The sequence below is a fragment of the Parahoeflea alexandrii genome (assembly GCF_027214025.1).
Taxonomy (GTDB): domain Bacteria; phylum Pseudomonadota; class Alphaproteobacteria; order Rhizobiales; family Rhizobiaceae; genus Hoeflea; species Hoeflea alexandrii_A.
In genome coordinates, this window is sequence record NZ_JAPWHB010000001.1 from 1 (window position 1) to 112,946 (window position 112,946).

At 58.8% G+C, this 112,946-nt stretch carries 115 protein-coding genes, 1 tRNA gene and 1 pseudogene (1 of these 117 running past the window's edge); 71 read left to right on the forward strand and 46 right to left on the reverse strand.

What is annotated here, in order from left to right; genetic code table 11:
* Positions 1-78: 78 nt before the first annotated feature.
* From O4H62_RS00005 to O4H62_RS00065, 13 genes are all read left to right on the forward strand, one after another.
* The gene (locus tag O4H62_RS00005) at positions 79-642 is read left to right on the forward strand and encodes a hypothetical protein (RefSeq protein ID WP_269384955.1); all 564 of its coding nucleotides are present in this window, start codon (positions 79-81) and stop codon (positions 640-642) included.
* The gene (locus tag O4H62_RS00010) at positions 639-917 is read left to right on the forward strand and encodes a hypothetical protein (RefSeq protein WP_269384956.1); all 279 of its coding nucleotides are present in this window, start codon (positions 639-641) and stop codon (positions 915-917) included. Before O4H62_RS00005 ends, O4H62_RS00010 begins: the two co-directional genes overlap by 4 nt.
* A 294-nt stretch (positions 918-1,211) precedes the next feature.
* On the forward strand, positions 1,212-1,451 hold the full coding sequence (locus O4H62_RS00015) for a hypothetical protein (protein WP_269384957.1): 240 nt from the start codon (positions 1,212-1,214) through the stop codon (positions 1,449-1,451).
* 402 nt (positions 1,452-1,853) lie between these two features.
* Positions 1,854-2,186: an ArsR/SmtB family transcription factor gene (locus O4H62_RS00020; protein WP_269384958.1), complete on the forward strand. Its 333-nt coding sequence runs from the start codon at positions 1,854-1,856 to the stop codon at positions 2,184-2,186.
* Between the two features lie 10 nt (positions 2,187-2,196).
* Complete coding sequence (locus O4H62_RS00025; protein WP_269384960.1) at positions 2,197-2,700, forward strand: arsenate reductase ArsC; 504 nt, start codon at positions 2,197-2,199, stop codon at positions 2,698-2,700.
* A 1-nt stretch (position 2,701) separates the two neighbouring features.
* Complete coding sequence (gene arsB / locus O4H62_RS00030; protein ID WP_269384962.1) at positions 2,702-3,772, forward strand: ACR3 family arsenite efflux transporter; 1,071 nt, start codon at positions 2,702-2,704, stop codon at positions 3,770-3,772.
* Positions 3,773-4,016: 244 nt separating this feature from the next.
* The gene (locus O4H62_RS00035) at positions 4,017-4,901 is read left to right on the forward strand and encodes a PhnD/SsuA/transferrin family substrate-binding protein (RefSeq protein WP_269384964.1); all 885 of its coding nucleotides are present in this window, start codon (positions 4,017-4,019) and stop codon (positions 4,899-4,901) included.
* Positions 4,898-6,355 (forward strand): sensor histidine kinase, encoded by a 1,458-nt coding sequence (locus O4H62_RS00040; protein WP_269384965.1) that lies wholly within the window; start codon positions 4,898-4,900, stop codon positions 6,353-6,355. The genes O4H62_RS00035 and O4H62_RS00040 overlap by 4 nt, the downstream gene beginning before the upstream one ends.
* A complete protein-coding gene (locus O4H62_RS00045; RefSeq protein ID WP_269384966.1) occupies positions 6,342-7,676 on the forward strand; it encodes a sigma-54-dependent transcriptional regulator in 1,335 nt (444 codons plus the stop codon). Before O4H62_RS00040 ends, O4H62_RS00045 begins: the two co-directional genes overlap by 14 nt.
* Positions 7,677-7,834: 158 nt before the next feature.
* Complete coding sequence (locus O4H62_RS00050) at positions 7,835-8,359, forward strand: arsenate reductase (azurin) small subunit (protein ID WP_269384967.1); 525 nt, start codon at positions 7,835-7,837, stop codon at positions 8,357-8,359.
* Between the two features lie 15 nt (positions 8,360-8,374).
* Positions 8,375-10,822 (forward strand): arsenate reductase (azurin) large subunit, encoded by a 2,448-nt coding sequence (locus tag O4H62_RS00055; RefSeq protein ID WP_269384969.1) that lies wholly within the window; start codon positions 8,375-8,377, stop codon positions 10,820-10,822.
* Positions 10,823-10,880: 58 nt separating this feature from the next.
* Positions 10,881-12,158, forward strand: a complete 1,278-nt coding sequence (locus tag O4H62_RS00060; RefSeq protein WP_269384970.1) for a molybdopterin molybdotransferase MoeA — start codon at positions 10,881-10,883, stop codon at positions 12,156-12,158.
* Positions 12,155-12,733, forward strand: a complete 579-nt coding sequence (locus O4H62_RS00065) for a nitroreductase family protein (RefSeq protein WP_269384972.1) — start codon at positions 12,155-12,157, stop codon at positions 12,731-12,733. Before O4H62_RS00060 ends, O4H62_RS00065 begins: the two co-directional genes overlap by 4 nt.
* Before the next feature lie 143 nt (positions 12,734-12,876).
* Here the strand turns inward: O4H62_RS00065 and O4H62_RS00070 are convergent, their stop codons facing one another.
* The 9 genes from O4H62_RS00070 to O4H62_RS00105 form a co-directional block, all read right to left on the reverse strand.
* Positions 12,877-13,698 (reverse strand): class II glutamine amidotransferase, encoded by an 822-nt coding sequence (locus tag O4H62_RS00070; RefSeq protein ID WP_269384975.1) that lies wholly within the window; start codon positions 13,696-13,698, stop codon positions 12,877-12,879.
* Positions 13,683-14,000 carry a hypothetical protein gene (locus O4H62_RS00075; RefSeq protein ID WP_269384977.1) on the reverse strand — a complete coding sequence of 106 codons (318 nt, stop codon included), beginning with the start codon at positions 13,998-14,000 and terminating at the stop codon, positions 13,683-13,685. The genes O4H62_RS00070 and O4H62_RS00075 overlap by 16 nt, the downstream gene beginning before the upstream one ends.
* Before the next feature lie 357 nt (positions 14,001-14,357).
* Positions 14,358-14,612: a hypothetical protein gene (locus tag O4H62_RS26470; protein ID WP_430538351.1), complete on the reverse strand. Its 255-nt coding sequence runs from the start codon at positions 14,610-14,612 to the stop codon at positions 14,358-14,360.
* On the reverse strand, positions 14,542-17,091 hold the full coding sequence (locus O4H62_RS00080; RefSeq protein WP_269384979.1) for a heavy metal translocating P-type ATPase: 2,550 nt from the start codon (positions 17,089-17,091) through the stop codon (positions 14,542-14,544). Before O4H62_RS00080 ends, O4H62_RS26470 begins: the two co-directional genes overlap by 71 nt.
* Positions 17,092-17,149: 58 nt before the next feature.
* Positions 17,150-17,554: an OsmC family protein gene (locus O4H62_RS00085; RefSeq protein WP_269386249.1), complete on the reverse strand. Its 405-nt coding sequence runs from the start codon at positions 17,552-17,554 to the stop codon at positions 17,150-17,152.
* A gap of 2 nt (positions 17,555-17,556) precedes the next feature.
* Positions 17,557-18,492: an MBL fold metallo-hydrolase gene (locus tag O4H62_RS00090; protein WP_269384981.1), complete on the reverse strand. Its 936-nt coding sequence runs from the start codon at positions 18,490-18,492 to the stop codon at positions 17,557-17,559.
* On the reverse strand, positions 18,489-18,722 hold the full coding sequence (locus tag O4H62_RS00095) for a thioredoxin family protein (protein ID WP_269384983.1): 234 nt from the start codon (positions 18,720-18,722) through the stop codon (positions 18,489-18,491). Before O4H62_RS00095 ends, O4H62_RS00090 begins: the two co-directional genes overlap by 4 nt.
* Positions 18,723-18,733: 11 nt before the next feature.
* Complete coding sequence (locus O4H62_RS00100) at positions 18,734-19,801, reverse strand: permease (protein ID WP_269384985.1); 1,068 nt, start codon at positions 19,799-19,801, stop codon at positions 18,734-18,736.
* Positions 19,798-20,100: an ArsR/SmtB family transcription factor gene (locus O4H62_RS00105; protein ID WP_269384987.1), complete on the reverse strand. Its 303-nt coding sequence runs from the start codon at positions 20,098-20,100 to the stop codon at positions 19,798-19,800. The genes O4H62_RS00100 and O4H62_RS00105 overlap by 4 nt, the downstream gene beginning before the upstream one ends.
* Positions 20,101-20,187: 87 nt before the next feature.
* Between O4H62_RS00105 and O4H62_RS00110 the strand changes: the two are divergent.
* A pseudogene (locus O4H62_RS00110) lies at positions 20,188-21,001 on the forward strand (integrase core domain-containing protein); the annotation flags it as partial.
* A gap of 95 nt (positions 21,002-21,096) precedes the next feature.
* Here O4H62_RS00110 and O4H62_RS00115 read toward each other — a convergent pair.
* The 3 genes from O4H62_RS00115 to O4H62_RS00125 all read right to left on the reverse strand — a co-directional run bounded on the left by O4H62_RS00115 (position 21,097) and on the right by O4H62_RS00125 (position 22,535).
* Positions 21,097-21,408 carry a hypothetical protein gene (locus O4H62_RS00115; protein WP_269384989.1) on the reverse strand — a complete coding sequence of 104 codons (312 nt, stop codon included), beginning with the start codon at positions 21,406-21,408 and terminating at the stop codon, positions 21,097-21,099.
* A 234-nt stretch (positions 21,409-21,642) separates the two neighbouring features.
* On the reverse strand, positions 21,643-21,963 hold the full coding sequence (locus tag O4H62_RS00120; protein WP_269384991.1) for a hypothetical protein: 321 nt from the start codon (positions 21,961-21,963) through the stop codon (positions 21,643-21,645).
* A gap of 191 nt (positions 21,964-22,154) precedes the next feature.
* Positions 22,155-22,535: a hypothetical protein gene (locus tag O4H62_RS00125; protein WP_269384994.1), complete on the reverse strand. Its 381-nt coding sequence runs from the start codon at positions 22,533-22,535 to the stop codon at positions 22,155-22,157.
* Positions 22,536-23,553: 1,018 nt separating this feature from the next.
* On the opposite strand from O4H62_RS00125, the gene O4H62_RS00130 reads away from it, so the two are divergent.
* The 10 genes from O4H62_RS00130 (at position 23,554) to O4H62_RS00175 (ending at position 34,469) form a co-directional block, all read left to right on the forward strand.
* Positions 23,554-24,933, forward strand: a complete 1,380-nt coding sequence (locus O4H62_RS00130) for a hypothetical protein (protein ID WP_269384996.1) — start codon at positions 23,554-23,556, stop codon at positions 24,931-24,933.
* Positions 24,934-25,110: 177 nt separating this feature from the next.
* Positions 25,111-27,012, forward strand: coding sequence for an AAA family ATPase (locus O4H62_RS00135; RefSeq protein ID WP_269384998.1), 1,902 nt, complete (start codon positions 25,111-25,113; stop codon positions 27,010-27,012).
* 6 nt (positions 27,013-27,018) lie between these two features.
* Entirely contained in the window at positions 27,019-27,660 is a 642-nt protein-coding gene (locus tag O4H62_RS00140) for a hypothetical protein (protein ID WP_269385001.1), read from the forward strand.
* 870 nt (positions 27,661-28,530) lie between these two features.
* Positions 28,531-29,058 carry a helix-turn-helix domain-containing protein gene (locus O4H62_RS00145; protein WP_269385003.1) on the forward strand — a complete coding sequence of 176 codons (528 nt, stop codon included), beginning with the start codon at positions 28,531-28,533 and terminating at the stop codon, positions 29,056-29,058.
* A 68-nt stretch (positions 29,059-29,126) separates the two neighbouring features.
* Entirely contained in the window at positions 29,127-30,155 is a 1,029-nt protein-coding gene (locus tag O4H62_RS00150) for a hypothetical protein (protein ID WP_269385005.1), read from the forward strand.
* A gap of 285 nt (positions 30,156-30,440) precedes the next feature.
* On the forward strand, positions 30,441-30,746 hold the full coding sequence (locus O4H62_RS00155) for an ETC complex I subunit (protein ID WP_269385007.1): 306 nt from the start codon (positions 30,441-30,443) through the stop codon (positions 30,744-30,746).
* 43 nt (positions 30,747-30,789) lie between these two features.
* Positions 30,790-30,866 (forward strand) — tRNA-Arg (locus O4H62_RS00160).
* 205 nt (positions 30,867-31,071) lie between these two features.
* A complete protein-coding gene (locus O4H62_RS00165) occupies positions 31,072-31,761 on the forward strand; it encodes a helix-turn-helix transcriptional regulator (protein ID WP_269385009.1) in 690 nt (229 codons plus the stop codon).
* 17 nt (positions 31,762-31,778) lie between these two features.
* Positions 31,779-32,210, forward strand: a complete 432-nt coding sequence (locus tag O4H62_RS00170) for a response regulator (protein ID WP_269385011.1) — start codon at positions 31,779-31,781, stop codon at positions 32,208-32,210.
* A 36-nt stretch (positions 32,211-32,246) separates the two neighbouring features.
* The gene (locus O4H62_RS00175) at positions 32,247-34,469 is read left to right on the forward strand and encodes a PAS domain S-box protein (protein WP_269385013.1); all 2,223 of its coding nucleotides are present in this window, start codon (positions 32,247-32,249) and stop codon (positions 34,467-34,469) included.
* Between the two features lie 33 nt (positions 34,470-34,502).
* Here O4H62_RS00175 and O4H62_RS00180 read toward each other — a convergent pair whose 3' ends face one another.
* Positions 34,503-35,690 carry a cystathionine beta-lyase gene (locus O4H62_RS00180; protein ID WP_269385014.1) on the reverse strand — a complete coding sequence of 396 codons (1,188 nt, stop codon included), beginning with the start codon at positions 35,688-35,690 and terminating at the stop codon, positions 34,503-34,505.
* Positions 35,691-36,041: 351 nt separating this feature from the next.
* On the opposite strand from O4H62_RS00180, the gene O4H62_RS00185 reads away from it, so the two are divergent.
* The 4 genes from O4H62_RS00185 (at position 36,042) to O4H62_RS00200 (ending at position 40,363) form a co-directional block, all read left to right on the forward strand.
* Positions 36,042-37,064 (forward strand): amino acid ABC transporter substrate-binding protein, encoded by a 1,023-nt coding sequence (locus O4H62_RS00185; RefSeq protein WP_269386250.1) that lies wholly within the window; start codon positions 36,042-36,044, stop codon positions 37,062-37,064.
* 141 nt (positions 37,065-37,205) lie between these two features.
* Positions 37,206-38,414: an amino acid ABC transporter permease gene (locus tag O4H62_RS00190; protein ID WP_269385015.1), complete on the forward strand. Its 1,209-nt coding sequence runs from the start codon at positions 37,206-37,208 to the stop codon at positions 38,412-38,414.
* 3 nt (positions 38,415-38,417) lie between these two features.
* A complete protein-coding gene (locus O4H62_RS00195) occupies positions 38,418-39,551 on the forward strand; it encodes an amino acid ABC transporter permease (protein WP_269385017.1) in 1,134 nt (377 codons plus the stop codon).
* Between the two features lie 14 nt (positions 39,552-39,565).
* On the forward strand, positions 39,566-40,363 hold the full coding sequence (locus O4H62_RS00200; RefSeq protein WP_269385018.1) for an amino acid ABC transporter ATP-binding protein: 798 nt from the start codon (positions 39,566-39,568) through the stop codon (positions 40,361-40,363).
* Positions 40,364-40,544: 181 nt separating this feature from the next.
* On the opposite strand, the gene O4H62_RS00205 is transcribed toward O4H62_RS00200, so the two are convergent.
* Entirely contained in the window at positions 40,545-41,720 is a 1,176-nt protein-coding gene (locus tag O4H62_RS00205) for an FAD-dependent monooxygenase (RefSeq protein ID WP_269385019.1), read from the reverse strand.
* A gap of 33 nt (positions 41,721-41,753) precedes the next feature.
* Positions 41,754-41,999, reverse strand: a complete 246-nt coding sequence (locus O4H62_RS00210; RefSeq protein ID WP_269385020.1) for a zinc-finger domain-containing protein — start codon at positions 41,997-41,999, stop codon at positions 41,754-41,756.
* A 489-nt stretch (positions 42,000-42,488) separates the two neighbouring features.
* Between O4H62_RS00210 and O4H62_RS00215 the strand changes: the two genes are divergently transcribed.
* Together O4H62_RS00215 and O4H62_RS00220 are read left to right on the forward strand one after the other, a co-directional pair.
* Positions 42,489-43,280: an alpha/beta fold hydrolase gene (locus O4H62_RS00215; protein WP_269385021.1), complete on the forward strand. Its 792-nt coding sequence runs from the start codon at positions 42,489-42,491 to the stop codon at positions 43,278-43,280.
* Positions 43,280-44,170 carry an alpha/beta fold hydrolase gene (locus O4H62_RS00220; protein WP_269385022.1) on the forward strand — a complete coding sequence of 297 codons (891 nt, stop codon included), beginning with the start codon at positions 43,280-43,282 and terminating at the stop codon, positions 44,168-44,170. Before O4H62_RS00215 ends, O4H62_RS00220 begins: the two co-directional genes overlap by 1 nt.
* Before the next feature lie 4 nt (positions 44,171-44,174).
* Here the strand turns inward: O4H62_RS00220 and O4H62_RS00225 are convergent, their stop codons facing one another.
* Positions 44,175-44,981: an enoyl-CoA hydratase-related protein gene (locus tag O4H62_RS00225; RefSeq protein WP_269385023.1), complete on the reverse strand. Its 807-nt coding sequence runs from the start codon at positions 44,979-44,981 to the stop codon at positions 44,175-44,177.
* A gap of 174 nt (positions 44,982-45,155) precedes the next feature.
* On the opposite strand from O4H62_RS00225, the gene cysE reads away from it, so the two are divergent.
* Both cysE and O4H62_RS00235 read left to right on the forward strand, forming a co-directional pair.
* Complete coding sequence (cysE, locus tag O4H62_RS00230) at positions 45,156-45,980, forward strand: serine O-acetyltransferase (RefSeq protein WP_269385025.1); 825 nt, start codon at positions 45,156-45,158, stop codon at positions 45,978-45,980.
* 114 nt (positions 45,981-46,094) lie between these two features.
* Complete coding sequence (locus O4H62_RS00235) at positions 46,095-46,301, forward strand: DUF3126 family protein (protein ID WP_269385027.1); 207 nt, start codon at positions 46,095-46,097, stop codon at positions 46,299-46,301.
* Here the strand turns inward: O4H62_RS00235 and O4H62_RS00240 are convergent.
* Positions 46,294-47,031, reverse strand: coding sequence for a hypothetical protein (locus O4H62_RS00240; protein ID WP_269385029.1), 738 nt, complete (start codon positions 47,029-47,031; stop codon positions 46,294-46,296). The two genes, O4H62_RS00235 and O4H62_RS00240, sit on opposite strands and share 8 nt — an antisense overlap.
* A gap of 106 nt (positions 47,032-47,137) precedes the next feature.
* Here O4H62_RS00240 and O4H62_RS00245 point away from each other — a divergent pair, with 106 nt between their 5' ends.
* Positions 47,138-47,473, forward strand: a complete 336-nt coding sequence (locus O4H62_RS00245; protein WP_269385030.1) for a DUF6949 family protein — start codon at positions 47,138-47,140, stop codon at positions 47,471-47,473.
* A gap of 162 nt (positions 47,474-47,635) precedes the next feature.
* On the forward strand, positions 47,636-48,163 hold the full coding sequence (locus O4H62_RS00250; protein ID WP_269385032.1) for a gamma carbonic anhydrase family protein: 528 nt from the start codon (positions 47,636-47,638) through the stop codon (positions 48,161-48,163).
* Positions 48,164-48,383: 220 nt separating this feature from the next.
* Here the strand turns inward: O4H62_RS00250 and O4H62_RS00255 are convergent, their stop codons facing one another.
* Positions 48,384-48,995 (reverse strand): transglutaminase-like cysteine peptidase, encoded by a 612-nt coding sequence (locus tag O4H62_RS00255; RefSeq protein WP_430538352.1) that lies wholly within the window; start codon positions 48,993-48,995, stop codon positions 48,384-48,386.
* Positions 48,996-49,485: 490 nt separating this feature from the next.
* On the opposite strand from O4H62_RS00255, the gene O4H62_RS00260 reads away from it, so the two are divergent.
* Entirely contained in the window at positions 49,486-50,469 is a 984-nt protein-coding gene (locus O4H62_RS00260) for a DUF2156 domain-containing protein (RefSeq protein ID WP_269385034.1), read from the forward strand.
* Positions 50,470-51,474: 1,005 nt separating this feature from the next.
* Here O4H62_RS00260 and O4H62_RS00265 read toward each other — a convergent pair.
* Together O4H62_RS00265 and O4H62_RS00270 are read right to left on the reverse strand one after the other, a co-directional pair.
* Entirely contained in the window at positions 51,475-52,086 is a 612-nt protein-coding gene (locus O4H62_RS00265; RefSeq protein ID WP_269385035.1) for a PilZ domain-containing protein, read from the reverse strand.
* A gap of 86 nt (positions 52,087-52,172) precedes the next feature.
* Positions 52,173-52,799 carry a PAS domain-containing protein gene (locus O4H62_RS00270; protein ID WP_269385036.1) on the reverse strand — a complete coding sequence of 209 codons (627 nt, stop codon included), beginning with the start codon at positions 52,797-52,799 and terminating at the stop codon, positions 52,173-52,175.
* A 341-nt stretch (positions 52,800-53,140) separates the two neighbouring features.
* Between O4H62_RS00270 and O4H62_RS00275 the strand changes: the two genes are divergently transcribed.
* Entirely contained in the window at positions 53,141-53,863 is a 723-nt protein-coding gene (locus O4H62_RS00275; RefSeq protein ID WP_269385038.1) for a rhomboid family intramembrane serine protease, read from the forward strand.
* Positions 53,864-54,128: 265 nt separating this feature from the next.
* Positions 54,129-54,557 (forward strand): CBS domain-containing protein, encoded by a 429-nt coding sequence (locus O4H62_RS00280; protein ID WP_269385039.1) that lies wholly within the window; start codon positions 54,129-54,131, stop codon positions 54,555-54,557.
* Between the two features lie 97 nt (positions 54,558-54,654).
* Here the strand turns inward: O4H62_RS00280 and O4H62_RS00285 are convergent, their stop codons facing one another.
* The 3 genes from O4H62_RS00285 to folE form a co-directional block, all read right to left on the reverse strand.
* Positions 54,655-55,629 carry a patatin-like phospholipase family protein gene (locus O4H62_RS00285; RefSeq protein ID WP_269385041.1) on the reverse strand — a complete coding sequence of 325 codons (975 nt, stop codon included), beginning with the start codon at positions 55,627-55,629 and terminating at the stop codon, positions 54,655-54,657.
* A 110-nt stretch (positions 55,630-55,739) separates the two neighbouring features.
* The gene (hisI, locus tag O4H62_RS00290; protein WP_269385043.1) at positions 55,740-56,189 is read right to left on the reverse strand and encodes a phosphoribosyl-AMP cyclohydrolase; all 450 of its coding nucleotides are present in this window, start codon (positions 56,187-56,189) and stop codon (positions 55,740-55,742) included.
* Positions 56,190-56,216: 27 nt separating this feature from the next.
* Entirely contained in the window at positions 56,217-56,819 is a 603-nt protein-coding gene (gene folE / locus O4H62_RS00295) for a GTP cyclohydrolase I FolE (RefSeq protein ID WP_269385044.1), read from the reverse strand.
* 285 nt (positions 56,820-57,104) lie between these two features.
* Between folE and O4H62_RS00300 the strand changes: the two genes are divergently transcribed.
* The 4 genes from O4H62_RS00300 (at position 57,105) to O4H62_RS00315 (ending at position 61,004) form a co-directional block, all read left to right on the forward strand.
* Positions 57,105-57,554, forward strand: a complete 450-nt coding sequence (locus O4H62_RS00300; RefSeq protein ID WP_269385045.1) for an iron-sulfur cluster assembly scaffold protein — start codon at positions 57,105-57,107, stop codon at positions 57,552-57,554.
* Positions 57,551-57,895 (forward strand): membrane protein insertion efficiency factor YidD, encoded by a 345-nt coding sequence (gene yidD, locus O4H62_RS00305; RefSeq protein WP_269385046.1) that lies wholly within the window; start codon positions 57,551-57,553, stop codon positions 57,893-57,895. The genes O4H62_RS00300 and yidD overlap by 4 nt, the downstream gene beginning before the upstream one ends.
* Before the next feature lie 158 nt (positions 57,896-58,053).
* Complete coding sequence (thrS, locus tag O4H62_RS00310; RefSeq protein WP_269385047.1) at positions 58,054-60,057, forward strand: threonine--tRNA ligase; 2,004 nt, start codon at positions 58,054-58,056, stop codon at positions 60,055-60,057.
* Positions 60,058-60,158: 101 nt separating this feature from the next.
* Complete coding sequence (locus tag O4H62_RS00315; RefSeq protein ID WP_269385049.1) at positions 60,159-61,004, forward strand: lysophospholipid acyltransferase family protein; 846 nt, start codon at positions 60,159-60,161, stop codon at positions 61,002-61,004.
* On the opposite strand, the gene O4H62_RS00320 is transcribed toward O4H62_RS00315, so the two are convergent.
* The gene (locus O4H62_RS00320; protein WP_269385050.1) at positions 61,001-61,930 is read right to left on the reverse strand and encodes a hypothetical protein; all 930 of its coding nucleotides are present in this window, start codon (positions 61,928-61,930) and stop codon (positions 61,001-61,003) included. The two genes, O4H62_RS00315 and O4H62_RS00320, sit on opposite strands and share 4 nt — an antisense overlap.
* A gap of 105 nt (positions 61,931-62,035) precedes the next feature.
* Here O4H62_RS00320 and O4H62_RS00325 point away from each other — a divergent pair, with 105 nt between their 5' ends.
* Positions 62,036-62,614, forward strand: a complete 579-nt coding sequence (locus tag O4H62_RS00325; protein ID WP_430538380.1) for a nitroreductase family protein — start codon at positions 62,036-62,038, stop codon at positions 62,612-62,614.
* A 5-nt stretch (positions 62,615-62,619) separates the two neighbouring features.
* Complete coding sequence (locus tag O4H62_RS00330; protein ID WP_269385053.1) at positions 62,620-63,234, forward strand: flavin reductase family protein; 615 nt, start codon at positions 62,620-62,622, stop codon at positions 63,232-63,234.
* A 6-nt stretch (positions 63,235-63,240) separates the two neighbouring features.
* Here O4H62_RS00330 and O4H62_RS00335 read toward each other — a convergent pair whose 3' ends face one another.
* Both O4H62_RS00335 and O4H62_RS00340 read right to left on the reverse strand, forming a co-directional pair.
* Positions 63,241-64,140 carry an HpcH/HpaI aldolase/citrate lyase family protein gene (locus O4H62_RS00335; RefSeq protein WP_269386252.1) on the reverse strand — a complete coding sequence of 300 codons (900 nt, stop codon included), beginning with the start codon at positions 64,138-64,140 and terminating at the stop codon, positions 63,241-63,243.
* Positions 64,140-64,595: a MaoC family dehydratase gene (locus O4H62_RS00340; RefSeq protein WP_269385054.1), complete on the reverse strand. Its 456-nt coding sequence runs from the start codon at positions 64,593-64,595 to the stop codon at positions 64,140-64,142. The genes O4H62_RS00335 and O4H62_RS00340 overlap by 1 nt, the downstream gene beginning before the upstream one ends.
* 339 nt (positions 64,596-64,934) lie before the next feature.
* Here O4H62_RS00340 and O4H62_RS00345 point away from each other — a divergent pair, with 339 nt between their 5' ends.
* Entirely contained in the window at positions 64,935-66,074 is a 1,140-nt protein-coding gene (locus tag O4H62_RS00345) for a DUF2336 domain-containing protein (RefSeq protein ID WP_269385056.1), read from the forward strand.
* Positions 66,075-66,086: 12 nt separating this feature from the next.
* On the opposite strand, the gene parE is transcribed toward O4H62_RS00345, so the two are convergent.
* Complete coding sequence (parE, locus tag O4H62_RS00350; RefSeq protein ID WP_269385057.1) at positions 66,087-68,165, reverse strand: DNA topoisomerase IV subunit B; 2,079 nt, start codon at positions 68,163-68,165, stop codon at positions 66,087-66,089.
* 97 nt (positions 68,166-68,262) lie between these two features.
* Between parE and O4H62_RS00355 the strand changes: the two genes are divergently transcribed.
* From O4H62_RS00355 to O4H62_RS00380, 6 genes are all read left to right on the forward strand, one after another.
* On the forward strand, positions 68,263-69,135 hold the full coding sequence (locus O4H62_RS00355) for an alpha/beta hydrolase (protein WP_269385059.1): 873 nt from the start codon (positions 68,263-68,265) through the stop codon (positions 69,133-69,135).
* Between the two features lie 235 nt (positions 69,136-69,370).
* Positions 69,371-69,817, forward strand: coding sequence for a transporter (locus O4H62_RS00360; protein WP_269385060.1), 447 nt, complete (start codon positions 69,371-69,373; stop codon positions 69,815-69,817).
* Positions 69,814-70,827, forward strand: coding sequence for an NAD-dependent epimerase/dehydratase family protein (locus tag O4H62_RS00365; protein WP_269385061.1), 1,014 nt, complete (start codon positions 69,814-69,816; stop codon positions 70,825-70,827). Before O4H62_RS00360 ends, O4H62_RS00365 begins: the two co-directional genes overlap by 4 nt.
* A gap of 23 nt (positions 70,828-70,850) precedes the next feature.
* A complete protein-coding gene (locus O4H62_RS00370; protein ID WP_430538353.1) occupies positions 70,851-72,335 on the forward strand; it encodes an aspartate aminotransferase family protein in 1,485 nt (494 codons plus the stop codon).
* Between the two features lie 316 nt (positions 72,336-72,651).
* Positions 72,652-73,719 carry a hypothetical protein gene (locus O4H62_RS00375; protein WP_269385062.1) on the forward strand — a complete coding sequence of 356 codons (1,068 nt, stop codon included), beginning with the start codon at positions 72,652-72,654 and terminating at the stop codon, positions 73,717-73,719.
* A 16-nt stretch (positions 73,720-73,735) separates the two neighbouring features.
* A complete protein-coding gene (locus tag O4H62_RS00380) occupies positions 73,736-74,779 on the forward strand; it encodes a TAXI family TRAP transporter solute-binding subunit (RefSeq protein ID WP_269385063.1) in 1,044 nt (347 codons plus the stop codon).
* A 101-nt stretch (positions 74,780-74,880) separates the two neighbouring features.
* Here the strand turns inward: O4H62_RS00380 and glnA are convergent, their stop codons facing one another.
* From glnA to O4H62_RS00395, 3 genes are all read right to left on the reverse strand, one after another.
* Positions 74,881-76,290 carry a type I glutamate--ammonia ligase gene (gene glnA, locus O4H62_RS00385; protein WP_269385065.1) on the reverse strand — a complete coding sequence of 470 codons (1,410 nt, stop codon included), beginning with the start codon at positions 76,288-76,290 and terminating at the stop codon, positions 74,881-74,883.
* Positions 76,291-76,350: 60 nt separating this feature from the next.
* Positions 76,351-76,689 carry a P-II family nitrogen regulator gene (locus O4H62_RS00390; protein WP_269385067.1) on the reverse strand — a complete coding sequence of 113 codons (339 nt, stop codon included), beginning with the start codon at positions 76,687-76,689 and terminating at the stop codon, positions 76,351-76,353.
* A gap of 71 nt (positions 76,690-76,760) precedes the next feature.
* Positions 76,761-77,018: a hypothetical protein gene (locus O4H62_RS00395; protein WP_269385069.1), complete on the reverse strand. Its 258-nt coding sequence runs from the start codon at positions 77,016-77,018 to the stop codon at positions 76,761-76,763.
* 53 nt (positions 77,019-77,071) lie between these two features.
* On the opposite strand from O4H62_RS00395, the gene O4H62_RS00400 reads away from it, so the two are divergent.
* Complete coding sequence (locus O4H62_RS00400) at positions 77,072-78,535, forward strand: NAD(P)H-hydrate dehydratase (RefSeq protein ID WP_269385071.1); 1,464 nt, start codon at positions 77,072-77,074, stop codon at positions 78,533-78,535.
* 28 nt (positions 78,536-78,563) lie between these two features.
* On the opposite strand, the gene O4H62_RS00405 is transcribed toward O4H62_RS00400, so the two are convergent.
* Together O4H62_RS00405 and O4H62_RS00410 are read right to left on the reverse strand one after the other, a co-directional pair.
* On the reverse strand, positions 78,564-80,216 hold the full coding sequence (locus O4H62_RS00405; RefSeq protein WP_269385073.1) for a Na/Pi cotransporter family protein: 1,653 nt from the start codon (positions 80,214-80,216) through the stop codon (positions 78,564-78,566).
* A 180-nt stretch (positions 80,217-80,396) separates the two neighbouring features.
* Positions 80,397-81,218: an AraC family transcriptional regulator gene (locus O4H62_RS00410; RefSeq protein ID WP_269385075.1), complete on the reverse strand. Its 822-nt coding sequence runs from the start codon at positions 81,216-81,218 to the stop codon at positions 80,397-80,399.
* A 216-nt stretch (positions 81,219-81,434) separates the two neighbouring features.
* Here O4H62_RS00410 and O4H62_RS00415 point away from each other — a divergent pair, with 216 nt between their 5' ends.
* Positions 81,435-82,643: an MFS transporter gene (locus O4H62_RS00415; RefSeq protein WP_269385077.1), complete on the forward strand. Its 1,209-nt coding sequence runs from the start codon at positions 81,435-81,437 to the stop codon at positions 82,641-82,643.
* Between the two features lie 71 nt (positions 82,644-82,714).
* Here the strand turns inward: O4H62_RS00415 and O4H62_RS00420 are convergent, their stop codons facing one another.
* The 3 genes from O4H62_RS00420 to uvrA form a co-directional block, all read right to left on the reverse strand.
* Entirely contained in the window at positions 82,715-83,485 is a 771-nt protein-coding gene (locus O4H62_RS00420; RefSeq protein ID WP_269385078.1) for a glucose 1-dehydrogenase, read from the reverse strand.
* 106 nt (positions 83,486-83,591) lie between these two features.
* Positions 83,592-84,392 carry a DUF72 domain-containing protein gene (locus O4H62_RS00425; RefSeq protein WP_269385080.1) on the reverse strand — a complete coding sequence of 267 codons (801 nt, stop codon included), beginning with the start codon at positions 84,390-84,392 and terminating at the stop codon, positions 83,592-83,594.
* Between the two features lie 56 nt (positions 84,393-84,448).
* Positions 84,449-87,370, reverse strand: coding sequence for an excinuclease ABC subunit UvrA (uvrA, locus tag O4H62_RS00430; RefSeq protein ID WP_269385081.1), 2,922 nt, complete (start codon positions 87,368-87,370; stop codon positions 84,449-84,451).
* A gap of 406 nt (positions 87,371-87,776) precedes the next feature.
* On the opposite strand from uvrA, the gene O4H62_RS00435 reads away from it, so the two are divergent.
* Positions 87,777-88,307, forward strand: coding sequence for a single-stranded DNA-binding protein (locus tag O4H62_RS00435; RefSeq protein ID WP_269385082.1), 531 nt, complete (start codon positions 87,777-87,779; stop codon positions 88,305-88,307).
* A 93-nt stretch (positions 88,308-88,400) separates the two neighbouring features.
* Complete coding sequence (locus O4H62_RS00440; RefSeq protein ID WP_269385083.1) at positions 88,401-88,814, forward strand: VOC family protein; 414 nt, start codon at positions 88,401-88,403, stop codon at positions 88,812-88,814.
* Positions 88,815-89,903: 1,089 nt separating this feature from the next.
* On the opposite strand, the gene O4H62_RS00445 is transcribed toward O4H62_RS00440, so the two are convergent.
* Complete coding sequence (locus tag O4H62_RS00445) at positions 89,904-90,206, reverse strand: DUF1905 domain-containing protein (protein WP_269385084.1); 303 nt, start codon at positions 90,204-90,206, stop codon at positions 89,904-89,906.
* 14 nt (positions 90,207-90,220) lie between these two features.
* Positions 90,221-90,850, reverse strand: a complete 630-nt coding sequence (locus tag O4H62_RS00450; RefSeq protein ID WP_430538354.1) for a MarC family protein — start codon at positions 90,848-90,850, stop codon at positions 90,221-90,223.
* A gap of 196 nt (positions 90,851-91,046) precedes the next feature.
* On the opposite strand from O4H62_RS00450, the gene gyrA reads away from it, so the two are divergent.
* The 5 genes from gyrA (at position 91,047) to O4H62_RS00475 (ending at position 98,095) form a co-directional block, all read left to right on the forward strand.
* A complete protein-coding gene (gene gyrA / locus O4H62_RS00455) occupies positions 91,047-93,866 on the forward strand; it encodes a DNA gyrase subunit A (RefSeq protein WP_269385086.1) in 2,820 nt (939 codons plus the stop codon).
* A 253-nt stretch (positions 93,867-94,119) separates the two neighbouring features.
* Positions 94,120-94,710: a hypothetical protein gene (locus O4H62_RS00460; RefSeq protein ID WP_269385087.1), complete on the forward strand. Its 591-nt coding sequence runs from the start codon at positions 94,120-94,122 to the stop codon at positions 94,708-94,710.
* 241 nt (positions 94,711-94,951) lie between these two features.
* Positions 94,952-96,793, forward strand: a complete 1,842-nt coding sequence (locus O4H62_RS00465) for a bifunctional diguanylate cyclase/phosphodiesterase (RefSeq protein ID WP_269385088.1) — start codon at positions 94,952-94,954, stop codon at positions 96,791-96,793.
* A 133-nt stretch (positions 96,794-96,926) separates the two neighbouring features.
* On the forward strand, positions 96,927-97,628 hold the full coding sequence (locus O4H62_RS00470) for a helix-turn-helix transcriptional regulator (protein ID WP_269385090.1): 702 nt from the start codon (positions 96,927-96,929) through the stop codon (positions 97,626-97,628).
* 95 nt (positions 97,629-97,723) lie between these two features.
* Positions 97,724-98,095, forward strand: coding sequence for a VOC family protein (locus O4H62_RS00475; RefSeq protein ID WP_269385092.1), 372 nt, complete (start codon positions 97,724-97,726; stop codon positions 98,093-98,095).
* Between the two features lie 92 nt (positions 98,096-98,187).
* Here the strand turns inward: O4H62_RS00475 and O4H62_RS00480 are convergent, their stop codons facing one another.
* A complete protein-coding gene (locus tag O4H62_RS00480) occupies positions 98,188-98,313 on the reverse strand; it encodes a hypothetical protein (protein ID WP_269385094.1) in 126 nt (41 codons plus the stop codon).
* A 121-nt stretch (positions 98,314-98,434) separates the two neighbouring features.
* Entirely contained in the window at positions 98,435-99,346 is a 912-nt protein-coding gene (locus O4H62_RS00485; protein WP_269385095.1) for a transglutaminase-like domain-containing protein, read from the reverse strand.
* Positions 99,347-99,727: 381 nt separating this feature from the next.
* Here O4H62_RS00485 and O4H62_RS00490 point away from each other — a divergent pair, with 381 nt between their 5' ends.
* The 8 genes from O4H62_RS00490 to tgt all read left to right on the forward strand — a co-directional run bounded on the left by O4H62_RS00490 (position 99,728) and on the right by tgt (position 104,615).
* On the forward strand, positions 99,728-99,940 hold the full coding sequence (locus tag O4H62_RS00490) for a hypothetical protein (protein ID WP_269385097.1): 213 nt from the start codon (positions 99,728-99,730) through the stop codon (positions 99,938-99,940).
* A gap of 133 nt (positions 99,941-100,073) precedes the next feature.
* Complete coding sequence (locus O4H62_RS00495) at positions 100,074-100,199, forward strand: hypothetical protein (protein ID WP_269386347.1); 126 nt, start codon at positions 100,074-100,076, stop codon at positions 100,197-100,199.
* 34 nt (positions 100,200-100,233) lie between these two features.
* On the forward strand, positions 100,234-100,494 hold the full coding sequence (locus O4H62_RS00500) for a DUF1488 domain-containing protein (protein ID WP_269385098.1): 261 nt from the start codon (positions 100,234-100,236) through the stop codon (positions 100,492-100,494).
* Positions 100,495-100,606: 112 nt separating this feature from the next.
* A complete protein-coding gene (gene coaD, locus O4H62_RS00505; protein ID WP_269385100.1) occupies positions 100,607-101,104 on the forward strand; it encodes a pantetheine-phosphate adenylyltransferase in 498 nt (165 codons plus the stop codon).
* Between the two features lie 96 nt (positions 101,105-101,200).
* Positions 101,201-101,764, forward strand: coding sequence for a peptidylprolyl isomerase (locus tag O4H62_RS00510; protein ID WP_269385102.1), 564 nt, complete (start codon positions 101,201-101,203; stop codon positions 101,762-101,764).
* A 36-nt stretch (positions 101,765-101,800) separates the two neighbouring features.
* Positions 101,801-102,316 carry a peptidylprolyl isomerase gene (locus tag O4H62_RS00515; RefSeq protein ID WP_269385103.1) on the forward strand — a complete coding sequence of 172 codons (516 nt, stop codon included), beginning with the start codon at positions 101,801-101,803 and terminating at the stop codon, positions 102,314-102,316.
* Positions 102,317-102,387: 71 nt separating this feature from the next.
* Positions 102,388-103,464: a tRNA preQ1(34) S-adenosylmethionine ribosyltransferase-isomerase QueA gene (gene queA, locus O4H62_RS00520; protein ID WP_269385104.1), complete on the forward strand. Its 1,077-nt coding sequence runs from the start codon at positions 102,388-102,390 to the stop codon at positions 103,462-103,464.
* A complete protein-coding gene (tgt, locus tag O4H62_RS00525) occupies positions 103,461-104,615 on the forward strand; it encodes a tRNA guanosine(34) transglycosylase Tgt (RefSeq protein WP_269385106.1) in 1,155 nt (384 codons plus the stop codon). The genes queA and tgt overlap by 4 nt, the downstream gene beginning before the upstream one ends.
* 10 nt (positions 104,616-104,625) lie before the next feature.
* On the opposite strand, the gene O4H62_RS00530 is transcribed toward tgt, so the two are convergent.
* Positions 104,626-104,946, reverse strand: coding sequence for a hypothetical protein (locus tag O4H62_RS00530; protein WP_269385107.1), 321 nt, complete (start codon positions 104,944-104,946; stop codon positions 104,626-104,628).
* A 272-nt stretch (positions 104,947-105,218) separates the two neighbouring features.
* Here O4H62_RS00530 and O4H62_RS00535 point away from each other — a divergent pair, with 272 nt between their 5' ends.
* Both O4H62_RS00535 and O4H62_RS00540 read left to right on the forward strand, forming a co-directional pair.
* Positions 105,219-105,476 (forward strand): hypothetical protein, encoded by a 258-nt coding sequence (locus tag O4H62_RS00535; protein ID WP_269385109.1) that lies wholly within the window; start codon positions 105,219-105,221, stop codon positions 105,474-105,476.
* A 48-nt stretch (positions 105,477-105,524) separates the two neighbouring features.
* Complete coding sequence (locus O4H62_RS00540; protein ID WP_269385111.1) at positions 105,525-105,716, forward strand: hypothetical protein; 192 nt, start codon at positions 105,525-105,527, stop codon at positions 105,714-105,716.
* Positions 105,717-105,771: 55 nt separating this feature from the next.
* On the opposite strand, the gene greA is transcribed toward O4H62_RS00540, so the two are convergent.
* The 6 genes from greA to O4H62_RS00570 all read right to left on the reverse strand — a co-directional run bounded on the left by greA (position 105,772) and on the right by O4H62_RS00570 (position 111,037).
* Positions 105,772-106,254 (reverse strand): transcription elongation factor GreA, encoded by a 483-nt coding sequence (gene greA, locus O4H62_RS00545; protein ID WP_269385113.1) that lies wholly within the window; start codon positions 106,252-106,254, stop codon positions 105,772-105,774.
* 217 nt (positions 106,255-106,471) lie between these two features.
* Complete coding sequence (locus O4H62_RS00550) at positions 106,472-106,906, reverse strand: DUF4864 domain-containing protein (RefSeq protein WP_269385115.1); 435 nt, start codon at positions 106,904-106,906, stop codon at positions 106,472-106,474.
* A 168-nt stretch (positions 106,907-107,074) separates the two neighbouring features.
* On the reverse strand, positions 107,075-108,112 hold the full coding sequence (locus O4H62_RS00555; RefSeq protein ID WP_269385117.1) for an alcohol dehydrogenase catalytic domain-containing protein: 1,038 nt from the start codon (positions 108,110-108,112) through the stop codon (positions 107,075-107,077).
* A 24-nt stretch (positions 108,113-108,136) separates the two neighbouring features.
* Positions 108,137-109,102 carry an NADPH:quinone oxidoreductase family protein gene (locus tag O4H62_RS00560; RefSeq protein WP_269385119.1) on the reverse strand — a complete coding sequence of 322 codons (966 nt, stop codon included), beginning with the start codon at positions 109,100-109,102 and terminating at the stop codon, positions 108,137-108,139.
* A gap of 6 nt (positions 109,103-109,108) precedes the next feature.
* Complete coding sequence (locus tag O4H62_RS00565; RefSeq protein WP_269385121.1) at positions 109,109-110,353, reverse strand: acyl-CoA dehydrogenase family protein; 1,245 nt, start codon at positions 110,351-110,353, stop codon at positions 109,109-109,111.
* Between the two features lie 24 nt (positions 110,354-110,377).
* The gene (locus tag O4H62_RS00570; RefSeq protein ID WP_269385123.1) at positions 110,378-111,037 is read right to left on the reverse strand and encodes a TetR/AcrR family transcriptional regulator; all 660 of its coding nucleotides are present in this window, start codon (positions 111,035-111,037) and stop codon (positions 110,378-110,380) included.
* A 189-nt stretch (positions 111,038-111,226) separates the two neighbouring features.
* On the opposite strand from O4H62_RS00570, the gene O4H62_RS00575 reads away from it, so the two are divergent.
* Together O4H62_RS00575 and O4H62_RS00580 are read left to right on the forward strand one after the other, a co-directional pair.
* Positions 111,227-112,060: an SDR family oxidoreductase gene (locus O4H62_RS00575; protein ID WP_269385126.1), complete on the forward strand. Its 834-nt coding sequence runs from the start codon at positions 111,227-111,229 to the stop codon at positions 112,058-112,060.
* Position 112,061: 1 nt separating this feature from the next.
* On the forward strand, positions 112,062-112,946 hold the 5' portion of the coding sequence (locus O4H62_RS00580; protein WP_269385128.1) for a phosphotransferase. The gene runs 141 nt beyond the window's last position; 885 of the gene's 1,026 nt are visible here — the first part of the coding sequence; the start codon lies at positions 112,062-112,064; the stop codon falls past the right edge of the window.

Sequence of the window (112,946 nt, forward strand, 5' to 3'; positions counted from 1 at the left end):
AAGGCCTACATCAAATGGGAATGCCAGGATGCATGATCACCCCATCCGGGAATTTCCAGACAACAGGTTGCTCAATCTTTGTTCGGCGAACTCAAGAAGACAGAAGAGACCGGATTGATTGCTGCCGCATGCGCTCGTAGTCCACAGCCGATGCGTCAGTACCTCGCAAACCCAGACTCGACAGCGTTCCGCAGGGCACCAGTCAAAGTCACTGACACGCTGGTAAGCTTGCTGATGTCGGCAGATGTGATCAGGCCTGATGCCACCCCTTCCAATTATGCGAAATATGAGGGGTGGCAGGTCGATATCAATATGAACTTGCCATGGCCTGGGAAGTCATACTTGATCGCACTGGAGGTCTATGATCGCCACGGAGTGAGTGAGCCTGTTTCGTTCCCTGATACACGGATTGCCGCACCTGTCCTCAACGACGCTGCACGCCTCCGTCACGAATGGCGCAAGGTCTTCTTCGGTGGTCGCGTTCCACGCCAAGACCTCGCCGACGTCGCTGGCACAGACATCTATAATGTGGCCTGGGTTGGTCGTGAGCATCCAACTCGTGGCATCCAGCCGACACACGAGATGGTCATGTGGGCGATGGCAAACGATGCGGGCATGGAAACCTTGGGAGAAGCAGCATGAGCAAGCCACAACCAACACGCAACCCCTTCGCCAAGCGTGTGCTACCTCCTGCTCTAGCGGCGCAGGTCATCCAAACGCGACCAGCCTCAACGCACGGCCGTGTTATCCTCTTCAAGACTCGAGAGGACGGCACCGTTTACGAAGATTTTGGTAGGCCGCTCTTTCTTTATATCGATAAGAATTCACTGACAGCAAAATACAATCTGCCAGATGGCCGATATCTCCAGGGATCGCCTGAGCATCTGGCAAAGCGGGCTGAACTCGGCATCAATTGAAACCAAAATGAAGACAGAACGGGGCTGGCAGGTGGAAACTTGTCAGCCCCTAGTTTCGTTTTTAAGCAAGCAGACGTCGTGTGTCGGGAGACATCAGGACCAGCTCGCCTGCATTTGATGATCTGAGTAGCCCTCGCTTGATGCAAGCCGCCGGTGAAAATTAAGCATGTTTTCTCATCGGCACGTTTTCGTGCCGTCAGCGATGGACATGGAAAGATTCTGATCACACCATCTATGTATGGATTACGGGGTCGGCGGATTCGATGCCACCCAAAAACACAGAGAAATATGAAAATGGCAAAGCAAGAAAATGTAGACGACATGAAAAAGTTTCTGGAGCTTGTTAAGCAAATTGACATTCTTCGCTACAAGCTCGAAGACCTGCTACCTGATCTCAAGGAAGCGCTCGAAGATACCGACGAAGACGGCTATAACATTGTGAACGACTTCATCGACAATCCGATGAACGAACTTGAGTACATCGGAAACGATGTCGAAGAGAAAATTGAGAATTGGTTGAAGGAACACACATAGAGACCGAGCCAAAAGTTAGTTCTGGTCAACCAGTTTCCTGATTGCCGCGAGCTTCACGCGGCAGTCCTCTCCCGCCTCCGCTAAGCCACTCATGTACCGAGCGACGTCTCTCTGGGTCATGCTCACGTGCATATGCAGCGGCTTCCGCCTGCGAAAAGTACTTGCCGAAGGTGCCGCGCAGACCAGCGATGCCATAGTTCAGGTTCTCGGAGAAGCGCGTGACGTCGCCCGTGGCAACACCGAAAGCGGGTCATCCCGACACGGCCAGCAAGCTCACAGGGACGTTTCGTGCGTTCATATGCAATTCTCACGGACTGAGTTGGGGCGTGGCGATGTCCCGCAAGTACCGATAGTTTTGCAAGTTGGCTTGACGCAACGCTAAACATCAAATAATCATGATAAATGGAATCATTTAAGGCAGTTCCAGCATTCTCCGCCCTTAGCCAGCAAACGCGGCTGGATGTCTTTCGCCTGCTCATCAAAGCAGGTGCAGAAGGCTTTTTGGCTGGCGATCTAGGGGAACAGCTAGACGTCAGGCAGAATACCATGTCTGCCAATTTGACGGTACTTCTGAATGCAGGGCTTGTTCGCAACGAACGACAAGGCAGAACAGTTCGCTACTTTGCAGATTTCGATGCGGTGCGAGGGCTTCTTGCGTTCTTGCTGGAAGATTGTTGTGGCGGCCGCCCCGAGCTTTGCCAGCCCGTCATAGATGAAATTGCGTGTGCTTGTTGAGGAGAATGCCGTGAGTGATCGCGTCTATAACGTTCTGTTTCTTTGTACAGGGAATTCTGCGCGTTCGATCTTGGCAGAAGCTCTCATGAATCATGTCGGCGCAGGGCGGTTCAAAGCCTATTCAGCCGGGTCGCATCCCAAAGGTGAAGTGCATCCCCAATCCATCGCGCTGTTAAAGCGGATGAATTTTGACACTTCATTTGCTCGGTCAAAAAGTTGGGACGAATTTGCCGCTCCCGATGCGCCAAAAATGGACTTTGTCTTTACGGTTTGTGACGATGCGGCAGGTGAGTCTTGTCCCGTTTGGCCGGGTCAACCAATGTCAGCCCATTGGGGTGTTCCGGACCCTGCCGCTGTTCAGGGTACAGATGCCGAGATTTCGTTGGCGTTTTCGGACACTTTTAGAATGCTGAACAGCCGAATTTCCATTTTTGCCGCGTTGCCATTAGCCAGCATTGATCGGCTATCTCTCCAGCGAAAACTCAATGATATTGGCAAAGATACGAGTTCATAGAATGAGCATTCAGCGCGAAATCCACCACGATCAAACCGCGCCATCAGGCATCGGTATTTTTGAAAAATGGCTCTCTCTTTGGGTCGCACTGGCCATTGCGCTTGGCATCTTTCTTGGGCAGGTTTTGCCCTACGTGTTTCAAGCGCTTGCTGCCCTTGAATACGCCCACGTGAATTTGGTGGTTGCCGTTCTGATTTGGGCGATGGTTTACCCCATGATGGTATCGGTTGACTTCGGAAGCATTCGGCATGTGACAGACCAGCCGAAAGGCTTGCTGATCACCCTCGTCGTCAACTGGCTGATAAAGCCGTTCACCATGGCCGCGCTCGGCGTGCTGTTCTTCAAATATCTTTTCGTTGAATTGATAAATCCGGCGGAGGCAGACTCCTATATTGCCGGGCTAATTCTCTTGGGAGCTGCCCCCTGCACGGCAATGGTGTTTGTGTGGTCTCAACTGACGCGGGGCGACGCCAATTACACATTGGTTCAGGTCAGTGTGAATGACCTGATAATGATCTTTGCCTACGCACCGATTGTCGCACTGCTCCTGGGTGTGACCGACATTCCCGTGCCTTGGGACACGCTGGTACTCAGTGTTGTTCTTTATGTGGTGGTCCCTCTCTTTGCTGGCGCACTGACCCGCCAGGCTCTGATGCGAGGGAAGCGGACTGATGAGGCGGTTTCACGTTTTACCGCCACGCTGAAACCGTTCTCAATCCTGGGTTTGCTGGCAACCGTCGTTTTGCTCTTTGGCTTCCAAGGTAGCGTAATCCTGGCTCGACCTCTGCTCATCGCCCTCATAGCGGTGCCACTTCTGCTCCAGTCCTATGGTATTTTCGCAATCGCCTACGCCGCTGCCTGGGCCATGAAAGTTCCGTTTCGGATTGCCGCTCCTTGCGCAATGATCGGAACTTCCAATTTCTTTGAATTGGCTGTTGCTGTCGCGATCGGGCTGTTTGGCCTCAACTCTGGAGCTGCGCTTGTTACAGTCGTAGGTGTGCTGGTTGAAGTGCCGGTGATGCTCTCACTCGTAGCGTTTGCAAATCGGACCAAGTCACATTTTCCGGCATGAGCAAGGAGTGAGTGATCAAAGTAGAGCGACATAATGGAGGAACTGATAAGCTCACTATTCTGACGCGAGGGTGTTCCACCTATCTTGTCGACCGATACCCCGAGCGTGTGGAAAATGCGAAGGAATTGTCAAAGCGAGCCAATCAAGAATCGACTCAATTCGTATTGAATTTTCGCCGCCTGGAATCAACTTGACTCATTTTGTGGCCGGAATACCTTTGTAGAAAAAGGAGGAGGAACAACGAATGCCTTCTTCCAACAGGGAGAAGTTCAAGAGTCGCCGGGCATTTAATTTGTATTTGGCAACGCTTGTCCTCGCTCCAGGAAATGTTCTGTCGCAAACCCAAAATTCGACGACCATTCGATTCGGGCTTACCCCTGTATTCTTAAATGACGATGTTCAGTTGTTGTTAGTTATCAAGAATTATCTTGAAATCGCAACCGGATACACAATTGAACTCACGACCCGAAGGACTTACCAGGAAATCACGTCTCTGCTTGTTTCGGGCCAACTGGATGCTGCCTGGATTTGTGGCTATCCATTTGTGAAATTTGAAAACGAATTGGAAATACTCGCTGTTCCCGAGTGGAACGGAAAGCCTTTATATCAATCCTATCTGATCACGAAATTCGACCGGGAGGCATCAAGACTTTCTGACCTCAGAGGTGATATTCACGCCTTCTCAGACCCTGACTCCAATTCAGGTTACCTGGTTACCACGGCGTTATTGCAAGAGAACGGCCTAAGTGCGGACACCTTTTTCAAGAAGACACTTTTTACCTATTCCCATAGAAATGTAATCCGCGCGGTGGCGTCCGGCTTGGTTCAGTCGGGCAGCGTTGATGGGTACGTTTGGGAGGTGATGCGTGAAATCGATCCAGGTCTCGTTGCCGGTACAAAGATTGTTAAGAAATCCGATTGGTTTGGATTTCCACCTATTGCGGTGATCAAACGATTTGGTCAGACACAACAGGCAAACGCGTTGAAAAGGGCTTTGCTTTCATCAAGCGAAACCGAAGCAGGACGGGCGATGTTGGATTATCTCCGGCTTACCGGCTTTGTTGATGCGAACCCCACCTTGTTTGATTCAGTGAAGCGAAATATCGATCGGCTCGGTGGTTTGTTATGAATCCGCTTCGTCGGTTTGGCCAGCTTTCGTCTGCGTTTCGCGTACCACTGATGGTCATGCTCTTGATGACTGCGGTTTCCATCGTTTTGTCCGAGCGTGTGCTTACTCGTCTATCCCAAAATCAGGAAGCCTATTTGGAGGGATTAGCAGGGTCTTATCTGGATGGCATAGCAGCCTCGGTTTCCCCTTCGGTGCTCCGTCAGGACAGCTGGGAGGTATTTGATGTTCTGCTACGTATGAAGCCTCAAAGGGCAGCCATACAACCAAGAGAAACTGTTATCACCGATGCCAATGATATCATTCTGGCGTCTGATAAGCCCGATGCTCATCCTACCCTGGAGCGCATGGACGCGGAATTCCAAATGGAATTTAGCGAAGGAAGAATGAGGCTTGATACAGTTTCACAGCTAGCCTTCATGGCAAGATCAATCAACCATAATGAAGAGGTTATCGGCAAGGCTTATGTGGTGTTTGACGCGTCTTATTTGCTGAACGAGCGGCGCGAAGTATTGCTGACGTTACTCCTAACAAATGCCCTGCTGACAATGTTGCTTGTTGCAATTGGTTTTTTCGTGGTTCGGCGCATGGTTCTTCCCATGCAAATACTTGAAATTCATCTGCAAAAAGCAGCTTCGGGTGGGCTGGAACCTATTTCTGATAGTGAATTTCCGGGAGCAGGAGGCGAAGCCAAGCGAATATTTGGTGCCTTTAATCATCTTGTAAAATCGGAGAAGGGTAGGGAAGAGCTTGTGGATCGTCTCACAAAAGAAGAGCGTATGGCCAGCCTTGGAAGGATCGCGTCTGGCATGGCTCACGAGATAAACAATCCGCTTGGCGGCCTTCTGAACGCCGCAGATACCCTTGAGAAGCATGGCCATCGGGAAAAAGTACGCTTCGAGACAATAGATTTGATAAAACGTGGACTTTTGGGAATACGTGATGTCGTTCAAGCAGCGCTTGTTACCTATCGCCCCGAGCGAAGCTCGAGAATGTTCACAACAAAAGACCTTGAAGATGTCGCACTATTGTTAAAGCCGGAATTGACGAGCCGAACTCAGGAATTGATAATTTCTTCATCACCGTCCATTTGTTCGTTTGATGGCCTGCCGGCCGGTCCTATGCGCCAGGCAATCATGAATCTTGTGCTCAACGCATCAAACGCTTCGCCGCATGGCGCTGATATTGTCCTGTGCGTCAATCAATCAAAGGACGCCATCTATTTGGAGGTAAGAGATGCCGGTGAGGGATTACCTGGTGCTGTCGGTGAAATCCTTACCGCGCCTATAAAATCCGGCATTCCCGATGGAATGACCGGACTGGGCTTGTGGGTTGTTCGTCAGATAGCTGATGAACTCGGCGCAACTTTGTCGGTCAAACCCAACAATCCAAATGGCACGATCATCGAAATTGTAATTCCGCGTCGTCCTCTGGAGGTGATTCATGCAGCCGCCTAGACCAATGGATATTGGGATCATCGAAGATGACGCGATCATGGGCAGATCGTTGGTTCAGCGATTTGAATTGGAAGGCCACAAAGTTGTTTGGTGGACAACCGGAAGTGACGCGGTAAATGCGACGGATTTTTTGGAAAAGGACATCATTGTCTGTGACATCAGGCTGCCAGATATCACGGGCGAAACCGTTATGCGTCAGGCTGGGCGGAACGGTTTAGCGCCACCCTTCCTGTTTATTACCGGTTACGGAGACATAGATCAGGCGGTCAGACTGATGCGATTGGGCGCGTGCGACTACATGACCAAGCCGTTCGAATTTGAAGAATTCATCAACCGGATAATCCGTAGTGCCCGGGGTGCCCAAAAGACAAAGAACATGACACGGCGGCTTGGCCAATCTGCGGAAATGCAGGCGCTTGAGAAAAGTCTCATCAAATTTAGTCAGACCGATTTTCCAGTCCTAATAATTGGCGAAAGCGGCGTTGGTAAAGAATCTGCGGCCCGTTTTCTGCACGGGCAATCCAGCACGTCCGGTCACCCATTCATGGCGGTGAACTGTGCTGCCATTCCTGCCGATTTGTTGGAGAAAGAAATATTTGGTGAGGAGCTTGGCTCACTGAATGATCACGTCAGCCCACACCGTGGATATGCAGAACGGGTCGGCTGCGGCACGATGTATCTGAGTGAAGTCGATAGGATTCCCGTGCCGGTGCAGGCTAAGCTCATGGAACTTGTCGAGACAAATAGCTTTACCCGAATTGGGGGATCAGCAACGATTGTATTTGCGGGCAGGATTGTCGTATCGAACAATTCTGATCTGAAGAGTGCCGTTTCCAAAGGGCAAATGCGGGATGATCTATCGTTCCGGTTGTCTGTACTTTCTGTCGATATTTCACCCTTGAGGAACAGGCCAGAGGACGTCGAATGGCTTTTGCCTCAGATGGTGGCGACTGCCTGCAGCCGCCAGGGCCAGCTGCCAAAAACACTTTCCGCTCAAGCAGAAGAGTTTGCTTTGGCTCACGACTGGACTGGAAATGCATTCGAAATGCGCAACCGTGTGGAACGAGCGGTTGGTTTGTCCCGTGATCAGGAACTGGCAGTCACAGATCTTTTTCCAGAATTCCACGTTGAGGACAAAAGTCACCAAGAATTTCCCTCACTGGCACAAGCTCGGGAAATGGCTGAGAAACGCCAGATTATTAGGGCTCTTGAACGATCAGGCGGTCAAATCGGAATCGCAGCAAAACTTCTTGGCGTTTCGCGCACGACACTCTGGGATAAGATGACACGCCTCGACTTGGGTCTAAAAGAACGTTCGTAATCCTGAACATGATGGGTGAAACCATGTTCGGAATCCTGAACATCGTGCGCCTTTTATGCATGGATGCCTGAAATTTCCTCTCAAATCGGCATTTTGATCTTCCTCCACTATTTTTGACGATGCAGACTTTACTCTCTGGGAATCTATGGGAGGATTACATGTCTCGATGCACGAAATTGGTTGATGTTGGCCGCCGTCAGTTTTTGCGGGGTGGGTCTGTTGCCGCTGCTGGCTTGGCAACTGCGGCTGTTCTGCCCGCAGCGCAAGCAAAAGCCGCACCAGCAAATGCGCAAGTCGATTATCCATCAAATAGGCTCGCCAATGTAGCTGATCTTACAGTGAACGAGCCAATGGATATCGAATATCCAGATGCTGATAGCCCCGGCGCATTGATAAAGCTCGGACAAGCGGTCGAAGGCGGTGCTGGGCCGGATGGCGACATCGTGGCATTTTCAACGTTATGCCCACACAAGGGTTGGTTACTTGCCTACAATTCAGCGGACAGCACGTACAATTGTCCGGGCCATTTTTCCCGCTTCGACGTAGAGGCAGGTGGTCAACAGGTTTGGGGACATGCCACCCAGAACCTTCCTCAATTCACCCTGCGAGTGGACGACAAAGGTGACATTTTTGCTGAAGGCGCGAGTGACCTGATTTTCGGTCGTCCGTCCAACGTGTTGTAAGGGGAGGAAAACATCATGGCTTACAAAAGACAAATCGACCGGCTTCCCATTCCACCAAAGGATGCTACGATTCACAATGTGACGTGTCACTACTGCATCGTTGGATGCGGGTACAAGGCTTACACTTGGGATCGCAACAAGCAGGGAACTCTAACCGACAATGCCTTTGGCATTGATCTGAGTGAACAGCAGGGTGCCGATGGCACCTGGATGGCACCATCCATGTATAATGTCGTCAAACAGAACGGCAAGGATGTGCATTTGGCTGTGGTGCCTGATCATGATTGTGTCGTGAACTCGGGACTCGGTTCAATCCGCGGCGCGCGAATGGCTGAAAACCGCCCCTCCACAGTCACTGGGACACAGCAGCAACGGCTTACTGATCCGATGATGTGGCGCTATGGCGTCTTGCAGCCGACGAGCTGGGATGACGCGCTGGATCTCGTGGCGCAGGTTACAGCGCGCGTTGTTACCGAGGGCTCCGAGGACGATCTGGTTGTCTCAATGTTCGACCATGGTGGTTCGGCAGGTGGATACGAAAACACCTGGGGAACTGGCAAGCTCTACTTTGAATCCATGAAGATCAAGAATTGCCGCATCCATAACCGTCCGGCCTACAATTCGGAAGTTCACTCCACCCGCGACATGGGTGTGGGCGAGTTGAACTATCAGTACAAGGACTATGAGCTGACCGATACGATCATGATCGTCGGTGCCAACCCACTGGAAACCCAGACCAACCTGTTCCTGAATCATATGGTTCCGGGCATGAGAAATGGTGCAAGGGTTATTTTTGTTGAGCCTCGTCGTACAGTGTCAGTCAATGCTTCAGAAGAGGTGGCAGGCAAGGACAATGTTCTGCATTTGCAGATCAATACCGGGACAGACATGGCCCTGTTCAATGCGATCTTGACCGAGATTGTTGCCAAAGGCTGGGTCGACAAGGACTTCATCGCCAATTCGACCTTCCAGGACGGCATTGCACAAGCTGAAGATGCGGGGCATCCCGCTGCACTTGGCAGCATTGAAGAGGCAATGAAAGCTTGCACCATGTCTCTGGATGAGGCGGCCGGTATCTGCGGTGTTGATGCGGCTGACATTGCGAAAGCCGCCGCATGGATCGCTGAGCCGAAAGATGGTGCGCGTCGCAAATGTGTTACCGCTTATGAAAAGGGTATTATCTGGGGCAATGACAATTACCGCACGATCGGTGCCTTGGTGAATATCGCCTTGGCCACCGGCAATGTCGGTCGCGAAGGTGGCGGCGTTTGTCGTCTTGGCGGTCACCAGGAAGGATACTACCGTCCATCGGACGCTCATGTCGGCCGCCCAGCAACCTATGTCGATCAGCTTTTGATCAATGGTGGTGGCAAGATCCACCACATCTGGGCATGTGACCATTATAAGACCACCCTGAACGCTTCCCAGTTCAAGCGGGTTCACAAAAAGCGCTCCGACATGGTGAAGGAAGCCATGGATGCAGCAGCTGGCGGCACCCGCGAAGACTTGATCAACGCGATCGTCGATGCCGTCAACAAGGGCGGCCTCTTTGTGGTCGATGTTGACATCATTGACAGTCAGATCGGTCAAAATGCTCATGTGGTTCTGGCCGCATGTGAATCAAATGAGATGAACCTGACTTCCATGAACGGTGAGCGTCGTTTGCGTCTATCCGAGAAATACATGGATCCGTTCGGTAACTCCAAACCAGACTGCTTGATTGCTGCCGGCATCGCCCAGCACATGGAACGCGTACTGAACGCAATGGGCAAGGCGGATTATGCAGCCCAGTTCCAGGGCTATGACTGGATGACCGAAGAAGACGCCTTCATGGACGGCTATAACAAGGGCAATCCGGAGGTCACCTATGAGCGTTTGCGCGCAATGGGCAACAATGGCGTGCTCGAGCCGGTTGTGGGCTTCGAAAACGGCATGCTTGTCGGCACTGAACGTCTGTATTCCAACGGCGAATTTGGAACCGGTGACAAAAAGGCCCGTTTCTGTGCTGCCGGCTGGCGTGGATGGCAGGCTGAAGGCAAGGCCGAAGAGCAAGCGAAATACAAGTACTGGATCAACAACGGTCGGGCCAATATCTTCTGGCAGAGCCAGTTCCTTGATCAGGATAATGACTTCATCCAAGACCGCTTTCCGTTCCCGTTCATCGAAATGAATCCAGCCGACATGGCCGATATTGGCGTAGGTCCGGGAGATTTGGTCGAAATCCACAATGCCAACGGCGCTACACAAGCGATGGTTTACCCAACGGCAACAGCACGTCGGGGCGAGACTTTGATGGTCTTTGGCTCGCCGGCTGGTTCACAGGGGAACGTAATCAACCCTGGCGTGAACGAGTTGGTTTTGCCGGACTACAAGCATACCTGGGCTGACATTCGGAAAATTTCCGATGCTCCTGCGACGGCGAAGGCGATCTCCTTCAAGTCGAAAGAGTACAAGTCAGCCTAATACCCAATAGGCACCCGCCGCGATATTGTCGCGGCGGGTTTTCTTCGAGGAGAGGTATGTGATCCAGAAATCCGACATGACAATTTTAAAAATTGCAGAATGTAATGCTGGTAAAGACGGAAAAGTCCTTACTGTCGATATCGCAGCCGGCAAGGCTTTGGCGATCGCGGTTGCGACTGGACGGCGTCAGATTTTACCCCTTGGCGAAGCCCATGGCCGTGTTGTTTGCGAACAAGTCAATGCCGCTTCCAGCGTACCCCCCTTCGACAATTCGGCCATGGATGGATTTGCCGTAAGTTCCCAGTCTTTCAGAGGAACGGGGCCTTGGCAGTTGACGATAACTGACAGGATCGTAGCCGGGGAGAACCCAAATAGAGACATTGCACCTGGTGAAGCCGCTCGCATCATGACTGGTGCTCCAATGCCCGAGGGCACCGATACTGTTATCATGCAGGAGCATTGTATTAGGCAGGAAAATTCAATCATCGTGTCACAAAAGCCGGTATGCGGTCGTCATGTGCGACTTGCCGGGGAGGATGTGGCCAAAGGCAACATGCTTCTAAAAAGGGGAACTCATCTGAACTCTGCAAAGCTTGCATTACTTGCTGCGGCTGGAATAGGGCGGGTCGATGTGTTCGGAAAAGTCTGTGTCGGGTTGATGTCAACCGGGAGCGAATTATTGGAACCGGGAGAGCAAATGGTTCCAGGAAAGATATACAATTCAAATCGCTACTATTTGCTGTCCAGACTCAATCATCCGTGGATAGAGATCATCGACTACGGGATTGTCAGCGATGACGCTGATGCTATACGCAAATTAGTGCGTAAGGCTGCGGCGGAGTGTGACATATTGATATCCACTGGTGGCGTGTCGGTAGGCGAAGAAGACCACATGCTTGATGTTCTCGCAAAAGAGAATGCCGAGCTTGAAGTGCTTAAAGTCGCCATGCGTCCAGGAAAGCCCGTTACAGTCGGTAAGCTCGGCAAAACTCTCTATTTCGGACTTCCCGGCAATCCGTATGCTGCTGCAGTGACGTTCGAAAAAATTGCTTGGCAAGCCATTCTGGCCGCCGGCGGTAGCGCTGCCAAAGCTTTTGAACCGATTCATGCGATTAGTGGATTTGACCTCAACAGAAAACCTGGCCGAACAGAATATGTGCCCGTGACTTGGTCAGAGACTGACCAATATGGCCGACCGATTGTCCGGCGGCTCGGGCGCGGATCATCTGCGAGCCTTTTGCCATTAGCTGAGGCGCGTGGACTTGCCACTCTCTCGCCCGACCACGCGGCGATTTCAAAGGGCGATCTGCTTCAGGTCGAGTGCATTGAACAGTGACCGCTATCGTTGATGCGATTTGTGCAAGGCGATCCGTTTCCCCAAAACTACTAGGTAAGCCCGGACCTAGCGTTGAACACATCGTGGAAATGATCCGTGCAGCATGTGCAGCACCAGATCATGGCAATCTTGCACCAACACGTTTTGTCTATATCCCAGATGATGCACGCCAATCGCTGGCAGAGGAGTTTGCAGCCGCTGCATTGGAGACGAACCCGGACAGTTCGCAGAGTGAACTGGAGGATGCCAAACAGCGGGCGATGAATGGCGCGTGCCTCATTGCGGTTTGGGCGCATATTGATGAGAACAATCCTGTAGTTCCACCCCAGGAGCAATGGATTGCTGTCGGGGCAGCTATGCAAAATCTACTATTGGCCGCAAATTCATTGGGTTACCACTGTAAGATAGTGAGTGGCGCAAGAATTTCCTCCAAATCACTTCGGGCTGCATTCAAACTGGGGGATGGTGATATTTTGGTAGGATTCGTCGTTCTCGGTACCTATACGGGGCAAGCGAAGAACCGACCGCGACCAGAACCCGAAGCAATCTTGTCTTCATGGAATCCAGATATTTAGGGCTATGGATACTGGCAATTCACACAGCTAAATCCAGGACTCATTGATTGATCTAGAAGGCGACGGTTGATGCGACGCAGATTGCGGACATATATCGCCATGAGGGGCCGTACGGCCAGATTAAACGTGATTTGCCTCGTCTGTCATGGAATGCCGGTGCTGCTTCTGCCGCCGATCCGACCGGCACGAAAGGCAATGACCTCATCTTCCGCAAATTCGTGCCAAGGTTCTGCCGTCAACGGAACGCTTGCCACGATGCTAATGATTTGATCCGCGCCGGTGACGGTTATTCCATTTCCGATGATCTCTGCTTTGGCCGGCGAACATTGATGTTGCAGAAGGACCAAACCAGGAGCTGTTACTTTACCTGTCGCAGGATTCTTGCGTCGATGGCCGTGTGCAAACAGGGCGTCGCCGTCCGAATAAAGGAAATTTGCAGGACCGAGGCCGCGCACCTCTGCTGCAAAGTCTGCAATGATATCCAGACGATTTTCAAGTGGCGGAATAACGCCCGGTTTCCTCCAGATCATGGCCAGCCGATCCAGTAACCCGCAAAATGCCTCCTCTGAATCCGTTTCACCGACAGGGGCGAAACGGGTTGACTGAAAAATAGCGGTTTCAAAGATGCCTGGTAGCCAGCCGTTATGGGCAAAGCTGTGCATTCGCCCAGCTAACTCTCTCACGAAGGGCTGCGCGTTACGATAGGCGGGGGTGCCCATCGTCGCCTTGCGTATATGCGCCATCACGATATTGCTCCGCAAATCATGCTGGCCGACAAAGCGCAGCCAGTCGCTATCATCTGCTGAACCTGCATCTTTGATCAGCCGAACATCCGGTCCCTCATAATAGGCGACGCCCCAACCATCCCGGATTGAAGTCGGCGGGCCGCCGTGTTCTGCCAACCGCGAAAGCGACAAGGATGCCGTAGCGGGCAAGTTGCTGGACAGTCCTAAAAGTTCACACATGGCTCTAAATCTCCCCGTCGAATTGAGATCCCACGCGCAGGCCAGCGTGGTGCGTGAATTCTAACCTGCTGCCCGGCCCTCGTTATGCCGATTGGGCACAGCGTCAGCACCAGCGTGTGGATCAGCAATTGTTGAAACACGATGATAAATGACTTGGGCAGAAAATAGAGGGACTCTGTTATCGGAAGTTCAGAATCCCATTCTGGGCACCATTCAAAAAAGGGCGGCAGGCTGGGCACCATATAGGTAGTAAAGGCTATTGCCACCGCAAAAAATCCCATCGAAAGTGTGAGGTCGCGCAAGCGCTTCTCAAGCAGCTTCCACCGGAACTATGTTCACCAAGTGGTGTAGCAGTGCGAAAGGGCGATTGCTGCGGCACTGATCCAGAATACGGAGTAGGTAGCGTTGGCGGTCGGATGTGATTGTAGTTTGGTTCGTGGCGCAATACGGGCAACAGGAAATAATAGCGCAGATCCGACAAGATCCGGAAAACCTAGACCACCAGCGCTAATGTTTGCACCAATGCTGACCGGAAGTTGACCGTGCGCTCCACCCCATCCGACATGTCACCCACCGCGTCACCCAAGCATTTCAACCGCCAAGGCGATACCCTGTCCCCCTCCGATACACAGCGTAACGATGCCACGCGTCAGCCCGTGTCAACGGCGGAGCAAAAGTAGGCCAGTGTGGCGGAGTAAAACCAGGCCAGTTGTGGGGCTGTGGGGCTGTGGGGCCGACATGGTAATGGCCCCGATCGGGGCCATTACCATGTCTTCGGACAGGTCAAGTTCGCGCAGCACTGCCAGCACGATTGCGGGGAAGGCTTCGTTGATCTCGAACCGCTCAATCTGGGCCACGGTCCAGCCCGCTCGGCCCAGCGCTTGCTGAGCGACAGGCAGTCGCAATAGGGGCATTTGAGGCCGCAGCCGCGATATACTGTCCGCTTTGATCCTTATAGGCGAGCAGGCGCAAAGCATTGATTACGACGAGGACCGTCGAGCCTTCATGGAAGAGAACCGCCGCGCCGAGCTGAAGCCCGAGCAATGTGGCGGGAACCAGAATGGCGACCATGCCAAGGCTGATCCAGAGATTCTGCTTGATCGTCCGGCTGGTCCTGCGGCTCAGGCCAATGACGAATGGCAGGCGCTCCAGAGCGTCACCCATCAACGCTACGTCGGCAGTCTCAAGTGCCACGTCGGAACCGGCTGCCCCCATCGCGATCCCGACTGTTGCATTGGCCATGGCAGGTGCATCATTGACACCATCGCCCACCATTGCGACCGGTTGCTCCGACCGCAGCTGCTTGATGGTCGTTACCTTGTCTTCTGGCATCAGGTCGCCCATTGCCTGGTCAAGGCCGACCTCTTTCGCGACGGCATCGGCGACACGGCTGTTGTCGCCGGAAATCATCACCATACGTGTAATGCCGAGTGAGCGGAGTCTTTTGATCACGCCTGCAGCCGAGGCGCGCGGTTTGTCCATGAGGCCGATTACCCCCAGGTAACGATCGGCCTTGCGCACGATCATTGTGGTGCGTCCCTGCCTTTCAAGGCTCTCCGAATCCTCCGCCACATCGGCAGGAATTGGTGATCCTTCTATCTCGGCAAAAAGGGCGGCCTTGCCGACATAAACCTTTTCGCCCTCTATCTCCGCAACAAGGCCACGTCCGGTGATACTTTGAAGCTTGTCGGCAGCAGCCAAGGTCGTGTGGCCACCAAGCCGTTCGGTTCCATCGCGAACCAAAGCCGCTGCCAAGGGATGATCGCTGAGTGCTTCGACAGCGACCGCGACCGCAAGCAATTCCTGCTCCGTGACGCCGGAAGCCGCAATGACATTGGTCACCTGTGGCTTTCCTTCCGTCAGCGTCCCGGTCTTGTCAAAGGCGATGGCACCGAGCGTGCCAAGGTTTTCGAGCGGGCCACCACCCTTGACCAGGACCCCACCACGTGCGGCTCTCGCGACACCCGCAAGCACCGCGCTCGGAGTGGAGATGGCGAGTGCGCAGGGGCTTGCGGCCACTAGAACCGCCATGGCCCGATAGAAGCTGGCGCTGAACGGCTCATCGATAACAAGCCATGCGAACAGCAGAAGACCAACTGACACCAGGACGACCGGAACGAAGATGCGTTCGAAGCGATCGGTAAAGCGTTGTGTGGGTGATTTCTGGGTTTCGGCCTCGCCAACCATCTGTACGAGGCGGGCGAGCGTGCTGTCCTTGGCCAGCTTACTGACCTGAACTTCAAGGGCTCCGCCGCCATTGATCGTGCCTGCATAGACGCGGAACTCGGCTGAGAGTTCGCTTGCCATTGATGCGGCTCCGGTAATATCGCTCACCGCCCATTTGTCCACCGGAACGCTCTCGCCCGTCACGGGGGCCTGATCGACACTGCTCGTCCCAAGGGTCACGAACCCATCGGATGGAATGCGCGAATTCGGTCGGACGACAACGACATCGCCCACAACCAGTTCGGCCACACGCACTTCGTGGATTTTGCCGTCTCGCTTTACCTCGGCAGTTGGTGGCGTGAGATTCGCAAGTGCGGCAATGGCATGGCGCGCACGGCCCATCGCGTAATGCTCCAACCCATGCCCGATGCTAAACAGGAAAAGAAGCAGGGCTCCCTCGGCCCATTGGCCGAGAACCGCCGCACCTGCCGCCGCAACCAGCATCAGGAAATCGATCTCGAAGCGACCGACAAGCAATGACTCGATTGCTTCTCGAAGAAGGTAATACCCACCAAATCCATAGGCGGCGACATAAAGGGCGAGCGGAATCCATATCGGTATCGACACCACGAACGATGACGCAAAACCCGCTACGAGAAAGCCGCCGCAGATCAAGGCAAAGATCAGCTCTGTGTTGCGGCCAAAGATGCCCCCGTGGTCGTGTTCGTCACCTTCCTCAACATGGTCGACAGTCGGTGCTGGCTGGGTCGAAGGGAAGATGACGCCCAAGTCTTCCAATCCCCTGCGGAGGGTCGTTTCAGATGTCACCGACCTGTCGAACTCGATCCGCACTGGGCCGGCAACATTGGCCACGGCTTCCAGCACACCCGGCATCTGATGCAGATAGTCCGTGACCGTACGGGCACGGCTCGCATTTTGGATGCCGTTCACCTCCCAGAGGACATGACCAAATTGTTCGGTTAGTCGGGCACCGGAACTCTCAGCAACCTCCATGATCCTGGCAAGGCTGATGATCCCGGGATCGTAGTGAATGCAAAGCTTGGCTGGTTGACCTTCGGCAGCGGCAAGGACATGGACCTTCGACATGCCTTCGCGCTCGGCCAGGTCTGCGACCAATCGATCGACGCAGGCATCATGTTCATCTGGAATATTCGGAAGGACGACAGGAAGATCGAGTTGCAGATTGCTTGCATCAAACTTCGTCATGGGCGTGAGGTCTTTCTTTCGGGAGGACGTTTCGCCAGGAGAAGGCCGCGAGGCAACCTCACTCCTTTCGACGGATCGTTCCTCGAAGGTTCGTGGCTTCGGCTATGGTGTTGGAGATCGTCCCATATTTGCGGACATTTTTATGCAGCAAGTCGAGCCGCTGGTCGGTCTCGGTGGTGTCAACAATCAACTCGTAGGTGACGGACACCATTTTGGGCGGGCTGTCCTGCCGGATGCCATGGAGCGTGACTTCGACGCCGAGCAGATGAAAGTCGAGGATCGGCGTCACGCGCTCGATGCCCTTGATCATGCAGGCCGCAATGGAAGCCAGAAACAACTCGGCAGGATTGAAGGCATCTGGCCGCCCCTGCATGTCTGTATCGAGTATGATTGAAGCTTCTTTTGTTTCTGCCTGACTTCCGTGCGCATCAATGCGGTGTGCTGTTACATGATATTCAAGCATGATCATTCCCATTCCATTTCCGAATAGACCTGTTGGGCATTTCGCTTTGCCAAAGATTCGAATTGGTCGAGATATGAGAAATCGGATTGATCTATTTCCACCGAGCCAATCATGTCGCCGCCAGCATCGATATGTTTAGCGATTTTTTCTCGCAGGTTGATAAGATACGCATAGGTATCAGCCTTCGCTTTTTCCAAAGTAGTCGCGTGACCGTGACCGGGCACTACGTGCTCTGGAAGAAGTGCAGCCATCGCTTCAAATGCGGCGATCCAGCTTTTGGCATTAGATTGTGAACCAACGCCGAGAATCCGCTCCACATAAACAATGTCTCCGGTAAAAACCGCTTTCTTGGACGGAACCCAGACAAAACTGTCGCCGGGAGTATGTGCCTGACCGGGATGCTTTATCTGAAACTCAATGCCGCCGAGTTCAAATGTGTATCCGTCTTCAAATTTCACATCAGCATAGACTGGCTCTGTCCCCTCCATCTGTTTTCCAAGGAAGTTTTTAAGCGCGGTTAGTTGGAGAGACCCGCGTTCCTTGTGGTCTGCTACCGCATCCTCAGATGCGATGATTGTAGCCCCCTGAGCAGCCCAATATGCATTGCCCAGCCAGCGATGATCCTGACCTCCCGTATCGACGACGAATTTTACAGGTTTATCCGTAATCGATTTGATCGCCTCATGTATTGCTTGCGCTCCTTTCCAACTGCCGCCGGGATCCATTAGAACAACGCCTTCATTTGTGACGACAACGCCGAACGTGGCGTTGTTCGCAAGGTTCCCGACGTCTCTTTGTTCCTTTGGGCCAACCAAAGCATATACGTTCTCTGTCACCTTCTGAATCTCAAGTATTTTGACGAATGACGCCGCGTCGGCTGTGCCAACCGCCGTGAGCAGAGCAAGGTAAAAAGCAATATGAGGGATCGTTCTCATCATTTGAGCCACGCTTCGAGTTTTGTTTCATCAGGTAAACCGCCCGCGTGAACCAGCTTCCCATCAACTGCGATACCCGGGGTGGACATAACCCCCGCCTTGGCGATTTGCGCCATGTCCGTGACTTTGTCCACTTCGACGTCGACACCCAGTCTTGACGCTACATCCTTGATCATTTTTTCGGTAGTTTCGCAGCGTTTGCAGCCGGGGCCATATACTTTTACTTGTTTCATTGTGTCATTCCTCAAAATATCAGATTGAACAGGAAGCCGACGGCAAGAATGCCGATTCCGACCACACCGATAAATACGGCGATGAGTTTGAGCGTCAGAACCTGACGCAAGATGATCATTTCCGGCAGCGACAGCGCAATCACGCTCATCATGAATGCCAGAACCGTTCCGAGGGCAGCTCCTTTGCCAAGCAGAGCTTCAACAATTGGGATAACGCCTGCCGCGTTGGTATACATGGGGATGCCAAGCACAACAGCTGCGGGGACGGACCACCAGGCATCGGCACCCATGATGCTGGCCATCAAATCTTCGGGCACATATCCGTGAATGGCAGCGCCCATGCCAATGCCCAAAATAATCCACACCCAGACTCTGCCGAAGATTTCGCGAACCGCTTCGATGCCGAGCTTATAGCGATCAACCAGAGATAGTTGTTCATCAACAACAGCTGCAGGGACCGAAGCGCCGGAATGGATGTCACGTACCCAATCCTGCAACCAGCCTTCCAGATGGAGGCGGCCAATGACCCAACCGGCGACAATAGCAATGGAAAGGCCGAATACCAGATAAACAGCCGCCACTTGCCAGCCAACAAGACCGAACAGCAAGATCAACGCAACTTCGTTGACCATTGGAGCGGCAATTAGAAAAGAGAACGTCACGCCAAGCGGCACGCCAGCAGAAACAAACCCGATAAACAGCGGCACCGCCGAACAGGAACAAAAGGGCGTGAGAATGCCAAGACTGGCAGACATCACATTGCCTGCGCCCTCGCGTTTGCCCGAAAGAAGGGCCCGGGTCTTTTCAGGTGAAAAGAAACTGCGCACTACGCCCATCGCAAATACGATAAGTGTAAGCAACATCATGACTTTCGGAGTGTCGTAGAAAAAGAAAACAAGCGCTTCGCCAAGATGACTATTCCGCTCAATCGGCACGAGCGAAACAATACTCTCGGAAAATGGAATCAGTTGGCCGTAAACCAACCACCAAATAATCGCGCAAAGTATGACGCCTACTGTCCAGACCAACGCGGAATTTTTCTTCGGCCCCTCGGCCACGAATTCCGTATTTATGGTCATGCTGCAGCCCTTTCATTTTCAGTCAATTCGGCGACAACTAATGCAGCTTCGATAAGCTTTCGAACAGCTCCAGACAGGGCCGGATTGAGCCTATAGCGCACCCATTGTGCATCACGCCTGTCGATAACAAGGCCTGCCGCCTTTAATGTCGCCATATGCCGGGACATTCTGGATTGAGATGCGTCCAGTCTTTCCATTAACTCGCAGACACAGTGCTCTCCGCCATCGAACAAAATCTTGATGGCTTCGAACCGCGTGGATTCTGCAAGAGCGTTCATAATCGTCAAAGAATGGGGCATCAGTCTACCTAAATGTATTTGCTAATGCGCATATGCGCATTAGCATGTTTAATGTCAAGTTTTCCTATCCCTCTTTTTTAATAGGGATGTCGGTATTTTGGGATTGGCCGCGCCAGTTTCTACGGTTGGCGCAATGCCTGCGCAGAGCGTTGAGAAGCTGGCCTGATCAATGCACCGCCCATCCCCAAATGGCACGCCAACAAGATGCCGCCTGAGCGCGAAGAATAGGTGCTTTATCTTTGTCGCAATACCATCTCGATCCAATGAGGATCGTTTGGTATTTGGCACGTTATCACGGCATCAGGATGTCTGACGCGACGGTTTCACGCATTCTGTGCAGGCATGGATTGAGCCGTCTTCCTCGCGGCACCCGCATACGCAAGGTCCAGTCCATACCAAGCGCTATCAGAAGCAAGTTCCAGGTCACCACATCCAGATGGATGTTACGTTTCTGACGTTCATCGGAAAAGAAGGCAAGAAGGCGCGTCGTTTACAATGCACGGCAATCGACGACGCCACGCGCGTCAGGGCGCTAAAGATCTATGAAACGCACACCCAGGCCAACGCCATAGACTGTGTGAATCATGTCATCGGAACATTCCCGTTCCGTATCTGCCAGTTTAGAACCGATAACGGCCATGAGTTCCAAGCGAAGTTCCACTGGCACGTCGAGGATCTCGGCCTCCGTCACAGCTCCATCAAGCGCGGCACGACGCAGTTGAACGGCAAGGAGGAATGATCACACCGCTCAGACGGGCAGAAGTTCTATCAATTGCTCAGCTACAAAGGTGATGTCGATCTCGAAGCCAAGCTGGACGAATGGGAGCGCTTCTACAACTTCCACAGACCGCACGGCGCGCACAGCGGAAAGACGCATTACGAAGCACTCAGAAAAGCTATTGTCAACAAACTGGATGTCCCACGAGTAGCCGCGCCTTACAACCCCTTGGGGGCAGGCCAAATTACATGATCTGGAATACAAAAGTATAAATATATTTAGAAAGGAAATTCGTCAATAAACGGAAACTCTTTGAATTTGCGTGCCGACCAGCCCATTGTGTGTTCCAAGACAAGATCAGTAACTGATCCAATATCAACATCTTCAGAGATATAAAATCCGCGCTCGGTTTCGGCGCGTTGTTTTTTTGCTCTATGCCAGTCGATGATACAGAGATTCAAATGACCTCGGTCCAGGTAATTTTGAATGGAGTGGAGCGGCTTCTGCGCAAAGTGAGACAAGAAAAAATCAGCCGCTTGTGCTTCGAGTGAATGATTTGAAGGTCCAAAAATTGTCTCTTGCTCTGCCATTTTGTTGTCCTTTTTTATCGGTCAGTCGCACATAGAACAATATTTCTCAACCGCAATGGCTTCGCCAAAATAATTATCGCCGTTGCCGGAAATTGTCGGATTTAAATGTCTCCAGTTGAGAAAACAATGCGAGACATCGATGCAAGCCACCACCGTCGGCGCAAATTGGATCACTGCGTGAAACTATGGAATCCCGTTTTCTATTTACGGAGTAACGGGGGGAGAATGCGGAAATTATTTCTTCGTGTTGACCATTGGAACAAGCGTGTCAGCATCAAGCCGATGAACACGACGCTTGACCTTTCTCTCAGCCATCCGCGCAGAATACCCAGAGGATACTAGATAGTTGATCGCCATGCTCTCCAGTGCGGTGACACGGCCGACATCTTTGGCGGATTTAGCTTGCTCCGCAGTGTGTCTGTAGACCGTAACAGCAGCAGCAAGCGCGGTGTCGACAGCATGAACTTCAGGACAACGAGCGCCCTTCAGATCGGCTCTCCAACGGCGTGTAGCAATAAGTCCCTTGTTCTTTTCGTCTCTTGCAGTCCTCGGCATCTCTTTGACTCCCAATCATCACTACGTGACATCACAACGGGAATTCTGCCGTCGTACGACGCAAGGAACAAAGCACACCTTATGCGATCCTCACGGACAACACGGCGGGCTTAGGCGATTTGAGCGGACATATATGAGACGTAAGAGGCTCTTATGCTATTTATATGAGACATAAGCGTCCCTTTTGCGACTTAACGTGATGTAGGAAGCTTCACCTTGAGTTCTCCAGCCTTCGCTCTGGCGGTCACGGTGAACGGTACACCAGTTTTCTCAACGAAGACCGACGACAGATATGCGCGGATCGCGTCAGCACCTGGTCCGTCGCTGGCGAGGATGGCAATGGCTGCGTCTGCAAGAGCCTGCCTTGTCGTCTCAGCGTCAAACGGTAGTGAGCCTTTTGCGGCGTCGGCCTTGACCTTCGCACGGCGGTCAGCTTGGAGTTTGCTTTTGTAAGCACGGAATTCGGCATCGGTCATGTCATTGATGCCGACCGTGGGCGCTGCCGTCCGCTGGCGTGTTGACTTTCCGATGAGCTGATCGAGCATTCTGATTTCAAGTGATGTTGTTTTCATGGTCGTCTCCCGCCGATTTCTGTTTCTACATGTAGAAACTAAAATGAAAACTCTCGTTGACGTGCCAGATATACAAGCTGGCTAAATTTTCTGATTTGCATGAGTCTGATCGGCCGCCCGCTTGAGTCTACATTCTTTAGCCACGGTTCATCGTTTCTGACGGCCTCTTTAAGCCAGGCGACTACGGCACCTAGCTCTGCACGTCGTGCAAGCGGCGCTTTCTCACGGTCGGCTACTCTTACTACAGAGCATCCGACTAGGTCAGCAATATCAACGCATTTGTACAAGTGACAAATTATGCCTAGATAAAAGTGATCCTTTTCCATATAAAATTTTGACATATGATGTTCTCCCGAAAGTGTGTATATAAATGAAAACCTCAATATAAATTTCTAGAAAGCGAAAAATTTATATTTATTTGTATCGCGGTTATGATTGTTTCGCTAAAAAATATAGTTAGCTTAAATTTCTACATGTAGAAACAATTTTGGAAACCTCGGCGCGCACTGGCGGTCTTCGACGCTCCGCCCAAGAGATATCCAAGTCTTCCTTTTCATGAAACCGATATCGGCGGGACTTCGTAATCAGAACCCATTGAAGACAACAGATGAACCCAAGGAAAACATAAAGGCTATCTGTTCGAGACACCTTGATGTTTTCTTTTTTGGGATGCTGATGGCTAGTTGAAAGACCAAATTCTGGTGACGATCAAAGACAAAAATCCAGCGCAGCGCCCCGTTCTCTTTCTTGAATATGCGGAGCTTGGAGAACCCCCAACACGGACATTCCGAGAACCCCAAATTGTTCTCTTGTAGTAATCGGTAGTCTTCTATAAAATAGAGAAATTCCAAATAGATTTATAAGTTTTCAGTTTCATTCAGGGGATAGCTCTAGGTTAGTTCATACCCCCCTAAGACATGTCGCGAAAAACCATACGACAAAAGGCGATATCACAAATAATTAGTTATTGCCTGTTACTGTACTTGTTAATATCTCCGCCGACAGACATAGTTAATTTATGAGAGCAAAGTTCTTCAAACCAATTCTGAAATGCCACGACGGAATTACTCACATTAATTCTGCGCCGGCGGCGCTTGCTGTGCGTGGCTCAGAACGTAAGGGTATTGCGGCTGCGGATTGGATTGCTGAAACCGTCTTCACGAATGAGAAAACCAGTCCTCGCATTGAAATCCCCCGCTCGATCGTGCGGACGATGCGTTTCGTGGACTCGGAATATCTGAGGTCAACTGACCTGGCAGTCTACTGGCTCTTGTTCGGGAACGCCCGCTTTCAGGCGATCGAGAAAGACACGCATTCCATCACATTGGGCGCGATTGCCCGCTACCTCGGCATTAAAAGCATTGCCCGTGTTGTGACATGCCTTGAACACCTTAATCGGGCGACGGTAAGATATGACTTCAATCTCGGCGGCACTCGTCGGCAGCAGACACGACTCATCAATATCTCAGAATTTGACGCTGATACAGCCCGCAAGGGAACTGATGTCGTCCACTATGAACTGCCTACAATCGTTCGTGAAGCGGTACTCGTTTCCAAAGACTACGCATGGGTCGACATCAACGCTCTGCCACGCCTGACCAGCAAGTATGCGGTGATGTTGTACATCCGTCTTTCCTATATCGCGTGTCAGAATTTTGAAGCACGCCCAGCATGGGACGTCAGCTATAAAAGCCTAGCAGGTCAGCTTTCCTATCCGACAACGTGCTTCCGTAAACTTCACGTTGTCACTGTCGTCAGTGAAGCCTTGGCTCAAATCAATGCGCTTGGAAAACTGCACAAACGCTTTGGTTTTGACTGCCTTGTTCCTGACGAATTCAGTGACAATTTCCTTATCACCGTCGGCTCCTCGGCTCGTCGTCTTCGGGAAGTCGCACCTGCTGATCTTCCAGCAGCAGAGTACAAAAAGGTCGTTGACCGTAAGGCTTTGCCGCTCAAGGATAACCAATACCCACGCATTACCTCACTTCGCCAGGCGTCGACATTGCTTGGCAAGCCTACAAAGCTTATTTCCGACCTCTGGCGGACGGACGTCTGGGGTGCAACGAACTACAATAAGGGCTTGATTGGTCTCGACGCCCCGTCATTCCTAGAAAGCATCGAGAAGCATGGAGTTGAATCCGTCTTCGAACGTTGGATAGATAAGCGTGGGTTCGTTGAATTCGGGATCGTGAAAGCACCTGACGTCGCACCACCTCCGCCCAAGACTTTCATGAAAACGGAGCCTGCTGTCATCGTCCGCATCGTCGAGTCTGAGTATGAATCAGATGATGACGTCACCATGGCGGCCGACTACGCCTACATTACGCCAGAGGCATACGAGCCAGAGAGAGCGCCTGAAATTTTCGAAGACGTCGATGATTGTGAAATCGCTTTCTGATCCGATCGGCTTTCGTTAACCGAACACCCGGATGCCGCGTTGACTGAGCCGAACACACGCGGCATAGTTGAGCAGACAACAAAAGAGACCACGAACATGAACGCACTGCGAATAGCCCAGATAGCTGCCTAAACCGCCCCCTCGGGCGACCGCTATCTATTTCGCAGGAGTCTCCCAATGTCTACTCGCCCCACTCTCGAGCGTGCGCTCGCCGATCTCCATCTCAATCGCGCTCTCAAGCCCTTCCTCCGCTCACGCAAATTCATTGTCGTGATCGTGTTGCCACCGAACGCTGACCTCGGCGAGTGGAAACATGAAGTCGATGAAATCTTGAGTCATTCTGATGTCGTCACAGATGATTGGCAGAATGAAATGCGTCGCTCTGACAACCGCGCCGATTTTGTGATGACACCGACTGGTGCGGATCAAGGCCTTGAAGGATGCAGTCTTGGTCGTCTCAAAACCGTCCTTCTTGTGACTGCTGAGCTTGCTGACACGTTTGTAGCACATCCATCTGTCTCTGCTGCCGATGCTGTTGTACGCATCGACACGCTCTCGGTGTCCTACATGCAGAGAGCGTTCCATATTGCTGTCGGCCGCAAGCTCTCTATCGAAGAAGCCACCGATCTGGTGTCAATGCCCGCACGTTGGAGGCGTATTGTCGTCCGTGCCGGCCGCAATCCGCGAGCCATCTTCAAATCATTCAAGCGGTCACAGGAACGGTCTCAGGCTATCATCGATGCTATTGAGAAGCCGAAGGTCAGTGATGGCCCTCGGCTCGAAGATATGCATGGCTATGGTGAAGCGCAGACTTGGGGTCTCGAGCTGGCGCAGGATATCGCCGACTACAAGAACGGCATCATCAGTTGGGCAGATGTCGACAATGGGCTTCTGCTTTCGGGTCCTCCAGGATGCGGCAAAACGACATTCGCGTCCGCTCTGGCGCGCACATGTGGCATGGCATTTATCGTTGGCAGCTATGCCTCTTGGCAGGCACATGGTCATCAAGGCGACTGTCTGAAAGCCATGCGCCTGGCATTTTCAAAAGCCCGCGAGCAGGCTCCCTGCGTACTTCTTATCGACGAAATCGACAACTTCATGGATCGCGACGGCGAGGGCGATAAAGATAATCTCGCTTACAATCGAGGCATCGTAAATGGGCTTCTCGAGGAACTTGATGGTAGCATTGGCCGTGATGGTGTCGTTGTTATCGGTGCTTGCAACAACCCTCAAATTGTTGACCCAGCGGCCTGTCGTCCTGGACGTCTTGATCGGCACATTGAAATCCAGTTGCCCGACGATGAGGCACGGATGGCTATCCTGAAAGGCTACCTCCAGTCTGAATATGACCTCGACATGAGGCCTTTCAGGACTAAAACAAAAGGCATGTCAGGCGCTGATCTTTCGAGGTTGGCTCGTGACGCTCGTCGGCTTGCTCGTCGTGAGCGCATCACCGTGGAGTATAGGCATGTGAATGCATGTCTTCCTAAGCGCATCCGCCGCGACGATGATCAGATGAATCGTATCGGTGTTCACGAGATTGGCCATGCCGTTGTCGGCGTTGCTTTGGATTACGCGCCGCTCGTCGAGGTTTTTATTGAAGACCAATATGTCCCGAATTCAGGCGACCAAATCGCAGGAAGTTGCGTTTTCCAAATCGATCCGGGGCAGCGCCAAGATCAGCAAAAAATCGCCGACAGGATTTGCGCAGGTCTGGGCGCAATGGCTTGTGAGCAGATGATTTTTGGGTCGCATGGTGACGGTGTCATCGCCGATCTTGTAGAAGTCACAACTACTGCGACATTTGCGCTGTCAGCGGTCGGTATGGGTGACACGCTTTCCTCCGCTGGTCTCCGCGATCCCGAGAGTCTGTCTCGTCTTCGGATGTATGACCCGCGTCTCAGCGGACGAGTAGAGGACCTTCTTCAGGAGCAGCTGGTGCGGGCGCGTGAGATTCTCGAAGAACGGCGCGACGTCGTCGAGCTTCTGATCTCCGAGCTTGTGCAGCGGACAAGGCTGCCAGGGTCTTTCGTGTACTCAAGGCTCGAGGTTCCTCAACCAGCCATGAATTTCGGGTGATTGGTCATGAGCTTCGTCAACAAACACTACATCAGCGACACGCATTTCGGGCATCAGCGTATGCTCGATATGCAGCCAAGACCGTTCACGGATATCCATGATCATGACGAATGGATGGTCACCTGCTGGAACGATGTCGTCGGGCGTGACGACATCGTTTTCCATCTCGGTGATTTTGCTGCGCGACTTCATGAGACGGATCGCATCCGCTCACTTTTCAGTCGGCTCAACGGCAGGAAGTACCTTGTCATTGGCAATCATGACGTTGACAAAAAAGGTGCCTTGCATCCGACCTTGGCGGCACTGGCATGGGAGAGCCGCCCTGAACACGGTCTGCGCACAAAAGACGGCGGGCATGACCTCTGGCTTTCGCACTACGCTGCACGCACATGGCCGTCATCGCATCACGGAAGCTTTCACTTCTACGGACACAGCCATGGACGGCTCCCGGGTGTCGGTCGGAGCAGGGATGTCGGTGTCGATGTGCCGGATGTCGACTTCACGCCGAGGACATTCGCATATCTGACAAGAGGAATTTTAGAGACTGAAAATTTGAAAATGCGGGCGACACGCGGCGATGTTGATGCGGCACTGGCAATCCTCGACCGCGCCCCTGATGTCGAACCTGATCCTGGCGACGAGCTGTAAACCAAGGATCGACGTCTCCTTAGTGTAGTTATGAGGACTTAACTACACAATTAAGGTATGGAAATCCCTTGTCTTTTTGAATTAAATATTCAGTCTGGATTAGCGCGGGCAGGGCTATTGAATCATACTAATCTCATTAAAATTGTTGAGATCAGACAGATGAATGAAGCACGCAGGCGCACTTGGAATAGAGACATGGATGCTAGGCTCCTGGCGCTATGGAAAGCCAATCGAACGATCAAGGATATCTCCGCTGAACTTGGTAGGTCGGAGACCTCCGTGCAGACTAGAACGTCACGTCTCGGTTTTGGAAAAAGGTCGATGTGTGATGTGCTTAATGTGTCGGCGAACGGTCAGGTATATTGTTCGGAAGCTGAGACTGCTGAGCTTGATGCAATGCGCATCAAGGGTGTGACTTTACGTCAGCTCTCTGAGCATTTTGGGCGATCAATTGAGTCAATAAAAACGAAGCTGGCGTCTATTAATCGGAAATCTACGCGACCAATCATAGCTATTAAAATGCGTCCATGTCTGCGGTGCGAGACGACTTTTGGTTCAGAAGGCCCAGGTAATCGCATGTGCGAACCGTGTCGGGAATATACGACGTCACTCGATTTTTGACGCCCTAATTCAAGAACTCGTTTTGCACGCGGCATAGTTGAATTCTTGAATTAAATTTCGATAGGTAAAATGCAATCCAACAATTCAAGACTTCATCCATCTATCTGATATTCCTACATCATCGACATTTCTGCAACAGTCCCAAGCGGCCGTCCTAAAAAACGTACCGGTTGCAGATATCGTGTTGACAAGAGAACTCACGACGCGCTTTCTACCGCCACTGAACTAGGGTTATGAGAGGTGGAGCGCATGGATGATGACAACATTCTCGATGAGATGGGGAAGCTCATCGCTTGCATTGAGGAAGACATTCTCAAGTTCGATCAAGGGTTCGACAAGTTCAAATCAGAGATCGATGAAATCGTCAGTGGCTCTATGCCGCGTGGGTACGGAGACGATGATCTCATCGCGCTGCCACTCGTTGTCTATCTTCCTGAACTCGGCGGCAGCCTGACCGTCAATCACGATTTCTCGACAATCGGCACGGTTTCGAGGAAGGCGATCTACGCTGCCATCGCAAGCGGCGATCTGGAGGTCGTCAAAATTAACAAGAATTTTCACGTCACAAAAGCAGCCCTGAAAGATTGGATTGAAGCATGTCGAAGCCAAAGCAAAAACAGGGCCCAGTCCTCCGCTGTCGTGCCGCTCGGTACGAAGACGGGAAGCTCACACACCGAGGAACGTTCTTCATCGACGATGAAGGAAAGCAAACTGCGACAGGATGCGGTTTCGGCGATGATTCTGAGTATGCAGAAGCGTACGAAGCCGCAAAGCTGAAGTTCCATGAATACAGCGTTGCCGCCTTCGCTATCAAGAAAGGGCAGAAGGTCGATAAGGCCGTAAGCGTGGAAGCCGAGCATGTGAAGATCGGTGATCTCATCCTGTTCTACATGAACGCTGAGGTCGATGCGATCACGGCTATGCGCGATGATAGACGTCGGGAACATCTGTCACAGATCGCCTGTCTCAACGAATTCTGGGGTGATCGGTTTGTCTCGGAGATCAACAAAGTAAATTCCATTGAGTATCAGAAAGACAAGAAGGTTTCAGTTGTGCGCAATAAGCTGATCCTTCTTAAATCGATTATCAATTACGGCTCAGGGCAGGGGCAATTGAAAAAATACGACAATCAGTTAGACTATTATCAGCCCGCACGCTTGACCAATCGTGCAGAAATTTATGAGATTGACGAGCTTATTGCTATGTACAAAGCGGCGATGAGACGACGTCATTCGTGGAGGGAAGGGCGCAAAGAACTTCTCGAAGAGAGGGGCGAGACGGCTGATCAGCAGACGGTCACATATCACAATCGCGTAGCTGCTCACATCGCTAAGTTCCTGCTCGTCGCCGTGATGACTGGAACACGAGCCTCTCGAATCCAACAAGCGTCATTTGTGAAAGAGGCTGGTCGGCCGTGGATCGATCTCAAAAATGGTATCTTCTACAGAGCCGCGTTGAATGAACAGGTGGCTCTTAACAAAAGAGCCGATCCTATCCTTATCCCAGAGCGGCTTCTGAGGATGATGCGCCGCTGGCATCATGGTAGCGGGAAAACTCCAGGGTGCCGATATCTCATCGAGTACCAAGGACGTCCTGTCGATTGCCGCAAAGGTTTTTACACTCTCAAGAATGAGGTACTGTCCGAAGAGCGAGCCAAGGAATTGAATCGGCATAGTCTCAAACACACCGCTGTCACAATGCTCCTGCGCGATGGCGTGTCCATCGAAGCAGTCGCTCAGTACATGTCGACGACACCTGAAATTATTCGCCAAGTTTATTCACATCTCATTCCTGGCGAGTTCTCAGAGGTGCATCAGTCGTTCAATAGGAAGCGTTCAAGGAGGCCTAGACCAGGTGAGCAGAAAGCCGCTTGACTCTCAGACTGCATCCGGGCATCAAGCGCGAGTTGTTGTTTTATTACCGCCAAGTCACCGCCAAGGAAACAGTGGGAATTGACGGGAACGAACGGACATCAACTGGGGTTTTCGGACACCAGAAAGCCTTATAAACTGGGTCGTGTCGGTGGTTTGGGACCAGAGGGTCGGGAGTTCGAATCTCTCCGCTCCGACCATTTTTAGGCGTCCGGCTACGGACGCGATGCAGCAGGGCGCCGTGATCCGCCTTTCCGGGCGGTAACCGCCATGAAGAGGGATTGGGACATGACTGCGAAAATCTATCGTCCCGCAAAGACTGCCATGCAATCCGGAAAGGCCAAGAGCCTCGACTGGGTCTTGGAGTTCGAGCAGGAAAAGCCCCGCAGCATTGACCCGATGATGGGCTATACATCTTCGGCGGACATGAAGAGCCAGATCCGGATGACGTTCGAGACGCGTGAGGCGGCGATTGCCTATGCCACGCGCAACGGCATCGCCTTCCGGGTTTCCGAGCCCAAGGAAAGCAAGCGCCGCCGGGTGGCCTATTCCGACAATTTCCGTTTCGACCGCCGCCAGCCCTGGACCCACTAGAAACTATCGTGATTTGCCCGGTCGACGAGGGCAAAACGCAGCCGGCCCCTTAGCTCAGCTGGATAGAGCACCGGCCTTCTAAGCCGACGGTCGCAGGTTCGAATCCTGCAGGGGTCGCCAATCAAACGCGGGTCCAGCCCGGAAACACTATTCACGCTGGTTCGGCTCTCCCCTGTATGAACAGCCCATGTTCGGGTTGTCAAAAATGCCGCGGGCTCTGTCGTGTTTTTCGCTTTGCTGAAATGTTCTATGGGCGTGCTTGTGTGATACGATGCTTTTAGAGGCATTAGTAATATAAAGATGTACCTGATTCGAAAGTGACGACATGCTGGTAACGGAAACCGCTTTACACTTGGGACCTGAGCTGGAGCGCGCTGTCAACCGGGTCGACTTTTTCCGCCTGTTCAAATCCCTGGCCGGAAGCAACGGATTCTCCCATTTCGGCCTGACGGAAATAGCGGGCGAAGAGCATGGGCTGAGTCTCCAGCATGTTCACGCGCTGCATAACTTCCCCGGGTCCTGGTTTGACGATCCGAAAGATCAGGTGATCGACGCTGCCGATCCGGTTGCGCAGTACCTGCAGAAGGCGTCCGCGCCTTACCTGATGGATATCCGGCAGCCGCCTTCCCGGGTGCTTTTGTCGAGCGGTGCTACCGCGGCTGTCATTGTTCCGCTCCACGCGGCAACGGGCAAGCGCTACGGTCTGATCATGGTCGGAGGCGACGCCAAGGAAGATCATCAGGCGCTGGCGTTGATCGCGCTCGATGCCGCCTTGATTTTTCAGCGCTACTTCGAGGTGATCTTGTCACTGGATTCGATCAGCGGTTTGAGCGATCGGGAAATACAGATTGTCCGCTGGACCTCGGAGGGCAAGACATCCGCTGAGATTGCCATCATTCTGGCTTTGTCCGAGCACACGGTCAATTCGTATATCGCGGCCGTTTTGCGCAAGCTGCACGTCGTCAACCGGGCACAGATGGTGGCGTCGGCCATCCGCAGCGGCCTGATAGCGTAGGGGGCGGGAGGCCTTCCATGAGCACAAGACAGGACGGCAAGCAGTTGAGGGTTTTGCTGATTGACGACGATCCGGCCGAGCATGTCCTGTTGCAGCGCAAGCTGCAAAAGGCCAACGAAACATCGATCGAACTGGACTACGTCGCCGATATCGGGGCCGCGGTGGATCTCGTCAAGGCGGGTGGGGTGGACATGGTCTTCCTGGACAATCGTCTTGTGCCCAACAACGACTTCCGGGAGACCGCGCCGCTGCTGCGGCAGGCAGGCTTCGTCGGTCCGATCGGAATTATCTCGTCCGATATCAGCGGCAAGTATTTTGAGGATTTTCGGGATTACGGTGTCGACTTCAAGATCGGCAAGGATGAGATCGACGCTACGGTGATCGCCTTTGTCGTGGCGGAATATACCCGAGACCAACTGTCGGAAACCTGTTCCGAAGACTACCTGTGAGCCAGCCTTTTGGGTTGTGCCTGGATTGTTAACCGCATGCCGCTGTCACCTGAAAACATGCTCAAGGCCCTGTATGACACGCTACCGGACCCGGTGCTGGTCGTCGACGCAAGCCGTCGCATCCTGGCTGCAAATCCCGCCACGGCAGAGAAGTTCGGTTACACGGTAGACGAGCTTGTCGGGATGAATGCCGTGGGCCTTTACGCGTCCAGCAAAGATGCCGATGAAATCGGCAATGTGCTGTATCCGCTGAGCCGGGAGGTGAAGTCTGTTCACCGGCGCCTCGATCTCAGGCGCAAGGATGGCAGAATCTTTCCAAGCGAATTGACCGTCAGCCGGATCGAACTTGCGGACGGCGAAACCTTCGGATCGGTTGCTCTGGTTCGGGATCTCAGCGAGATCTACAGGGTGCAGGAGCAACGCTTGCGGGCGGAAGCGATACTCAATACCGCACTTGATACGATCTCCGAGGGCTTTGTTGTCTATGACGATCAGGACCGTCTGATGTTGTGCAATGACGCCTACCGGGAGATCTATTCCCTGTCTGCACCGGCCATCAAGATCGGCAACACCTTCGAATCCGTTCTACGCTACGGCCTGGAGCATGGGCAATATCCTGATGCAGGAGACACCGCTGAAGCGCAGGAGGAATGGCTTCAGCAAAGGCTCGAGAGGCACAACAACCCGGGTGAGCCATTCATCCAGCACATCAATCCGGACAGGACGATGCTGGTGGAGGAACGCATCACCGACGAAAACTTCCGGGTCGGTGTGAGAACCGATGTCACGGCGCTGAGCAAGATAAGGTCCGAGGCCGAACAGCTCGGCCTGATCATCGAAGGTGTCAAACAGGAGGTGTATCTGATCTCCGTCAAGGACGGACGGATCATCAGCGCCAACAAGTCCGCGCGGGACAACCTTCAGTACAACATGGAAGAACTGCGGGCGCTGAATCCGCTCGACCTCAATGTTGGCCACAGTCCGATGGAGATCGCCGAACGGATTGCTCCTATCGTTTCGGGCGAGAGCAAGGTGATCGTCACCGAGACCTGCCACCGGCGCAAGGATGGCAGCACCTATGATTGCCGGGTGCGGCTGGAAATGATGGACAATATGCCCGATCCGGTGATCCTCGCCTTTGCCGAAGACATCACAGAGCGACGCGGGATCGAGCGCGCGCTTGCCCGCAGGGAACACGAGTTCCAGACGCTGGTTCAGAATATCCCTGATTTCATCACACGGGCGAGGCCAGACACCACGCTAACCTATGTCAACGACAACTATGCTCGCTTTGTCGGTCTCCCTCCAGACAAGATGATCGGGCGGAGGTTTCTTGATTTTGTGCCCGAGGAAGAGCAGGCGGAGTTGCTCTTGCATCTCTCCAGCCTCTCACCCGAAAGGCCTCTGAAGGTCAGCGAACAGCCGATGGTGAACGGGGCGGGAGAGGGCTTCTGGTATCAGTGGTCAAATCTCATGGTGTTCGAGAATGACGAGCCAGACGAACTGGTTTCCGTGGGACGGGACATCTCGGAGATCCGCGATGCGCAGACCAGGATCGCGAGCCAATCCCGCGCGCTCGAACTGCGCAATGACGCGCTCGAGCAGTTCAGCGGAATCGTGTCGCATGACCTCAAGGCACCGCTTCGGCAGATACGGCTGTTTGCCGACATGATCGCCGAGGATGTAGAGGCTGGCAAGACCGACGAACTGGCAACGTTCTCGGGATATATCTCGGAACGCAGCGACTCCATGGAGCGCATGATCTCGAGCCTGCTTGCGTATTCACAGCTGGCCTATCAGCGGATCAATCCGGAAGTGGTACGGCTTTCCGATGTCGTGACCGCAGCGTGGGACAATCTTGCGGTCAATGCCGAAGAAGCCGACGCCGAGCTGGTTTCCGACGCCGACATTGCCGTGCGCGGGGATTTTCACCTGCTGACACAGCTGTTTCAGAACCTGTTTGCCAATTCGATCAAATACCACCAGGAAGGGCAGTCCGTGGCCATCCGCGTGGATGCCAAGACAGTGGAGGGTGGCGTGAAAGTTGCGGTCGAAGACAATGGTATCGGGGTCGACCCAGCCCATTCAGAACGGATTTTCGGTGTGTTTCAACGTCTGCACCTGGATGAGAAACTCTATTCGGGCACCGGCATAGGGCTCGCGCTGTGCCGGCGTATCGCGCAGAGCCATGACGGTGACATACAACTCGACACGTCCTTCGAGAAAGGGGCCCGCTTCATTGTTTCCCTACCTGCATAGCAAGGGCAGGAACAGACTTGGACTACGGAACAATCAGGCCGATTTGGCGGCCTCGAGCCCGCGCTGGATGTCGCCCAACAGGTCTTCCACATCTTCCAACCCGATCTGAAGCCGGATGACCGGACCTTCCTTGGGCGGCAGGGCAATGGTCCTGTCGGAAAGATTGGCGTGGACGGCGAGGCTTTCGTAACCACCCCAGGAATAGCCCAGGCCGAAGATTTCCAGGGCGTCGAGGAAAGCATGCGCCTTGGCCTGATGGCGGCTGGCGTCCGCCACATCCAGAACGATCGAGAAGATGCCGGAGGAGCCGCAGAAATCGCGCTTCCACAAGGCATGCCCGGGAAAGCTCTCGAGCGCCGGATGCAGAACCCTTGCGACGCCCGGCATGTCTTCCAGAGCCCGGGCAATCGTCAGAGCGCTTTCCTGATGGCGCGCCAGCCTTACTCCCATGGTGCGTAATCCGCGCAGCGTCATGTAGCTGTCGTCGGGGGCGGCACACACACCGAGCATGGTGAAGGTTTTCCAGAGCGCGGGCCAGGCCTGCTTGTTGGCCGATACCGTGCCGATCAGGATGTCGGAATGGCCTGCAGGGTACTTGGTCGCAGCATGAATGGATATGTCGACCCCGTAGTCCAATGGCTTGAAAAACAACGGCGTCGCCCAGGTGTTGTCCATCGAAACCAGCGCGCCGTGCGTGTGGGCAACTTCGGCTATGGCCGGAATGTCCTGCATTTCGAACGTGTTGGAGCCCGGCGCTTCGGTGTGGACGAGCTTGGTGTTGGGGCGCATGAGGCTTTCGATATCAGCGCCGATGGACGGATCGTAATAGCTGGTTTCGATGCCAAATCTTGCCAGCATGCCGGCGCAGAAATTGCGGGTAGGCGCATAGACCGAATCCACTACCAGGACATGATCACCGGCGCTGAGCGCAGCCATGAACGGTACCGTCACGGCGGCGAGGCCTGAAGGTAGCGCGATGGTGCCTTCCGAGCCTTCCAGTTCATTCATGGCGGCGTTCAGGGCATCGGTCGTGGGCGTGCCATAGGTGCCGTAGGTGTATTTCTGATCACGCGACACCATGGTGGCCGAATCGGGGAAGAGCACGGTCGATGCATGCACGACAGGTGGATTGACGAAGCCGTGGAAGCTGCGCGGATCATGGCCGGAATGGGCCAGGCGCGTGTTGATTCCTGCTTTCGAAAAGTCGGTTTTCTTGCTCATGCCGGATCCGCGTTGTGAAATTAAATCATGGCGATTGCCGTTCGGATCGAAGGTCTAACGCGACTTGGGTGCGACCACAAGCGTGCCAGCGTCACCGGCGCCTCAGGTGTAAAATTGTCCTGGATCTATATTTGAATAGTACGCCAGAGCGGAATAGAGCCGGGAGGATCAAGTCAGTTTTGTGATGCGAAACGGTTGATTTGACAATTTTAGAGAAAGTGAGACTTGACCCATGACTGATTTCGGCATGGTATAAAGGGGCGCAAGGAGATACGGGCAGAGGGCATAAAAATGGCTCCTGTCGCTTTTGCCGCACCCAAAACAGGGCAACAGAAAAAAAGGTTGTATCAAATGAACAATAAGATTTTGTCGGCTGTCGTTGGCATCACGGCCGTTGCTGGCCTGGGAGCCACGGCTGCTTCCGCTGCAACGCTGGATGATGTCAAGGCAAAGGGATTCGTCCAGTGCGGCGTGTCCACCGGCCTCGCCGGCTTCTCCGCTCCGAACGACGCAGGTGATTGGTCGGGTCTCGATGTAGATCTCTGCCGTGGTGTTGCCGCGGCAGTATTCGGCGATGCAAAGGCTGTAAAATACAGCCCGCTTTCGGCCAAGGAGCGTTTCACCGCGCTTCAGTCGGGTGAAATTGATGTGCTTTCGCGCAACACCACCTGGACCATGAGCCGTGATACCCAGCTGGGTCTCAACTTTGCCGGCGTCAACTACTACGACGGTCAAGGCTTCATGGTGCGCAAGTCGCTCGGCGTGAACTCCGCTTTGCAGCTGTCTGGCGCTTCGGTCTGCGTGCAGACCGGCACCACCACCGAGCTGAACCTCACCGACTACTTCAAGGCCAACGGCATGACCTACAATCCGGTCGTGTTCGAAAAGCTTGAGGAAGTGAATGCGGCCTACGACGCCAACCGTTGCGACGTTTACACCACCGACCAGTCGGGCCTGTATTCGATCCGTCTCGGCCTGTCGGCTCCGGATGAGCACATGGTTCTGCCTGAAGTGATTTCGAAGGAGCCCCTGGGACCTGTGGTCCGCCAGGGCGACGACCAGTGGTTCTCGATCGTAAAGTGGGTTCACTTCGCGATGCTCAACGCCGAAGAAATGGGCGTGACCTCTGCCAATGCTGATGAAATGCTCGGTTCTACCGACCCGAACGTGATGCGTCTGCTCGGCAAGGAAGGCACTTTCGGCGAAGCCATCGGTCTGGGCAATGATTGGGCCTACAATGTGATCAAGCAGGTCGGCAACTACGGCGAAGTGTTTGAACGCAATGTTGGTGCATCGACCCCGCTCGCAATTGGCCGTGGCGTGAACGCGCTGTGGTCGAAGGGTGGCCTGCAGTACGCACCGCCGCTTCGCTAAGCTCTGATACTGATGAAGCGGGCTCCATTCGGGGCCCGCTTTTTCCGGTCGCTTGAGGCGCACCGCAAAAGCCTGACGCAACGACGACAGGTTATCTAATGATCCGGCCAGAAGGTCCGGACAACAGAGTTGGGGACAGACATGGCTCATCAGGAAGGCGTCACAGCTGACGCTGGCGATTCCAGTCGCGTATCGTTGATGAATGACCCGAAGGCGCGCGGCCTGGTTTTCCAGGCATTGCTGATCATCGCCGTCATCTATTTGGTTTACTCGGGCGTCACCAACGCCATCGACAATCTGGCGCGGGCAGGGATCGCTTCCGGCCTCGGCTTTTTTGGTGAACGTGCCGGTTTTGACATCGGCCAGTCCTTCATTCCCTACACCAACGACAGCACCTATCTGCGGGCGTTTTTCGTCGGCCTGCTGAACACGATGGTCGTGGCTTTTATCGGCATCTTCTTCGCCACGCTGATCGGTTTTGTCGTCGGGCTCGCGAGACTTTCGAAGAACTATCTGGTGCAGAAATTCGCGACGGTCTACGTCGAGACGCTAAGGAACATCCCCCTGCTGCTGCAGCTGCTGTTCTGGTACAAGGCGGTGCTTTCGATCCTGCCATCGCCGAGAGCCGGCGGCCTCGAGCCGGGTGCGGAAGTCGTGTTCAATCTGAACAATCGCGGTCTGTACATGCCGCGCATCGTACCGGAAGGCGGCGCCCAGCTGATCCTTTATGCATTCATCGTCGCGGTGGTCGCCTGGATCCTTATCGGCCGCTGGGCAAAGAAGCGCCAGATGGCCACCGGCCAGCAGTTTCCCGTGTTCCTGACCGGACTGGGTCTCTTCATCTTCCTGCCGCTGATCACCTATCTGGTTACAGGCATGCCGCTGTCGCTTGAATATGCAAGCCTGCAGGGATTCAACATGGTCGGCGGCTGGGTGATTCAGCCGGAGTTCATGGCATTGCTGCTGGGGTTGTCGCTTTATACGGCCTCGTTCATCGCCGAGATTGTCCGTGCCGGCATCCTTGCGGTTTCGCATGGGCAGTCCGAAGCGGCTTTCGCGCTGGGGCTCAGGCCAAACCTCACCAGCCGCCTGGTGGTGGTGCCGCAGGCGATGCGGGTCATCATTCCGCCGCTCACCAGCCAGTATCTTAACCTGACCAAGAACTCGTCCCTGGCGGTCGCGATCGGGTATCCGGATCTGGTCTCCATCTTCGGCGGCACCGTGCTGAACCAGACAGGTCAGGCCGTCGAGGTGATCTCTATCACCATGCTGGTCTATCTCACCCTTTCCCTGCTGACATCGGCATTCATGAACTGGTTTAATTCCAGTGTCGCATTGGTGGAGCGCTGAGCCATGGCTACTCATCCGACTTCAATTGCCTATGTCCGCACCGAGGAAAGCCCGGCGACTGCGCCTCCGGTCCTAACCGGCGGTGTCGCCGGGTGGCTCAAGGAAAACCTGTTCGCAACGCCGCGTGACACGGTCCTGACCATTCTGACATTCCTGTTTCTGCTCTGGATCGTTCCACCGATCATCGACTGGGCCTTTATCAGCGCCGTCTGGACCGGTGAAAGCCGGGAGGCCTGTATTGCGCCGGGCACCGGCGCCTGTTGGGCCTTCGTCGAGGCCAAGTTCGGACAGTTCATCTACGGGCGCTATCCGATTGAGGAGCGCTGGCGGGTCAACCTCTCGGGGTTGCTGCTGATTGCCGGCTTGGTGCCGATCGCCATTCCTTCGGTGCCGTACAAGCGCGAGAATGCGCTTTACCTGCTGGTCGTCTTTCCGGTGCTGGCGTTCATTCTGCTGACGGGACAACTCGGGCTGGAACCGGTCGAGACGCCGCTCTGGGGCGGGTTGCTGGTGACGCTGGTTGTTGCCATCGTCGGCATCGTGGTCTCGTTTCCGCTCGGGATCCTGCTGGCGCTGGGGCGCCGGTCCGAGATGCCGATCGTCAAGATGTTCAGCGTCATCTTCATCGAGTTCTGGCGCGGGGTGCCGCTTATCACGGTGTTGTTCATGTCCTCGGTGATGTTGCCGCTGTTCCTTCCCGACGGCGTCTCTTTCGACAAGCTGCTCAGGGCACTGATCGGCGTGGCGCTGTTCTCCTCGGCCTACATGGCCGAAGTGATCCGCGGCGGATTGCAGGCCATTCCCAAGGGCCAGTATGAGGCGGCCAACGCCATGGCGCTGACGTTCTGGCAAGGCACGCGGCTGGTGATCATGCCGCAGGCGCTGAAGCTGGTGATCCCGGGCATCGTCAACACCTTCATCGGCCTGTTCAAGGACACCAGCCTGGTGCTGATCATCGGCTTGTTCGATCTGCTCGGGATCGTTCAGCAGAACATGAACGACCAGAACTGGATTTCACCCGCAACGCCGGCGACCGGCTTCGTCTTCGCCGCGTTTGTCTTCTTCATCTTCTGCTTCAGCATGTCGCGCTATTCCGCCTATATGGAACGGCGTCTCGACACTGGCCACAAACGATAAAAGGGAACACAACCATGGCTGACAGTAACGCAGCAGCAAAAGAAGGCGCCGGTCCTTCGAAAATGACCGTTTCGGAAACCGATGTGGCCATCGAGCTCATCGGCATGAACAAGTGGTATGGCGAGTTCCACGTTCTCCGCGACATCAACCTCAAGGTCATGCGCGGCGAGCGGATCGTCATCGCCGGACCTTCCGGTTCAGGCAAATCGACCATGATCCGCTGCATCAACCGGCTGGAAGAGCACCAGAAGGGCAAGATCATTGTCGACGGCATCGAGCTGACCAACGATCTGAAGAAGATCGACGAGGTTCGCCGCGAAGTCGGCATGGTGTTCCAGCACTTCAACCTGTTCCCGCACCTGACCATCCTCGAGAACTGCACGCTAGCGCCGATCTGGGTGCGCAAGATGCCGAAGAAGAAGGCCGAGGAAATCGCCATGCACTACCTGGAGCGGGTGAAGATCCCGGAACAGGCCAACAAGTATCCCGGCCAGCTATCCGGCGGTCAGCAGCAGCGCGTGGCGATTGCCCGCTCTCTATGCATGAACCCGCGCATCATGCTGTTTGACGAGCCGACTTCGGCGCTCGATCCGGAAATGATCAAGGAAGTGCTCGACACCATGGTGGGTCTCGCCGAGGAAGGCATGACCATGCTGTGCGTCACCCACGAAATGGGTTTCGCGCGCCAGGTCGCCAACCGCGTGATCTTCATGGACCAGGGCCAGATAGTCGAGCAGAACGAGCCGGGCGAGTTCTTCGACAACCCGCAGCACGAGCGCACCAAGCTGTTCCTGAGCCAGATTCTGCACTAGGGCCAGATCCTGCAGTAGGGAATGGCACGGTACGGGCGCAGAGGCGGCCGGCAGTTTCGAAAAAAAGCCAACGGGTTCCGGATCGATGGTCCGGGGCCCGTTTTTCATTTGCGCGGCCTGATTCAAAGATGCGTACGACAGTCTGCATCGCCACGACCTGATGGTCGTGGGGTGCGGTCCGTTACAGCCCGTTTGCGCGGTAGCCGTATAGCCAGTCGAGTTCGGCTGCCAGGCTCTCGGGGCTCTTGAGCGCCAGAACCAGATCGCGGCCGAGGCGAATCGGACCGCGTGCGTGATAGGCGAACTGGTTGAAGGCGCCCCGCGACCGGGCGCGGCCAATTCGGGCGCGGCGGTTGGTCACGTAGGCTTCGAGCGTTGACGCGAGATCTCCGGGCGCCCGGGCACAAGCCTGAGCGAGCTCGAAGCCGTCCTCGATGGCCATAGCCGCGCCCTGGGCAGCAAACGGCGTCATGGCGTGGGCGGCATCGCCGACCAGCACCGGCCCGCCGGCGGCGTGCCAGCGGCCGTCGGGGACTTCGAACAAAGGCCACCAGGTCATTTCCGGCGCCTGCCGGAGAATGGAGACAAGATCCGGGTGCCAGTCGGAAAAGGCGGAGAGCAATTCCATACGCGCTGCCGGGTTTTCCCGTTCGGCCCAGGTCTTGCCGGGATCCGATCCGCGGGTGATCGCAACGATGTTGATCGTCTTGCCCTGTTCGAGCGGATAGGCGACCAGGTGAGTTCTTGGTCCAAGGAACGCGGTCACGTTGGTCGGGTTGAGAGCCCGGCGCGTCTCCTCGGTCTTCACCTTGAAGCGCCAGGCGACCTGGCCGGAGAACCGTGGGGAAGAAGCGCCGGGAACCAGTCTGCGGACTTCAGACCAGACGCCGTCGGCGCCGATGACGAGGTCGGGGCGGGAAAGTCCCAGCCGGTCCGGCAGCCCGGCGATTTCGGACGATGTGGCGCGCTGATCGAGATGCAGACGGCAACGCGGATGAGCGAGTACGGCGTCAAGCAGCATGGTCTGGAGATCGGCGCGATGCATGACGCCGTAGGGTGCGCCCCACCTGTCGGCGGCGAAGGCGCCGCAGGGGACGTGGGTGATCTTGCGGAGCGACCGGCCCGAAGCCAGAACGATTTCATGCGGCGTGATCATGGCCTGACGCAATGCATCGCCGAGACCGAGCGCGATCAGGATGCGGCTGGCGTTCGGGGAAACCTGCAGGCCGGCGCCGACCTCGCTGAGGCTTGGCGCCTGTTCGACAATGTCGACGTCGTCACCGTTGCGGGCGAAGGCGAGAGCGGTTGTCAGTCCGCCAATGCCGGCGCCGATGATGAGAATGGTACGGGCTGTCACTCAGCCCTCCTGGAGCTGCCGCAGGAATGGCCCTCAGGCTGCCTGGTAAGCCCAGGAGCATCCGGCAGGGACGGTTTCATCCCCATGCAAGGCCGGATTGTACTTGTAGAGCGTCGAGCAATAGGGGCAGACCTTTTCACTGTCCGCGCCCATGTCGAGAAACTCATGCGGATGGTCGAAGGGAGGATTGGCGCCCACGCACATGAATTCCTTGACGCCGATCTCGATTGCGGCGTGCCCTGCATCATTCTGGAAATGCGGGATTTTGTGGTCAGCCATGCATCTCTCCGTCGTGGCGTATTCGATTTCGGGCGGACCTTATACGCTGGCCCAGCAAAAGTGTAGCCGGTATTTGAACGTTGCGCTGATACTTGTGGCCGCGACACTCGCACCGCAAGACTGGAACATTTGCATCGCGGCGGGATTGGGCTAGAACCAATCATCTTTAGATGGAATCGTTTGGACGCCGGGATTTCGTGATCTGGCTAGGAGCGGGAGGCGACGCGGCGCGAGCGCCGTTAGCCTCGCGCGACGCAGTCCAGAGCGCGAAAGATCAAGTCCAGACGATTGCGATGGATCTTACTTTTCGGCCAGCCTCCCGGGTTCGCCAGGCTTGGACGTCTTTTCCGCGCCAGCGTCGTCAAAATCCTCGCACGATGCGCTGCATCGCGCTTGCGGTTTTTCCTAGCTGGCACGAAAAATCCTGTCCACCAAACCGCTTCCAGCTAAAGATGATTGGTTCTAGGTAGTGGTGGAAAGGGGTTTCACATGAATCTGGATCGGTTGCAGGCCGGACGTTTCACGTCCGGAGACGTCGAAATCGCGTGGTACGAGGCGGGAAATCCGGACGGTTTCCCGATTCTGCTGATCCACGGGTTTGCATCCACCGCCCATGTGAACTGGGTTTTTCCCGGCTGGTTCAAGACGCTCGATCAGGCCGGTTTCCGGGTGATCGCGCTCGACAATCGCGGACACGGCCAGTCCGACAAGCCGCATGATCCGGAGGCCTATCACCCGGAGATGATGGCGGCGGATGCGGCGGGACTGCTCGATTCGCTCAACATCGGTTCGGCGCATGTCATGGGGTACTCGATGGGCGCGCGAATCTCGGCGTTTCTTGCGTTGGCGCGGCCGGACCTGGTCCGTTCGCTTGTGTTCGGCGGCCTCGGCCTCGGCATGGTTGACGGTGTCGGTGACTGGGATCCGATCGCGGCGGCCTTGCGGGCTGATTCGCTGGAAGACGTCTCCGACGAGCGCGGCCGCATGTTCCGCGCCTTCGCCGAGCAGACAAAGAGCGACCGGCTGGCGCTGGCGGCCTGCATCAGCACATCGCGGACACTGGTCAGCCGAGAGGACCTGGCGCGCCTGACCATGCCGGTCCTGGTCGGGGTCGGAACCCGCGACGACATCGCCGGGTCTGCCGAAGGGCTGTCGCACCTGTTGCTGCGCGCGCGCGCCGTCGATATTCCCAACCGCGATCACATGCTGGCGGTCGGCGACAAGGTTTTCAAGGCCGCAGCGCTAGAGTTTTTTGATGACGTTGAAGCAGGATCGATTTGATGAAAGACATGAAAAAACAGATGGAATTCAAGGGTGCCTCCGGCAACCGGCTTGTTGCCGATGTGCATGAACCCCGTGGCGAGGTTCACGGAAACCCAGTTCTGCTGCTGCATGGCGGCGGACAGACCCGGCATGCATGGGGAGGGGCTGCACGGCGCATCGCGGATGCGGGTCACATGGCGTTCACGCTTGACCAGCGCGGCCATGGCGACAGCGCATGGGTCGAGGACAAGTGCTATGCCTTTGACGACTACGCTGCGGACGCCGTCGCGGTCAGCCGACAGATTGCCGCGCTCACCGGAAAGCCGGTGGTGCTGGTCGGCGCGTCGCTGGGGGGGATTTCCGGGCTGATGGCCGAGCACCTGGGAGGCCCGAACCTGCTTGCGGGGCTGGTGCTCGTCGACATCACGCCGCATATGGACGCCGATGGCGTCAGCCGCATTCAGGGCTTCATGGCCGAGCGGATGCGCGAAGGCTTCGAGACACTTGAGGATGCGGCTGCGGCCATCGCCGCCTATTTGCCGCACCGGGCGCCGCGGCGTTCGCTCGACGGTTTGGCCAAGAACCTGCGTCAGGGCGATGACGGACGGTATCGCTGGCACTGGGACCCGGCCTTTATCGACGGGCCGCGCAATATCAACCATGGCTGGGAAACCGGCCAGCAGCGCCTCATCGAGGCCGCTCAAGGGCTGACGATTCCGGTGCTTCTGGTGCGGGGGCAGCAATCCGAACTGGTCACCGAGGAAGCGGTCACGGCATTTCGCGAGATGGTGCCGCATGCCGATTTCGTCGATGTGTCGGGGGCAGGGCACATGGTGGCGGGCGACCGCAATGATGCGTTCAACGATGCGATTTCCGGCTTCCTCGACAAGCTCGAGGGCCGGAGCTGAAGCGTCAGCGGCCGTTGAAGACCGGTTTGCGCTTTTCCATGAAGGCGCGGCGGCCTTCGGCGTAGTCGGCGCTGTTGAAGGTAGAGGCGGCAAGCATGGCTGCGTGGTCGTAGTCCTGCCGGGCGCTGCTCCGCACCGCCGAGATCGCGGCCTTTGACGCGCGCACCGACAGGGGAGCGGCGGCAGCGATGGAGGCAGCAAGGTCAAGCGCCTCCGCCTCGAGTTGACCGGGGCCGCAAAGTTTCATCAGGCATCCGCAGGCAAGTGCTTCGTCCGCGGAGATTTCCCGGGTGGAATAGAGGGCGTGGCGCGCCTGCTGGTCGCCGAGCGCGCGGATCAGGTCCTGGACCGCGTCGAGCGGATAGGCGAGACCGAGCCGGGCCGCCGGAATGGCGAAGCGGGCGGTCGCGTCGGCCAGCCTGATGTCGCTTGCCGCAGCGAGACCAAAGCCTCCGCCAAAGCAGATGCCTCGCATGGCCGCGATCACCGGGACAGGGCAATTGCGCACCGCCGCGAATGCGGCCGAATTGCCGGCCTCGTAGTCTCGCGCCGTGGCCGCATCCTTGCGCAGGGTTTCGAATTCGCTGATATCGGCACCAGCGGAGAAATCGCGATCGCCGGCGCCGGTCAGGATGATGACGCGGACATGCTGGTCTTCAGCCAGCCAGCCGATGGCGTCGGGCACGGCGCGCCACATCGCATCGGTCAGGGCGTTGCGCTTTTCGGGGCGGTTTATGGTCAGCCGGCCGATGCCGTTGCCGGTGACGGCGGCGGCGATGCCGCCCTCCGCAAAGGATATGTTTACGTCCATTTCATCCGCCCATTTGTTTTTTCAGCGTTGTGTCTTATCTTCAATTGAAGGCTGCGTTCAAATGTCTTCATTTGAACATCGGTCATGGACACCTTATCAATGCGCGTCAGCGTATCCAGTGCGTTTGGAGAAACTGGCGTGGCGCTGAAGATGCAAACCAGCCCGGAGGCGGCAATGTCAGCGAAATCAGGCGTGCGGGCGGGCGAATCCGTCAAGACCATAGATCCGATCTGGGATTCGATTCGTCTCGAGGCCGAACGGTCCATTGCACAGGATCCGCTGCTTGCGGCTTTCCTCTATTCGACCGTTCTCAACCAGCCGTCGCTAGAGGAAGCAGTCATTCACCGTGTCTGCGAGCGGCTTGACCACCAGGACCTGCAGGCCAATCTGCTGCGGCAGACCTTCCTGGAAATGGTCAGCGACTGGCGCGATTGGGGTGCCGTTCTGCGTGTCGACATCCAGGCCGTCTATGACCGCGACCCGGCCTGCACCCGGTTCATCCAGCCGGTGCTCTATTTCAAGGGGTTCCACGCCATCCAGACACACCGTCTTGCCCATTGGCTGTGGGGCAAGGGGCGGGTGGATTTGGCGCTCTACCTGCAAAGCCGGTCATCGGAAATTTTCCAGACCGATATTCATCCCGCGGCAAAGGTCGGCAAGGGGTTGTTTCTCGATCATGCGACCGGCCTGGTGGTCGGCATGACCGCGACGATTGGCGACAATGTCTCCATTCTTCAAGGGGTTACACTTGGCGGAACCGGCAAGGAGACCGGTGACCGTCACCCCAAGATCAGGGACGGCGTGCTCATCGGCGCAGGCGCGAAAGTGCTCGGCAATATCGAGATCGGCCATTGCAGCCGTGTGGCGGCAGGCTCCGTGGTACTCAAGCCGGTGCCGCCTAATTCCACCGTGGCGGGGGTCCCCGCCCGGGTTGTCGGAACGGCGGGGTGCGAGGAGCCGTCGCGGGCGATGGACCAGATGCTCAACAACGGCGCCTGAGAGCGGCGCTTTCACATCGCGCCGGGATAATCTCTTGAAAACCGGAACGCGGGTTTGATTTGGTCTGGCTGACGTGTCACAAGCCCGGCGAACACAATTGCCCAGGAGAGTGCTGTGAAACCGGACGAAATCAAAAAGCTGGACGCTTATTTCAAGCGTATTTTCAATGCGCAGATGGTGGTCAAGGCCCGTCCCCGCAAGGACGATTCGGCTGAGGTCTATATGGGCGACGAGTTCCTCGGCATCGTTTTCCGTGACGACGAGGATGGCGACCTGTCCTACAATTTCTCGATGGCGATCCTCGACGTCGACCTCACCTGACCAGCGCCGCCTCGAGGCGTGTGCGGATGTCGTGCTCGATCTCCTGCCAATGCGGCAGCAGATCGATCGAGAACCGGTAGGTGACTGACAGGTCCTTGCCGATGAAGATGTCGCGCTGGCAGCCTGTCTGGGTGGTGAAGCTGTTGTCGGTTCCCGACAGTTCTTCCACCAGGCACCGAACGGCGTAGGGCCGTTCGCCGCCGGCCCGTTCCACATACATCAATTCGTTGGCATAGCCGGCGCCCGGGCGCAGCCGGAACGAATCGAGTCCCGCCGGCCCGGCAAGTGGCGGTCCATCGGTCAATCTCTTGTAGATCGGTGTGAAACGACCCGACATGTCGCGGGACATGGTGGCCTGTGCGATGCGGGCAAAGATCAATCCGTTGGCCGATCGGGTCTGGTTGAAGATGTCACGCCGGGCTTCGCTGTAACCGTTCATTCCAGGCCATGAGAAATAGGTGTCTACCGCGGTCTGGGCGCCCGAGACACGCTGGCTCTCGAAACGGATCACGTTCGACGGCAGGCTGATGACATCATTGCCGATTACGATTTCGTGCAGCGTCCGGTCTGCGGTGTTGCCGGCGTAGGAAATGCTTTTTCCGATCATCCGTCCGGTCACCGCAATCGCAAGCGTGATGAGACACATCACCAGAATGACGGCGGTCAGTTTCCAGACGAAGCGGGGCGACAGAAGCGGCGCGTGTTCGATGGTGGATGAAGTGTCGGACATGGGGGCCGGTTGTTTTGATCTGTACCAGTATGGGACATCCGGCCGCGGCATGGCGCTTGCAGGATGGGTTGACGAGCCTCAACTCTGGACCGGACATGGTTAACCAATGATTTATTCCCTCGACTTCCTTGCCGCGATGTTTGCAATGGCCACCGGATTTGCCGCAGCCTGGGTCGGACTCGAGATCGTCCGGCTTGCCGGGTGGCGTGAGCCCGAACTTGCCGGAATGCCGGCGCGGCCGTTTCGGCTCGGCGCCGAACTCGCTCTGGCGGCGCTGGTGGGGCCGCGGCTTCTGCTGGCCAACGGGTTCAGGAACTGGCGGGCCGGACTGGTTTCGCTGCCGCTGTATGTGGTGCTGGCTCTGGTCGCAGCCGGCTGGTCGATGTGTTCAGGCGTCATCGTGCTGCAAATGGCTTTCGCGAGCGGCTACTTCCTGGCCTGAGTCTCGAGGTCAGCGCCGATCCGCTGCTTCACCTTGATGCCGTTGTCGGAAGCGATCGAAACCGCCGTCCGGAAACAGAATCATACCATCTCGTTCCCAAACACTTTAAAGAGCGGTTGGAGATGTCGTCGGATCCGGCGACGCGAGAAAGAGGAAATTCGAATGGCGATCTACAGTCTGGATGGGAAACAACCGAAACTGCCGGCTGGGTTCTACTATGTGGCGGACAGCGCCCAGGTCATCGGCAACGTGATTCTGGAGGAGGGCGCCGGCATCTGGTTTGGCGCGGTTCTGCGCGGCGACAATGAATCGATCACCGTCGGCGAAGGATCCAATATCCAGGAAAATTGCGTTCTGCATACGGATCTCGGGTTTCCGCTGGTGATCGGCAAGGGCTGCACCATCGGCCATGCGGCGATTCTGCACGGCTGTACGATCGGCAACAACAGCCTGGTCGGCATGGGAGCGACTGTGCTGAACGGCGCGAAGATTGGCGAGAATTGCCTTATCGGGGCCGGGGCCCTGGTCACCGAAGGCAAGGTCATTCCGGACAATTCGCTGGTGGTCGGCTCGCCCGCGAAAGTTGTCAAGACGCTCGGCGCCGACAGCGAGGCGATGCTGAAGCTGTCAGCCAGCCATTATGTCGAGAACGCCAGGCGTTTTGCAAAGGGCCTTGTGCGCATCGACTGAAGTCTCTTGTCCGCCGAGCTGTCATGCGCACAAGCAGGCGCATGCGCAAATGAAGGAGCCGACCCCAGGGGACATTGGGGTCGGCTCAAGGCCTGGCCGTTGCGGGGAAGCATGGGGACTCGACCAGAGCCTAACCCTGAACCGTGTGCATTAGCTGCTTGCGGTTCTTGTGCGTGACGTACCGGAGGCCCCCGCGAGCCTTTGTCCGGGACGTGAAAAATCAGTTCTTGATGGTACCGACGGCGGTGGCCGATCCCGGTCCGAGCTTGGTCCAGCGTGCAGCATGCTCGGATGACTGCCGTTTGACGAAGGTGTAGCCGGTTTCCGACCACAGGCGGACATCACCGCGCATGTTGTCGAGAATGTAGTCGCCGTAATCCGTTCGCACCGTCAGCACGGCATGGCCGTCGCCATTGGGCTGGAGAACTACGGTTATCAGCAGATCTTTCGGCGAGAAGCCTTTCTCCATCAGCATGTGCCGCTTGAGAAGCACGTAGTCTTCGCAGTCTCCAACGGAGCGCGGGTAGGACCAGAGTTCCTCGACGCCGTAGATGTTGAGGTCGGTGTCGGGCCGGATGCTCTGGTTCACACGTGTGTTGATCTCCAGCAAGGTTGCCCAGCGCTTTCGCGTCAGCGCCATGGGGCCCGGATCGCGGCCAAGCGCCGTGCATTCATCCGGATAGGTCTTGCAAAACTCGAAATGGCCGATTGGTGGATTTGTATTTCCGGCTGCGACCAGATTGGTAGGTGCTGCCGCTGCAGCTGTGTTGACAGTGATTGCCAGGCCAAACGCCGCAGCAATTTTCCCCATTGCTTGTACTTGTTTGTGCATTGTCTTGTTTCCCCGTTATGGGACAACAATGCCACGCAGACTTTGACATGGCGCAAAAAACACCAGTATAATTAAGTACTAAATTGAGACTAATGTAATTCAAACAAGTATAAAACTGAAATAAAATGAGACTAAAACAAGTATAAAAAGCCGCCGGCGGCATTCAGCGTTTGGCAACCATGCTTCCCCGTCGCGGTACCGGCCGGCAGCGGGTCTGGCGAGCAACGAGCTGGAGGGCCATGGCCGCGGGATGCTTTCCCGCGGCGCGCCATTGGATCCTCCCGCGGGAGGCTGGGCGGCAAAACGGCTGCTGGCAGCGGGAACCGACAGATTGATTTCGGTCAAGGCACTCCGGGGCATTCATCGATCAATTACTTCTACGGCCAGCATGGTGCCCGCATGAACAAACCGGTGGCCAATTCAATCGCTACTGCCTAAGAGGGACCAGCGGTCATTTGTGCAGAATAGAATTCGAACCGGTCGGTCCAGTATGGGAAGCATTTCAGAAGATATCCGCCTGGAGCTACTGAGGCAGCATGGCAGTTTCCCGATCGCGTATTCGGTCGCGTTCCAGCCGGGGCTTCGCCATTTCGGCGATGAGAAGGGCTTCATGGCCTACAAGATGGTCGGAAGAACGGCCTTCGTGCTTGCCGATCCCGTTGCGGAACCGGACCACCACGAAGCGCTCATCGATGGCTTCCTCGCCAGACATTCCGACGTTGTCTTCTGCCAGGTTTCGCTGAAAACCGCCGAAATTCTTTCGAAGCGTTCCTTCTTCGTGAACGATTTCGGATGCGAGAGCATTGTCGATCTCAAGAGGTTTTCTTTTCGCGGGCCGCAACTGCGGAGCTACCGGACTGCATCCAACCGGTTGACCGCACGCGGCTATAAAGTCAGCGAAACACCGGCAGGCGATTTCAATCCGGCCGATCTGCAGGCCATCTCGCAAGCATGGAAAAGCACCCGGGTCGCCAGGAACCGGGATTTGCGCTTCCTCGTGCGCCCAGTCGTGCTTGCCGATGAGCCGGGGGTGCGCAAGTTTTTCCTGCTCAATTCCGACGGTGCGCCGGAGGGATTTGCCGTTTTCGATCCGGTCTACGAGAAGGGGCAGCCGACAGGTTATCTTTCCGCTACGCGGCGATGGTTGCCGACATCGGATCCGCTGGCTGCCTATTTCATGGTGCGGACCGCCATCGAGACATTCCAGGCCGAAGGCGTCGCCCATCTCCATCTCGGGCTTTCGCCGTTTCACAAGATAGAGGACAGGACTTTCGAGAAGAACTGGCTGGTCCGACGCGGTTTTCGCTGGATGTACACCAACTCTCTGATCAACCGTTTCGTCTATCCATTCCAGAGCCTGGTTAGGCACAAGACGAGCTATGGCGGAGAGGACCGCCAGACCTATTACGCCTTCAACACCTTGCCGAGCCTGCCGCGCCTGCTGAAGCTGATGTGGGTCTGCCGGCTCGTGTGAAAGCGATCCATTGGATCCGGACATGCCATCATATGCGTTGACGCTCCGCCGCAGATGTGACGCTGAACCGGCGCCGGCCGGGCTTCCGGTCTTGTCGCGGATGAGATCCGGATGCCACCCTGCGCGGTCTGCCGGGCTGATCGGAGCTGCATGCCGGTGTACCGGGCGAAATTCTGACCGTAACTCGGGCATTCAGGGGATTTTATGCGCGGCCGCTAAGTGAGCCGTTGTCCCGCACGCCGCCTCTGACGGATCGATACTGCGCACTTGGTCGAGGCGCGCAAACGCGCTGCCGGGCGGCCGATATGGGCAGCGGTGTTCGCGAGGGCTTTCGCCATGGTCTGCATGGAGGAGCCGCGGCTCCGCCGCGCCTATGTCAAACTGTCGTGGCCGAGTTTCTACGATTATGTGAGCCCGGTTGGATCGATCATTCTCGAGCGTGAGCATGACGGCGAGGAGGTCTTGTCGGCCGCCCTGGACAAGAGCCCCGGGACCGCTTCGGCTTTCGAGGTAAGCCAGGCAGTGAGACTGCTCGCGGCAAGCCCGGTCGCCGAGGTTCGAGGATTCTCGCGCTATGGCGTGTGGCCTGGTTGCCAAGGCCGGTGCGCTGCATGATCTGGTGGGCCGTTCTCAATTGAGGCCGTCTGCGTGCCAATTGCTTCGGCATCTATCTTCTCACCTCGCTGGTAAGCGAGAAGGCCATTTCCGAGCGCATTCTCTCAACGTTGTTGGCCGTCCTGACCTATGGCGTGTTCGACGCCAACGGAAGCATCGAGGTGCGGATCACCTTCGACCACAGGGTGATGGATGGACTGGTGGCAGCGCGCGCTTTCCCGGCTCGAACAGATATTGAACGTCGCGATCGCCGACGAGATTGCGCCCCGGTCTGCCTGAGGTTGGGCGGGAGTTTGGCACGGAAGGGCAGGGAAGTCCGCTGTGGTTGGCCGCAACATGAAAAACCGGCCGTTGCGGCCGGTTAGATAGTACGCTCGCGATAGCCTGGGTTCAGGACATCTGATTGATGGCTTCTTCCGGCTGCAGCGTCATGAATTCCATGGCGATACCTTCCTGGAAATGGCGCACCACGCGTCCGCGCATGTTGCCGAGCAGCACCATGGTTCCGAAGGCCGGGCGAACGTCGATTTCAACCGCGGCGCCGGAGACGGAGAGGTCGATGATGCGGCACGGATAACGGCGGCCATCGTCGAGGCGGATTTCGGAGACGGGATTGCTTGGCGAGACGCGCTCATGGCGGCGGTCTTCGGGCAGTCCGAGTTCGTGTTTGTTTGCGAGCCAGGTCAGCTGGGCGGAGAGCTTGTCGCGTTTGCGGTCGGTGGCGTTCAGCGAAATGGTGAAGGAGCGGAGCCCCGATTCGACCACCTTGCCCTCTATACGGCCGATGTAATCGACATAGGCGACGATACGTTCCCCGGCTTCCGGCCGCGAGCCGCTGTTGATCACGGCGTCGAAAGGCGACATCGCGTCAACAATGCAGTCGTGCTCGGAATGATCCGCACGCATGAAGCGGCCCTGCACAGAGATTGTCACGCGATGGAACTTCTGTTCCCCGTGGTCAGACGTATCGGACGGGTGCTGTGCGGTGGTTGCGGTCAACATGAAAGCCTGTCGATTTCCTGGCGATTGAGGCTTCATGTTAATCCAGCCAATGTTAACAATGGGTAAGCAAAGCCCGAATGCACCCGTTAATCGCGACGGCCGCCGTCAAGTACAACCAGATGCGCGACCTTCTTGCGGTTTGCGTTGAACCCGGCGGCAAATGTCGGGGTGGAGGCCGGCATCCTGACCTCGGGTCGGTTGGCCAGGAACACCGGATTGCGGGTCTGGTCGATGAAGCGAATGCCTGTCGTCGAAAAGCCAACAACCGGTTCGTGGCCGATCCAGTAGGGCGGGTCAAAGACCGACAACAACCCGATCAGCCTGTCATTGAGACCGCTGGGTCCGGTAATGGGGAGCAGAAGCATCTCGGCTTGCGCAACCCGTCCGCCCTGGCTCAGGCAATCGAGCGACATGACGGCAGGCATTGCGCCGGTTGCGACCGAGGCTCCGGTGCGACCGGCATTGCGGACGCCGTCGGCCAACCAGAGCGAGGCAAATGCCGTACCTTTCAGTTCCCGCCCGTGAAGCGCGCAGAGCGCCGTACCGGCGAGACGGAAGTTGAGCTGGTTGTCAGCCGCGAGGTCGCAGATGAAGACATTCGGCAACAGGGTGCGGATGTCAGCGGGCTCGATATCGGTTCGGCTGGGTGCTGCGCGGCCACCGCGCTTTTCGGTCCAGTATTCGAAAAGTTCAAAGCTGTTTTTGTGTTTCATCTTGTCGCCACCGTGGTTTCCGGGGCTGTCTGCGTCCCTGTATGTGCCGTTTTGGCGCAATCGGAACCCGGCAGCCGGTCTTTGGCGTTAACAATGCGAAAACCATGCCACGGCCGCGGCGTTAAGGTTAATATTGGGTTGCGTTTGCGGTGACCGGCGCGGCGTGCCATCCTGGGGCATCAGTTCTTGAAGGACGTTCCTTCAGCACAAATTAGGACGAGGGGACTCGACCAGCCGTTCGCACCATGCGAGCGGCTTTTTTTTACCCGGCGGTTGCCACTGTGCAGTGCGGGTTCTACTGCTCGTCGGATGGACATTGGAACAACGGAGAGCGGTTTCGCATGAGCCACGAGCACGACGCAAGAGACCCCGGGCCGCAATTGCCGCGACATGAACCGGTCTTCAATCTGCCGAATGTGGTTCTGGCGATGCTTCTGGTGATGGTCGCAATACAGGTGGCGCTCGATTCGCTGTTGCCGCGGGCCGCCATGCTCGAGATCTATCTGCAGACGGCGTTCATCCCGCAGCGCTACGACTTCGGGATTGCGGGGCAGGCCGGTCCCTATCTCTGGTCGCCCGTCACCTATTCGCTGCTTCATGGCGGATACGCCCACCTGGCGCTGAATTCGTTCTGGCTTGCGGCCTTCGGCGCGGTGGTCGCGCGCCGCATCGGCTGGATCCGGTTTCTCGTCTTCTGGTTCCTCAGTGCGATTGCGTCGGCGGCGCTTTTCCTCGCCTTTCACTGGGGTGACCAGAGCGTCATGGTCGGCGCATCCGGTGTCGTTTCGGCGCTGATGGGAGCGGCCGCGCGGTTCGCCTTTGGCGATGGCGGCGGTTTCCGTCGTGACAAGGCTCATCTCAACCGTCGGCTGAGCATCGTGCAATCGCTCCGAAATCGCACGGTTTTCGGGTTTCTCGTGGTCTGGTTTGGCATCAACATGCTGGCCGCGGTCGGCTTTTCATTCGGCATCGCCGATTCCGCCATCGCCTGGGAGGCGCATGTCGGCGGCTTCCTGTTCGGCTTTTTGACATTTTCGCTGTTCGATCCGATTGAGCCGCACTGACCCAGCCGGGCCGGTTTTCATAGGGGGCTTGCTGTCCTGTTTCCGGATCCGGCGAACCGAGCCATCCCGGAGAGGGCCTGTCCCCCGAGAATCCATGGCTTTTGGTGGCCATTTGACCCGTTCCGCGACAATTGGGCGGATGTCGGGCGAGCGTCATGCGCTGGAAGGTCCGCAGGCTTGCAAACGTCCGGGTTCAAGCGCACCATATGTTCCCGGCGTTGGGGAGCGCCCGGGACAATGAGGCCTATGGCGGAAGGAGGATTGAATGACTGTAAAACAGATACTTGACCAGAAGGGTCGCAACGTCGTCACCGTGAATCCCACGATGGGAACCGAGGAAGCGGTGCGATTTCTTTCCGACAACAAGATCGGCGCGGTCGTGGTGACCGGCAATGGCGGCAAGATAGCGGGCATTCTTTCCGAACGCGATATCGTGCGTGCAGTGGCATCGAAAGGGGCTGCCGCGCTCTCAGCGCCAATTTCGGCCATCATGACGTCCAAGGTGACGACCTGTGGCGAAGATCACAGCATCAACCAGGTGATGGAGCTGATGACCAATGGCCGGTTCAGGCATTTGCCGGTCGAGAAGGACGGCGCCCTGATCGGGATCATCTCGATTGGCGACGTGGTGCGGCGGCGCATCGAAGACGTCGAGCGCGAAGCCGAGGAGATCAAGGCCTATATCGCGGGCTGATCGCCCGGGTTTGCTGGTCCAAGGCAACCGCTGGGTGGCTTGTATGCCACGCAACTGCGGCCGGTTCGGGATTGCCACGCGCGACCGTGGTGCCGGTTCAGGCCGGTGACAGGATCGCCTGCATGCGCATGATCTCGCCGAGTTTCGCGGAAGCCTCCTGGTAGCCGCGGTCGATGGCTTCGCTGGCGCGGTGGAATTCCGACAGGCCAATGTCCGACAGTCGCGGGTGCAGCGACAGATCGGGCGGGTCGCCGGCAAGGCGCGCCCGCGAAATCCGGTCCTGAATGATGTTGAACGCCTGGACCATGACCGAGGTCATGCCGATCCGGCTTTCGCGTGGCTTCTGGCGCCGCTCGGGGCCGTCATAGGCGGGAGCAGGCTCGCTTGCCGTGTGCTTGATCACCGCCGAACGGCCATAGAGATCGTAGTGCAGGTTGACCGCCACGACGAGCGGCTGCTCGTGGGCGCGGCAGACCGATACCGGCACCGGGTTGACCAGCGCGCCATCGAGCAGTGTCCGGTTGTTGCAGCGGACCGGTTCGAAAATTCCCGGCAGCGCATAGGAGGCGCGAATGCCGGTAATCAGCGATCCCGATGATATCCAGACTTCGTGCCCGGTGTTGAGCTCCGCGGCGACGGCGACGAAGGTCCGGTCGAGATCCTCGATATTGACGCCGATGAGGTGTTCCTGCATGCGGTCGTTGAGCCGCATCCCGCCGAACAGGCCGCCGCCGCCGATGGCGAAGTCCAGCAGCCCGGCAATCCGGCGCATGGTCAGGCTTCGGGCAAAGTTTTCCAGCTCGTCCAGCCGTCCGGCCAGGTAGCAGCCTCCGACCAGGGCACCGATGGAGGTTCCGGCAATCATCGAAACCTCGACGCCGGCTTCGTCCAGCGCCCGCAGGACACCGATATGAGCCCATCCGCGAGCGGCGCCGCCGCCCAGAGCGAGGGCAATCCTTGGTTTTTCCGTAGGCTTGTGTTGCATCCCACCCACCGGTGTCATGGCCATTATGCTGCCGGCATCTGCGGCAGTGACTGGCTCTGTGGTACGGCTCATGTTCCAGTTCAGCATTATCTTTCCTTCCCCGCCGAACACTCCTCCGCGTTCAAGTCGATGACACCAGAGTTGGGTTGCAAATTGGTGAAGGAGACAGACTGCTGCTTCAAAATGGTGCAGCTTGCCTAATGATCAGTATACACGGATGCGGGATCGAAAAGCGGCTCGGAGTCGATTTCAAGCCGGGTTTCGCCGTCCCTGCCGACCACTTTGCGGTAGAAACAGGAGCGTCTGCCGGTATGGCATGTCGCATCGGCGCCGCTGACCCGGACCTTCAGCAGAACGGCATCCTGGTCGCAATCGACGCGGATTTCATCGACCATCTGAAGATTGCCGGAGGTTTCACCCTTCTTCCACAGCGAGTTGCGCGAACGGCTCCAGTAATGGGCGATCCCGGTGTCGATGGTCAGCCTGAGGGCTTCGGCATTCATGTGCGCAAGCATCAGCACCGCGTTGTCGCGGCTATCGGCGACAACCGCCGTGATCAGGCCGTTGGCGTCGAAGCGGGGCGACAGCTCCGCGCCTTCCTCGAGCACGAACTTGTCGGCAGGTGGTGCCTTGAATGAAGACGTCATGGGAACCCCTCAGTTCGGGGTTCGCATTCAACCCCTGATCAATGTCATGAAGCGGACCTGTTCGTGCGGATCCGTCTTGAAAGCGCCTGTAAAGGTCGTGGTGATGGTTGTCGAGCCTTGCTTCTTGATGCCGCGCATGGCCATGCACATGTGTTCGGCCTCGATCATCACCGCGACGCCGCGCGGATGCAAGGCATCGTCGATGGAATGGGCAATCTGGGCGGTCATGGTTTCCTGGATCTGCAGGCGGCGCCCGTAGATTTCGATAACCCGCGCGATTTTCGACAGGCCGAGAACCTTGCCGTCCGGCAGGTAGGCGACATGGGCCTTGCCGATGATCGGCACCATGTGGTGTTCGCAATGGGAGAAGAACGGGATGTCCTTGACCAGCACGATGTCGTCATAGCCCGCAACTTCCTCGAAGGTGCGTCCAAGTTCTTCCTCGACATCCTGGTCGTAGCCGGAAAACAGCTCCTTGTAGGCCTTGACCACGCGCTTTGGCGTGTCGCGCAGGCCTTCGCGGTTGATGTCATCGCCAACCCAGCGCAACAGCGTGCGGACGGCTTCCTCGGCTTCGGCTTCCGTCGGGCGGTTGTCCTTGGCATCCAGGGTCTTGACGATGGCATCCATGCTCGTGGTCTCCGTAGGGAATTGCACCCTTTACGTTGTTCGCATTCAGTCGGACCACGCACTCGGACAATAATGCTGGCCGCGCCGCATTTCATGTCCAGCGGGTTCCGGGGCTTTCGGGCGCAAGCCCTCCGGCACGGTCTCCCTCGGCGCACGGCAAACAGGTTTTGCCGAACGCCTGACAGGTACTATATAGTCATCTAAAGGCGCGCGTCGAGATGGGCACCGCCTTCTCGTGTCGCAACCCAAATGGCGGGACGCAAATCCAGGGAAAGGTCCGAACCGATGATCGACGATGTATACAATGCCCGGATCCTGGAATTTGCCGGCAACATTCCGCGCATCGGATCTCTCGAAGATGCGGATGCGGAAGCCTCGGCCCACTCGAAACTGTGCGGATCCAAGGTCAAGGTCTGGTTGAAGATGGACGGCGACCGGGTTTGTGACTTCGCCCACGACGTCAAGGCCTGTGCGCTCGGCCAGGCATCCTCGTCGATCATGGCGCGCAACATCATCGGTGCGAGTGCAACGGAGTTGCGCGAGGTGCGCGAAACCATGCGCAGGATGCTCAAGGAAAACGGTCCGACCCCTGAAGGCCGGTTCGCCGATCTCAAGTTCCTTGAACCGGTGCGCGACTATCGCGCGCGGCACGCCTCGACATTATTGACGTTCGACGCCGTGGTCGATTGCCTCGACCAGATCGCGGCGCGCAAGGGCAAGGAAGACGCGGCTTGAGCGCAGCGGATGCGAAGGGCCGGAACTGGCGCGGGCCCTGGCCCAAGACGCCCGGACGGCTTCTGGGCACCGGGCTGGTGCGGCTCTACCAACTGACATTGTCCGGCTTTATCGGTAATTCCTGCAGGCACCTGCCGACCTGTTCGGAATATGGTTACGAGGCAATCGCCCGGCACGGGCTATGGAAGGGCGGCTGGCTGGCGCTGTTCCGGGTCGGCCGCTGCGGCCCCGGCGGAACCCACGGCATCGACAATGTGCCCGAAACGCTGGATGCGCGGCAGGTGTGGTGGGCGCCATGGCGGTTTGCGGCCATAGGGCGACATTGCGGCGCCTGCAAATAGGTCAAACTGACACCTTCAGGCATCAGGTTGGGGCCGATTTTGGCGTGCTGCAACCGCTATACTTGCCCGTCTTGGCCAAATCGCGTAAACGCCGCCCTGCACACACAATACTCAACCACCCGCGTTCGTTGGCGGGACTGGATCAAGGAGAGACTGCCATGGCTTCTGCCGTATCCCTCACATTTCCCGATGGCTCCAAGCGCGAATACCCCGCCGGCACGACCGGCCGCGAGGTTGCCGAGTTGATTTCCAAGTCGCTGGCCAAGAAGGCTGTCGCGATCGCGCTCGACGGTGAACTCACCGATCTGAGCGATCCGGTCCGTGACGGCGCGCTGGAGATTGTCACCCGTACCGATCCGCGTGCGCTGGAACTGATCCGGCACGATACCGCGCATGTGATGGCCGAGGCCGTGCAGGAGCTGTTTCCCGGCACCCAGGTAACCATCGGCCCGGTGATCGAGAACGGATTCTACTACGATTTCGCCAGGAACCAGCCGTTCACGCCGGAAGACCTGCCGGTGATCGAAAAGAAGATGAAAGAGATCATCGCCCGCAACAAGCCCTTCACCAAGGAGGTCTGGTCGCGCGATGAAGCCAGGCGCGTGTTCGAGGACAAGGGCGAGTCCTACAAGGTCGAGTTGATCGAGGCGATTCCCGCCGACCAGGATCTGAAGATTTACCGCCAGGGCGACTGGTTCGACCTCTGCCGCGGCCCGCACATGGCCTCGACCGGCCAGATCGGCACCGCCTTCAAGCTGATGAAGGTCGCGGGGGCCTACTGGCGCGGCGATTCCAACAACACCATGCTGACCCGCATCTACGGCACGGCCTGGGCCGAGCAGGCCGAACTCGACGCCTATCTGCACATGCTGGAAGAAGCCGAGAAGCGCGACCATCGCCGCCTGGGCCGCGAAATGGACCTGTTCCACTTCCAGGAAGAGGGGCCGGGCGTGGTGTTTTGGCATTCCAAGGGCTGGAAGATGTTCCAGAACCTCGTCGCCTACATGCGGCGGCGGCTCGAGAACGATTATGAGGAGGTAAATGCGCCGCAGATCCTCGACAAGAGCCTGTGGGAGACCTCCGGTCACTGGGGCTGGTACCAGGAAAACATGTTCGCGGTGAAATCCGCCCATGCCTTCACCAATCCCGACGATGAGAACGCCGACAACCGGATCTTCGCGCTCAAGCCGATGAACTGTCCCGGCCATGTGCAGATTTTCAAGCACGGGCTGAAATCCTACCGCGACCTGCCGGTCCGGCTCGCCGAATTCGGCAATGTGCACCGCTACGAGCCGTCGGGCGCGCTGCACGGGCTGATGCGGGTGCGGGCCTTTACCCAGGACGACGCGCATGTCTTCTGCACCGAAGAGCAGCTTGAGGCGGAGATCCTGAAAATCAACGATCTGATGATGTCGGTCTACAAGGATTTCGGCTTCGAGGAGGTCGTGGTCAAGCTCGCCACCCGGCCGGAAAAGCGCGTCGGTACGGACGCCATGTGGGATCATGCCGAGGAGATCCTGAAGGGGGCGCTCGAGCGCATGGCGCGCGAGGACAGCCGCATCAAGGTCGGCATCAACGAAGGCGAGGGGACGTTCTACGGACCCAAGTTCGAGTACACCCTGCGCGATGCGATCGGCCGCGATTGGCAGTGCGGCACGACCCAGGTCGACTTCAACCTGCCCGAACGTTTCGGCGCCTTCTATATCGGCTCCGATTCGGAGAAGAAGCAGCCGGTCATGGTGCACCGGGCGATCTGCGGATCGCTCGAGCGCTTTCTCGGCATCCTGATCGAAAGCCATGCCGGGCACATGCCGCTGTGGTTCGCGCCGCTGCAGGTTGTCGTTGCGACGATCACCTCCGAGGCCGATGACTACGGCGCTTTGGTTGCCCAGAAGCTGCGTGATGCAGGACTTCAGGTGGAAACCGACTTCCGCAACGAGAAGATCAACTACAAGGTCCGCGAGCATTCGCTGGCCAAGGTGCCGGTGATTCTGGTCTGCGGCATGCGCGAAGCCGAGGAACAGGCCGTCAATGTCCGCAGGCTCGGAAGCCGCGACCAGGTGTCGATGACGCTCGATGCGGCGATTGCGCAACTGGTCGAGGAGGCAACCCCGCCCGACATGCTGCGCAAGAACGCCGAGAAGGCATCGCGGGCCGCCTGAGCCCTTTCCGGCGCGGCAGGCCGACCTTGCCGCGCCGGTTGTCACACGATGTTCATGCAGACGTGGCATGCGAAGCGACCTTGTCTTCTTCGAGAACCACGATGCGCCTCGATCAATTGAGCTACGCCAACGAAAACCAGCCCCGGTTCAAACGCTGGATCATCCGGTCGATCGAGGGCCTGTCGGGCCGCGACCGTTACCTCAGGCTCTACCAGATCTGGAGCCGGGACATCGTCCCGCAGGGCCAGCAGATATTCACGAAGATGCTCGACCTGATCGATATCCGTCTCGACCTCAGGTCCGAGTGGCCGCCGCGCAACCTTCCAGACAGCCCGCTCGTGATCGTAGCCAACCATCCCTTCGGCATCGGTGACGGCATCGCGGTGCTGGCGATGGCCGAAGCCCTTGGGCGGCCGTTCCGCGTGCTGATCAACAATGATCTGATGAAGATTCCCGAGATTGCGCCCTACGCGCTGCCGATCTCGTTTGACGAGACCCGCGAGGCGCTGGCCATGAACATGGCGACCCGGCACGAAGCGGTACGGCTCTTGAAATCCGGTGTGACGGTGGTGGTGTTCCCGGCGGGAGGGGTCGCAACTGCGCCGAAAGGATTTGGCCGCGCGGTCGATCTGCCCTGGAAGATGTTCCCGGCGCGGCTGGTTCAGGCGGCGCGCGCATCGGTCATCCCGGTCTATTTCGGCGGCCAGAACGGCCGCCTGTTTCATCTCGCCAGCCGGGTGTCGATGACGCTCAGGATCTCTTTGCTGATCCGCGAATTCCGCAGGCTGTCGGGAACGACGATAGTCGCCCGTGCGGGCAGGGTGCTCGAAGCGGATGAACTCGCCTGCCTCACCGACCGGAAACAGCTGCTCGAAACGCTCTACAATTCGGTCTTCGATCTGGGGCCGCCGCAGCGCGTGACGGACAGGCGGCTCAAGAGCGCCTAGTTGAGCAGGACTTCCACATCCGCATTGCGGCCGGCGACCACGGTGAATTCGCGCTGCAGCACCTTGGCCTTGTTGCGGGCGATGGCGGTGTATTCGCCTTCGGCAAGCACGATGGTGGGGAAGGCGCCGACGCTTTCCGACACCACGTCGCCGCCGGATGTCAGGATCGACCAGGCGGTGTCGGCGATGGCTTCTCCGCCCGGTTCGGCGACCAGCTTGAGGGTCAGCTGGGCGGCGCGGTGCTGGATGACGGCCTCGGTCAGCTTGCCGGCCTCGACCCGGATGTCGGAGCGGATGACCGCGTTGACGGAGCCGTATTCCGAAACAATGTGGTAGGTGCCGGCATTGAGACGGACGATGGTGTTGGGCTTGACGTCCTCGACCACGAGCTGCTGTTCGCCGTCGATGCCTTCCTCGGCCTTGTAGATGTTGAAGCGCAGCTGGCTGGAAGGAATGCGCGCATCGACCCCGGAGACTGCGTTGAGGATCAGTCCGCCGGCCTCCATGACGATATGCTGTTTCTCGATCGGCCCGTCTCTCGGCACCGTCAGCTTCTTGGTGACGCCGGCGCGGCCGAAGGCCACGTGCAGGAAATAGTCGCCCGGCTCGAACTCGAATTCCGCCGATCCACCCTCGGAACTGGCAAGCAGCGGCAGTTTGCCGTCCGGTCCAGGCGTGGTGTGGAAGATGCGCCAGGTCAATCCGTGCTTGAGCGGTTCGCTCGTCTCGGTTAGCGCGGCTTCCATGCGCACCGTCCGCCTGATCGCCGCATTGTCGCCATCGGAGCCGGCCGGTGCGTATTCCGTCAGCCCGGGCAGGGTGATCTTCGGTTCGTCACCGGTGGCAAAGGCATCCTGGGCGTTGGCGACGTTGAACTGCACCAGAAACGTCAGTGCGGAAAGAAGAACAATAGACAGTCTGTTCATAAGGTACGGTCCGGTTGACTTCTGGAATGCGAGAGGTCACTTGGACCCCAGAGCCATGGCAAATTCATGACCGTTTTCGGTCAAACCTGAATGCACGAGGAAGACATGCCGGTCAATGCTGCCCTGAAAACCTATCTCGAAACCCGCCGCTCCATCCCTGCGTTTCAGATGAGCGAGCCGGGACCGTCACGGGCTGAAATCGAGGACATGCTGAAGCTTGCCAGCCGGGTTCCTGATCACGGCAAGCTCGCGCCATGGCGGTTCATCGTCTATTCGGGCGCGGTCAGGGAGCGGATGTCGCTGGAACTGGCGGAGATCGCCATGGCCAACAAGCCGGATATGGCGGAAGACATGATCGCGGTCGAGAAAGCCCGGCTGACCCGCGCGCCGGTGGTGATCGCGGTTGTCTCGCGCGCCGCACCCCACGTCAAAATCCCCGAATGGGAACAGGTGTTGAGCGCAGGCGCGGTCTGTCTCAATCTGGTGATGGCGGCAAATGCGCTCGGTTATGCCTCGAACTGGCTGACCGAATGGTTTGCCTTCGACGAGCGGGCATATCCGGTTCTCGGGATTTCCGGCGGCGAGAAGGTCGCCGGCTTCATCCACATCGGGACACCGAAGATGCATCCGGGCGAACGGCCAAGGCCCGAGCTCGCCGATATCGTCACCTTCGCCGGGGAATAGACGCGATGTTCTACACCGCGCAGAAGAATGACCACGGGCTGCCGCATGACCCGTTCAAGGCGATTGTCTCGCCGCGACCGATCGGCTGGATCGGTACCCGGGGCAACGACGGATCGGTCAACCTCGCACCATACTCGTTTTTCAACGCGATATCCGATCATCCGAAGATGGTGATGTTCTCGTCGTCGGGGCGCAAGGACACGCTGCGCAATGTCGAGGAAACACGGGTCTTCACCACCAGCATGGTCGGCCGCGCCCTGACCGAGCAGATGAACCTCTCGTCGGCCGACGCGCCTTACGGCGAGAACGAATTCGATTTCTCCGGCCTGACAATGGCTGAAGCTCAGCTGATCAATGCGCCGTTCGTGGCCGAAGCCCATGCGGCGCTGGAATGCAAGGTGACGGAAATCTTCGAGGCGAAGAGCCTCGAGGGCAAGCCGAGCGGCTCCTTCGTGGTCATCGGCCAGGTGGTGGGAATCCATATCGACGAGGCGGCAATTGTCGATGGCCGGTTCGACATGGCGACCGTGGCGCCGCTGGCGCGTCTTGGCTACATGGATTATGCCGATGCAGCCGAGACCTTCGAGTTGCGACGGCCTGCCTGGCCGCTCAACAAGTAACCGGCGTTATTGAATTTCGGGCACTGCGTGCGGCTCCAGTCCGGCCCGCCGCGCCACGCGTTCGGCCTGACGCAGATGCGGCCGGTCTATCATCTTGCCGTCGAGCGACAGAACACCGGTGTCGGGGCCTGCGGCGGCGAACAGCGCCAGGATCCTGACGGCGCGTTCCACGTCTTCGGGCGCAGGGGTGAAGGCCTTGTTGATCACCGCCACCTGGTCCGGGTGAATGGCCATCTTGCCGGTGAATCCATCGCGGACGGCCGCGCGGCACTCGGCATCCAGCCCTTCCATGTCGCGAAAGTCGGTGAACACGGTGTCGATCGCATCGACGCGGGAATGGGCGGCTGCCAGGATGGTCAGGCTTCGCGCCATGCGGAAGACATCGGTGTAGACGCCGTTGTCATTCTTGTTGGAGGAGGCCCCGATGTCGGCGGCGAGATCCTCGGCGCCCCATGCCAGCGCCGAGAGACGTTCGGACTTGGCGGCGAAGGAGCCTGCGGACAACATGCCGCCGGCCGTCTCAGTCATCAGCGCGTGGATCCGGATCTTGCCAACCTCAAGGCCTGCTTCGGCCTCATGCACGCCGATCCGGGCGCTGAGATCCTGAATATCCGCGCCCGACCCGGCCTTGGGCAGCAGGATCGCATCGGGAGACGCTGCGACCACCGCCGCCAGATCGTCGTCACTCATGCCCGTGTCAAGCGCGTTGACGCGCACGATCAGCCATGGCGTGCCTGCGCCCCTGTCTGCGTCGTTGAGGAAGGACGCCACCAGCGTGCGGGCTTCGGACTTGCGGGCCTGCGCAACCGAATCTTCAAGATCGAGTATCAGCGCGTCGGCGCCGGAGCTTGCAGCCTTGGCCATCTTGCGTTCCGAGTCGCCTGGAACGAACAGCAGCGAGCGCATCATGCCTTCGGCCTTTTGCGCATCATGGCCTGGCGGACGCAACGGGCGACCAGCTTGCCGTGCTGGTTAAAGGCCTGGTGCTCCATTTCAACGATGCCACGGTCGTCCTTCGATTTCGATTCGCGAACCGTCAGCACCTTGGTTTCCACCCGTACGGTGTCGCCGTGAAAAAGCGGATTGGGGAATGTAACCTCGCTCATTCCCAGGTTGGCGATGGTCGTGCCAACCGTTGTGTCGTTGACCGAGATCCCGATCATCAGGCCCAGCGTGAAGAGCGAGTTGACCAATGGCTGGCCGAATTCCGTGGTCTTGCAAAACTCGAAATCGATGTGCAGCGGCTGTGGATTGAGCGTCATGTTGGAAAACAACATGTTGTCCATTTCGGTGACCGTTCGCCGCAGAGTGTGGGAAATCACAGCGCCCGGTTCGAATTCCTCAAGATACATGCCGCGCATGCTTTACCCCTCGTACAGTTGCAGGTGTATTGATGCCGCGTTCCAAACCGATGTGCAAGTTCCAGATTCCGATGAATCCTGAAGGGGGCCGATTTGGCGAGGGGCTGTGGACAGTGACGGCGCGGGGGCCGGGCGCTTTCCCGTCGTTGCGATCCGATAATATTGAAAGAATGCGGAAATCTCCGCTGATTTGCGAGGGGGCTTGGCAAAAAGGCGAGCGTGATAGAGGGAGCGGCCGAGGATTTGGGGGTGGCCGAGACGTTAACAAGTATGGTGAACCGATCGTAAACCATTTGGCCCTAGTGTCAGGACACAGGTACCGAGTGGGGTCGCATTTTCATGATTGTAAAGTCCTTTTTGAAGTGGTCGGAAACCGCCAAGGTCGGTGACCGCTGCCGTGCAACCAAGGCCTTGACCCAGGCCTACGCGCAAGGACGCATGGACCCATCCGAACGACAGGAGGCCGAGGCGGCTCTGGCGCTGCTGCTCGAGGATCCTTCTCCCAAGGTCCGGCTGGCGCTTGCCGAAGGCCTTGCCCTGGTTGAACACGCACCGCGCAGCATCCTGCTGGGGCTGGCTTTCGACCAGATCGAGGTGGCCGGAAGGGTCATCGCGCTGTCTCCGGCGCTGGCCGACAATGACCTGATCGAAATCGTTGCCTCCGGCCGCTCATCGCTTCAGCGCTTCGTGGCGTTCCGGTGCCCGGTGTCCGTGTCGGTCGCGGCCGCGATGGCGGAAGTCGGGGAACCCGAAGCGGTTGCCGACATGCTGGATAATCCGCACGTATCCATTGCGCGGATTTCGCTGCGCCGGATTGCCGAGCGGTTCGGCGACGAGGCCGAAATCCGGGCCCGGCTGTTCGAACGCCCGGATCTGCCTTGCGATGTACGTCAGGCGCTGGTGGAGCGGCTCGGCGCGGCGCTGGCCGGATCGGATTTCATCCGCTCTGCCATTGGCGGAAGCCGTGGCCGCAAGATCACCGAGGAAGCCTGCATGACGGCCACGTTGAGACTGGCCGAGACGGTGGCCCAGGACGAGATTCCGGCGCTTGTCGAGCACCTGCGCATATCGGGACGCCTGACTCCTGCCTTCCTGATCCATGCCTTGTGCGCGGGCAATGTTGATTTCTTCGCCAGCGCCGTGGTGTCGCTGTCGGGCATGAGCGATTCGCGGGTCCGCGGCATATTGATCGACGGGCGTGAAACCGCGATGCGGGCGCTTTACCGGTCCGTCGGGCTCGGGGGCGACCTGGCGCCGGTGTTCGTTACCGCAACCCAGATCTGGCGCGCGGCGTCGCGCAATCAGGCCGCTGTCGATCCAGGACTGGTCACCGCGGAACTCCTGCAACGCCATGCACGCGATGCGGCAAACCTGCCATCGGTTGCGGAACTGCTGCGGCTGGTCGAAACCATGCATTTCAGCTGGCGTCGCCAAGCCTCGCGCGATTACGCCCAGGCGCTGGCCGCACAGGCCGCCTGACGTCGATCCTGCTCAGATGTCGAGATTCTCGGCGAAGGCTGCGTGTTCCTGGATGAAGCGGAAACGAGCGTCGGCCTTTGTCCCCATCAGGTTGTCGACGGTGTCCCGGGTCGATTCCGGATCGCTCACGTCGACCGCAACCTTCAAGAGGGTCCGCTTGGCGGGATCCATGGTGGTCTCTTTCAGCTGCGAGGCCATCATTTCGCCAAGCCCCTTGAACCGGTTGATCTCGACCTTGCCGCGACCGGTGAATTCGGTTTCCAGCAGTTCCACCCTGTGTGCGTCGTCACGGGCATAGAGCGACTTGGCGCCCTGGGTGAGCTTGTAGAGCGGCGGGACAGCGAGATAGAGGTGGCCCTGGCGGATCAGTTCGGGCATTTCCTGATAGAAGAAGGTGATCAGCAGCGATGCGATATGGGCACCATCGACGTCGGCATCGGTCATGATGATGATGCGCTCGTAGCGCAGGTCTTCTTCGCGGTATTTCGACCGGGTCCCGCACCCAAGTGCCTGAATGAGATCGGCGATCTGCTGGTTCGCGCCGAGCTTCTCGCGGCCTGCACTCGCCACGTTGAGGATTTTCCCGCGCAACGGCAGGATGGCCTGGTTGGAGCGGTCGCGGGCCTGTTTTGCCGAGCCTCCAGCGGAATCGCCCTCGACGATGAACAATTCAGCCCCGGCCGCGGCGGTCTGGCTGCAATCGGACAGCTTGCCGGGGAGCCTGAGTTTCCTGACGGCGGTCTTGCGGTTGACTTCCTTTTCCTTGCGGCGTCTGACCCGTTCGTCAGCGCGGTCGATCACCCATTCAAGCAGCTTGTCGGCTTCGGCGGGTGAGTCCGCGAGGAAATGGTCGAACGGATCGCGCAGGGCATTCTCGACGATCCTCTGGGCCTCGACGGTCGCCAGCTTGTCCTTGGTCTGGCCGACGAATTCCGGTTCGCGGATGAAGACCGACAGCATGCCGATCGAGGAGATCATCACGTCGTCGGTGGTGATCGCGGCGGCGCGCTTGTTGCCGGTGAGCTCGGCATAGGCCTTCAGCCCCTTGGTCAGCGCGATGCGCAGGCCCGCTTCATGGGTGCCGCCGTCCGGCGTCGGGATGGTGTTGCAGTAGGAGCTGATCGACGAATCTCCGCCATACCAGGTGATCGCCCATTCCAGCGAACCGTGGCCGCCGGAACGCTCGGTCTTGCCGGCGAAGATGTCGCGGTTGACGCGATGTTCCTTGCCAAGCGAGGCCTCCAGATAGTCCTTGAGGCCGCCTGGGAAGTGAAACACGGCCTTTTCCGGGGTATCGGTGCCTTCGACCAGCGATGCAGCGCAGACCCAGCGGATCTCGACGCCGCCGAACAGATAGGCCTTGGAGCGGGCCATGCGGTAGAGCCGTCCCGGGTCAAACCGGGCGCCGGCGCCGAAGATGTCCGGATCGGGATGGAAGCGGACCTTGGTGCCGCGGCGGTTGTGAATGTCGCCGAGCTCCTCGAGGCCGCCCTGCGGAATGCCGCGGGAAAAGCGCTGCCGGTAGAGTTTCTTGTTGCGCGCGATCTCGACCACCAGATCATCCGACAGCGCGTTGACCACGGAAACGCCGACGCCGTGCAGGCCGCCCGAAGTTTCATAGACCTTGCTGTCGAACTTGCCGCCGGCGTGCAGCACCGTCATGATCACCTCGAGGGTGGACTTGCCGGGAAACTTCGGATGGTTTTCCACAGGAATGCCGCGGCCGTTGTCTGTGACGGAAAGGTAGCCGTCCGCGTCGAGCTCGACCTCTATGAAGTTGGCGTGCCCGGCCACGGCTTCGTCCATCGAGTTGTCGATGACTTCGGCGAACAGGTGGTGAAGGGCGCGTTCGTCCGTGCCGCCGATATACATGCCAGGACGGCGGCGCACCGGTTCGAGGCCTTCCAGGACCTCGATGGTGGAGGCATCATAGGCGTCACCGCTGGCGGGAGCACCCGCTTTGGAGGCCTCCGGCCGGGTCGCTTTCGGCGCCGCAGCGGCGGGTTGTCTTGCTGCCGTGTTTTCCGTTTTTGGCGCGGGCGTTGCCGCGGAGGTGCCAGCTGTGGAAAAAAGATCGTTGGAATCGTCCATATCGCCGTGATGCCTGATGTAGATTGGGAAAACGAATCAGCCGGAGTGTGCCAGAATCCGTTCTTTCAATCGACTGTGTAGCATTTGGTTCGCGGCTTTGCGCGGCGTAGTTGATGCGCGGCGAGCGATAATCCTTGCCCTGGCGGTGCTGACCGGTGCGGTCGCGCCGGCACAGGGGTTCGAACTGCGGGGGCACAAGGACCGGCTTTTTGCCTATCCGGGCATTCTGTCGATTTCCCAGGACGGCTCATTCGAGGTTGTCGCCTATGACAAGTTGCGCGACATCCACAAGCGGGACGTGGAGCCGGAGCGGCGGGTTCAGTCGAAATACGTTTCGCTGGGGGTGAAGAGGCAGAGCCGGGTGGCGCTGCACGAAGCCAACGGACGTTCGGTCGAGACCGGTGTCACCGGTGACTATTCCAAGGCACGGTTTGCGGTCATTTTCGTGCATGGGCGGGGCGGGGACCAGCGGCTGGGCATGAACGACTATACATTCGGCGGGAACTTCAACCGGCTGAAGAACCTCGTGCTGCTCAATGGCGGCGCCTATCTGTCGCCGACCGTCAAAAGTTTTGACGATGCCGGCGCGGCCGACATCAGGGAACTGATCATCGCCGGCCGGGCGCCGGTGGTGCTGGCCTGCGCCTCGATGGGGGCGATCATCTGCTCGAAGCTTGCCAATGATCCGGCGCTGGTGCCGCGGCTTGCCGGCATGACGCTGCTCGGCGGCGCGCCCGACATGGGAATTGTCAAGAGTGCGGCGGTGCGGGCGCGAATGCCGATCGTCTTTACCCATGGCAGCCTCGACACGGTCTATGCCTGGCAGGACCAGAAATCGGTGTTCGACAGCGTGCAACGCTCAAGCGAGGGGTATCCGGCGCGGTTCGTCCTGTTTGACACCGGCTCGCACGGCACGCCCATCCGGATGACCGACTGGAAGCAGACGCTCGAGTTTCTTCTCAGCCGCTAAGGTTGGCGGGCATCCAACGGGATGCGCAAGGCAGGCTCTGATGGTTCTCATCCGGCGCATCGTGTCTGCGTCGGGTTTCGCCAACCGCCGGGTGCGCGTTGCGTCTATCGGGACCCGAGCCGCAAACGGTTCATTTCGGGAATAGATACAATTTAAGGAAAAATTGACCGCGCCGCTCAACCGGATGTTGGGGAAATACAGCTAGAACCGGTCCGATCCTAATTCGGAGCGGGACATGAAATACATAGCATTCATTCTTTTTACCGTGCTGACCAATGCCGCGGCCCAGCTGATGCTGAAGCAGGGCATGATATCGCTGGGGCCGGTGTCGTTCACCGCCGATACCATGATCGCGCGGATCTTCCAGATTCTGTTCAACCCCTGGGTATTCGCCGGACTGGCAACCTTTGTCATCTCGATGGCGTCGCATCTTTATGTGCTGTCGAAGGTTGAACTGTCGTTTGCCTATCCCTTCCTGAGCCTTGCTTACGTGGCCGTGGCGGTCTTCGCCTTCGTGCTGTTCAAGGAAGATCTCAACAGCTGGCGCATTGCCGGCATCGCCTTCATCTGCGTGGGAACGGTTCTGATTGCCCAATCCGGCCGTGACGGCCAGGCAACCGCCGGGCATGAAACCGCGCAGCTTTCAAAAACTACCGTAGCAGCAAGTGAGATTACGCGATGAAACACATTCTTTTCGGAGGCGACGGATTTGTCGGCCGCCATCTTGCACAGAAGCTTCTTGCCGATGGCGAGGACGTGGTGGTCGCGGACATCGTCAACGACAACAAGGCGTTTTACCGGGATGCGACGATCGTCAAGTGCGATGTGACCAGGCCCGACATGGTGGCCGGCGTGCCGATCGCGGCAGATGACATGGTCTACAACCTGTCGGCCAAGATGCTGTCGCCGCTGCAGATCCGTTCGAAGCGTCATGAATTCTTCTATCCGGTCAATTACGACGGGACCAAGAACATCATCGGGGCGATGGAAAAGGCGGGCGCCAGCAAGCTCGTGCATTTCACCACCGACATGATCTACGGCCACACCGTCACGTTCCCTATGACCGAGGACCATCCGGTTGCGCCGCTGGGTGAATATGGCCAGTCGAAACTCGATACCGAGGTGCTGGCGGCCGAATGGCGCAAGCGCGGCATGTCGATCTCGCTGTTCCGCCCAAGGCTGATCATTGGCCCGGGCCGGCTCGGCATCCTCGAGAAACTGTTCAAGCTGGTTGACGCCAACCTGCCGGTGCCGATGATCGGATCGGGCAGGAATCCGTACCAGTTCATCTCGGTGTTCGACTGTGCCGAGGCCGCGCGACTGGCCTGGAAGGCCGGCGTGCCGAACGAGGCCTACAATCTCGGCTCGATCAATCCGCCGCCGGTGCGCAAGCTCCTGGGTGATCTGGTCAAGCACGCGGGTTCGAAATCGTTCCTGATCCCGACGCCGGGCTGGGCGGTGAAGCGCACGCTGGATCTGTTCGATCTGATCAACATGCCGATCATGGATCCGGAACAGTACCTGATTGCAGACGAGAACTGCGTTCTCGACGTTTCCAAGGGCGAGCGTCAGCTCGGCTGGGTGCCGCAATACCGCGATGAGGACATGCTGATCGCGGCCTATGACGAATATCACGCTGCCAAGGCGCGCACCGGATCCTCCGCTGCAGCCCAGGTCGCACCGGCCGAATGAATCGTTCCGAGGGAGCCCATACCATGCTTGATACACCTACCCGCGTCGCAGTCGACGCTCCGCCCTTGTCCGACGCCGGTCCAGTTGCCCAGGTCGCCGCACCCCGCGGCAAGCGTCCCGATTTGCTGACCGTTGCGGATGCAAAAGCGATGTCGGTCGCTGAAATGACCGAGCTGTTCAAGGATCACATCAATCCCGGCCAGCTGCATTTCATGAAGCTTCTGGGCTTCCACAAGGTCAAGATCGAGACCGCTTCCGGGATGTACTACACCGACCAGACCGGCCGGAAGATCCTCGATTTCTTCGGTGGCTTCGGATCGCTGGCACTCGGCCACAATCATCCGCGCATCATCGCGGCGCGAAAGCAGTTCCAGGACGAAGACCGCCACGAGATCGCCATCGCCTTCATGAGCCAGTACGCCTCGGCGCTGGCCAAGAATCTGGCGGCGATCGCGCCGGGCGATCTCGACATGGTGTTCCTGGGCTCGTCCGGATCGGAAGCCATGGAGGCGGCGATCAAGGTGGCCGAGCGCGCTGCCGGGCCGAAGCGGCCGAAGATCGTCTATGCGCAGAACTCGTTTCACGGCAAGACCAAGGGCGTGCTGTCGCTGACCGATTCCGAGCTCTACCGCGGCGAATTCCAGCTGACCGGCAACACCGTGAAGGTGCCGTTCGGCGATATCGACGCCATCCGCAATGCCTTCGAGGCGGATCCGGAAATCGGCGTCATCGTGCTCGAGACGATCCAGGGTGGCGGTGGCATCATCGAGGCGCCGGTCGAGTTCTGGCAGGAGTTGCGCGCGCTTTGCGACAAGCACGGCGTGCTGTGGATCGCCGATGAAGTCCAGTGCGGCATGGGCCGGTCCGGACACTTCTTCGCCTTCGAGAAGGCAGGCGTCGTTCCGGATGTGACGGCGCTGGCGAAATCGCTCGGCGGCGGCAAGACCGCGATGGCGGCGATGATCGCCTCGCGCAAGGTCTACATGAAGGCCTACGGCACACCGAAGACCGCGATGATCCACGCCCAGGCCACCTTTGGCGGCATCGGCGAGGCCTGTGTCACGGCGATCGAAGGTCTCAATGTCATGTATGACGAGGATCTGATCGGCAATGCCGAGCGGGTCGGCTCCTACCTGATCGAACGCCTGAACGGGCTCAAGGACAAGTACCCGCAGATCATCAAGGATGTGCGCGGCTCGGGCTTCATGGTCGGGCTCGAGTTCCAGGATTTCAGCCAGACCCTGCCGGCACTGCTCCGGCCGATGGTGGCGCTGCTTGACGACAAGCTCAAGGGCTCGCTATCGGGTTTTGTCGGGGCGGAACTCTTGCGCGATCACAATGTGCTGGTGGCGTTCACCGAATACAATCGCAACGTTATCCGGCTCGAGCCGCCGCTGATCTGCGGCCGCGAGCATGTCGACGAGTTCATCGCGGCTCTCGACGCGGTGCTTGGTCGGGGCATCGTGCGCATCGTGCGCGATTTCATCGGCAGCCAGACGAAGAAGTAAACACCGGTCCTCCAGACGGTGGTTTCAGCAGAAAGCCGGGGCGTGGCCAGACCACGCTCCGGTTTTTGCATGTTCCGTCCGCACAGTCGTGCCCGGCGGACTTGCGTGACCAGGATCGACCAACCAGATAGAAGCTCTAGGGTATTGCCGGGCACAAGGCGAAAAAAACGGCTTGCTTGCGCAGCTGCCTGATTGCCGGTACCCCTTCGGTGGTCCTTCGGAACATCGGCGATCCTGGGGAAGGGGCGCCCGGTCAACGATCGGGATCCTTGATCATGACCGGCAAGACCGGCGGCAAGACAGGAGAGGCGACACATTGGCCAGCCAATGGGGCAGGGACTCGAGTTTCCAATCAGGCAGCAAGCGCGGTGGCGGTGTGGCGGGTGCCGTTGCCGTCGTCCTGGCGCTCGCGCTCGGTGCGGCCGGTGGCTACGCTGCCGCGTATTTCAGCCAGCCGGACAACAGCGTCGCGCTGGACGACGCACGCGCGAAAGCGGCCGAACTGGACAGGGAGCTGCTCGCTGCACAGCAGGATCTGGCCGATGCCCGCGCCAGCCAGGCATCAAGCGCGGCTCAGGTCGATCAACTCAAGGCAGACATTGTCCGGATGGCCGCTGACCTTGATGCAATGGCAGAAAAGCTTGCGGCGAGCAGCGCCCCCGGCACGGCCCGGGAAGACGAGACCAATGCCGCTGTCCAGGCCATAAGTGCCGAACGCGACCGGCTGGCGGCGGAAAGCCGGAGCCTCAGATCGGAACTGGCGGCGTTAGAAGGTGAACGGGATGCCTTGGGCAAGAGCGCAAACGCCGAGCGGGCGCGTCTTGAGGCCGAACTTGCCCGGCTCCAGGATGAGATCCTGCCGCAACTGAAAGCGGATCGGGATCGTCTGCAGCAAAAAGTCACAATGATGCTCACCGATCAGGCGACCCTGAAGACACGGATCAAGCAGGCATCCGATGCGCAGGCTTCGGATGCGGGCGTGATTGCGGATCTTGAACGGCGGCTCGCCGACACAGAGGGCGAACTGAAAGCCACGCAGACGGCGTTGGCCGCGCTGGAACGCGCCGCTTCGAGGTCCGCAGAGGACAAGGATCCGGCTGCGGCAGCCGATAGAGGCGCGGGCGAAGCAGAGGCCCAGGCAGGAAAAGAAGCGCAGTCGGAACAAGAGACAGGACCGGCGGCAATTCCGCGCGATCCCGATTCGGTGGCGGCAGCCTTGCGTTCGGCGCCGGGTCTTGAAACATTATCCGAACAGGACCGGCGGAGCCTGGCTGACCTGCTGGTCAGCGGCGAATGCGTAACGACGGCGCTTGAATCCATCTTCGAGCGGGTGCCGATCCTGACCCTGCGCAACCTGATCCGCGATCTGAACAGCGGTTGCTGATACGAGGAGAACGTCTTTGAGATCCAATGGCATCATTTTTCGCGGTCTGGTGGCGGCGGCGGGCGCTTTGCTGCTGGCCACCGGTTCGGGCCTGGCGGCGGAGTTCGAACGCAACATCATGACCGGCGGGCCGACCGGCACCTATATCCGCATCGGCCAGGACATGGCAGCACTTGGCGCCGAATGCGGCCTGACACTGAACGTGGTGGAGAGCGCCGGGTCGCTCGAAAATTTCGTCGGCGTGCGCAAGCGGCGCAACACCCAGTTCGGCATCGTCCAGAGCGACGTGCTGGAATATCTCAAGACATTCGAGGCCAATGACGCTGAAATCCAGGATGCGGTGCGCGGCGTGCGGATCATGTTCCCGTTGTATAACGAGGAAGTGCATGTGCTGGCACGCGCTGGTGTTGCCGGGATCAGGGATCTGGAAGGCAAGAAGGTTGCAGTCGGCGTCAAGGACAGCGGCACCTTCCTTACCGCCTCGCTGATCCTCGATATCCTGCAGGTCAAGGCCGCCGAGCGGCTGCCGCTCAATCCGGACCAGGCTCTGCCGAAGCTTCAGGCAGGCGAGATCGATGCGTTCTTCTACGTCGCGGGCGCTCCCGCCTCGCTGTTTGCCAAGGCCGATATCGACCCGGAGAAATTCCACCTGCTGCCGATCACCGAAGCGCCGCTGCTTGCCACGTATACGAAGACCAGCATTCCGGGCGGGACCTACAGTTTTCAGCAAGACCCTGTCGACCTCGTCGCGGTCAAGGCGGTGCTGATGACCTATGACTACGATCCGAAGAAGAATGCCTATCATCGCGAGAGCTGTACCGCGGTTTCGGATTTTTCCAGCCTGGTGCTCAACGGCATGGACAAATTGCGCGAGACGGGCCATCCGAAATGGAAATCGGTCGATCTGACGGCGCTTCCGCCGGGCTGGCAGGTGGGGTCCTGCGTCAAGGCGGGCATGGCGCTGGAATACGTGCCGGCGTGCACCGAGGCGGTGCAGGCCGCACCAGCCGACAGCAACGAGGAATATCTCAATTTGTTAAAGCAGCGCCTGAAGAACTGATTATAAATATCAGGCAGTGCTAATTAAAAAGCCGGCGAAACCAATTCGGTTCCGCCGGCTTGTTTATGCCGGGCCGCACCAGGCGGCCCGGTCATGGTCCATCAGACCGAGTAGTACATGTCGAACTCGACCGGATGCGGGGTCATTTCGAAGCGCATGACTTCCGCCATCTTCAGCTCGATGAAGCTGTCGATCTGGTCGTCGTCGAAGACGCCGCCGGCGGTGAGGAACTTGCGATCCTTGTCGAGGCTTTCGAGCGCTTCGCGCAGCGAGCCGGCGACGGTCGGGATCTTCTTGAGTTCCTTGGCAGGAAGATCGTAGAGGTCCTTGTCCATGGCCTTGCCGGGATGGATCTTGTTCTTGATGCCGTCGATGCCGGCCATCAGCATGGCTGCGAAGCACAGGTACGGGTTGGCGGTCGGATCGCCGAAGCGGACCTCAACGCGCTTGGACTTCGGCGAGGAGCCGAACGGGATACGGCAGGAGGCCGAGCGGTTGCGGGCCGAGTAGGCCAGCAGAACCGGGGCTTCATAGCCCGGAACCAGACGCTTGTAGGAGTTGGTCGACGGGTTCGAGAAGGCGTTGATGGCCTTGGCGTGCTTGATGATGCCGCCGATGTAGAACAGGCAGTTCTCGGACAGGCCTGCATATTCGTCGCCGGCGAAGGTCGGCTTGCCGCCCTTCCAGATCGACTGGTGCACGTGCATGCCCGAGCCGTTGTCGCCAAACACCGGCTTCGGCATGAAGGTCGCGGTCTTGCCGTAAGCGTGGGCAACCTGATGGACGCCGTACTTGTAGATCTGGGTCTTGTCGGCCATGCGTGTCAGGGTGTCGAACACCATGCACAGTTCGTGCTGGGCGGACGCCACCTCGTGGTGATGCTTTTCAACGACCAGGCCCATTTCGGCGAGAACGGTGAGCATTTCGGAGCGCATGTCCTGGCAGCTGTCGACCGGCGGGACCGGGAAGTAGCCGCCCTTGACGCGCGGACGGTGGCCCATGTTGCCGGTTTCATAGTCGGTGTCGTCGTTGGTCGGCAGTTCGGACGAATCGAGCTTGAAGCCGGTGTTGTAAGGGTCGGCCTTGTACTTGACGTCGTCGAAAATGAAGAACTCGGGCTCGGGACCGATATAGACGGTGTCGCCGAGGCCGGACGCCTGCAGATAGGCTTCGGCCTTCTTGGCGGTGGTGCGCGGGTCACGGTTATAGGCTTCGCCGGTGATCGGATCGAGAATGTCGCAGAAGATCACCATGGTCGACTGGGCGAAGAACGGGTCCATGTGGCTGGTCGCCGTGTCCGGCATCAGGACCATGTCGGATTCATTGATGGCTTTCCAGCCCTGGATCGAGGAGCCGTCGAACATGACGCCATCGGCGAACAGGTCTTCATCGACGCAGGAGACGTCCATGGTCACGTGCTGCATCTTGCCCTTCGGGTCGGTGAAGCGCAGATCAACAAACTTGACGTCGTTGTCCTTGATTTGCTTGAGGATTTCAGTGGCAGTCGTCATGTTCGATATTCCCTGTTAGTAAATGACGATGGGTGCGCGGCAGCCCGCCGCACACAGTGGTCAGATGGCGTCGTTGCCGGTTTCACCGGTACGGATGCGGATGACTTCCTCGACGTTCGAAACGAAGATCTTGCCGTCGCCGATGCGCCCGGTCTGGGCCGCGTTGCGAATGGCTTCTATCGCTGCTTCGGCCGTTTCGTCCGCCAGGACGATTTCGACTTTCACCTTCGGGAGAAAATCAACGACATATTCCGCGCCGCGATAGAGTTCGGTGTGGCCCTTCTGGCGACCGAAACCCTTGGCCTCGGTGACAGTAATACCCTGCAGGCCGACTTCCTGAAGGGCTTCCTTCACTTCATCAAGCTTGAACGGCTTGATGATCGCTTCGATCTTTTTCATGAGAACCAATTCTCCGCTCTGTCCTGTGAAAGCAGGCAGCTAGACTGACGCCATGTACCCACTCGCGTGTATCAAAGCACACACCGTGCCACTTTGTGAAAAAATATCCCGATACCCGCGAAAATTTTCATTTCTCTGCCGGTTTCCTTGAGAAACGGCACCCGGATCGCGCCGATTTGCACGCGGGGCCCGATTTTTTGCACAAAATGCGGCAGATGCATATTATCGCTTGGACACGATGATGATTTTTTGTGCGCCACTATCTGCCCAATGCCTGAGCTTGATGCATAATATATGTGCAGTTCGGTGTTTTCCGCCGGTGTCGTCATCGTCCCGAGGTCGCCATCTTGACCGTTGCGCCGGGGCCATGCGACGAACGCTGATGGCGATAAACGACACATTGCTGGTTTCCCCCGCTGCGATGGGCAGGATCGACAGGGCTGCCGCTGACAGCGGCATCGACAGCTTCGGCCTGATGCAGGTGGCCGGCGGCCATGTTGCGGCTGTTTTCCTGGCCCATTTTCCCGGCGCCCGGCGCGCGGTGGTGCTGTGCGGGCCAGGCAACAATGGCGGCGACGGTCATGTCGCCGCCCGGCTGCTGGCGGCGAGTGGCGTGGATGTCATTCGCTTTGGCCCTGAGCCGAAACCCGGAGGGGACGCTGCAAAGGCGCGTGCCGGCTGTCCGGGCAAGCTGCAGCCGCTTGCGGACTGGCAACCGCGCGCCGGCGACGTGATTGTCGATGCATTGTTTGGCGCCGGTCTCGACCGGCCGGTCGACGCCGATGTCGCCTCGGTCATCGAGCGCGCGCGGCAGGCCGAGACGCCGGTGATCGCCGTCGACCTGCCGTCGGGGCTTTCGGGACGAACCGGCGTTCCGACGGGTGCCTGTTTTTCCGCCGACCATACGGTGACATTCGCTGCGCTGAAACCGGGGCATATTTTGATGCCGGGCAGGGCGCTGTGTGGCGAAATGCATCTGTGCGATATCGGAATCCCGGCACGGCTGATTGCCAGCGGGGAGACCGTCTGGCGAAATCATCCGGGTCTCTACAAGGCGCAGCTGCCGGCCGACGATCCGTCGCAGCACAAGTATGGCCGCGGTCATCTCGGCGTGTTTTCGGGACCGCTGATTGCCACCGGCGCCGCGCGCCTGGCGGCTATGGCCGGGCTCAAGACCGGCGCCGGCCTGGTGACGATAGCTTCAGCCCCGAGCGCGGTCATGCTGCAGGCCACCCACTTGACCGCGATCATGCAGCGCGCGATACGGGATGAGGCGGACCTGGCCGAGTGGCTTGCAGACAGGAGACTGTCGGCCTTTGTCATAGGTCCCGGGTTCGGGGATCTCGACAAGGCGCGTACCTACACGGAAAAACTGGCGCAGACCGGAAAGCCCGTGGTTCTCGACGCGGACGGGCTGACCGCCTTTGCGGCGGATGCGGGGCAGCTGGGCGGGCTGTTTGCGGGCGAGACGCGGCTGGTGATGACGCCGCATGAAGGCGAATTCCGCAGGCTGTTTGCCGATCTTGCCGAAGACGCCGCACTGTCCAAGATCGACCGCGCCTGCGCGGCAGCGCGCGCCTGCAATGCGGTGGTGGTCTACAAGGGGGCCGACACAGTGATCGCCGCGCCGGATGGCCGGGCGGCGGTCAACGCGGATGCGCCGGCCTGGCTTGCCACCGCCGGATCAGGCGACGTGCTGTCGGGGATCATCGGCGGGCTCCTGGCCCAGGGCATGCCGCCGTTCGAGGCCTCCTGCGCCGGCGTGGCGCTCCACGGCCAGGCGGGCACCCGCGCGGGCCGGGGAATGACGGCTGAAGATCTGTCCGCCTGCATCATCCCGTTCTGATGCGGCGCATCCGGGCGTTGCGGCCGGCCTACAAGAGCCGGCTCTTGCGCAGCATGCCGGCGCTGGCCAGTACCGGATAGGCGATTGATGCAAACAGCGAGTTGATCTCTTTCAGATCGCGCATGGTGTCGATGTGGATCGAGCTGCTGTCGTAGCTGTTGTCGTTGCCGTCGCGAAGCCTCTGCATGTGGCTTTCCTCGCTGTTGCGGACCATGGTGCGGACCACCTCCTTCTGGGCGACCAGCTGGCGGGCGTGATCGACGTCGCGATTTACGAAAAGGTTGAAGGCGAGGCGGGCGTTTCGCATCACTTCCTGGTGCAGATCCTTCAGCTCATGCCAGCCTTCCGCCGAGAAGGCGATGTGGCGGGCGTGCTTTTTGCGGACCCTGGTGACCATGTTCTGGGCTATGATGTCGGCGGCCTGTTCGAGCTTGATGGTGGCGCCCAGGAGATCCTGCAACTGTGCGGCCGATTTCTCGTCAAGCGCGCTCTGGGATATCTTGGCCAGATAGAACTTGATCTCGCGATGGGTCTCGTCGATTTCGTCGTCCAGCTTTTCAATCCGCACGATCTTCTGCTTGTCCGGCTTGTCCAGCACCTCGAAGATCCAGGTCAGCATCAGTTCGAACCGTTCGCAGACGGTCAGCACTTCCCTCGTAGCGTCGGCGATGGCCTGTTGCGGATTGGACAGATGTTCGGCCTTGAGCGCCGACATGCGTTTTTCAGTGGTTGCCTCGTCGATCTGCGTGACCGGGGTCAACCATGCCGTCAGCAGACGACCGACGATGCTGCAGAACGGCAGTCCGAAGATCACCACCGCCAGATTGATGGCGAGGTGGACGAGCACCACCGCATCGCCGGGGTGGGCGGAAAAGAGGCCGCTTTCGAGTTCGAATGTCAGTTGCGCGGAAAGGGCCAGCAATGTCCCCAATCCGCGAATGGCGACATTGCCGAGCGGCACGATCCGGGCATCGACGCGCTCGCCGCGGGTCAGGACCGCCCCGATGATAGCGGCGCCGAAATTGATGCCAAGGACCAGCGGAATGATCAGCACCGGGGGAATCAACGCCCGGTCGGCCAGCGATGCCAGCAGCAGCACGGCGGCGACACTGGAATGAAACGCCCAGGCAAGCACTGCGGCAAGGACAAAGGCGGTGATCCAGTCGCGCGAGAGGTAGTTGATGATGACCGGCAGGATCTGGCTGGTCTTGAGCGGGATGGAGGCTTCGCCGATCAGCCGAAGTGACAGCAGCAGCAGCCCGAGCCCGAAGAGAATGCGGCCAATCTGCCGCCACTGACGGGATTCGCTAGCCCGGAAAGCGAAGGTTCCGGCGAGAAGCAGAACCGGGATCAGCAGCGAAAGATCCTGGCGCAGGATGCGGACCACAAGTGCCGAGCCGAGGTCCGCTCCGAGCAATGTGGCGATGCCGATGGCCGTCGACACGTAACCGCTGGCGACGAAGCCCGCGACGATCAGGGCAACGGCGGTGGCGCTTTGCAGGGCGATGGCGAAGAAAAAACCGGCTATGGCGGCGGTGACCCGGTTGCCGATCGCCATCCGCAACCTTTCGCGAAGCACGTTGCCGTAGGCCCGTTCTATGCCGGTGCGGACCATGCGGGTGGCCCAGAGCAGCAGCGCAACCGCGCCGGCAAGATTGATGAAAACGACCATTCCGGACATGAAACACCTGAAACTGTAATGGAACGGCAGACCCCTGGCGCGCCGGAAGATGCTTTCGGCAGCATAGTTTCCACGATCGCTGGGTCTGACGGGAATACGACTCAGACTATCGTATTTTCACAAATGTCACAATTTGCTTACCCATAGTTGTTTCTCCGCGTGAAAAACTCATTGAGTGTATCACTGGGTGCGCTGATTCTTGAAGTAAGTCTTTGGCGGCGCGCCCATTACCCGCGAAAACATGGTGGTGAAGGCCGGCATGCTGTCGTAGCCAAGATCCATGGCGACCGCCGTCACTGCTTCGCCGGCGCTCAGCCGCGGAAGTGCGGCCATGACGCAGGCCTGCTGGCGCCAGGCGGAGAGGCTGAGGCCGGTTTGCTGACGGAAGATTCGGGTGAACGTGCGCCGGCTCATGCCGGCCCGGCCGGCCCAGTCGTCGATCTCCAGACGGACCGAGGGTTGGGCGACAAAACTGTGGCAGAGTCCAGCGAGGCGGGCGCTGCGCGGCAACGGCAATCCTAGCGGTCTTTCGGGCAGGATCGGAATTTCATGCAGCAGCGCTTCCTGGATCAGCTGCGCCCGGGTGCCGGTGGCATCCGGCCCGATCCTCACCGTTTCGGCCAACAGGCTGCGCATCAGGCGGGTCATGCCGGTGACATGCAGGTGGGTGGGAAGGCCGGGAATGGCATCGGGCTTGACGTAAGCCGAGTGCATCTCGACCCTGCCGATGGTGTCGACCGCATGGCGGACACCCGCCGGGATCCACAAGGCGTGATCGGGCGGCACCATCCAGCGTCCGGCGGGAGTCTTGACGGTGACCACGCCGGTTATGGGGTGCAGCAGCTGCGATCTGCTGTGCTGATGTTCCAAGACGTGCTCATCGCGCTCGAAACGATGCGCGAAAGCCACCGCCGGCGTGTCGGATGCCTCGACCAAGGCTCGATTGCTGGCGCGCAGGCTGGCGATTTGCGAGGAAACCTGATTTTCCGATGATGACGTCATGTTTGGCCCGAATGCGTAAAAACTAGACCAAACCACGAAGGCGGGCTGCCGACAAGGCGTGTACCAATTGCAATGGAACTGCCTGGGGCAGTCAAAGCTGGTATGCCCGGTTGGACTTGTCCGGTTCAGCCCGGCCTGCCGTGTCGATATTTGGCGGTAGGCGCAATCCGGGGCGATACCCGGCTGGCCTGCGGCGAGTGATCTTGAGGACCTGTCATGCGTGTCATCCCTGAGAACCCCGGAGCCGGGACGATTACCCAGGCTGCGACGCCTGCCGCGTTTTCGGTGGTGGTGGCGCTGAGCATCTGTCATTTCCTCAACGACACGATGCAGTCGGTGCTGGCGGCGATCTATCCGATCCTGAAGATCAATTACGACCTGAGCTTTGCCCAGATCGGCCTGCTGACATTCGCCTTCCAGTTCACGGCCTCGCTGCTGCAGCCGGCGATCGGGGCATTCACCGACAAGCGGCCGATCGGTTATGCGCTGCCGGTCGGGACCGGATTCACGCTGCTGGGCCTGTTGCTGCTGTCGTCGGCAGGCTATTACGTGCTGCTGCTCCTGGCGGCGGCACTGGTCGGCTTGGGGTCGGCCGTCTTCCACCCGGAATCCTCCCGGATTGCCCGGCTGGCATCGGGCGGCAGGCACGGTACCGCACAGTCGGTTTTCCAGGTGGGTGGCAATATCGGCACCGCCAGCGGGCCGCTGCTGGCGGCCTTCATCATTGTCCCCAACGGCCAGGGCTCGGTCGCCTGGTTCGGCCTTGCGGCGCTGACCGGCATGATCATCCTGACCTGGGTCAGCCGTTGGTATGCCGCCTATCGCCGCGCGTCGGCCGGGCGGCCGGCACCGGACAAGACCCTGGCGCACAGCCGCCGCAGGGTCATCCTTGCGCTCGTGGTGCTGGCGCTGCTGGTGTTCACCAAGAACATCTATGTCGCCAGTTTCACCAGCTTCTATACCTTCTATGCGATCGAGCGGTTCGGTGTCGGGGTACAGGATGCGCAGCTGATGCTGTTTGTCTTCCTGGGCGCCATGGCGACCGGCACGCTGATCGGCGGGCCGATCGGTGACCGGATCGGCGCAAGGGCGGTGATCTGGGTGTCGATCCTGGGCGTGCTGCCGTTCACGCTGATGCTGCCTTATGCGGACCTGTTCTGGACCGCGGTGCTGACGGTGATCATCGGCATTGTGCTGGCCTCGGCGTTTCCGGCCATCGTCGTTTTCGCGCAGGAACTGGTGCCTGGCAGGGTGGGGCTGATTGCCGGGGTGTTCTTCGGCTTCGCCTTCGGCATGGGTGGCATCTCGGCGGCGGTGCTGGGGCAGGTGGCGGATGCGAAGGGGATCGTCTTCGTCTACCAGATCTGCTCGTTCCTGCCGTTTCTCGGGCTGCTGACGGTCTTCCTGCCGAAGCATACGCGTTAGACGCCGCCCGACTCCCCAGCCGGTTGACGGAGCCACGATGCTGTTTCGTGGCTCCGGGATTTCATGCAGCCTTACTGGGCAACATAACCGCCGTCGACCGGAACTATGGCGCCGAGCATGAACGATGCTTCGGGCGAAGACAGCCAGACGATGAGGTTCGCCACTTCCTCTGGCGTGCCGATGCGGCCGAGCGGATGCAGCGGATCCATCATCTGGCTGCTTGTCTGGGCGCCTGCCGTCGCCTGGGACGCAAGCGAATCGAGCATTCGCGTATCGATGCCGCCGGGGCAGACGGCGTTGACCCGGATTCCGGCCTTGCCGTATTCGAGCGCGGCATTCCTGGTCATTCCTATGACCGCGTGCTTGGAGGCGACATAGGGCGAAAGGCCCGGAAATCCGATCAGGCCCGCGACCGAGGCGAGATTAACGATGGTGCCGCCGCCAGCCTCGAGCATGTAACGGATTTCAGCCTGCAGGCACAGATAGGTGCCCTTGGCGTTGATCCGCATAATCGTATCGAAATTGGCTTCGGCCTGGTCAGCCAAGGGAGCGATGGCACCTTCGATCCCGGCATTGTTGACCGCGCAATCCAGCCGACCGTACTGGTCGACGGCTCCCGCCACCAGAGCCGCGACTTCCTCGGCGTTGGAGACATCGGCATGCTGGAACATCGCCTTTCCACCCGCCGAATGAATCATCGAAACGGTTTCTTCGCCGGCCCGAACATGGATATCCGACACCACGACATTGGCGCCCTCGGCGGCAAATTTCAGCGCCGTCGCGCGACCGATGCCCGCGCCGGATCCGGTTACAAGTGCAGTTTTTCCAGTCAACATTGCCATCTCGCTCTCCCGTGATTGCGAAGGTTACGGGGTCGACAATGGAGGCCACCGGATGGGATTGCGTTGATCGCCATCAAGCGGTTGAGAAAATTCTCGGGGCGCGGCGTCAGATCCGCTTCTGCAGGGCGATGGCGCCGGCCGGCGCATTGACCTTGCCGCCGGTGATGAAGAAGGCGAAAACGTCGCGCGGCTGCTTCTCGGCGGTCCGCTCAGGGGCGATCATCGACAGGTCGGATGGCGCATCGCCCGCAGCATAGGTCTTCAGCCGGCTTGCCCAGAGGTCGATATCTTCAGGCGGATAACAGGTCGCAATGTCGTCGCTGCCGCGCTGCAGCCGCACATAGACGAAATCCGAGGTGACATCGGCGATCATCGGATAGGTGTCATGATCGGCGCAAACCGCCGCCACATTGTGGCTCGCCAGCAGCTCGATGAATTCGGGCACGCAAAAACTCTCGTGCCGAGCTTCGACGACGTGGCGCAGTGCGATGCCGTCCTGCTCGGCCGGCAGCAGCGCGAGGAAGGCGGCGAAATCGTCGGGCTCGAACTTCTTGGTCGGCATGAACTGCCAGAGGATCGGCCCAAGCCGGTCACCGAGTTCGGTGATTCCCTGGGTCAGGAACTTGCTGATCGACGGTTCGGCTTCGGCCAGCACCTTGCGGTTGGTGCAGTAGCGGCTGGCCTTCAAAGAAAAGACAAAGCCATCCGGCACGTCGGCCGCCCATTTGGCGAATGTCGCGGGCTTCTGGCTGCCGTAATAGGTGCCGTTGACCTCGATTGCGTGGAGTTGCGAGCCCGCGTGGCGCAACTGCTTCGTCTTGGGCAGCTTGGGCGGATAGAAACTCTCGTTCCAGGGATCAAACACCCAGCCGCCGATGCCGGTGCGGATTGTGCCGGAAGTGGTCATTTGGTTGTCCTTGGCTTGCCTCGGTATCCGTTTTTCTTTCAGAAGGAATTATAGCTTTACTCCGCCGCTTCCACCCGTTTCTGCGGACGCCGCTCCAGCAGTTCCTTGAGGAATTGTCCGGTGTAGCTGCGTTCGACCTTGACGATGTCCTCGGGCGTGCCTTCGGCGACGATCTCGCCGCCGCCGTCGCCGCCTTCGGGGCCGAGGTCGATCACCCAGTCGGCGGTCTTGATGACTTCGAGATTGTGCTCGATGACCACCACCGAATTGCCCTGGTCGACCAGTTCGTGCAGCACTTCGAGCAGCTTGGCGACATCGTGGAAATGCAGTCCCGTGGTCGGCTCGTCGAGAATGTAGAGGGTGCGGCCGGTCGAGCGCTTCGACAGTTCCTTGGCGAGCTTGACGCGCTGCGCCTCGCCGCCCGACAGCGTCGTCGCCTGTTGTCCGACCTTGATGTAGCCGAGCCCCACGCCCTCAAGCGCCTGCAGCTTGTCGCGCACGGCGGGGACGGCGGCGAAGAACTCGACGCCTTCCTCGACCGTCATGTCGAGCACGTCGGCGATCGACTTGCCCTTGAAGGTGACGTCCAGCGTCTCGCGGTTGTAGCGCTTGCCGTGGCAGACGTCGCAGGTGACGTAGACATCTGGCAGGAAGTGCATCTCGATCTTGATCACGCCGTCGCCCTGGCAGGCCTCGCAGCGCCCGCCCTTGACGTTGAACGAGAAGCGGCCCGGCTGGTAGCCGCGCGCCTTGGCCTCGGGTAGGCCGGCGAACCAGTCGCGGATCGGCGTAAAGGCTCCAGTATAGGTGGCCGGATTCGAGCGCGGGGTGCGGCCGATCGGCGACTGGTCGATGTCGATCACCTTGTCGATGTGCTCGAAGCCATCGATCCGGTCGTGCTCGGCCGGGTTTTCGCGGGCGCCCATCACCCGGCGGGCCGCTGCCTTGTAGAGCGTCTCGATCAGGAAGGTGGACTTGCCGCCACCCGAGACGCCGGTCACCGCGGTGAAGACGCCGAGCGGGATCGAGGCGGAGACGTTCTTGAGATTGTTGCCGCGGGCGCCGACGACCGTGAGTTCCTTCTTCTTTTTCGGCTTGCGGCGCTCGGCCGGCACTTCGACGGCGAGTTCGCCGGAGAGATACTTGCCAGTGATCGAGCGCGGGTTGGCCATGATGTCGGCGGGCGTTCCCTGGGCGATGATCTCGCCGCCATGAATGCCGGCATGCGGCCCGATGTCGACGACGTAATCGGCGGTCAGGATGGCGTCCTCGTCGTGCTCGACGACAATCACCGTATTGCCGATATCGCGCAGGTGCTTGAGCGTCTCCAGGAGCCGCGCATTGTCGCGCTGGTGCAGGCCGATCGACGGCTCGTCGAGAACGTAGAGCACGCCGGTAAGGCCGGAACCGATCTGCGAGGCGAGCCGGATGCGCTGGCTCTCGCCGCCCGACAGCGAGCCGGAATTGCGCGATAGCGTCAGGTAATCGAGGCCGACGTCGTTCAGGAATTTCAGCCGGTCGCGGATCTCCTTGAGGATGCGGACCGCAATCTGGTTCTGCTGCTCATTGAGCCCGGCGGGAAGCTCTTCGAACCAGTCGCCGGCGACGCGGATCGAAAGCTCGGTGACCTCGCCGATATGGCGGCCGCCGATCTTGACTGCGCGCGCCTCGGGCTTGAGCCGGTAGCCGTTGCAGGCCGGGCAGGGGGCGTTTGACATGTAGCGCTCGATTTCCTCGCGCGCCCAGGCGCTGTCGGTTTCCTTCCAGCGCCGTTCGAGATTGGGGATGATGCCCTCGAAGTTCTTCGACGTGGTGTAGGAGCGCAGGCCGTCGTCATATTTGAAGGCGATCTTCTCCTCGGTGCCGCGCAGAATGGCGGCCTTGCCCTTGGCGGGCAGTTCGTCCCAGCGGTCGCCAAGCTTGAAGCCGAAATGCTTGCCCAGCGCCTCGAGCGTCTGGGTGTAATAGGGAGAGCTCGACTTGGCCCAGGGCGCCACGGCGCCGCCGCGCAAGGTCAGGTTCGGCTCGGGGATGATCAGCGCCTCGTCGATGGTCTTCTGGGTGCCGAGGCCGTCGCAGGTCGGGCAGGCGCCGTGCGGGTTGTTGAAGGAAAACAGCCGCGGCTCGATCTCGGAAATGGTGAAGCCGGAGACAGGGCAGGCGAATTTTTCCGAGAACAGCATGCGCTCGTGGGTTTCGTTCAATGACTTGTTGGCCGAGCCGCCGGCCGAGGTCTCGGCTTCCGGCAGCGGCTTGTCGGCGAATTCGGCGATGGCCAGGCCGTCGGCCAGCCGCAGGCAGGTTTCCAGGCTGTCGGCCAGGCGCGCGGCGATGTCGGGGCGGACGACGATGCGGTCGACGACGATGTCGATGTCGTGCTTGTATTTCTTGTCGAGCGCCGGCACATCGGCGATCTCGTAATACTGGCCGTCGACCTTGACCCGTTGAAAGCCCTTTTTCATGAACTCGGCCAGTTCCTTGCGGTACTCGCCCTTGCGGCCGCGCACCACGGGCGCCAGCACATAAAGCCGCGTGCCTTCCTCCAGCGCCAGTACGCGGTCAACCATCTGGCTGATGGTCTGGCTCTCGATCGGCAGGCCGGTCGCCGGCGAGTAGGGCACGCCGACCCGGGCAAACAGCAGCCGCATGTAATCGTAGATCTCGGTGACCGTGCCCACGGTCGAGCGCGGGTTGCGGCTGGTGGTCTTCTGCTCGATGGAGATCGCTGGCGACAACCCGTCGATCTGGTCGACATCGGGCTTCTGCATCATCTCGAGGAACTGGCGCGCGTAAGCCGAGAGGCTCTCGACGTAGCGGCGCTGGCCCTCGGCATAGATGGTGTCGAACGCCAGCGAGGATTTGCCCGACCCCGACAGCCCGGTCATGACGATCAGGCTGTTGCGCGGCAGGTCGAGATCGACGTTCTTGAGATTGTGCTCGCGGGCTCCGCGAATGGTGATCGATTTGAGTTCAGTCATGACGCCGCCGATTTGCCGTGGAGTATCCGGGGCGCTCTCACTAACGCCCGGACCGCCCAATTGCCTGTTTGCCTCGAAGTTCCATTTCCACGATCAAGGCTCCTGATCGTATCCCGTAGAAACACGCTGCCGCTGAGGAACACCGGACTTGTTATATGGTTCCCGGACAGCCCGATCCATACATAAGCACCTCACCGGCAATGTCGAGACGCCGCAGAGGCGGTTGCCTGTGTGAAAACCGAATCTCTTGACAGAAACTGACATGAATACTAGAACAAATGAAGAACAAAAAAGGCCTGTGGATTGTCAGCCCCCGCCTGACGGGCGGAAGGACGATCCTGTAAGGTGAGGAACGATTTGGACGGGGCGGCTCAGGGCCGCCTGAAGTGTTGGAAGGTGAAACATCATGGCGGGCAGCGTCAACAAGGTCATTCTCATCGGCAATCTGGGGGCCGATCCCGATATCAAGCGCACCCAGGACGGGCGTCCGATCGCCAATCTTTCGGTTGCGACGTCGGAAAGCTGGCGCGACAAGAACTCCGGCGAGCGGCGCGAGAAGACGGAATGGCACCGCGTGGTGATCTTCAATGAAGGCCTGTGCAAGATCGCTGAAAATTATCTCAAGAAGGGCTCGAAGGTCTATATCGAAGGCCAGTTGCAGACCCGCAAATGGACCGACCAGTCTGGGCAGGACAAGTATTCGACCGAAGTGGTGTTGCAGGGGTTCAACGGCAACCTGACCATGCTCGACGGACGCAATGAAGGCGGTGGCGGCGGTGGTGGCCGTGGCGGGGATTATGGCGGCGGTGGTGGCCGCGGCGGGGACTACGGTGGTGGTGGCGACTTCGGCGGCGGATCGTCCGGTGGCGGTTCGGGCGGTGGCGGCGGATTTGGCGGCGGATCGTCGCGTGATCTCGACGACGACATTCCGTTCTGATCAATCGGATCGCATTGCCAAGGCCCGCCAACATCCGTTTGCGGGCCTTTGTTTTTCGGGGCAACCGAATGCCGGCCACAAGGACCGCAGCCAATGAAGCAATCCATCACCCACGTCGCTCTGGTGGTTCGCGATTACGATGAGGCCATCGCCTTTTATTGCGGCGTGCTCGGGTTCGATCTGCTGGAGGACACCTATCAGGCCGAGCAGGACAAGCGCTGGGTCGTGGTCCGGCCAAAGGGCGGGCAGGGCACGTCGATTGTTCTGGCGCGGGCGTCGAAGCCGGAACAGGAGCCGTTCATCGGCAACCAGACCGGGGGCCGGGTGTTCATGTTCCTCAACACCGATGATTTCTGGGGTGACTACAATCGCCTGATTGCGGAAGGCGTCGAGTTCGTCCGCGAGCCCAAGACCGAAGATTACGGCACGGTGGCGGTGTTTCGCGATATCTACGGGAATCTCTGGGATCTGCTGCAGTTGACCGATGGCCATCCGGCAGCCACCTGACAACAACGGCTTGTAAATGGCGGCGGCGCAGGTGTGCCCGACACTCGAGCATTTCCGGTGAAAACGGAGGCGCCGAGAATGCTCTATCTTATTGTTTTCACCCATTTCCGGACGCGAAAACGGTTCCCACTTTCGCTGGAATTGGTCTACAGCGCCCCGCATCCAATTGGATGCGCATAGGACGCTGCAGCACTTTGAAATGATGCATGTTCGTTATCGCTCAATTGAACCGAATTGAGTGCGACATGCATTAGGGCATAGGTGAGGTGCACCTCCAATGTGTCGAGCCTTGTCGGTGAGCATCGGTGCTTCCGACAGGCGTGGCGGTGCCGCGATTCGGGCTCAGCTTCACGTCACGCTTCAAGCTCTGCAGTTGACCTTGATCCGTGTGGAATGGCCCTTGCTGTTCCATGGGTTGTTTTGAGTTCAAGCAGAAACGCCGTATCACTCAATCTTTCCTGTAGCGAAGGCAGAACTAATATATCACATTAATGTACGCGTAGGCATCCATGATTATTCTTCTGACGATGCTGCCATGTACATCCCACCATATATGATCGATGTAGTCTTCGCTATCAAGGCATAATCTTCCCAGCGAGTAGTTCGTTGTCGAAATCACATGGTCTGAAATCACTGGGTCATCGAGAAGTAGTTCTACCAACCGGGAAACCACATTTTCATGTTTGGTGTCTGACATCGATAATCTGACCGGAGCCGGTTTTGACGTGTTCTCACTGGAACGATTTGTCCTTGGGAGACCCATGCCCAGGGTAGATTTTTAAATCAGAAATCTATCATAAAGTAAATTATACAAGTTTTCGCGCGTAAATAAAAATCTGCTTTTGCGACGCGACTTTAGTTTGACGTCAGTGACAATCGAGGACCAGCCTAGGGCATCTCAATCGTGCTTGCCAAAACGGATGTCCCGGAGCCGCAGCCCATCACCTGAAACAAGTCGGGAATTGCCATTCCCGCTGATGCGCGACGCGTTGTCGTCCGTGCTCATGACAAGCATTATGGCCCCTGGTGGCAGGCAACGGACGGACGAACCTGGAGATCAACCGCCCTGTTTTCACTTCGCATGTATGATCAGCCGATCGTCAGTTCGACACTGATACGGTCGCCGGCGGCGATGGCCCGAGCCCGGCGCACATCGGCCTTGAGCGGCAGGAAATAGCACCCCGTTGCCTTGTCCGGAAACAACGATGTCGACCAACGGCTTTCGCCAATACAGGCCCGCACCCGGATTGAGCCGAAACCGTTTGTCCGGCCGGCAAGGAAGCGGATCCGGTGGGAGATGTCTTCCGGCACGGTGACAAAGTGCCATGATGCCTTGGCGGCGCTGTAGAGCCAGAGTTCCGCTTCGAAAGCATATGACTCCTCGGGGTCCATCGGCCTGTCTCCGATCAGACCGTGATGAAGGCCTGCTTGATGCCGTCGACGACGAACTGCACCGACAGCGCTGCCAGGATGACGCCCAGCAACCGCGTCAGGATGGTCCGGCCGGTGTCGCCCAGGAACTGGTCGATGCGCTCGGCGATGACCAGGAACGCAAACAGCACCACGGACGCGGCAATGATGACGCCGATCAGCCCGGCGCGCTCCACCGGCGCATAGAAGGAGCCCGCAAGCAGGATGACGGCGGAAATCGCGCCGGGTCCGGCGATCAGCGGAATGGCCAGCGGGAACACCGAGACATTGGAGATGTGATCCTTGGTGATCGCCCGTTCGGCGCTCTTTTCCTGCCGCTCGTGGCGCTTCTCGAAGATCATCTCGAAGGCGATCCAGAACAGCAATATGCCGCCGGCGATGCGGAAGGCGCCAAGCGAAATTCCGAGCAGGCTCAGCAGGCTGGCGCCGGCGATGGCGAAAACCGCGAGGATGCCGGCGGCCGTCACAGTGCCGCGCATCGCCACCTGGATGCGCTGGCTGCGGGTCATGCCGGTGGTCAGTCCGAGAAAGATCGCGGCAAGGCCGGGCGGATCGAACATCACGATGATGGTGACGAAGGCATTCACGATCAGATCGATATTCATCACATATCCCCCGCCGGCCCGGCACATTGCCTTTTACAAGGACTTACGACACCCGGGCCGTCTTCGAAACCCCTCTGTCGGGCCGCAACGGTGGAGAAAGTCGCCTGAACGGCTGAAACAGGGTGTGAAAATTGGCGACAGCAACGGCTTTCGGCTATAACGCACTAATGATTCCATCCAATTTTCGTGGACCGCTTTGACAGATCAAAAAACACCCTCCGGACCGCTGACGCCTGGCATCGAACCGGTTTCAATCATCGAGGAAATGCAGCGTTCCTATCTCGATTACGCCATGAGCGTGATCGTCAGCCGGGCGCTGCCCGACGTGCGTGACGGGCTCAAGCCGGTGCATCGCCGCATTCTCTACGCCATGCACGAGGGCGGTTACCACTGGAACCGCAAATATGTGAAGTCGTCGCGCATCGTCGGTGACGTGATGGGTAAATACCACCCGCACGGCGACCAGTCGATCTATGACGCCATGGTGCGCATGGCGCAGCACTGGTCGATGGGCGCAATGCTGGTCGACGGGCAGGGCAATTTCGGCTCGATCGACGGCGACCCGCCGGCGGCGATGCGTTACACGGAATCGCGCCTTGCCAAGCTGTCGCACGAGATGCTGGAAGACATCGACAAGGATACGGTCGACTTCCAGGACACTTACGACTCTTCCGGCTCCGAGCCGAAGGTGGTGCCGGCGCGGTTCCCCAACCTCCTGGTCAATGGCGCGGGCGGCATCGCGGTGGGTATGGCCACCAACATTCCGCCGCACAATCTGGTCGAAGTGGTCAATGGCTGCATCGCCATCATGGACAATCCGGCGATCGAACTGCTCGACCTGATGCAGATCATTCCCGGTCCGGATTTCCCAACCTCGGGCATCATCCTGGGGCAGGCCGGCATCCGGCAGGCGTTCGAAACCGGCCGCGGCTCGGTGATGATGCGCGGCAAGGTTCACGTCGAGCCGATGCGCAACGACCGCGAAGCCATCATCATCACCGAGGTTCCCTACCAGGTGAACAAGGCGACGATGATCGAGAAAATGGCCGAACTGGTGCGCGACAAGCGGATCGAGGGCATTTCCGACCTGCGCGACGAATCCGACCGCCAGGGTTACCGCGTCGTCATCGAGCTCAAGCGCGATGCGGTTGCCGACGTGATCATCAACCAGCTTTACCGCTACACGCCGCTGCAGACCTCGTTCGGGGTCAACATGGTGGCGCTCAACGGCGGCAAGCCGGAGCTGATGACGCTGATCGACATGCTCAAGGCGTTCGTGTCGTTCCGCGAGGACGTGATCACGAGGCGGACCAAGTACCTGCTGCGCAAGGCGCGCGAACGGGCCCATGTGCTGGTCGGCCTCGCCATCGCGGTCGCCAACATCGATGAGGTCATCGCGCTGATCCGCAATGCGCCGGATCCGGCAACCGCGCGCGAGCAGTTGATGACTCGGCGCTGGCCGGCGATGGATGTCGAAACGCTGATCCGGTTGATCGACGATCCGCGCCACCGCATCAATGAGGACGGCACCTACAACCTGTCCGAGGAACAGGCGCGTGCCATTCTCGAATTGCGCCTGGCCCGCCTGACGGCGCTCGGGCGCGATGAAATCGGCGACGAACTCGGCAAGATCGGCGAGGAAATCAAGGACTTCCTCGAAATCCTCGGCTCTCGCATGCGCGTCCAGCAGATCGTCAAGGACGAGCTGATTGCCGTGCGCGACGAGTTCGGCGTGCCGCGCCGCACCCAGATCGTAGAGGGTGGCGCGGACATGGACGACGAGGACCTGATCGCTCGTGAGGACATGGTGGTGACCGTGAGCCACGCGGGCTACATAAAGCGGGTGCCGCTCGCCACCTACCGGGCGCAGCGCCGCGGCGGCAAGGGCCGCTCAGGCATGTCGACGCGGGACGAGGATTTCGTCACACGGCTGTTTGTCGCCAACACCCATACGCCGGTGCTGTTCTTCTCCTCGCGTGGCATCGTCTACAAGGAAAAGGTCTGGCGCCTGCCGATAGGCACGCCGACATCCAAGGGCAAGGCGCTGATCAACATGCTGCCCTTGGAAAAGGGCGAGCGCATCACCTCGATCATGCCGCTGCCGGAGGACGAGGACAGCTGGGCCAATCTCGACGTGATGTTCGCCACCACGCGCGGTACGGTGCGGCGCAACAAGCTCAGCGACTTCGTCCAGGTCAACCGCAACGGCAAGATCGCAATGAAGCTCGACGAGGAGGGTGACGCCATCCTCAATGTCGAGACCTGCAACGAGTTCGACGACGTGCTGCTGACCACGGCGCTGGGCCAGTGCATCCGCTTCCGGGTCGATGATGTCCGCGTCTTTGCCGGCCGCAACTCGATCGGCGTGCGCGGCATGACGCTCGGGACCGACGATCACCTGATCTCGATGACGATCGTGCATCATGTCGATGCGGAGGCGGCCGAACGCGCCGCCTACCTGAAGCGCGCCATGGCCGAACGCCGGGCCGCAACCGGCGAAGAGGTCGAGGACGTGGTTCTGGTGGGCGAGGAGGCCGAGGAGATCGGCGAACTCTCCAACGACCGCTACGAGGAGCTGAAAGCGCGCGAGCAGTTCATCCTCACGGTTTCGGAAAAGGGCTACGGCAAGCGCTCCTCAAGCTACGAGTTCCGGATTTCCGGCCGTGGCGGCAAGGGCATCCGCGCCACCGATACCTCGAAGACCGGCGAGATCGGCCCGCTGGTCGCGGCCTTCCCGGTCGAGCAGGGCGACCAGATCATGATGGTGTCGGACGGCGGCCAGGTGATCCGGGTTCCGGTCGGCGGCATCCGCATGGCCGGCCGCGCCACCAAGGGCGTGACCATCTTCTCGACCGCCAAGGACGAGCGCGTGGTCTCGGTCGACCGCATCAGCGAGCCGGAGGCTGAAGAAGAGCTCGGCGAGGGCGCCGAGGGCGAGGTTGCAGCAGGGACGGCTGATGCCGTGCCGGATGCAGATACGCCAGACGCTGCGCCGGATGAAGACCCGCAGGGGTGATCATTGGCGGATGAATGCAAAGGAGCCGGGGAGAAATCCCCGGCTTTTTGCATGGGGTGGAGGGTGATGGAAGCCAAAAAGGGGCAGCCTGCTGCACTGTATCGAGCGGCAGACAAGGGCGGGAAGCGGACGTTCGCTGTGTCGTGAACTGCAGCTGAAATACTGGCGGCAACAGAGCGCTATTTGCCTGGCGTCTGACGTTAGTGGTAGGCACGTAGGAACGGATACCATCAACCCCGGGGGCATTTATCGGATGAATGAGCCATTAGGTATCCTGATCGGTGGGACCTCCCATGTGGGAAAATCAACCTTCGCTAAAATGGTTGCACTTGCACTCGGCAGAGACCTGATTTCCACCGACGATCTGGCGCGCCATCCCGGCAGACCTTGGCCAACCGTGCGTGCAGAAGTTGCCGAGTATTATTCCAACCTATCCGATGAAACCATTCACTGGTTCCTGAAGGTCCATCACGAGAACCTATGGCCCCGGATTGAGCACATAATCGACGTGCACCGACAGGCCGCCAAACCCTTTGTTCTGGAGGGAGCTGCATTGCGACCAGAATACATGGCCCGAATTGAAACGGGTGTCGTCCTTCCGTTGCTTCTGCATTGCAGTGATGCGCTACTTCGGAAACGTTTGATTGAAGGGTCGCGCCTGGAAGATGCGGATGAGGCAACCTCAGCTCTGATCGGCAAATTCATCAAGCGGTCCCTCCGAGACAACGACGACCTCCTCGATGCGGCGCGGAAGATGCAGATTCGGTGCATTGACGTGGGCGTTCCAGGAGCCATCGATACGTTGGCGAAGGAGTTGAGGGACGCATTGTCCGCACGTTCCTAATGTCAGCCTTGGGCCGAAAGCACCTGGGTCTCAACTGGACGTTTGGGTGAGTAGCAGACAGCGACGACTGAACCTCATCCTGGTGCACCGGCCAAAATTCAGACTTTGCCGTGCCTCACAAAGCTCAACGAAATCGAAACTGGTTTGCGTTCGTCTAACAGCGCCGCTCAATAATCGGGGCACTTTTTAAACAGTTTGCAACCTAAAGCAGTTAAGCATGGTTTGCGCTGTGGAGGGTTACATGCTGCTCAAACTGCAAAACAGTATTCTGAAGATGGTTGCACAAGGCCAGGAGCTTGGCGTGATGTTGACGCGGCTCTGTTCTGAGGTGGAACTGCTGTTGCCCGGCGCACATGCCTCGATCCTGACCCTCGATGACAAGAATCTGTTGCATCCCTGCGCCGCGCCAAGCCTTCCCGCTCAATACACGGGCGCGCTTGACAATATTTCTATCGGACCCTCGGTAGGCTCCTGCGGAACCGCTGCATTCCTGCAGAAGAGTGTCACCGTCATTGACATCGAACACGATCCGCTCTGGGAACCCTACAAGTCACTTGCCTTGTCTTTTGGACTGCGAGCCTGCTTTTCCAGCCCGATCTTTGGCAGCAATGGAACTGTCCTTGGCACATTTGCGCTTTACTTCGAAGAGACACGGGCGCCGACGCCCCTAGAGGAAAGCATCGTTATCGGTTGCTTGCCTCTGTGCATGATTGCACTGGAGTCCCACGAGCGCCTGCAGGAACACCGACGTCTGGCGTTTACCGATGTGATGACCGGCCTGCCAAACCGCGCCAAATTTAACGAGGCCCTGCAGAAAAAGGGATCGACCGATGAATGGTCACTGCTCCTTCTCGATGTCGATCATCTCAAAACCGTAAATGACACATTCGGACATGCGGCTGGAGACGACCTGATATCAGCAGTTGCCTCAAGGCTGGCAAGCGCGGCTCACCCCTTGCCGGCCTATCGTCTGGGAGGTGACGAGTTTGCCGTGATCCTCGATGAATCATGCCGAAAGCCTCTTGAAGAGATCGTCGGCCGGATCGTTGCTACGGTCAGCCAGCCAGTCAAGTGCAGCGGTCATACTATCCTTCCGACTGTCACCATCGGCGTCGCTCAATCCAGCGAACGCTTTTCTGTTGCTGAGACCCGCCATCATGCGGATATCGCTCTCTACCATGCCAAGGAGGAAAGCCGGGGGACCTTTGCCATCTATGATGAAGCGATTGCATCTGTGATCCTGAAGCGTGCAGAGGCTATCCGGAATGTCGCCGAAGCGTTGAACGACAATCGGATCGAAGCCTGGTACCAGCCGATTGTCCGCATTGATACGGGCGAAGTGGTTGGCGTGGAAGCTCTGGCACGTATGCGATTGAGCGACGGCACGATGGTTCCCGCAGCTCAATTCCACGAAGCAACAAGAGATGCCCAGGTTGCGGTAAACCTGACGCAGCATATGAGCAGATGCATCAGCCGCGATGTTGGCAATTGGCTACGACGGGGCATTCCCTTCCAGCACGTCGGCATCAATCTGTCTGCTGCCGATTTCAGCGGCAATGATCTCTTGGAGAGTCTGGAAAAAACATTCGCAGCCGAAAATGTCCCACTTCACCATGTGATCCTGGAAGTAACTGAATCGGTTTATATTTGCGAACGAGATCAGAACGTTGCGAACAAGATCGGTTCATTCCGGGCGGCAGGTTTCAAAGTTGCACTCGACGACTTTGGCACCGGTTTCGCATCCCTGACCCATCTGATTACAGTTCCTGTTGATATCATCAAGATCGACAAGAGCTTTGTCGATCATTTGGGCCCCGAGGACGCGGGAACTTGCATTGTTGAAGGTATTATTCACATCGCCAAGGGTATGGGCATGCGTGTGATTGCTGAGGGTGTTGAAACAGTAGCTCAAGCGGAGCTGCTGCTTGAGCGGGGCTGCATCCTTGGACAAGGATATCTCTATTCGAAAGCAATTCCAGCGGATGAGATGACAACATTGCTGGAAAGGCGCGGACAAAGGTACGATAGCGCAACCAAGGTTGAGGGCGACGTTCAAAGGCGTGGGGAAACTCGCGCTTACTGATCTTTGTGTCACCGACAGGGCTTTGATGTCTGCCTTGGGCCGAACGCTACCCAACAGCCGTTATCCACTCCTGCCACAATCTGTCACCATTCATGCTATATTCCGCCGTCGCCACCATCCCCGGAGCCCTCGTTTGTCCCGTGCCGGCCGTCTTCTTGAGCTCCTGCAGGCCTTCCGGCGTTACACCCGGCCGGTCAGCGGGGCGACGCTTGCCGAGGAACTCGGCGTGTCGCTTAGGACCATCTATCGCGATATCGAGGCGCTGAAGGCGCAAGGGGCGGCGATTGACGGGGAGGCGGGCGTGGGTTTCGTACTCAAGCCCGGCTTCATGCTGCCCCCCTTGATGTTTTCCGAGGACGAGATCGAGGCGCTGGTTCTGGGCTCGCGCTGGGTGGCCGAACGGGCCGACCAACCGCTCGGCCAGGCGGCGCGCAATGCTCTGACCAAGATCGCGGCGGTGCTGCCGCCGGATTTGCGAGCCGGGCTTGACGAGTCCACGCTGCTGGTGGTTCCGGGCGACCGGCTTGCCGCCGGCGAAAGCGAGTTGCCGCTGATCCGCGACGCCATCCGCCGCCAGCGCAAACTCACCATCGCCTATGCCGACGCCGCGGGCGCCGCGTCCCAACGCACCATCTGGCCGATCGCGCTGGCGTTCTTCGACCGCACCCGGGTGATCGTGGCCTGGTGCGAATTGCGCAATGATTTCCGGCATTTCAGGGCCGACAGGATTGTCAGCCTGACAATGGAATCGGCCGCCTACCCGCAGCGGCGGGCGGCGCTGATGAAGCAATGGCAGGACAGGGAAAACATTCATCTCAGGCCGCGGGCCGATTGAATTCCTGTTTTATGCTGACAGAAAATGGCAGTATAAAATTGTATTCTCCGTCATGACCAGAAGGTCATGTTTTCTTGAATTGACGGAGAAAGAAGATGCTGAATTTCGATTTCGTGCTGCTGCATGTCGCCGATCCGGTGGCGAGCGCCGGTTTTTATTCCGATATCCTGGGCAAACCGGTCCTCCAGTCGCGCCCCGGCTTTGCCATGCTGCCGCTCAGCGACGCGGTTACGCTTGGGCTCTGGCTGGCTGCCGATGTTGCGCCCGGAGGTGGCGGCAAGCCTGGCGCCAGCGAGATTTCGTTCGATGTTGCCGATGTACCGGCGCTGGAACAGATTTACTCTGCCTGGAACGCAAGGGGTCTGCCGATCCTGACCGAGCCGGTCGAGATGCCGTTCGGCCACACATTCGTGGCCTCGGATCCGGACGGTCACCGGATACGGGTGGTCGCAAGCACCAGGACCTGACAGGTTCCGGCTTGCAACAAAATGGCCCGGTTTGCGGATTGATCCGCGGACCGGGCCTGGATACCGGCGAGAGCGATATCTTACTGGCAGGTCTAGCGGCTGTGGGTCCAGACCGGGTCTGCGGATTTGTCGGGCATTTCACGGCGCAGGGCACCGAGTACGAGGCCGCTGAAGAGTGCAACGATCATCAGGGCAAGCAAGGCGAGAGCTATGGTCATCACGGTTGTCCTTTCGTCGCACCAATTGTTGATGCAGACACAATGACAAATCCTGAATGAACCTAACCTGAATGGATTCATCGTTAATGTCCGATGAGACAATTCGATCCAGTTTGCTTGATCAGAACAGGTGAACCGCGCCGGGCATGGCCAGGCCGAAATCCGGCCCCTTGTCGCGCGGCGGCGGCAGGGTCTGCAGCATCGCATGTACCTGCTGATCGCTGGTGCCGTCTTCGATCTGCGTGGTCCAGACCCGGAATGAGGCAAGCTGATAGGCGCCGAAGGAGGTGATCATCGCCACGTCCGATGCATCGTTGCCGCGCACCATCAGGATGCGGCCAATGCGTGGGACATTGTAGCGGGCGTCGACCGTGTGCCATTCGCCGCCGAGAAAGACCTCGAACCAGGCACAGAAATCATCAAATCCCGTGTCAGGCACGCCGATGTCGCCGAGATAGCCGCTGGCATAGCGTGCCGGGATGTTCATGGCGCGGCAGAGGCTGACGCCGAGATGGGCGAAATCGCGGCAGACGCCGGATTTTTCTTCCAGCACATCCCGCGCGGTCTTGTCAGGACGGCCGAACTTGTAGCCGAAGGTTACATGATTGTGGACGAAGGTGCAGATCGCCTGCACCCGGGGCCAGCCTTCCTGGGTGGCGCCGAACTTGGCCCAGGCGAAATTGCTCAGGCTGTCGGAATCGCAATAGCGGCTTGCGGTGAGGAAGTTGAGCGTCTGGTCGGGCAGATCCTCGATCCGGTGCTGGATCGCGTGGGTCGGCTGGTTGTCCGGGGCGCCGCTGACCTCGGCCGCGCAGTCGGACCAGAAGGTGGTTCTGCCGTAATCGGCCACCGCACGGGAGATGCGGTTGCCGTAATTGTCGACGTAGGATCTGATCGGCGTCAGACTGGTCGACCTGACATGGTCCTCGCCGATCAGCCGTCCCGCAAATTCCGTATGGGTGGAAAGAGCCAGCAGCATCGGTACCGGTGCAGGGCAGTCAACGATGATTTCAAACCCGAACCTGATCAGCATGCCGGCACCTTTCGTGATGAACGCGAGCAACGCCCGGGACGTCGTCTGGTTCCAATGACCCGGCCGGAGAATCTGGCACGGTGGCGCGTTCGCGAATGAACGCCGTGCAGTATGGCACGGGCAGGCGCAATTGGCGCTGTTCTTTTTCGCAGGTGCACAATCGCCGGTCCGGTCCAGGCGGCGTCTGGTGAGTGCGCGCAGTTTCGCCTTTGATAAACCGCAATAGAGGCGTATGGATAGGGCGTGATAATTCAAGCGTTGCGTGGGAACGTTCAACGCGGGCTCAGCGCCTCATCGCTTGCATCTCGTTATCGAATTGAAAAATTGCCGCTCCGTGCGCAGCATTGCCGCACCGGGCGCAGACAGTATTGGATAGTATGAATGGCCAAGAACATCTTCACCAAGGGACAACATGTTGCGCTCCAGTCCCGCGTCGGACTGTCGCCGCGCACCCCGATGGAATTCACCGTGCTGATGCGGCTGCCTGACAACCAGGGCAAGGCGCAGTACCGGATCCGCAATGACGAGCAGGGGCACGAACGGGTGGAGCAGGGCAGCAACCTCGAGCTCATCGTCTCGGTCACCAGCGCATAGCCCGAATTTGCCGCGGCCGGCGCCACGCCGGCCCTGACGAGACTACCCCCTTATCGCGTAAAATCTCTGGATGCGGCCAATCCCGGTCAACCAGACAAAACGCCTGAACTGGAAAACCATGGCCAAGGGTCAGATGAGATCAAGCAAGGAAGTCCGCAAGCCGAAGAAGGACAAGGCCGCGGCCAAGGCCGCGCCGGTGCTTGGCGCTGCGGTCAAGCAGCTTGAAACAAATCCGTTTCAGAAAAAAACCAAGAAGTGAGACCGCGCCGGATCGTCTGGCTGGTATCAGGAAGATGATAGGTTTTCCCAACCAGATGCGCAGTTTTGACGAGGATGCCGGAATTATCCGGTTTTCCGGTTATGACGGGGTGATGGAAGTCCGCTTCATACTGGAAGCGCCGGCGCTTGAACGGATCGCCGGGCTGACCCGCTCGCCGGATACGGCCTATCTCGAAGCCTTTGACCGCTTGCGCCCGCAGATCGAGGCCGTTGCAGTGCGTGCTTACCAGAAGAAACGCAATTCGCTGGTCCGATTGTCGTCCGCGGACTTCTGAGGCCGCGGATCGGCCGCCATCCGTTTTCGGCCTCCGTGGCTCGAAGTTTTCAATCATCGCTTGATGCGTTTCGTGCGTCATGACAAAAGGCCTCGCAAAGAGGATTTTTGCCATGCGGATTGCGTTTTATCCCGGATCGTTCGATCCAATGACCAATGGTCATATTGATGTGCTCGAGCAGTCGCTGGCGCTGTGCGACCAGCTGGTCGTCGGCATCGGTGTGCAGGTGAGCAAGACGCCGATGTTCAGCTTCGAGGAACGGTCGGCGATGATCGCGGATGTGCTCAAGGCCGAATTTCCCGGCCGCTCCGGCGACGTGAGTGTCGTTTCGTTCCAGGGTCTGGTGGTCGACGCCGCGAAGGCGGCCGGCGCCACGCTGCTGGTTCGCGGGCTGCGTGATGGTACCGATCTCGACTATGAAATGCAGATGGCCGGCATGAACCGCGCCATGGCACCGGGCATTACAACGGTTTTTGCGCCGGCCTATCCCGAATCCCGCCACATCACCGCCACGCTTGTCAGGCAGATCGCCAAGATGGGCGGCGATGTCACGCCGTTTGTTCCGGCTATCGTGCAAAAAGCCCTCGCTGCGCGCATGTCGGGCGCCTAACAGCTTCCGCCGTGGCGTTGCCAAGCCCGCGGCGGTGTGTCAAACGAGTGCCGCCGGAGGTTCGAGCCGTCCGGTCGCCTTTTTTCTGGAGCCATCATGCGTTCTTCACGTCTGTTCCTCGCCGCGACCCTGGCCCTGGGCCTTGTCTCGACATCCATCGCTTCCGCCGCCGACAAGCTGACCATCAAGCTGAAAACCGGCGATGTGGTCATCGAACTCGCCGACGATGTGGCGCCACAGCACGCCGCGCGGCTCAAAGCGCTCGCCGATGCAGGCGAATACGACAATGTCGCCTTTCACCGGGTGATCGAGGGGTTCATGGCCCAGACCGGCGATGTCGAGTTCGGCGACATGGAAAACGGCTTTGTGCCGAACCGGGCCGGCATGGGCGGTTCATCGCAGCCTGACCTGAAGGCCGAGTTCTCCGACGTTCCGTTCGAGCGCGGCACGGTGGGCATGGCCCGCTCGCAGAGCCCGAACTCGGCCAATTCGCAGTTTTTCATCATGTTCGCCCCGGCGCCGCATCTCAATGGCCAGTACACGGTCGTCGGCAAGGTGGTCAAAGGCATGGAACTCGTCGACCAGATCAAGCGCGGTGCACCGGGCTCCGGCGCGGTCAGCGATCCCGACCGCATGATCCAGGTCCGCTCCGGCGGCTGACGAGAGACAATACCCAATCAACACAGGAGAGACCCCATGGCGGAGATCAAGGATCCCGAAAACACGCTGATCATGGAAACCACCCAAGGCCAGGTGATCATCGAACTGCTTCCCGACCTGGCTCCCGGCCATGTCGCCCGGATCAAGGAGCTGGCGCGCGAAGGCGCCTATGACGGCGTGGTGTTTCACCGCGTGATCGAGGGCTTCATGGCGCAGACTGGCGACGTCAAGTTCGGCAAGTCGGATGGTAAGTCGTTCGATCCGCGCCGCGCCGGCATGGGTGGTTCGGACAAGCCGGACCTTAAGGCCGAGTTTTCCAACATGAATCACGGTCGCGGCACCTGCTCGATGGCGCGTGCGCAGGATCCGAATTCGGCCAACTCGCAGTTCTTCATCTGCTTTGACGATGCGGGCTTCCTCAACCGTCAGTACACGGTCTGGGGCCAGGTGATGTCGGGCATGGAGAATGTCGACAAGATCAAGCGCGGCGAGCCGGTGGTCGATCCCGACAAGATCGTTTCGATGAAGGTTGCGGCTGACGCCAAGGCTTAAGCCGTTTTCACGCGCGGGATAGAGAGCTTTCGGGCTTCCGGTCCCGCGCGTTTTCAATTGGGGCACGGCAGGTGCGGGTAGACCTTTTTGATTTCGACCTTCCCGAAGAGCGCATCGCGCTCAGACCGGCGAACCCGCGCGACAGCGCCCGGCTTTTGCGGGTTGGCACTGACGGAAGCCTTGCGGATCTGTCGGTCGGCGATCTGGCCGAGCTGCTCGAACCCGGCGACGCGCTGGTGTTCAACGACACACGCGTCATTCCCGCCCAGCTCGAAGGGTTCCGCATCCGCGGCGAAAACCGGCAGCGCATCTCCGCCACCCTGCATATGCGCTCGGGTCCCGACCGCTGGAAGGCCTTTGTCCGTCCGGGTAAGCGCATCAAGCAGGGGGACCGGCTCTCATTCGGTGGCGACGGCGCTGCCTGCCTGGCCGGTGTGCTCGACGCCACCGCGGGTGAGCGGGGCGAGGGCGGCGAGCTTGAACTGATCTTCGACCTCAGCGGCCCGGCGCTCGACGAAGCAATCATGGCCACAGGCCACATCCCGCTGCCACCCTATATCGCGTCGAAGCGCGGCGAGGACGATCAGGACCGCAAGGACTACCAGACGATCTATGCCCGCGAGGACGGTGCCGTTGCCGCGCCCACGGCAGGCCTGCATTTCACCGACGCGCTGTTCGCCAGGCTCGATGCGCGCGGGATCTCCCGCCATTTCGTCACGCTGCATGTCGGCGCGGGCACTTTTTTGCCGGTCAAGGCGGACGACACCACCGAGCACAGGATGCATTCGGAAATCGGCCATGTCAGCGCGGAGACCGCTGCGGCGCTGAACGCGGTTCACGCCCGCGGCGGCCGGATCGTCTCGGTCGGCACCACCTCGCTGAGGCTGCTTGAAAGCGCCACCGGCGAAGACGGCACGATCCAGCCCTGGTCGGGCCCGACCGACATCTTCATCACGCCGGGCTACCGGTTTTGCGCCGTCGACATCCTGATGACCAATTTCCACCTGCCGCGCTCGACACTATTCATGCTGGTCTCGGCCTTCTCCGGCCTTGAGACGATGCGCTCGGCCTACCGCCACGCGATCGAGACCGGCTACCGTTTTTATTCCTATGGCGACGCCAGCCTGCTTTTCCGGAGCAACCCGTGACCCCTGAAACCCCGGCGAAATCCGAGACCTTCCAGTTCAAGCTTCTCGCCACCGATGGCAAGGCGCGGCGCGGCGAGATATCGATGCCGCGCGGGACGATCCGTACGCCGGCCTTCATGCCGGTCGGAACCGGCGGCACGGTCAAGGCGATGTACATGGACCAGGTGCGCGATCTCGGCGCCGACATCATCTTGGGCAACACCTATCACCTTATGCTCAGGCCCGGCGCCGAGCGCATGGCGCGGCTTGGCGGCTTGCACACATTCGCTCGCTGGGAGCGCCCGATCCTGACCGATTCCGGCGGTTTCCAGGTGATGTCGCTGTCGGCGCTCAGGAAGATCGACGAGCAGGGCGTCACCTTCCAGTCGCATATCGACGGCTCGCGCCACGAGATGAGCCCGGAGCGCTCGATCGAGATCCAGGGCCTGCTCGGTTCCGACATCCAGATGCAGCTTGACGAATGCGTGCGGCTGCCGGCCAGCGAGACCGAGATCGAGCGCGCCATGGAAATGTCGCTGCGCTGGGCCGAGCGATGCCGCGTGGCCTTCGGCGACCAGCCCGGCAAGGCGATGTTCGGCATCGTCCAGGGCGGAGACGCTCCTCTGCTAAGGGAGCGCTCGGCGCAGGGCTTGGCGGGTCTCGATCTGAAGGGCTATGCGGTGGGCGGTCTGGCTGTCGGCGAGCCGCAGGCGGTGATGCTCGACATGCTCGACGTCACCTGTCCGCTGCTGCCTGCGCAAAAACCGCGCTACCTTATGGGTGTGGGCACGCCCGACGATATCCTCAAGTCCGTCGGCCGCGGCATCGACATGTTCGACTGCGTGATGCCGACCCGGGCAGGCCGCCATGGCCTCGCCTTCACCCGCCGCGGCAAGATCAACCTGAAGAACGCCCGCCACGCCGAGGATCACCGGCCGCTCGATGAGGAAAGCCCATGCCCGGCGGCGCGCGACTATTCCCGCGCCTACCTGCACCACCTGGTCCGCTCCAACGAGATCCTCGGCATGATGCTGATCACCTGGAACAATCTGAGCTACTACCAGGACCTGATGGCCGGCATCCGCGCGTCGATCGAGGCGCAGCGGTTCGAGGCGTTCTCGGCACAGACGCAAGAGCGTTGGGCCCGCGGCGATATCGCGCCGTTGGCCTAGGGTTTCAGTATCAGCTGGCGTCGAGCACCTTTTCGCAGTGCGACGGGCCACCCTTCGGGTCGGCATGATCGGTGATGGTGCGGATCGATTTGATCGTGTAGTCCTTGTTGACCGTCAGTTCCACCACGCAACGCTTGCCGCCGGAATAGCCGCCGCGCCAGGTGTACTGCGTGCCGCCACTGTCGGAAATCGGAGGTCCGTAGGCTGCGAAAAAGGTGCCGGCCGACTTGCCGTTCCAGCGCGCCTGCAGCGGGTTGGTTGCCATTGTTGCAGTGGTACAGGCCGAAAGGGCACCGGTAAAAACTGCCAGGATTGCAAGCCGGAATTTCATGATCGACATTTCCTTGGACATCGTTTGATGGGACGCGGCAGCACTGACCGCGATCCCTCATAGCGGATTCCACGGCATTGGAAAATCGTTTGTCGGGCCAGAAGGGTTGGATGCGTGATTTTGGACAAGACGGTTACAATTTGCGCCTGCTGAATGTGGCAATCTGTTGCGACCAGTGGTCCCGCTTGTGCTTGACGGGCGTTTTCATTGGGCGCACGATCAACCCAGGGAAGCATCAGTTTCCCTGACGTCAACAGATCGAGGATTGGCCGATGAATGGTTTGAAAGTGGCAATCATTGTCCTGGCAGCCGGAACGCTGGCAGCCTGCACGACAACCGAGAAAACAGTCAGCGGGGCCGGAATAGGTGCAGCAGTCGGCGCCATTGCGACAAACAGCGCAGGTGGCGCTGTCGCAGGCGCACTGATTGGCGGCTTTGGCACCTATCTGTTCGAAACCGCCGATGGCAAATGCCAATACCGCAATTCCAGGGGCAAGATCTACACAACGCGGTGCCACTGGCGGAGATAGCCGGACTTGCGTTTCCCGGGGCCGGCGGCAGCGTAGGGGGGATCAGTCATGAAGCTGTTTGCCGTCGTGCTGGCGCTGGTGGCCGTTGCGGGGATGGCGTTTGGCTGGTGGGGGCTGGAGACGGTCTCCGGACGACGGCATTTCGATGAAATGGCCGGGATGATCCCGCTGTTTGCGGGTGTCGGGTCGATCATCCTGCTGCTGCTCGCCGCCATTCTGTATTATTTCGCCGGCCCATAGGCCCGACAACGGTGCGAGGCCTGCTACTGGCTGGATCTCTGTTGGCCATGCCAGCCTACGAGATCGAAATGATCTCAAGCTCCTGATCACCGACCTCCACCACATCGCCCGCCGCCTTTCCCATCAGCGCGCGGGCGACGGGGGAGGCAAAGGAGATCGTGCCGGTTTTCGGATTGGCTTCGTCCTCGCCAACGATGCGGTATGTTTGCGGCGGGCGGCCGTCGCGGGCATAGGTCACGGTGGAGCCGAAGGCGACCACGTCATTCAAGACCGGATCGGGTATCATCTCGGCGCTATGCACCCGCTCGGCGAAGTAGCGTGCGTCGCGCAGCGGGACGGCTTGCTGGCGCCGCTTTTCATTGACATCCTCGATCGCATTCGCCGCCTCGAATGCCGCGCGGGCCGCATCGAGGTTCGCCTGCAACTGTTTCAGCCCGTTGAGCGTCACCAGGTTTGGATGCGGAGAAATCGGCCGGTCGGGCAGTTGCGTTTCGGCCGCGGTTTCGGAACTTTCTTCCTTGGTGAAGGCGACGCTCACTGCAATTCTCCATCTGTGTGCTGGTGGCGGGAAGGACGGTTGCCTCACACGCCGCGGACCCATCAAAGATAGGTTGAAACGGCACGGCGAGGCAATGCCGGTCCGTTTACGGTCAACGCGATCACGGTGGCATGGTTCCGGGACGGAGATGGAGACCAAGAGTAACTTCTCGGTGAATGCGTAGCACCAGACTTGTAGACAGTCCGGGGGACGACTCTCAGGTTTGCGGTGCGGCGGCCTTTATCATCTGGACACCATTGATCTTGAAGCTGCCGTCCGGCTGGCGTTCGAGCGAATAGAGCGCAGTCCAGTCCTCGCCGTCAGGGGCCTGGATGATGACTTCCTGTACGATACCAGAGCCGTCGGCCGATGCCTTGGATCGTCCGAAGGCGAAGTTGCCGGGACGGTAGACCGGCTGGTAGCCACGCTTGACCATGTCGAAGAAGCGGCTTTCATCCGGATAGATCCGCTTGATCGAGGGGGCCGCGAAGGAATAGGCGGTTGCCATGTCGTCGGAAAGAAAGGCGTTGATCTGGCTCTCGATGACCAAGCGCGCCGTTGCCGCGTCATTGGCGCGGGCGGGCGTCAGCGCCAGACACAGGGCTGCGAGCGATGCCGTCAGGAATGCAATGAGCTGAACGTTTCTTGTCATGATCGTACCTCCATGGTGTTGAAGATAGGACGGGGAACGGGAATGGAAAGTTTCACTTCGGTACGGCAAAGGCCGGAAGTTCATCCGGTTTATGAAGAGTTCGGAAATAGTGAATCAAAACATCGGAGTAGGCGTATAATCTAATGTTTCGAATCATGTGCTGGCGCGTCACGGCACGATCATTACCTTGCCGTCGCCGAGCTTCAGCGCGTCGGGCAGGTCGCGCATTGCATCGGCGAGCCTGACCGTCGCTACCACTTCGGTATTCCAGGCGCCCGAGATGAAGCGGTTCTGGACGGCGCGCAACGTCCGGATTTTTGTCAGAACGGAAGCCTGCCGGAACCAGTTCATCAGCCAGTAGCCCTCGATCCTCTTGCCCATGATGATGAACTGACCGGCTTCCTTGAGCACCGGCGCTTCGGTGTCGAGCTTGCCGTAGATGATCCAGCGGGCGCGGGCCGGCATGGCGGCGAAGAGATCGGCGGCCACTTGACCGGCGACCGCGTCAAGCAGGATTTTCGGCTTTTCGGATTTGCACAGGGCTGAAAACCTGGCTGCAAACTCCGGGTCCGACTCGACCAGAACATGTTTCGCACCGAGCTCTCTAAGATGGTTAGCCTGGCTCTCCTTGCGGATGACGGCGATCATCACAATGCCGTTGTCTCGAGCCAGTCCCGCCATCAGCTTGCCGAGCTGGGAGAAGGCGGCCGTGAAGACGAAGCTCCTGGAGCCCGACTGCTTGACAATGTCGAACATGGTCCAGGCCGTAACCGGGTTGACCACGTGGCCTGCTGCATCCTCGTCGCGCATGGCGGACTTGACCACGACGCACATGGCCGCCTCGACGACGATGTACTCGGCCCAGGCGCCTGACCCGTTGACGCCGCCGACAAAGGCGACCCGCTTGCCCTTGAGATAGCTCGCATAGAACCCCTTGCCGTCGACCACGTCGCCGACACCCTCGAAGCCGGCAGCCGCGCCCTTGATGCACGGCTGGCCGTATTCGCCCTTGATGAAATAGAGATCGGAGGGGTTGATCGAAGCCATGCGCACCCGGATCAGCACCTGGCCCGGACCCGGTTTCGGGACGGGCAGGGAACCGTATTCGAGATAGGGATCAAGCGTCTCGATGACCGCGCCGGTCCGGGTCGGGGCGAAACCGTGGCCCCTGAGGATCAGGGCGTTCATGCTGGTGGGCAGTGACATGGTCGTATCCTTGCGACAGGGGCCTTACGGCACCAGGATGGTCTTGCCGACGGCGCCGCGATCGAGAATCCGCTGCAGCGCCGTTGCTGCTTCCGCCAGCGGTCGGGTCTCGTCGATATGAGGCTTGATGCGGCCTTCGGAATGCCACTGGAAGAGTTCGCGGTTGTTGATGGCGTAAACTTCCGGCTCCTTGGCGACGAATGCGCCCCAGAACACCCCGACCAGCGAATATTCCTTGAGCAGCACCAGGTTGACCGGAAGCTTGGGGATTTCGCCGGAAGCGAAGCCGATAACCAGCAGGCGGCCATTGCGGGCCATGGCCCGGGCCGCGACATCGAAGGCGGCGCCGCCAACCGGATCGAAGGCGACGTCGACGCCTCGCGGCGCCTCTCGCTTGAGCGCATCGCGCAAGCCGTCATAGGGCAGGGCTACATCGGCACCGGCATCGAGACACGCCTGCTGCTTTGCCTCGCTCGACGCGACGGCGATGACCCGGGCGCCCATGGCCTTGCCGATGGAGATGGCGGCCAGACCGGTTGATCCGGCGGCGCCAAGCACCAGCAAGGTTTCACCCGGCTGCAGGTTGGCCCGCTGTTTCAGCGCATGATGCGAGGTTCCCCAGGCGCACATCAGTGCGCAGGCATCGGCGAAGCTCATGGTCTGGGGTATCGGGAAGGCCCTGTTTGCCGGCGCCAGCACCTTTTCGGCATAGCTGCCATTGCTCAGCATCACCACGACCCGGTCACCGGGCTTGACGTGGGTGACATTCGCGCCGGCCGCTTCGACGATGCCTCCGGCCTCCATGCCCGGGACAAACGGCGTCTCGGGCTTCATCTGGTAGAGTCCCTGGACCAGCAGACCATCGGGATAATTCACCCCGATGGCTTCGGCCTTGATCACAACTTCGTCAGCGCCCGGCGTGGGATCAGGGAGATCCCTGAATTCCAGATTGGAAAGCGGGCCATATTCGGGACAGACAATTGCCTTCATGACGGATCACACCTTTTCCTGTGTGTAGCGCTTGAGTTCGGTGCGCGCCACCTGGCGGCGGTGCACGGCGTCGGGACCATCGGCGAGCCTCAGCGTGCGCAGGTGGGTCCAGCTGCGGGCCAGCGGCGTGTCCTGGGAAATGCCCTGGGCGCCGAACATCTGCACCGCCTCGTCAGTGACCTTGAGCGCCACCCGCGGCGCCACCACCTTGATCTGGCTGATCCACGGCGCGGCGGCAACGGCGTTGCCCTGGTCCATCATCCATGCTGCCTTCAGGCACAGGAGCCGGGCCTGTTCGATCTCCATGCGGCATTCGGCAATGATGTCGTAGTTGGCGCCGAGCTGGGCCAGCTTCTTGCCGAAGGCCTCGCGTTCGAGCGAGCGCTTGCACATCAACTCCAGCGCCATTTCGGCCTGGCCGATCGCCCGCATGCAATGATGGATGCGGCCGGGTCCAAGGCGGCCCTGGGCGATCTCGAAGCCCTTGCCCTCGCCAACCAGCAGATTGCTCGCCGGGACCCGGACATCGGTGAACTTGAGATGGAAGTGGCCATGCGGCGCGTCATCCTGGCCATAGACCTGCATCGGCCGCAGCTTCTCGATGCCGGCGGTATCGGCGGGTACGAGGATCATCGAGTGACGGGCATGCTTGGGGGTGTCGTCGTCGCCGGTGCGGACCATGACGATGTAGATCTTGCAGCGCGGATCGCCGACGCCCGAGGCCCACCATTTCTCGCCGTTGAGCACGTATTCGTCGCCGTCACGGACGCAGGCCATCGAGACATTGGTGGCGTCGGAGGAGGCAACGTTCGGCTCGGTCATCAGGTAGGCGGAGCGGATTTCGCCGTTGAGCAGCGGTTCGAGCCATTGCTTCTTGTGCTCGGCGGTGGAATAGCGGTCGAACACCTCCATGTTGCCGGTGTCGGGCGCCGAGCAGTTGAAGGTCTCGGCGCCGAGATGCGCCTTGCCCATTTCCTCGGCGAGATAAGCATATTCGACGGTCGTCAGCCCCCGGTCGGACTGGGTGCGCCAAAGGTTCCACAGGCCGCGTTCCTTGGCCTTGGCCTTCAATCCTTCGAGAATCTCGGTCTGGCGCGGGGTGTAGCTCCAGCGGTCGCCCTTGGCGCCGACTTCGGCGAGGAATTCCTCGTCAAGCGGCATGATCTCGTTGCGGACCATGTCGCGCACGGCTTCGAGAATGGGTTCGAGATGCTTGGTGATGCCAAGATCCATCGGCTTTGCTTCGGTCATGGATATTCTCCTCCAGATGTTCGTTCAGGGCATATCGCCCGTGTAGCCAAGAAGCCGGATGGCGTAGAGCACGCACTCGTCCGCCACGGCTTCGATCTCTCTTTCGTCCTGGCCCTTTCGCGGCGTGAACCAGACGATGGGTCCGTTGATGCACATGAAGACCGAGTTGAGTGCGATCTTGATGTTTGCGTAGGCGATGTCGCCGTCGGCCATCGCGTCTTCGAGCACCTTCAGGAAGTGATCGGAATAGGCGTCGCGCAGGCCGGCCAGCTGACGAAGTTCGGCATGTTCGTTGGCCGGCATGGTGCCATGCCTGAGCATGTCCACGCCCTGGCCAACGACGTTCTGAAAGGCCTTGGTACGGATTACGCACATGACATGCGCCTTGAGCATGGCCTTGAGGCGGTCGATGGCCGGCATGTCGCGCTCGAGGATCGGCTCAATCGCCTGGAAGTTCATCATCATGCCGGTGCGGTAAACATCGAGAAACAGTTCCGCCTTCGAGGCATAGTGGTGGTAGATCCGGCCCTTGGTCGAGGAAATCCGCGCCGCGACCTCGTCGAGGCTGGTGGCAGAATATCCGCGCGACTCAAAACACAAGGCGGCCCCCTCCATGATTTCCATGCGGGATAGATCGGTGTCGCTCTGACGCCGGTATTTGGTCGATCGCGCCGCGGTCGCCATTGATTGCCTGCCTGTTTCCTGTCTCGCGGCATTCGCGCCGGTCGATGCGAAGAATATTTTCAAACCGTCTTGCAGTCTGCGATGACTTGAACATACTATCGAGTATGTTGTCAATCGACGAGACAGCGCTATTGTCAGGAGGCGATGCGAAGGCGTGTACGCATTCGATCGCGCGGGGAGAGAGAAACGATGAGTGAAGCCAGCGACAGCTATCTGGGCAGTCTTTTCGGTGTGAGCGGCAAGACGGCACTGGTGACCGGAGGCGCCACCGGGATTGGCCGGATGATCGCGACCGGGCTGGTCCAGGCCGGTGCCCGCGTGATGATCGCTTCGCGCAAGGGCGAGGATTGTGTCCGGGTAGCCGAGGAAATCAATGCGCTTGGCGCGCCGGGTTCGGCCGAGGGATTTGCCGGGGACGTCGGCACCTCCGAAGGCGTGGCGGATCTGGTCGAGGCCGTCAAGGCGCGGACCGATCGCCTCAACATCCTGGTCAACAATGCCGGCGTGTCCTGGGGTGCTCCTTATGAGGAGTTTCCCCATGCGGCCTGGGCCAAGGTGATGTCGGTGAATGTGGCCGGGCTGTTCACGCTGACCCGGGACCTGACGCCGCTGCTCGTCGGGGCGGCAAGCGACGCGGATCCGGCACGGGTGATCAATCTGGGATCGGTCATGGGCACGCAGCCCGCCGCCGACGGGGCCTACTCTTATTCGGCCTCAAAGGCTGCGGTGCATCACCTGACCCGCATTCTTGCCGAAGAGCTTGCCGGCCGGCGCATCACCGTCAATGCGTTTGCGCCCGGACCGTTTCAAAGCCGGATGACGGCCTTCGCTACAGCCAGGGACGAACAGGTCGAGCGCGTCAGCGCAGGCGTTCCGCTTGGCCGGATCGGCGGGCCCGACGATGTGGCCGGCGCTGCGCTCTATCTTTGCAGCCGGGCAGGGTCCTACATCACCGGCGCGATCCTGCCGATCGACGGCGGCCTTTCCGTGCAACACGATATTCGCCTGTTCAAGGATGCCTGACATGGACGCAGAACCCTTTGACATGGAAGCCCTGGCGGACGAGCTGCACGAACTCGTGCCGGGTTTTTCCGGTCTGCATGCGATCGAGAAATTCAACACCGGCCAGTCCAATCCGACCTACCGGGTGGAAGCCGACAGCGGGCGCTATGTGCTCAGGGCCAAGCCGCCGGGAACCTTGCTTAAATCGGCCCACCAGGTGGACCGCGAGTACCGGGTGATGAAGGCGCTGGCCGAAAACAACGTGCCGGTGCCGAAGGTCTATGGCCTGTCGGGTGAGGACAGCGCCATCGGGCGGATGTATTTCGTCATGGAACTGGTCGAAGGCCGTATCTTCTGGGATCCGGCCCTGCCAGAGGTCAGCAAGCAGGAGCGCGCCGCGATCTATGACGGCATGAACGACGTGCTGGCCCGGCTTCATTCAGTCGATGTCGAGGCTGCCGGACTGGCGGACTTCGGACGCCCCGGCAATTATTTCGCCCGGCAGATCCGGCGCTGGAGCGAGCAGTACATCGCCAGCAAGACCGAAGAGCTGCCGGATGTGGACCGGTTGATGGATTGGCTGTGGGAGAACCTGCCCGATGATGACGGCAGGGTGTCGGTGGTGCATGGCGACTACCGTCTCGACAACATGATCTTTGCTCCGCATGGCGAGGAAGTCCGGGCGCTGATCGACTGGGAGCTATCGACGCTGGGCCACCCGCTGGCCGATCTGTCCTACCAGTGCATGCAGTGGCGTCTGCCGCACAAGAGCGGTTTCCGGGGCCTGGGCGGTCTTGACCGGGCAGAGCTCGGGATCCCGACTGAAGCCGAGTATGTGGCGCTCTATTCCGAGCGCAGTGGCATCGCGGTCGACAACTGGACCTTCTGTCTGTCGTTCTCGTTCTTC

Excerpts from the sequence above, each read along its gene's own strand:
- O4H62_RS00010 (WP_269384956.1), top strand. The coding sequence starts at position 639 with ATGAGCAAGCCACAACCAACACGCAACCCCTTCGCCAAGCGTGTGCTA.
- O4H62_RS00015 (WP_269384957.1), top strand. The coding sequence starts at position 1,212 with ATGGCAAAGCAAGAAAATGTAGACGACATGAAAAAGTTTCTGGAGCTT.
- O4H62_RS00020 (WP_269384958.1), top strand. The coding sequence starts at position 1,854 with ATGGAATCATTTAAGGCAGTTCCAGCATTCTCCGCCCTTAGCCAGCAA.
- arsB (WP_269384962.1), top strand. The coding sequence starts at position 2,702 with ATGAGCATTCAGCGCGAAATCCACCACGATCAAACCGCGCCATCAGGC.
- O4H62_RS00035 (WP_269384964.1), top strand. The coding sequence starts at position 4,017 with ATGCCTTCTTCCAACAGGGAGAAGTTCAAGAGTCGCCGGGCATTTAAT.
- O4H62_RS00040 (WP_269384965.1), top strand. The coding sequence starts at position 4,898 with ATGAATCCGCTTCGTCGGTTTGGCCAGCTTTCGTCTGCGTTTCGCGTA.
- O4H62_RS00045 (WP_269384966.1), top strand. The coding sequence starts at position 6,342 with ATGCAGCCGCCTAGACCAATGGATATTGGGATCATCGAAGATGACGCG.
- O4H62_RS00050 (WP_269384967.1), top strand. The coding sequence starts at position 7,835 with ATGTCTCGATGCACGAAATTGGTTGATGTTGGCCGCCGTCAGTTTTTG.
- O4H62_RS00055 (WP_269384969.1), top strand. The coding sequence starts at position 8,375 with ATGGCTTACAAAAGACAAATCGACCGGCTTCCCATTCCACCAAAGGAT.
- O4H62_RS00070 (WP_269384975.1), bottom strand. The coding sequence starts at position 13,698 with ATGTGTGAACTTTTAGGACTGTCCAGCAACTTGCCCGCTACGGCATCC.
- O4H62_RS26470 (WP_430538351.1), bottom strand. The coding sequence starts at position 14,612 with ATGCCCCTATTGCGACTGCCTGTCGCTCAGCAAGCGCTGGGCCGAGCG.
- O4H62_RS00080 (WP_269384979.1), bottom strand. The coding sequence starts at position 17,091 with ATGACGAAGTTTGATGCAAGCAATCTGCAACTCGATCTTCCTGTCGTC.
- O4H62_RS00085 (WP_269386249.1), bottom strand. The coding sequence starts at position 17,554 with ATGCTTGAATATCATGTAACAGCACACCGCATTGATGCGCACGGAAGT.
- O4H62_RS00090 (WP_269384981.1), bottom strand. The coding sequence starts at position 18,492 with ATGATGAGAACGATCCCTCATATTGCTTTTTACCTTGCTCTGCTCACG.
- O4H62_RS00095 (WP_269384983.1), bottom strand. The coding sequence starts at position 18,722 with ATGAAACAAGTAAAAGTATATGGCCCCGGCTGCAAACGCTGCGAAACT.
- O4H62_RS00100 (WP_269384985.1), bottom strand. The coding sequence starts at position 19,801 with ATGACCATAAATACGGAATTCGTGGCCGAGGGGCCGAAGAAAAATTCC.
- O4H62_RS00105 (WP_269384987.1), bottom strand. The coding sequence starts at position 20,100 with ATGCCCCATTCTTTGACGATTATGAACGCTCTTGCAGAATCCACGCGG.
- O4H62_RS00115 (WP_269384989.1), bottom strand. The coding sequence starts at position 21,408 with ATGGCAGAGCAAGAGACAATTTTTGGACCTTCAAATCATTCACTCGAA.
- O4H62_RS00120 (WP_269384991.1), bottom strand. The coding sequence starts at position 21,963 with ATGCCGAGGACTGCAAGAGACGAAAAGAACAAGGGACTTATTGCTACA.
- O4H62_RS00125 (WP_269384994.1), bottom strand. The coding sequence starts at position 22,535 with ATGAAAACAACATCACTTGAAATCAGAATGCTCGATCAGCTCATCGGA.
- O4H62_RS00130 (WP_269384996.1), top strand. The coding sequence starts at position 23,554 with ATGAGAGCAAAGTTCTTCAAACCAATTCTGAAATGCCACGACGGAATT.
- O4H62_RS00135 (WP_269384998.1), top strand. The coding sequence starts at position 25,111 with ATGTCTACTCGCCCCACTCTCGAGCGTGCGCTCGCCGATCTCCATCTC.
- O4H62_RS00140 (WP_269385001.1), top strand. The coding sequence starts at position 27,019 with ATGAGCTTCGTCAACAAACACTACATCAGCGACACGCATTTCGGGCAT.
- O4H62_RS00145 (WP_269385003.1), top strand. The coding sequence starts at position 28,531 with ATGGATGATGACAACATTCTCGATGAGATGGGGAAGCTCATCGCTTGC.
- O4H62_RS00155 (WP_269385007.1), top strand. The coding sequence starts at position 30,441 with ATGACTGCGAAAATCTATCGTCCCGCAAAGACTGCCATGCAATCCGGA.
- O4H62_RS00165 (WP_269385009.1), top strand. The coding sequence starts at position 31,072 with ATGCTGGTAACGGAAACCGCTTTACACTTGGGACCTGAGCTGGAGCGC.
- O4H62_RS00170 (WP_269385011.1), top strand. The coding sequence starts at position 31,779 with ATGAGCACAAGACAGGACGGCAAGCAGTTGAGGGTTTTGCTGATTGAC.
- O4H62_RS00175 (WP_269385013.1), top strand. The coding sequence starts at position 32,247 with ATGCCGCTGTCACCTGAAAACATGCTCAAGGCCCTGTATGACACGCTA.
- O4H62_RS00180 (WP_269385014.1), bottom strand. The coding sequence starts at position 35,690 with ATGAGCAAGAAAACCGACTTTTCGAAAGCAGGAATCAACACGCGCCTG.
- O4H62_RS00185 (WP_269386250.1), top strand. The coding sequence starts at position 36,042 with ATGAACAATAAGATTTTGTCGGCTGTCGTTGGCATCACGGCCGTTGCT.
- O4H62_RS00190 (WP_269385015.1), top strand. The coding sequence starts at position 37,206 with ATGGCTCATCAGGAAGGCGTCACAGCTGACGCTGGCGATTCCAGTCGC.
- O4H62_RS00195 (WP_269385017.1), top strand. The coding sequence starts at position 38,418 with ATGGCTACTCATCCGACTTCAATTGCCTATGTCCGCACCGAGGAAAGC.
- O4H62_RS00200 (WP_269385018.1), top strand. The coding sequence starts at position 39,566 with ATGGCTGACAGTAACGCAGCAGCAAAAGAAGGCGCCGGTCCTTCGAAA.
- O4H62_RS00210 (WP_269385020.1), bottom strand. The coding sequence starts at position 41,999 with ATGGCTGACCACAAAATCCCGCATTTCCAGAATGATGCAGGGCACGCC.
- O4H62_RS00215 (WP_269385021.1), top strand. The coding sequence starts at position 42,489 with ATGAATCTGGATCGGTTGCAGGCCGGACGTTTCACGTCCGGAGACGTC.
- O4H62_RS00220 (WP_269385022.1), top strand. The coding sequence starts at position 43,280 with ATGAAAGACATGAAAAAACAGATGGAATTCAAGGGTGCCTCCGGCAAC.
- O4H62_RS00225 (WP_269385023.1), bottom strand. The coding sequence starts at position 44,981 with ATGGACGTAAACATATCCTTTGCGGAGGGCGGCATCGCCGCCGCCGTC.
- cysE (WP_269385025.1), top strand. The coding sequence starts at position 45,156 with ATGTCAGCGAAATCAGGCGTGCGGGCGGGCGAATCCGTCAAGACCATA.
- O4H62_RS00240 (WP_269385029.1), bottom strand. The coding sequence starts at position 47,031 with ATGTCCGACACTTCATCCACCATCGAACACGCGCCGCTTCTGTCGCCC.
- O4H62_RS00245 (WP_269385030.1), top strand. The coding sequence starts at position 47,138 with ATGATTTATTCCCTCGACTTCCTTGCCGCGATGTTTGCAATGGCCACC.
- O4H62_RS00250 (WP_269385032.1), top strand. The coding sequence starts at position 47,636 with ATGGCGATCTACAGTCTGGATGGGAAACAACCGAAACTGCCGGCTGGG.
- O4H62_RS00255 (WP_430538352.1), bottom strand. The coding sequence starts at position 48,995 with ATGCACAAACAAGTACAAGCAATGGGGAAAATTGCTGCGGCGTTTGGC.
- O4H62_RS00260 (WP_269385034.1), top strand. The coding sequence starts at position 49,486 with ATGGGAAGCATTTCAGAAGATATCCGCCTGGAGCTACTGAGGCAGCAT.
- O4H62_RS00265 (WP_269385035.1), bottom strand. The coding sequence starts at position 52,086 with ATGTTGACCGCAACCACCGCACAGCACCCGTCCGATACGTCTGACCAC.
- O4H62_RS00270 (WP_269385036.1), bottom strand. The coding sequence starts at position 52,799 with ATGAAACACAAAAACAGCTTTGAACTTTTCGAATACTGGACCGAAAAG.
- O4H62_RS00275 (WP_269385038.1), top strand. The coding sequence starts at position 53,141 with ATGAGCCACGAGCACGACGCAAGAGACCCCGGGCCGCAATTGCCGCGA.
- O4H62_RS00280 (WP_269385039.1), top strand. The coding sequence starts at position 54,129 with ATGACTGTAAAACAGATACTTGACCAGAAGGGTCGCAACGTCGTCACC.
- O4H62_RS00285 (WP_269385041.1), bottom strand. The coding sequence starts at position 55,629 with ATGCTGAACTGGAACATGAGCCGTACCACAGAGCCAGTCACTGCCGCA.
- hisI (WP_269385043.1), bottom strand. The coding sequence starts at position 56,189 with ATGACGTCTTCATTCAAGGCACCACCTGCCGACAAGTTCGTGCTCGAG.
- folE (WP_269385044.1), bottom strand. The coding sequence starts at position 56,819 with ATGGATGCCATCGTCAAGACCCTGGATGCCAAGGACAACCGCCCGACG.
- O4H62_RS00300 (WP_269385045.1), top strand. The coding sequence starts at position 57,105 with ATGATCGACGATGTATACAATGCCCGGATCCTGGAATTTGCCGGCAAC.
- thrS (WP_269385047.1), top strand. The coding sequence starts at position 58,054 with ATGGCTTCTGCCGTATCCCTCACATTTCCCGATGGCTCCAAGCGCGAA.
- O4H62_RS00315 (WP_269385049.1), top strand. The coding sequence starts at position 60,159 with ATGCGCCTCGATCAATTGAGCTACGCCAACGAAAACCAGCCCCGGTTC.
- O4H62_RS00320 (WP_269385050.1), bottom strand. The coding sequence starts at position 61,930 with ATGAACAGACTGTCTATTGTTCTTCTTTCCGCACTGACGTTTCTGGTG.
- O4H62_RS00325 (WP_430538380.1), top strand. The coding sequence starts at position 62,036 with ATGCCGGTCAATGCTGCCCTGAAAACCTATCTCGAAACCCGCCGCTCC.
- O4H62_RS00330 (WP_269385053.1), top strand. The coding sequence starts at position 62,620 with ATGTTCTACACCGCGCAGAAGAATGACCACGGGCTGCCGCATGACCCG.
- O4H62_RS00335 (WP_269386252.1), bottom strand. The coding sequence starts at position 64,140 with ATGCGCTCGCTGCTGTTCGTTCCAGGCGACTCGGAACGCAAGATGGCC.
- O4H62_RS00340 (WP_269385054.1), bottom strand. The coding sequence starts at position 64,595 with ATGCGCGGCATGTATCTTGAGGAATTCGAACCGGGCGCTGTGATTTCC.
- O4H62_RS00345 (WP_269385056.1), top strand. The coding sequence starts at position 64,935 with ATGATTGTAAAGTCCTTTTTGAAGTGGTCGGAAACCGCCAAGGTCGGT.
- parE (WP_269385057.1), bottom strand. The coding sequence starts at position 68,165 with ATGGACGATTCCAACGATCTTTTTTCCACAGCTGGCACCTCCGCGGCA.
- O4H62_RS00360 (WP_269385060.1), top strand. The coding sequence starts at position 69,371 with ATGAAATACATAGCATTCATTCTTTTTACCGTGCTGACCAATGCCGCG.
- O4H62_RS00365 (WP_269385061.1), top strand. The coding sequence starts at position 69,814 with ATGAAACACATTCTTTTCGGAGGCGACGGATTTGTCGGCCGCCATCTT.
- O4H62_RS00370 (WP_430538353.1), top strand. The coding sequence starts at position 70,851 with ATGCTTGATACACCTACCCGCGTCGCAGTCGACGCTCCGCCCTTGTCC.
- glnA (WP_269385065.1), bottom strand. The coding sequence starts at position 76,290 with ATGACGACTGCCACTGAAATCCTCAAGCAAATCAAGGACAACGACGTC.
- O4H62_RS00390 (WP_269385067.1), bottom strand. The coding sequence starts at position 76,689 with ATGAAAAAGATCGAAGCGATCATCAAGCCGTTCAAGCTTGATGAAGTG.
- O4H62_RS00395 (WP_269385069.1), bottom strand. The coding sequence starts at position 77,018 with ATGACGACACCGGCGGAAAACACCGAACTGCACATATATTATGCATCA.
- O4H62_RS00400 (WP_269385071.1), top strand. The coding sequence starts at position 77,072 with ATGGCGATAAACGACACATTGCTGGTTTCCCCCGCTGCGATGGGCAGG.
- O4H62_RS00405 (WP_269385073.1), bottom strand. The coding sequence starts at position 80,216 with ATGTCCGGAATGGTCGTTTTCATCAATCTTGCCGGCGCGGTTGCGCTG.
- O4H62_RS00410 (WP_269385075.1), bottom strand. The coding sequence starts at position 81,218 with ATGACGTCATCATCGGAAAATCAGGTTTCCTCGCAAATCGCCAGCCTG.
- O4H62_RS00415 (WP_269385077.1), top strand. The coding sequence starts at position 81,435 with ATGCGTGTCATCCCTGAGAACCCCGGAGCCGGGACGATTACCCAGGCT.
- O4H62_RS00420 (WP_269385078.1), bottom strand. The coding sequence starts at position 83,485 with ATGGCAATGTTGACTGGAAAAACTGCACTTGTAACCGGATCCGGCGCG.
- O4H62_RS00425 (WP_269385080.1), bottom strand. The coding sequence starts at position 84,392 with ATGACCACTTCCGGCACAATCCGCACCGGCATCGGCGGCTGGGTGTTT.
- uvrA (WP_269385081.1), bottom strand. The coding sequence starts at position 87,370 with ATGACTGAACTCAAATCGATCACCATTCGCGGAGCCCGCGAGCACAAT.
- O4H62_RS00435 (WP_269385082.1), top strand. The coding sequence starts at position 87,777 with ATGGCGGGCAGCGTCAACAAGGTCATTCTCATCGGCAATCTGGGGGCC.
- O4H62_RS00440 (WP_269385083.1), top strand. The coding sequence starts at position 88,401 with ATGAAGCAATCCATCACCCACGTCGCTCTGGTGGTTCGCGATTACGAT.
- O4H62_RS00445 (WP_269385084.1), bottom strand. The coding sequence starts at position 90,206 with ATGGACCCCGAGGAGTCATATGCTTTCGAAGCGGAACTCTGGCTCTAC.
- O4H62_RS00450 (WP_430538354.1), bottom strand. The coding sequence starts at position 90,850 with ATGAATATCGATCTGATCGTGAATGCCTTCGTCACCATCATCGTGATG.
- O4H62_RS00460 (WP_269385087.1), top strand. The coding sequence starts at position 94,120 with ATGAATGAGCCATTAGGTATCCTGATCGGTGGGACCTCCCATGTGGGA.
- O4H62_RS00465 (WP_269385088.1), top strand. The coding sequence starts at position 94,952 with ATGCTGCTCAAACTGCAAAACAGTATTCTGAAGATGGTTGCACAAGGC.
- O4H62_RS00475 (WP_269385092.1), top strand. The coding sequence starts at position 97,724 with ATGCTGAATTTCGATTTCGTGCTGCTGCATGTCGCCGATCCGGTGGCG.
- O4H62_RS00480 (WP_269385094.1), bottom strand. The coding sequence starts at position 98,313 with ATGACCATAGCTCTCGCCTTGCTTGCCCTGATGATCGTTGCACTCTTC.
- O4H62_RS00485 (WP_269385095.1), bottom strand. The coding sequence starts at position 99,346 with ATGCTGATCAGGTTCGGGTTTGAAATCATCGTTGACTGCCCTGCACCG.
- O4H62_RS00490 (WP_269385097.1), top strand. The coding sequence starts at position 99,728 with ATGGCCAAGAACATCTTCACCAAGGGACAACATGTTGCGCTCCAGTCC.
- O4H62_RS00495 (WP_269386347.1), top strand. The coding sequence starts at position 100,074 with ATGAGATCAAGCAAGGAAGTCCGCAAGCCGAAGAAGGACAAGGCCGCG.
- O4H62_RS00500 (WP_269385098.1), top strand. The coding sequence starts at position 100,234 with ATGATAGGTTTTCCCAACCAGATGCGCAGTTTTGACGAGGATGCCGGA.
- coaD (WP_269385100.1), top strand. The coding sequence starts at position 100,607 with ATGCGGATTGCGTTTTATCCCGGATCGTTCGATCCAATGACCAATGGT.
- O4H62_RS00510 (WP_269385102.1), top strand. The coding sequence starts at position 101,201 with ATGCGTTCTTCACGTCTGTTCCTCGCCGCGACCCTGGCCCTGGGCCTT.
- O4H62_RS00515 (WP_269385103.1), top strand. The coding sequence starts at position 101,801 with ATGGCGGAGATCAAGGATCCCGAAAACACGCTGATCATGGAAACCACC.
- O4H62_RS00530 (WP_269385107.1), bottom strand. The coding sequence starts at position 104,946 with ATGAAATTCCGGCTTGCAATCCTGGCAGTTTTTACCGGTGCCCTTTCG.
- O4H62_RS00535 (WP_269385109.1), top strand. The coding sequence starts at position 105,219 with ATGAATGGTTTGAAAGTGGCAATCATTGTCCTGGCAGCCGGAACGCTG.
- O4H62_RS00540 (WP_269385111.1), top strand. The coding sequence starts at position 105,525 with ATGAAGCTGTTTGCCGTCGTGCTGGCGCTGGTGGCCGTTGCGGGGATG.
- O4H62_RS00550 (WP_269385115.1), bottom strand. The coding sequence starts at position 106,906 with ATGACAAGAAACGTTCAGCTCATTGCATTCCTGACGGCATCGCTCGCA.
- O4H62_RS00555 (WP_269385117.1), bottom strand. The coding sequence starts at position 108,112 with ATGTCACTGCCCACCAGCATGAACGCCCTGATCCTCAGGGGCCACGGT.
- O4H62_RS00560 (WP_269385119.1), bottom strand. The coding sequence starts at position 109,102 with ATGAAGGCAATTGTCTGTCCCGAATATGGCCCGCTTTCCAATCTGGAA.
- O4H62_RS00565 (WP_269385121.1), bottom strand. The coding sequence starts at position 110,353 with ATGACCGAAGCAAAGCCGATGGATCTTGGCATCACCAAGCATCTCGAA.
- O4H62_RS00570 (WP_269385123.1), bottom strand. The coding sequence starts at position 111,037 with ATGGCGACCGCGGCGCGATCGACCAAATACCGGCGTCAGAGCGACACC.
- O4H62_RS00575 (WP_269385126.1), top strand. The coding sequence starts at position 111,227 with ATGAGTGAAGCCAGCGACAGCTATCTGGGCAGTCTTTTCGGTGTGAGC.